This window comes from Burkholderia sp. BCC1998, from assembly GCF_905339875.1.
Classification (GTDB): domain Bacteria; phylum Pseudomonadota; class Gammaproteobacteria; order Burkholderiales; family Burkholderiaceae; genus Burkholderia.
The window spans coordinates 111,502-224,046 of sequence record NZ_CAJPHE010000005.1; the positions used below are offsets into that span (position 1 = coordinate 111,502).

Sequence of the window (112,545 nt, forward strand, 5' to 3'; positions counted from 1 at the left end):
TCTACTTTGTCCACGGAAAAAGGAATCACTCATGAACCTGAATCTGACAGGCAAACTCGCACTGGTGAGCGGCAGCACAGCCGGCATTGGCCTCGCTATCGCCAGCACGCTGGCCCAGGAAGGCGCTCGTGTGATCGTGAACGGACGCTCCCAGTCATCTGTCGATGACGTAGTCGCGCAACTGAAAGCGGATACCGGCGGCGATGTGGCTGGATTTGCGGGCGACCTGAGTACGGCCGAAGCGGCCGACGAACTGGCGCAACGCTATCCGGGCGTGGAAATCCTGATCAATAACCTCGGCATCTTCGAGCCGAAGCCATTCGAAGAGATTCCTGACGCGGACTGGAAGCGTTTCTTCGAGGTCAACGTCCTGAGTGGCGTACGCCTCGCCCGGCTGTTTCTGCCGGCGATGAAGCAGGCCGACTGGGGGCGCATCATTTTCATTTCGAGCGAAAGCGGGGTGCAGATTCCGGCCGAAATGATCCACTACGGGGTGACGAAGACCGCGCAGATCGCAGTTGCGCGCGGGCTGGCCGAAGCCGTTGCCGGCACGGGTATCACGGTCAATAGCATCCTGCCGGGGCCGACGAAATCGCGCGGCGTGGGCGAATTCGTCGAGACGCTCGCGAAGGCCGACGGCAAATCGTTTGAAGCGTTCGAGAAGGAATTCTTCGAGAAGGTCCGTCCCACATCGCTCATCAAGCGATTCGGTTCGCCGCAGGAAGTGGCGTCCCTCGTCGCTTATATCGCCAGCCCGCTTTCGTCGGCGACGACCGGCGCTGCGTTGCGAGCCGACGGGGGCGTGATAAAGAGCGCCTTCTAGCTGCGTGGCCGGACTTGCGCCGGCCTGTCCGAATCTTGCTCGCTCAATGTTCCGATGCGATCGGTTGTCGCGCTCGATTCATGACGAGTGCGACGTCCGGTTTCGGGCGTTGCGAGCGTGTCCTCCGGGTCGATTGCTGCCCGAGAACGAATTCCCGATTCAACGTGCCGGTGCGTGCCGAATCGATCGTCACATTTCAAAGAATGCGTTGCGCGTGAATTCGGTGCGTCAAAAAATCGACCTCCCCGTATAAGTCGTCAACCACTCCAGCGCCAACGTCCCCGCCAGCGAGTTCCCGTTCGCATCGAGCCCCGGCGCCCACACGCACACGGCCATCTCCCCCGGCAGCACCGCGACGATCCCGCCGCCGACACCGCTCTTGGCAGGCAAGCCGACGCGATATACGAAGTCGCCCGCCGCGTCATAGGTGCCGCAGGTCAGCATCAGCGCCGACAGCCGCTTCGCCGAACTCGCGTCGACGACCCGCTCGCCGGTAACGGGCGCGACGCCCCCGTTCGCAAGAAACAGCGCGGCCTGCGCCAGCTCGACGCAGTTCATCGTGATCGCGCACTGGCGGCAATACGCGTCGACCACCGTATCGGGCGGCATCTGCATGTTGCCGAAGCTCGCCATGAAATGCGCCATCGCGCGGTTGCGTTCCGCGTGCTGCAGCTCCGACAGCGCGACACGCGAATCGTAGTCGAGGTCGGTCGCGCCGATCAGCCGCCGCACGAACTCGACGAGCGCCGTCTCGGCCCTGACGAAGCGGCGGCACAGCACGTCGGTGACGACCAGCGCGCCGGCGTTGATGAACGGGTTGCGCGGCTTGCCGCGCTCGTTTTCGAGCTGAACGAGCGAATTGAACGCGGTGCCGGACGGCTCGCGGCCGACCCGTTCCCACAGCGCGTCGCCCAGCAACTGGAACGCGAGCGTGCACGCGAACAGCTTCGAGATGCTCTGGATCGAGAAGCGCTCCCGCGCGTCGCCGACCGTGTAAACGTTTCCGTCCAGCGTCACGACGGCCATCCCGAACTTGTCGGCGGGCACTTTCGCGAGCTCGGGAATGTAATCGGCGACGCGTCCCTGGCCGATCCAGGGGGCGAGTTCGGTATGGATGCGTTCGAGGATCGGCTGATAGTTCATCGCGTGCGAGGCAGGGCGGGCGGCCCGGTTTCCAAAGAGCCCGTATGGAACCGTTTCGGCGCCGGTTCGTCAAGCGCGGGAGCAATCGCGCCCTTATTTATCGGATCGGGCAAACAGGCGAGCGGTGGGCGCAGTATCATGCGGTACGTTTCGACCGATGGCCGGCAGCCGGTGCAAGCCTGCCGCCGCCGCGGTCTCCCCGTACGATCCGACCGTTGCCCATGCCCTTTCGCATCCTGCTCGTCGAAGACGACACCCGCCTGTCCACGCTGATCGCCGGCTACCTGCGCAAGAACGACTATGAAGTCGACACTGTGCTGCATGGTGACGCCGCCGTGCCGGCGATCCTGTCCACGCGCCCGGATCTCGTCATTCTCGACGTGAACCTGCCGGGCAAGGACGGGTTCGAGATCTGCCGCGAGGCACGCAAGCAATACGACGGCGTGATCATCATGGTGACGGCGCGCGACGAGCCGTTTGACGAACTGCTCGGCCTCGAATTCGGCGCCGACGACTACGTGCACAAGCCGGTCGAGCCGCGCATCCTGCTCGCGCGGATCAAGGCGCAGCTGCGCCGCGTCCCCGCGCGCGCGGCCGAGGGCGCCGCGCCGCAGCCGGAGCGCTACACGTTCGGCCAGTTCTCGATCGACCGCACCGACCGCTCGGTCGTGCTGCCCGGCGGCGGCTCGCCCGACCTCACGTCGGCCGAGTTCGACCTGCTGTGGGTGCTGGTGTGCCGTGCGGGGGAGGTCGTCAGCCGCGACGACCTGATGCTGCAGCTGCGCGGGGTCGAATTCGACGGCCTCGACCGCACGATCGACGGGCGCATCTCGAAGCTGCGCCGCAAGCTGCACGACGATGCAGGCAACCCGCAGCGGATCAAGACGATCCGCAGCAAGGGTTACCAGTTCAGCAAGCATGCGTGGGAATGACGCCAACCCGGCGCGAGCCCGTCGGCCGCTGCCTCCCCGCCGCGCACGATAGCCGGAAGCCGCGATGATCCGACGCACCCGTTCGCACTCCGACGCAGCGCCGCTTTCCGCGCTGCGCTATGTCAAATGGCGCTGGCTGCATTTCCGCCGCGCGTGGACCGACACGCGCGCCGACCGCATTCCGAGCTGGTCGCGCCTGTACGTGCGCACCTACCTGCACCTGCTCGGCCTCGTGCTGCTGACCGCGCTGGTGCCGGCGCTCGCGCTGTGCGTGGTGTTGTCGCCGGAAGTCGTGTGGCATGCGTTCGACGCGCTGCCGGGCGATATCTGGATCGTGCTCGCGTTCGTGTTCACCGCGCCCGCGCTCGCCGCGTATCGGTGGATGCGGCCGGTCTGGTCGGATCTCGTGATGGTGCGCGAGCGCGCGATCGATTTCACCGGCGGGCGCTTCAACACGCGCGCACGGGAGTCGCACAGCGTGATCATCGGCCCGCTCGCGCGCACGCTGAATGCGCTCGCGATGCGCATGGAGCGGCTGATCGCCGCGCAGCGCGACCTGACGAACGGGATCTCGCACGAGCTGCGTACGCCGCTCGCGCGCGTGCGCTTCGCGCTCGAGATGCTGCGCGAACCGGGCTCGGCCGCCGAATACCACGGTGCGCTGGAGAGCATCGCGCAGGACGTGACGGAACTCGAGGAACTGATCGACATGAGCCTCACGTACGCGCGGCTCGAATACAGCTCGCTGCAGTCGAACCTCGAGCTGACCGCGCCGGTCGCGTGGTTCGAGCACCAGGTCAGCGACGCGCAGCTGCTGTATCCGGAGCGCGCGATCGAGTCGCGCATCGCGATCGCGTCGGACCTGCGCGTGAAGATGGACCGGCGGCTGATGTCGTACGCGATGCGCAACCTGCTGCGCAATGCGAGCAAATATGCGGCGTCGCGGATCGTCGTCGGGATCGCGATCGAACACGGCAACATCGCGATCTATGTCGAGGACGACGGGCCGGGCGTGCCGGAGAGCGAACGCGAGCGGATCTTCGACGCGTTCGTGCGGCTCGACCGCCGCACCGGCGGCTACGGGCTAGGCCTCGCGATCACGCGGCAGGTGCTCCACGCGCACAACGGCCGGATCGCGGTCGTCGATCCGGCCGAACTCGGCGGCGCGCGCTTCGAGATCAGCTGGCCGATCTAGCCGGCGTCCGGCTGCACAAGGCGCGGGCGGTGACGCGGCGGATGCCCGCCGCCGCCATCCGCGCGCCCCCATCAGTATGTGCGGCCGAGCTGCAGGTAGATGTTGCGCCGGCCGCCCGGCGCGAGCGCGATACCCATGTACAGCGGACCGAATGAGGTCGACAGGCTCGTGAAGAACGTATAGCTCTGCTTGAGCGTGCCGCCGCCGACGTTCACGCCGCTCGACCACACGTTGCCGAGTTCCGCGCTGGCGCCGACCGACAGCGCCTTGATCGGGGACGCGTTGAACGTCATCAGCTGGTTCATGTAGGTCACGTTGCCGTACGCGAGTTCGTTGCCCGTCAGCTGGTCGGCCGCATACGCGGCCAGATGCTGGAACCCGCCGAGCGTGAAGTTGAACGCGTTGATCAGGTTGGTGCCGCCGATGCTCTTGCCGCCCTCGATCGTTGCACTGACGCTGTGCCGGCCGAACTGCTGCGCGATCATCGCCTTGGCGTAGAGCTCGGTGTAAGGCGTGTTGGATGTATCGGCGAGGTCCTCCGCGGACTGGCTGTTGTGCGACCACAGCGACCGTTCGACACGGAATTCGCCGTAGTAGCCGCGACGCGGGAACATCGGATCGTCGAGCTGATCGATGACGAGCCGCGCACGCGCGGTCAGCGCCTGCGACGTGAAGCTCGGCCAGATCAGCGTCGAGCTGCCGTCATCGAACGGGAACGGCAGGTTGTAGTTCGGCGAGCCGTGCCCGGTCGCATAGCCGATACCCATCCGGAAGTCGCCGAGTCGCGCGATCGGCAGGCCGAAGTCGAGCCCGGTGCGCGCCGTCTGCATCAAGTACTGGTTCAGCTTCACCTCGCCGCTGTTGTCGTACAGGTTCACGTAGCGACGCTGGTATTCCGCATAGGGCGAAATGTACAAGCCGTATGCGGCCGGCAACGGCTGGCGCAATTCGACGCGCGCCGATTGCAGGTCGCTGCCGATCGTCGTGTCCGCGCGGAATTCGAGCCCCGACTCCGTGAGCCACGGCCGCCGGTAGCCGACGTGCAGGCGGAAGCCGCCTTCGTCGGTCGAGCTGCTCGACATCCCGACGCCGAACAGCAGGAAATTCGGCCCCCAGTATTTCTCCCGCGCATCGATCTCGAGCACGTTCTCGTCGCCGTGGCTCACGATCTGCTGCGTCACGCTCTCGAAATTGCCGCCGGTCGTCAGCCCGAGCAGGTCCTGGCTGACGGTCGCCGGATCGTAGGTGTCGCCCGGTTTCACGTGCAGCGCGTCGGCGACGACACGCTTGGGCACGCCGCCGGTCGTCTTGATCTCGACCCGCGTGATGCGGATCGGCGGCGGCAGCGGCTGCGCATGCGCGGACCGGTAGGCCGCGTACTGTTCCGGCGTGAGCGCGAGGTGCCTGAGCCGCGGCAGCGCCGCGGTCGCGGCGGCCGCGCCGGCGGCGATCGCCTGCTTCGCGTTCTGGAAATCGGTGAACGCGAGCGCGCCGAGGTCGGGCGTGAGCAGCACGTCCTGCGCGGCGAGCTGCTTGCGCTGCGACGTCACGTTCTGGCGGATCAGGATGCCGACCATCTGCTGCATCACGTCGGCCGGCGACGCGAGCGCGTCGAGCGGACGCAGCTGCGAGCCGATGTCGACGGCGATCACGACCTTCGCACCCATCTGCCGCGCGGTGTCGACCGGCAGGTTGCTGACGAGCCCGCCGTCGACGAGCGCGCGGCCGTTGATCTCGGCCGGCGCGAACAGGCCGGGCATCGCCATGCTCGCGCGGATCGCGAGCGGCAGCGAGCCGCGGTCCAGCACGACCATCTGGCCGGTCTGCAGGTCGGTCGCGACCGCGCGATACGGGATCGGCAACTGGTCGAACGGCTGGTTGGTCGGCACGGCGGCGGTCCAGTTCGCGAGCAGCGCCTGCAGCCGGTTGCCCTGCACGAGGCCGACCGGCGCCTTCACGCCTTTCTTGCCGAAGCCCAGCGTCAGGCTGTTGATGTACAGGCGCTCGTCCTCGCGGCTGGTTTGCGGCAGGTCGGCGCGGTCGGTCACGTCAAACGCGATGTCGGCCAGGTTCACCTCCGACAGCTGCTTCTGCATCTCGTCGGCGGCCATCCCGCTCGCATACAGCCCGCCGACCACGGCGCCCATGCTCGTGCCGGCGATGCAGTCGATCGGGATGCGGTTTTCCTCGAGCACCTTCAGCACGCCCAGGTGCGCATACCCGCGCGCGCCGCCGCCGGACAGCACGAGGCCGACCGGCGGCCGGCCGGCCGGGCCGCCGTCGGCGTTGCAGGTCGAGGCGGGCGTGGCGGCGCGGGCGGCCGCCGTGGCAGGGGCGGCCGGTGCGGCGGCAGTGGCCGCCGTCGCGGTGCGCGCGGCGGTGTCGGCGGCCGGCAAGGGCTGCGCGGCAACGGTGCAGCACCACAGCGCAACGAGCGTGGCGCCGAGCCGGCGCACCCCGAGCCAGCGGAGAGAGGCGGTCGCTGTCATGGTGGAATACCTGGCGTGATCGGGCGTCGGGCGCCTGCCGGGAGCAGGCAAGACCGAGAGATTACCGTGTTTTACAAGCGCAACGCGAGCGGCCGATGCGTAGCCGCGGGCCTGCCGAAACGCGGTTTCGGCAATTTCGTCGCGAAATAATCATTGGAATTGCTTAAAGTATCGGCACGATTTGCCGCTAAGACTTCAATGGGGCGGCGAAGGCGCGCCGCGGGGATGCGGCCTGGCCGCTTCGGCCGTTTGTTCAAGAAAAGGGTAACCATGTCGACACCGCTGTTCGGAAAGTTGTTTGCGCAACCCGTTGCGATCGACCCTGGAACGGCGAGTACGCGGATTTATACGCACGAGCGCGGCGTGGTGCTGGACCAGCCGTCGGTCGTCTGCTTTCGCAAGGGCGGCGCGTCCGATGCGCGACCGACGCTCGAGGCGGTCGGCGAACTCGCGAAGGCGCTGCTCGGCCGCGAGCCGGGGCATCTCGAGGCCGTGCGGCCCATGCGGCACGGCGTGATCGCCGATGCGCACGCCGCCGAGCAGATGTTTCGGCGCTTCATCGACATGTCGCGCACGCGCTCGCGCTTCAGCCGCCGCGTCGAGGTCACGCTGTGCGTGCCGTCGGATGCGACGGCGGTCGAGCGCCGCGCGATGCGCGAGGCGGCGTTCGCGGCCGGTGTATCGGACGTCGAACTGATCGAGGAAGCGCTCGCCGCCGCGCTCGGCGCGGGCCTGCCGGTGACCGAGCCGGTCGGCTCGATGGTCGTCGACATCGGCGCCGGGACGACCGAAGTCGCGGTGATCGCGCTCGGCGGCGTCGTCTATCGCGAGGCGATCCGGGTCGGCGGCAACCAGTTCGACGCGGCGATCGTCAATCACGTGCGCAACCTGTACGGCGTGCTGCTCGGCGAGCAGACTGCCGAGCGCGTGAAGGAGACGATCGGCTCGGCCACCAGCGCCGTGCCACGCGCGTCGACGCGCGCGATCGGGCGCAGCGTCAAGGACGGCCTGCCGCGTTCGATCGAGCTGTCCAACCACGATGTGGCGGACGCGCTGGCCGCGCCGCTCAAGCAGGTGATCGGCGCGGTGAAGTCGGTGCTGGAAAACGCGCCGGCCGAACTCGTGACCGACATCGCGCATCGCGGCGTGGTGCTGACGGGCGGCGGCGCGCTGCTCGCGGATCTCGAACGCCTGCTGCGCGACGAGACCGGACTGAGCGCGCGGATCGCCGACGAGCCGGCCACCTGCGCGGTGCGCGGCGCCGGGGAGGCGATGGGGCGGCTCGCGATGTGTCCGGTGGATTGACGCCGGCCGGGCAAGCCCGTCGACGTTCGTTGAACATCCTTCGAACCCCGAAGCTCCGGCATGCCGAACATCGTCCGGCTGCTCCGGACACGCTCGACACGCCGTGTCGACCGCAGTGCCTGGCCATGCGCGAGCCGGCCGTGGCAGCATGCCGGGCCGCGTGCCGTGCAAGCCGGCGGCACGCTTCTCCTGAAGTCCGACACCTTTGAACCTGCGTTTCAAGCGGGGCCGCGTGGCCGGGGGGCGATTGACCTTGCGGCTTTCATTTTTCATTTCAAGGCGGCGGAATCATGTGCGCCGAATGCGAAGGCACTCTGCAAGTGTGTTGAGAATCCATGCTTTCAATTCTTTAAATAAAATGGGTTCGGATTATTTGCACCGACTGCCGCCGTCATCATTTAAATTGAGTCGCGAAAATCCGGTCGGCGATTAGTATGAATTATCGGTGTTTTCACTGATCTCGTGGTGCAGGTAACTTTGCCTGGTATGACGGAATGACCGAAATATCCTTTTAATACAGTCGTTTCACGCGATATCACGAGTAAAAAATACGTATTCCATCGACCTCGCTCCGATAACCAAACATCGACTGGAAAACCCTGTTTATTTGATATAGCCTTGTCTGACAAAAAGCAGGGCGGTAATCAAATCAACCAGAAAGTCGCTGCATAAGAACAAGGGGCCACGATCATGTCGTCCGGTTGAGTTTGCACTCGCAAACGAGAATCGATTAACCCGCAGTTCATCCACGAATAGACCGACGTCGTTCCGCGACCGCCGGAGGGCACGCTTGCGTCCCGGATTTTCCGCCGCCGCCGGATCGATTCACCGGCCATGCCGAGCACGAGGGGAAGCATGAACATTGCGCATTCGAAGAAGAGCGGAGAGCCGTTTCCGAAATTCCTGTTGCCGACGGGCGTCTTCCTGGCCTTGTCCGGCGCGGGCATCGTTCCCGCGTACGCGACCTGCAGCACGGCAGGCACCACCGTCACCTGCTCGGGCGTCGCGAATCCGCTGGCGCCGAGCTATGCAAACAGCGCCAACAACCTGAACGTCACCGTCAATCCTGGCGCGAGCGTCGGCGTGCTGCTGGGCGTCGGCGGCACCGCGATGTCGCTGACCGGCAACAACAACACGCTGACCAACAACGGCACGATCGACCCGTCCGCGCTCGGCTCGGGGCTCGGCGTGCTCTCGAGCGGCGCGGTGCTCGGCAATGCGTCGGCGAGCAATACCACCGTCACCAACAACGGCACGATGCTCGGCTCGACCGGGGTCGCGATCAGCGGCGTGACCGGCATGGCGCTGTCGGTCCAGAACGGCACCGGCGGCACGTCGACCATCAACAACACCGGCACGATCGGTTCGAACCCGCTGGTCGGCGCGACGCTGTCCGGCGCGGATGCGCCGGTGGTCGCCGCATACGGCGGCGGCACGGTCAACATGACGAACAGCGGCACGATCAACGGCCGCGTGTCGCTCGCCACGAACGGCACGCCCGGGGGCGGCAACACGTTCACCAACTCGGGCACGATCAACGGCAGCGTGTCGATGGGCGCGAACAGCACCAACACGTTCAACGCGGTGACGGGCTCGTCGGTCAACGCGGCGGGCGGCACCGGCGGCGCGTTCAACATCACGGTCGGCCCGAACACGCTCAACGTGGCGGCGACGGGGATCGTCGACGGCGGCGCGGGCGGCAACAACACGCTGAACCTCCAGCAGGGCACCTCCGCGAACGGCACGATCGCGATCAACAACTTCGTCAACTTCAATCACCTCGACGTCGCGAGCGGCAACTGGACGATCAACGGCGCGTCGACCGTGCAGGACGCGACGCTGTCGAGCGGCGGCGTCGCGATCATCAACGACAACGCGTCGCTCGGCACCGGCACGATCACGGCCAACGGCGGCGCGCTGCAGGCGGGCACGGCCGGGCTCAACGTGTCGAACAACGTGACGCTCGGCACCGGCCTGACGGTGCAGGGCGCGACCGGGCTCACGCTGTCGGGCACGGTGTCGGGCAGCGGCGCGCTGACGAAGAACGACGGCGGCACGCTGGCGCTGTCGGGTGCCAATACCTATACGGGCGGCACGAACCTGAACGGCGGCAACCTCGTGGTCGGCAACAACGGGGCGCTCGGCACCGGCGCGGTGAACGTCAATGCGTCGGCGTTGCTCGACACGAGCACGAACGTCACGCTCGACAATGCGATCAATCTCAACAACAGCGCGACGCTGACGCTCGGTGGCAGCAACAGCCTCGGGCTGTCCGGCACGATCAGCGGAAACGGCGGCCTCGTGAAGAACGGCGCCGCGACGGCCACGCTGAGCGGCGTGAACACCTACGCGGGCGACACGACGATCAACAGCGGCACGCTCGCACTGAGCGGCGCCGGCAGCCTCGCGGCGACCGGCACGGTGAACCTGACCGGCGCGGGCGCGACGTTCGACCTGAGCGGCGCGTCGGGCGCGCGGACGATCGGAGCGCTGGCGGGAGCGGCCGGCACGAACGTGGACCTCGGCGGCAATTCGCTGACGCTCAACGGCACCATCAACGCGACCTACGCGGGCACGATCGGCGGCTCGGGCAGCGTGACGCTGTCCGGCCCCGGGACGCAATCGCTGACCGGCACGAACGTCTACTCCGGCGGCACGAACCTGAACGGCGGCAACCTCGTCGTCGGCAGCAACACGGCGCTGGGCTCCGGCGCGGTGAACGTCAACGGCTCGTCGACGCTCGATGCGACCACCAACGTATCGCTCGCGAACGGCATCAACGTCGCCACCGGCACGACGCTGACGCTGGGCGGCAGCACCGATCTCGGGCTCGGCGGCACGATCTCCGGCGGCGGCGGGCTCGTGAAGAACGGCGCGGCGGCGCTGACGCTGAGCGGCGCGAACAATTACACGGGCGGCACGACGCTGAACGCCGGCACCCTCGTGCTCGGCAACGCCGCGGCGCTGGGCACCGGCACGCTGACCGTCGGCGGTGCCGCGACGCTCGATGCGAATACGAGCCTGTCGGTCGCCAACGCGATCGATCTCGGCACGGCCACGGCACTCACGCTCGGCGGCAGCAACGCGCTCGCGCTGGGCGGCGTGATTTCCGGCGCCGGCGCGCTCGTGAAGAACGGCGCGGCGACGGTGACACTGACGGGCGCGAACACCTACACGGGCGGCACGACGATCAATGCCGGCACGCTGGCGATCGGCGCGGGCGGCAGCCTGGCGGCGACCGGCACGATGAATCTCGCGAACGCGGGCGCGGCGCTCGACCTGAGCAATGCGTCGGGTGCGCAAACGCTCGGCGCGCTGTCGGGCGTCGCGGGCACGAACGTGAATCTCGGCGCGAACGCGCTGACGCTGGGCGGAACGGCCAGCGGCACGTTCAGCGGCGTAATCGGCGGCACCGGCAGCCTGACGCTGGATGGCACCGGCACGCAGACGCTGAACGGCGCGAGCACTTATTCGGGCGGCACGAACCTCAATAGTGGCGGACTGGTGCTCGGCAACGCCGCGGCGCTGGGCACCGGCACGCTGACCGTCGGCGGTGCGGCGACGCTCGATACGAATACGAACCTGACAGTGGCGAATGCAGTCGGTCTCGGCGCGGGCTCGACGCTCACGCTCGGCGGCAGCAACGCGCTTGGATTGGGCGGTGCGATTACCGGTACGGGCGCGCTCGTGAAGAACGGCGCGGCGACCGTGACGCTGACGGGCACGAACACCTACACCGGCGGCACGACGATCAATGCCGGCACGCTGGCGATCGGCGCGGGCGGCAGCCTGGCGGCGACCGGCGCGATGAATCTCGCGAACGCGGGCGCGACGCTCGACCTGAGCAATGCGTCGGGTGCGCAAGCGCTCGGCGCGCTGTCGGGCGTGGCCGGCACGAACGTGAATCTCGGCGCGAACGCGCTGACGCTGGGCGGAACCGCGAGCGGCACGTACAGCGGCGCGATCGGCGGCACCGGCAGCCTGACGCTGGCCGGCACCGGCACGCAGACGCTGAACGGCGCGAGCACCTATTCGGGCGGCACGAACCTCAACAGTGGCGGACTGGTGCTCGGCAACGCCGCGGCACTCGGCACCGGCGCGCTGAATGTCGGCGGTTCGGCGACACTCGATACGAACACGAACCTGACAGTGGCGAATGCAATCGGTCTCGGCGCGGGCTCGACGCTCACGCTCGGCGGCAGCAACGCGCTCGGATTGGGCGGCGCGATTACCGGTACGGGCGCGCTCGTGAAGAACGGCGCGGCGACGACCACGCTGACGGGCGCGAACACCTACACGGGCGGCACGACGATCAACGCGGGCACGCTCGCGATCGGCGCAGGCGGCAGCCTGGCATCGACCGGCACGATGAACCTCGCGAACGCGGGCGCGGCGCTCGACCTGAGCGGCGCGTCGGGTGCGCAGACGCTCGGTGCGCTGTCGGGCGTGGCCGGCACGAACGTGAGCCTCGGCGGCAACGCGCTGACGCTGGGCGGAACCGCCAGCGGCACGTTCAGCGGCGTGATCGGCGGCACCGGCGGGCTGACGCTCGCGGGTACCGGCACGCAGACGCTGTCCGGCGCGAACACGTATACGGGCGGCACGACGATCAACGGCGGCAGCACGCTGGCGCTGGGCGCGGGCGGCAGCCTCGCGGCGAGCGGCACGGTGAATCTCGCCGGCGCGGGCGCGACATTCGACCTGGGCGGCGCGTCCGGTGCGCAGACGCTCGGCGCGCTGACCGGCGCGGCCGGCACGAACGTGAATCTCGGCGCGACTGCGCTGACGCTGAGCGGCAACGGCAGCAATACCTTCGGCGGTGCGATCGGCGGCACCGGCAGCCTGACGCTGGCCGGCACCGGTACGCAGACACTGACGGGCGCGAACACGTACACCGGCGGCACGACGATCAACGCCGGCACGCTGGCGCTGGGCGCGGGCGGCAGCCTTGCGTCGAGCGGCGCGGTGAACCTGGCCGGCACGGGCGCGACGTTCGACCTGAGCGGCGCAACGGGCGCGCAGACGATCGGCACGCTGACCGGCGCGGCGGGTACGAGCGTGAACCTCGGCGGCAACGCGCTGACGCTGAACGGCAGCACCGCCGGTACATTCGGCGGGACGATCGGCGGCAGCGGCGGCGTGACGGTCGCGGGCGCCGGCACGCAGACGCTGACGGGCGCGAACACGTACACCGGCGGCACGACGATCAACGGCGGCAGCACGCTCGCGCTCGGCGCGGGCGGCAGCCTCGCCGCGGGCAGCACGGTGAACCTGGCCGGCACGGGCGCGACGTTCGACCTGAGCGGCGCCGCAGGCGCGCAGACGCTCGGCACGCTGACCGGCGCGGCCGGCACGAACGTGAACCTCGGCGCGAATGTGCTGACGCTGAACGGCAGCGGCAACGGCACGTTCGGCGGCGCGATCGGCGGCAGCGGCGGCGTGACGCTCGCGGGCACCGGCACGCAGACACTGACGGGCGCGAATACGTATACCGGCGGCACGACGATCAACGGCGGCAGCACGCTCGCGCTCGGTTCGGGCGGCAGCCTCGCGGCGAGCGGCGCGGTGAATCTGGCCGGCGCGGGCGCGACGTTCGATCTCAGCGGCGCAACGGGCGCGCAGACGATCGGCGCGCTGTCGGGCGCGGCGGGCAGCACCGTAAACCTCGGCGCGAATGCGCTGGCGCTGAGCGGTAGCGGCGCCAGCACGTTCGGCGGGACGATCGGCGGCAGCGGCGGCGTGACGCTCGCGGGCAGCGGCACGCAGACGCTGACGGGCGCGAACACCTATACCGGCGGCACGACGATCAACGGCGGCAGCACGCTCGCGCTCGGCGCGGGCGGCAGCCTCGCGTCGACGGGCGCGGTGAACCTCGCCGGCGCGGGTGCGACGTTCGACGTGAGCGGCGCAGCGGGTGCGCAGACGATCGGCGCGCTGTCGGGCGCGGCGGGCAGCACCGTGAACCTCGGCGCGAATGCGCTGGCGCTGAGCGGCAGCGGCGCCAGCACGTTCGGCGGGACGATCGGCGGCACCGGCGGCCTGACGGTCGCGGGCACCGGCATTCAGACGCTGACCGGCAGCAACACCTATACCGGCGGCACGACGATCGCATCGGGCGGCACGCTGCAGCTCGGCAACGGCGGCACGTCGGGCAGCGTGGTCGGCAATGTCGTCGACAACGGCGCGCTGATCTTCAATCAGTCCGCGAACGTGACGCTCGCGAGCGTGCTGTCCGGCACCGGTTCGCTGACCCAGGCCGGCAGCGGGCAACTGACGCTGACCGGTACCAGTACGCTGAGCGGCCCGACCACCGTCGCGGCGGGTACGCTCGCGGTCGACGGTTCGCTCGGCCAGTCGACCGTGACCGTGCAGAACGGCGCGACGCTGACGGGCACCGGCACGGTTGGCGGCTTCGTCGTGCAGGGCGGCGCGTTTGCGGCCGCGTCGCAGCCGGGCGCGGCGCTGAACGTGGCCGGCAACGTCACGTTCCAGCCGGGCTCGACGCTGCAGGTCGCGGTGACGCCGCAGCAGGCCGGCAGCATCGCGGCGGGCGGCACGGCCACGCTGAACGGCGGCACCGTGCAGGTGCTCGCGAACCAGGCCAGCTACCAGCCGACCACGAAGTACACGATCCTCAGCGCATCGGCGGGCGTGCAGGGCACGTTCAGCCAGGTGAATTCGAACTACGCGTTCCTGATGCCGACGCTCAGCTACGATCCGGACCACGTGTACCTGCAGCTCGTCGCGAACGGCACGGCGCTGCCCGATGTCGCGGCGACGCCGAACCAGCGCGCGGTCGCGACCGCGATCGGTGGGCTCGGCGCGGGCAACCCGCTGTACGACACGGTGCTGACGACCGATGCGGCCACCGCGCGGCGCGCCTACGGGATGCTCGACGGGGAACTGCAGGCGAGCCTGAAGAGCATGCTGCTGCTCGACAGCCGCTACGTGCGCGAAGCCGTGACCGATCGCGTGCGCCAGGGCCTCGCGCCCGGAGCGGGGCCGCTCGCCGCGCTGTCGTCGGGCGGTGCCGCGCTGTGCGGCGACAACACAGCCGGCGCGACCGATCCGACGCTGCCGCCGGAACGCCGGATCGGTTCGCGCGCAGGTTGCTACGGCGGCACGCCGTATCAGCCGGTGGTCTGGGGGCAGGCGTTCGGCGGCCGCAGCCGGCTCGCGGGCGACGGCAACGCGTCGACCATCAACCGCAGCATGACGGGCTTCATCGCCGGTGCCGACATGGCGCTCAACGACCAGTGGCGTGCCGGTCTCGCCGCGGGCGTCACGCACAGCTCGCTCGACAACGACCAGAGCGCGTCGGCGTCGGTCAACAGCTACTACCTGTCGCTGTACGGCGGCGCGCAGTACGGTGCGCTCGGCGTGCGCGGCGGCGCGTCGTACACGTGGTACCGCATCAACAGCGACCGCAATCCGGGCTTCGCGGGCTTCTCCGATCACGATTCGGCCGGCTACAACGCGCATTCCGAGCAGGTGTTCGGCGAAGTCGGCTATGCGCTGCCGGTCGGGCCGGTCGCGCTCGAACCGTTCGCGGGTCTTGCCTACGTGAACCTGCATACCGACGGCTATACGGAAACCGGCGGCGCGGCCGCGCTGCAGGCCGGCGGCCAGACGACCCACGTCGGTTTCTCGACGCTCGGCGTGCGCGCGGCCTCGCAGCTCGGCACGCTCGCGAGCGGCACGTTCACCGCGCGCGGGACGGTCGGCTGGCGGCATGCGTTCGGCAACGTGCGGCCGTCGTCGGCGTTCACGTTCGCGAACGGCGGCACGTCGTTCCAGGTGTCGGGCGTGCCGATCGCGCGCGACAGCGCGGTGCTCGAAGCGGGCATCGACGCGACCATCACGAAGCGCCTGACGCTCGGTCTCACGTTCAGCGGCCAGTACGGCAGCGGCGTGCGCGACAACGCGGTGCTCGGCAACATCCTGTGGAAGTTCTGACCGGCGCCTGAGGTGCCTGGGCGCGATCCCGATGCGACGGCGATGCCCGCATCGGGGTCGCGTCTTTTTCGGCGCTGCGCGCGTCCCCCGTTCTGGCCTATCCTGTGCGAAACACGCGACGCGCGCCGCGCGTTGCGCCTCGACACAGGAGCATCGATGCCGAATCACGCCGAAGCCACCACGACGCAGGCGCCGCAAGTCGCGCCCGTCCCCCCGACCCAGGCGACAGGCCCCGCATTCATCGCGCCCGAAGCCGATCCGCAGGCGCTCGCACGCAACAACCAGTACGTGCTGAAATCCGGCGACGCGTTCGTCGTCAGCGACGCGCTCGGCGACGTCGGCGGCCACGACGACGGCCTGTTCGTCGACGACATGCGCGTGCTGTCGACCTGGCGCCTGACGTTCGGCGGCCGCGCGCCGTCGCTGCTGTCGGGCGCGACGAGCGCGGACAACGCGTCGTTCACCGCGCACCTGACGAACCGCCCGCTGCCGCCGCTCGGCGGTCGCGAGACGCCCGAGGGCGTGATCCACATCGAACGGATGCGCGTGCTCGCGGGCGACGTGCTGTACGAAGCGCTGACGCTGACCAACTACGGCGCGAGCGAGGCCGAGGTGCCGCTGTCGCTGTCGTTCGCGGCGGATTTCAAGGACATGTTCGAAGTGCGCGGCACGCCGCGCCCGAAGCGCGGCACGGTGGTTGCGCCGCGCGTCGACGGCGGTGCGGTGCGGCTTCGCTACGACGGCCTCGACAAGGTCGAACGCAACGTGACCGTGCATTTCGCGCCGGCGCCCGACGCGTTGTCGGTCGATCGTGCCGATTACACGCTGACGATCGCCGCGCAGGCGTGCGTGTCGATCTACCTGACCGTCGACGCGACGCTCGGCCGCGCGCACGACGGTGAAGGCCCGGGATGCGGGCGCGTCGCGCTGCGCACCGCGCTCGTCGGCGTGCATCGCGAGATGCGCTCGCGCCGCGAGTCGATGGCGCGCGTGCACACCGGCAATCCGCTGTTCGATGCGTGGCTCGACCGCTCGCTCGCGGATCTCGGGCTGCTCACGACGCAGCTCGATACCGGGCCGTATCCGTATGCGGGCATTCCGTGGTTCTCGACGCCGTTCGGCCGCGACGCGGTGATCACGTCGCTGCAGATGCTGTGGCTGCAGCCGTCGCTCGCGCGCGGCGTGCTGCGCTTTCTCGCGGAGCACCAGGCGCGCGAGACGTCCGCGTTTCGCGATGCGGAGCCCGGCAAGATCATGCACGAATTCCGCCGCAGCGAAATGGCCGCGACGGGGGAGGTGCCGTTCGCGCTCTATTACGGCGGCGTCGACACGACCCCGCTGTTCATCGTGCTCGCGGGCGCGTACGTCGAACACACCGGCGACGATGCGCTGATCGACGAGCTGTGGCCCGCGCTCGAGCGCGCCGCGCAGTGGGTGATCGACAAGTGCGACCGCAATCCGTACGGGCTGCTCGATTACCAGCGCACGTCGGAGCGCGGTCTCGCGAACCAGGGCTGGAAGGACAGCCACGATTCGGTGTTCCACGCGGACGGCCGTTTTCCCGACGGCCCGATCGCGCTCGTCGAAGTGCAGGCGTATGCGTGCGCGGCGCTTGATGCGATGTCGATGTGCTCGCACCGGCGCGGCCACGCGGCCGACGCGACACGCTATGCGCTGCGCGCGAAGGCGCTGCGCGACCAGGTCGAGACGCTGTTCTGGATGCCGGAAGGCCAGTTCTACGGGATCGCGCTCGACGGTCACGGCGACCTGTGCCGCGTGCTGGCGTCGAACGCGGGCCATCTGCTCGCGTTCGGCCTGCCCGACGCCGGGCGCGGCGCGGCGGTCGCCGGCGTGCTCGGCTCGACGCTGTTCCAGACGGGCTGGGGCGTGCGCACGCTCGCGGCGGGCCAGCCGCGCTTCAACCCGATGGCCTATCACAACGGCTCGGTGTGGCCGCACGACAATGCGCTGATCGCGCGCGGGCTCGCGCGCTACGGCGACAAGACGGCCGCGGTGAACCTGCTGCGCGCGCTGTTCGAAGCCGCAGTCAGCTTCGAGATGCGGCTGCCGGAGCTGTTCTGCGGGTTCCCGCGCCGGCGCGGCGAGCCGCCGACCGCCTATCCGGTCGCGTGCCTGCCGCAGGCGTGGGCGGCCGGTGCGCCGTTCATGATGCTGCAGGCGTGTCTCGGCGTGAGCGTCGACGCGGCGCGCCACGAGGTGCGGGTCGAGCGCCCGGCGCTGCCCGAAGGTGTCGACTGGCTGCGCATCGACGAACTGCGCGTCGGCGACGAAACGGTATCGCTGACGTTCCGGCGCGTCGACGGCCAGGTGATCGCGTCGGCGGAGCAGCCGGGGCGGGTGAAGGTGGTCGCGGTGCTGTAGCGCATGCGGCTGCACGGACGTTGCGCGATGTCGTGCCACGTCCGCGCGCAGCGGCATAGAATCGTGACATGACCCTTGAACGATGGCGGAGGCACCTACGATGACGACCGACAACCGGCCCGACGACGGCGAGCAGAAGAAGCTCGAGAACCTGGAAGCGGCGGTCGACCACCTGCACAAGTCGATCGAGTCGCAGAGCATCGCGGCTGGCGCGGCGAAGGGCATCCTGTTCAGCCTGATCGAAACGCTCGGCGCGCTGATCGGCGATCCTGACCTGCCCGAACATGCGCGCTCCGGGTACGAGGCGCTGCGCGACAAGGCGAGCGAATTGCGCCGCGGGCTCGACCGGCATTGACGAAGCGGCAGCCGGCGTCGGCCGCCTGGCCCGCGCCGGTGCTGCCCAATCCTGCACGGCGCGCACAAAACCCCGTGCGCTCAATGAGTTAGCCGGCCGGTGCGCAGGATATCCACAAGCTTGCCAACACAATCTGTGGAGAACCGGCCGGCCCCCGACCGGCCGCGCAAGCGGCGCCGCGAGCCCGCACACGATGACGCGTCATTGACCTGTCTGGCCCGATCTACTGAATCCCCTTTTGTATCAGGATGTTACGCGTCACATTGGTGGAATATCCACAGGCTTGCCAACAAAATCTGTGGATAAGTCTGACGTGATTGCTTCCTGATGGTTGACGATCCGGCGCGCGGCGGCCGCGGCGTCGAAGCCTTTGCGCACGGGCTGCCCGCTGTGTGCGTCGGCGCGATAATTCGTGCGCGATCAACGGGTTAGGCCTCGGGTACCCAGGATATCCACATCCTTGCCAACACAATCTGTGGACAAGCCGGGCCGCATCATTCGACCGGCGCGGTGTCGGCCGCCTCCGCGACGATCCAGTCGCGAAACAGCGTCATCGCCGGCGAGAGCGGCTTCGACTTCAGCGACGTGAGCCAGTAGCCGCCCGCGCGCACGTCGATGTCGAACGGCCGCGCGAGCAGGCCGAGCTGCAGTTCGCGCGCGAACATGCAGGCTGGCGCGAGCGCGATGCCGGCGCCCTGCATCGCGGCCTCGACCATCAGCCGTGACGAATCGAACACGGGCCCGTTCACCGCCCACGGTTCGAGCGGCGCGGCATCGAACCAGCCGAGCCATTCGTCGGTGCGGTACGAGCGCAGCAGCGTTTCGTTCGCGAGATCGGCCGGCCGCGCGAGGCGCCGCGCGATCTCCGGCGCGCACAGCGCGGTGAGCGGGGCGTCGAGCAGCCGCTCGTTGCGCGTCGCCGGCCAGTTGCCTTCCCCGAAGCGGATCGCGAAATCGAGACCCTCGGCCGCGAGGTCGACGACGTTGTTGTGGGTCCGCAGCCGCAGCTCGACGAACGGGTGCGTGTCGCCGAAGCGCTTCAGCCGTGGCATTAGCCAGCCTATGGCAAAGGTGCCGACCGCGCCGAGCGTCAGCACTTCGTGGAAGCGCCCGCCGTCGAACTGCTTGAGCACGGTTTCGATCCGGCTGAATGCGTCGCTGAGCACCGGCAACAGCGCGCGCCCTTCGTCGGTGAGTCCGAGACCGCGCGGCAAGCGGGTGAACAGCGCACAGCCGAGCCGCTCCTCGAGCGAGCGCACCTGCTGGCTCACGGCCGCCTGGGTCACGCTCAGCTCGAGGCCGGCGCGCGTGAAGTTCAGGTGGCGCGCCGACGATTCGAACGCGCGCAACGCATTGAGCGGAAGATGAGGGCGGAGCTTCGTCATAAGAATTTCTTTTGTCAGCGCTCAATTATCGTTGCTTGTCAGGCAACCGTAAAGTCACGATAGTGCTGTCTCGCCGGCCGGCCATTCTGCCTCCACTCCACCACGAGAGACACTCCATGACCTACTCATCGCAACGTCGAACCCTGCTGCTGGCCGCCGCGACGGCGCCGCTCGTCCTGACCGTCAGCGCGTGCGCGTCGCCGCCGGCTGCCGCGCAGGACGTTTCGTCCGCGACGTCGTTTGCCGCGCTCGAGCGCGCGGCGGGCGGCCGTCTCGGCGTGTGCGCGATCGACACCGCGGGCGGCCGGCGCGTGCAGCATCGCGCGGACGAGCGCTTCCCGTTCTGCAGCACGTTCAAGGCAATGCTGAGTGCGGCGGTGCTCGCGCAGAGCGTCGAGCGCCCGGGGCTGCTGCAGCAGCGCGTGGCCGTTGCGCAGTCCGATCTCGTGAACTACTCGCCGGTGTCGGGCAAGCATGTCGGCACCGGGATGACCGTCGCCGAGTTGTGCGAGGCGGCGATCCAGTACAGCGACAACTCGGCCGCGAACCTGGCGATGAAGCTGATCGGCGGGCCGTCGGCGGTGACCGCGTTTGCACGTTCGATCGGCGACGACATGTTCCGGCTCGATCGCTGGGAGACCGAACTGAACACCGCGTTGCCGGGCGACCCGCGCGACACCACGACGCCGGCCGCGATGGCCGCGAGCCTGCGCCTGCTCACGCTCGGCGATGCGCTGCCGCCCGCGCAGCGTGCGCAGCTCGTCGCCTGGCTGCGCGGCAACAAGGTCGGCGACAAGCGGATTCGCGCGGGCGTGCCGGCCGGCTGGCAGGTGGCCGACAAGACCGGCACCGGCGACTACGGGACGACGAACGACGCGGGCGTGATCTGGCCGCCGTCGCGCGCACCGATCGTGCTCGCCGTGTATTACACGCAGACGCGTGCCGATGCGAAGGCGAAGGACGACGTGATCGCGGCCGCCGCGCGCATCGCGGTCGCGACGTTCGCGTGAGCGGGCGGCGCGGCGCGCGTTCATCGATGAATGCACGGAACGACGAAGCGATGTGTCGATGAATGCACGCGGTGCCGCAGTCGTGACCGGCATGTCGAAACGTTGTGCGATCAACGACTTAGGTCACGCATGCTCAGGATATCCACATCCTTGCCAACAAAAATTGTGGACAAGCCCGCGCGCGGCCGCGTTCCTCGCGCAGCGGGCGCGGCGCCGGCGTGCGTGAGGCTTGCCTGCCCGGTTCGAAGCGGCACGGACAAAACCTTTCGGATCAAGCGCTTGTGCGTGGTATGCGCAGGCTATCCACACGCTTGCCAACACAATCTGTGGACAAGCGGCGTGGCGCGCGCGACATGCGGTCCGTCGCGTCGCGCGACGATGCGTGAACGGCACATCGTGTGGCCGCGTGCCCGATTCGAAGCGGCGCGGACAAAGTCTTACGGATCAAGCGCTTGATCGCGGTATGCGCAGGCTATCCACATGCTTGCCAACACAATCTGTGGACAAGCCCGCCCGATGTTCAGCCATGCCGATCGTCGACCGAGGGCCAGCGCGCGAACGCGAACACCCACAACATGATGAAGTTCAGGACCGGGACGAACATCGTCAGGATCCACCAGCCTGAATGCCCGGTACGCCGAACGATGCGGACATACGGATAGACGACGATCGCGACGAGCACGAGCGAGACGATCAACTGCCCTGCGGTGAAGTGTTCCATGGTCTTCCTCGGAATGATGTGTCGTTGTCCGATGCGGGCGCAACGGCCGGCACCGTGGTGCCGCTGCGTGAAGTCTCGCGATGCGTGGCGCGTGCGGCTCGTGTGATCGTGACGCGTGGCAGGTGCGGGCGTCAAGCGGCGGGCAGGTGCCGCTGTTGCGCCGGATCGTCCGTCTGCGCGCGCGGGCGAACCGCGTGCTGCCGCAACGGTGACGCGGCGCATGAATCATTGGCCGATCAACGGGTTAGCCGATGCGTGCGCAGGATATCCACAAGCTTGCCAACAAAATCTGTGGGTAAGTGCTGCGACGATCGCATCGCACATCATTGGGGCATCGACGTGGCATCGTGATGCGAAGTGCGGCGAACCGGCGCGTGTGACGGCCCGGCGCGCGCCGCGTCTGCATCACGCGTGCCAAAGTCCGTCGGATCAACGGCTTAGCGTTGCGGTGCGCAGGATATCCACAAGCTTGCCAACATTTTCTGTGGAGAAGTCCGCGTGGCGATCGCGCGGCGCGGCACATCGTGCAAACCGCCTCGTCTGCCGGATCCACCGTGAAGATGTTGAGGAGCACGACGGGTTGCGCGTCGACGCCGAGCTGTTGCCGGATCGGGAAGTTCGGGTCCATCGATTTGAAATGTGGCATTGGGCGCCCCTGCAAGTAGTGCGGCGACGACTCGGAGGGAAGGGATCGGTACGCGATGTCGCGTCGAGGCGAGCGCCTGCTCGGCGCGGGTTGGCGCATTCGCTGCGCACGGCCGCCAAACCCTTTCGGATCAATGGCTTGCTGCCGTTAGCGGCCGGTTGTCCACAAGCTTGCCAACACAATCTGTGGAAAAGCGGCCCGTCGGGCGTGTGTCAGGCCGGCGCCGGAAAGCGCACCGTCACGGTCAGCCCGCGCCCGCCTTGCGTCGTGCCGAGCGCGACGGTTGCGCGATGCTGTTCGGCGATCCGCTTGACGATCGACAGCCCGAGCCCGCTGCCCGACGACGTGACCGCCTGCGCGCCTTCGCCGCGATAGAAGCGCTCCCACACGTCCGTGCGCTCGGCTTCCGGAATGCCGGGGCCGTCGTCGGCGACTTCGAGCACGGGCGTCGCGCCGTCGAGACGCGCGGACACGTCGACGCGCGCGCCGACGCCCGCGTAGCGGATCGCGTTGTCGACGAGGTTGTTCAGCAGCACGCGCAACGTGTCGATGTTGCCGGCGGCCATCACCGGCGACGACACGATCGCGCCGAGGTCGATGCGGTGCGCATCCGCGACGCGCGTGCGCTCGGCGACCACCGAGCGGCACAGCGCGGCGAGATCGACGGGCGCGGAGGCCGTGGCGGACGCCTGCGCGTCGGGTTCGAGGCGCGCGAGCGTCAGCAATTGTTCGGCGAGGTGGCCGAGGCGTGTCGTGCCCGCATGGATCTGCGCGAGGATCTGCTCGCGTTCGTCGGCCGTCGACGCGCGCCGCAGCAATTGCGACTGGATCGACAGCCCCATGATCGGCGTGCGCAATTCGTGCGCGGCATCGGCGATGAAGTGCCGCTGCAGCGTGAACGAACGGTCGAGCCGCGCGAGCAGGTCGTTGATCGCTTCGGCGAGCGGGCGGACTTCGTTCGGCATCGACGCGACGTCGACCGGCTCGAGATTGTTCGCATTCCTGCGCTTCAGGCCGGCCGCGATCGTGCGCAGCGGCCGCAGCCCCGCGCCGATGCCGAACCACAGCCCGATCGCGAGCACCGGCAGCATCGAGAACACCGGCCACAGCAGGTGCACCGCGATGCCAGCGATCGCTTCCCAGCGCGCGTGGCGCGCCTGCGCGAGCCGGATCGTCGTGCCGCCGCGTTCGGTCACGTAGGTGCGCCACGGCTGGCCGCCGACGTCGACGCTGCCGATGCCCGTCTGCGCGGGCGGCGGCAGCGCGGACTTGCGATCGGTCGAATACACCAGCGTGCCGTTGCGCCAGACCTGCAGCAGCACGGCGTCGGGGTCACCGGCCTCGAATTCGTGCTTGCCGTCGCGATGGTTGCTGAACGACAGTTCGCCGTTCGGGCCGACGACGATCTGCTTCGACATGCTGCGCATCTGGTCGTCGAGGAGATCGTCGAGCTCGCGCAGTGCGCCCCAGTAGGTGCCCGCGCTTGCGACCAGCCCGATCACGCACGCGGCCGGCAGCAGCCACGTCAACAGGCGCCGCCGCAGCGATGCGCTGCGCCAGCGCGCGATCGCGTGTTGCAGACGCATCATGCGGCGTCACCGATCCGGTAGCCGACGCCGCGCACCGTGCGGATCATGTCGTGGCCGAGTTTTTTGCGCAGGTTGTGGATGTGTACCTGCACCGCGTTGCTCTCGATTTCCTCGCCCCAGCTGTACAGCCGTTCCTCGAACTGTTCGCGCGAGATCACGGCGCCGGGGTCGCGCATCAGTTCGTGCAGCAGCACGAACTCCTTCGGCGACAGCGTGACTTCTTCGTCGTTGAGCCAGACCAGGTGCTTGACCGGATCGAGCCGCAGCGGGCCGATCGCGAGCGTCGTCTGCGCGCGCCCCGCATGGCGGCGATTGACCGCGCGAATGCGGGCGAGCAGTTCCTCGAGCACGAACGGCTTGACGAGGTAGTCGTCGGCACCGCTGTCGAGGCCGGCGATGCGGTCCGGCACGCCGTCGCGCGCGGTGATGATGATCGCGGGCAGGGTTTCGTCGCGGCGGCGCAGCGACGCGAGCACCGACAGGCCGTCGCGGTTCGGCAGCCCGAGGTCGAGCAGCAGCAGGCCGTAGCCGGTCGAGCGCAGCGCGAGCGTCGCGGCGTCGCCGTCCTTGACCCAGTCGACCGCGAAGCCTTCCTGTTTGAGGCCCTGTTCGAGCCCGCTGCCGATCAGCGGATCGTCCTCGACGAGCAGTACGCGCATGGATTCGTGTCTGTTGGCGGGCGCGGGCGCCCCGGGGTTCCCATGATAAGCGCAGGTGTCTTAGGCGGAGCTTAAACACGGGCGCCTGCGTGCGTTCGCGCACTGGAACGTTGCGACGGCATGCCGCGGCGCACGGTCTTCAGCTTTGCTTAATCTTACGGTCCGTAATCTGAGGCCGTCGCGTTCAACGGAGCGCGGCGCACTCGAAAAAATGGAGGAACGAGATCATGAAACACCTGACGAGAATCCTGGCGGTCGCGCTTGCCGTGCTGCCCGCCGCCGTCTACGCGCAATACACGGGGCCGTCCGCGCTGACCACGACGACCGTGAAGGAACTGCTCGCGAACGGCAAGGACGACCAGCACGTGCAGTTGCAGGGGCGCATCGTCAAGCATGCCGGCGGCGAGGACTACGAGTTCGCCGATGCGACGGGCACGATCCGCGTCGAGATCGACCACAAGCTGTGGGCGGCCGGCCAGCCCGTCAGCGACAAGAACGAGGTGAAGCTGACCGGCGAGTTCGAGCGCAAGTGGTCGGGCAAGGTGAAGGTCGACGCCGATCACGTCGAAGTGCTGCGCTGACCGGTGCACCGGTGCATACGGGGCCGGTGATACCATGGACGACCGGTTCCCGTTCTCACCAAGATGGCTGCCAATTTCGATGAACTCGCGTCCCGGATCCGGGCGCAATTTTCCGAACTGAGCCCGCAATTCCAGGCGGGCGCTGCATTTCTGCTCGATCATCCCGACGAGGTCGCCACCTCGTCGATGCGCAAGGTCGCGCAGCGCGCGCAGGTTCAACCCGCATCGCTCGTGCGGCTCGCGCAGCAATTCGGTTTCCCCGGCTGGAACGAGCTGCGCGACCTGTGCGTCGCGCGCGTGCGCACGCGTCCCGAGCCGCTCACGCAGCGGGCGCGTTCGCTCGTGCGGCCCGACGCGAAGGCGTCGCTCGCGCACGACCTGCTCGCCGCGCAGCAGCACAATCTTGCCGCCACCGCCGCACAAAACGGGCACGCGCTCGCGGACGCCGCGAAGCTGATCCGCAAGGCGTCGCACGTGCATGTCGCGGGGTTCCGGTCGTGCTATCCGGTTGCGTTCGGTTTCGTGTACGGCTACCGGCTGTTCCGGCCGACCGTGTCGTTGCTCAACGGTGTCGCCGGCTCGCTCGAGATGGAATTGCGCACGATCGCGAAGCAGAGCGTGACCGTGATCATCAGTTTCGCGCCGTATTCGGCGGAAGCGACGCGCGTCGCGCAGGCGGCGAAAGCGCAGGGCAGCAGGATCGTCGCGATCACCGACAGCGCGGTGTCGCCGATCGCGCTGCATGCGGACGCGCAGCTGATCTTCACGCACGACAGCCCGTCGTTCTTTCCGTCGCTGGTCGCCGCGCATGCGATGGCCGAGGCGCTGGTCGCGCAGTTGCTGGCGCTCGAAGGCAGCGATGCGATCACGGCGCTCGAGCGCACGGAAGCGGAACTGCATGCGAAGGGCGCGTATGTCGTGTAGCCGCACGCGCGGCTTCCACTGTTTTCCGCTCCCGTTTTTCTCCTTGATCCGACGTAACCGATGACGTTCACCTACGACGTGACCGACGCCGGCGATGCGGACGTCCGCAAGCAGATCGCGGCGCCGCTCGTCCGGTTCAACGAAAGCCAGGCCGGCCCGGCCGACTTCCGGCCGCACACCGCGCCGCGCGCGCGGCCCTGACATCCGCATCGATATTTCATCGCGACCTGAACCGTCTCGTACCGCGCGCGCGTATGCTGGCGTCTCCATTCCGAGGAGACGTCAATGTCCGATTCCAACGTGCAGTTCCGCCAGGCCGAAACCTTCCGCGCGCTGCACGCGCGCCCCGGCGCCTTCATCATCCCGAACCCGTGGGATGCCGGGTCCGCCCGGCTGCTCGCGATGGCCGGCTTCGAATCGCTCGCCACCACGAGCGCCGGTTTCGCGTTTTCGAGAGGGCGGCCCGACAACGCGATCGGCCGTGACGAAATGCTCGCCCACATCGCGGAGATCGTCGCGGCGGGCGGCCTGCCGGTCAGCGCCGATCTCGAGAACGGCTTCGGCGACGCGCCCGACACGGTCGCCGAGACGATCCGCCTGGCGGCCGGCGCCGGCGCGGTGGGCGGCTCGATCGAGGATGCGACCGGCAGCGCCGATGCACCGATCTATCCGTACGACGCGGCGGTCGAGCGCATCGCGGCGGCGGTCGACGCGGCGCGCGCGCTGCCGTTTCCGTTCACGCTGACCGCGCGTTGCGAAAACTACCTGCACGGCCGCCACGACCTGGCCGACACGATCGCGCGGCTGGTCGCGTACCGTGACGCGGGCGCTGACGTGCTGTACGCACCGGGCGTGACCGATCCCGACGAGATCGCGGCGCTTACGCGCGCGGTCGGCGCGCCGGTCAACGTCGTGATGGGGCTGCAGGGCGGGTTGCTGAGCCTCGAGGCGCTCGCGGCGCTCGGCGTGAAGCGCGTCAGCGTCGGCGGCGCGCTGGCGCGGGCCGCATTCGGTGCGTTCCTGCGCGCCGCAACGGAAATGGCGCGCGACGGCACGTTCACGTTCACGCAGGCGGCGGTGCCGGGCCGCGACCTCAATCGCTGGTTTTCGGCGCCGGACAATTCGCCCGTTCAGTTCGAACAATAAGGGCCGGTGAAACGTGGGAACGTTTCCAACCGAAAGCTGATTGACGGTAATCAATCGAAACTGCTGCCGATTTGAAGTTCGATGACGGCGCGAAAACCATCGATTATTCTCCGTATTCCGGCGGTGCGACCGGAACCGGCACGCAAGCCGCGCCGGTTCTGGCGTCAGCCGCCCGCCACGCGAACCGGTGCCGCATATTGTTGCGATTTTCCGGTCGCTGTTTTTTTCGTATTCGGGAGTTGCCGGTTATTTATCGGATTGGTAATCTCCCGCATATCCGAATGACCTGCCAGCGGGCCGCCGGAAAATGAATATATAAAAAATCGAGAGAGCGATGACAATCCGAGAAAATCACCGCAGTGGCGTTCGCGTCGGCGATGTCGTGACGCTGAAAACCGGCGGGCCGCGCATGACCGTCACCTACGCGGGGCCGGTCGTGTTCGACGATGCCGACTGGCTGATCTGCCAGTGGTTCGACGACAGCGGCCACTTCCGGCAGGAAATGTTTCATCACGAAACGGTAGTGCCCGAACCGCGCGCGATTTCCGCCGGGCGCGTCCGCGTGCGCATGCAGGGGCACCGCTACCGGTCGGCAGCCTGACGACGCGCCCGTCGCGGCGCCGCGCCGCTTGCCGGCCGCAGGTTGCCATGTCGCCGTGGCCCGCCGTGCCGGCATGCCGACGACATCCACGACATTTCACGTCAACCCGAAACATGCGGCGGCCCGGCGCGCCGATACTGCACGCATGAACCCGACCCATCCGATTGCCGCGGTCACGCACCGCGATCCCTACCCGTATTACGCGACGCTCGTCGACGGGCCGCCGCTTGCGTTCGACGCCTCGCTCGGCCTGTGGGTCGCGAGCCGGGCGGCGAGCGTGACGGCCGTGCTCGGCCACCCGGCGTGCCGCGTCAGGCCGCTCGATGCGCCGGTACCGCCCGCGTTGCGCGGGTCGACGGCGGGTGCGCTGTTCGGCGAACTGGTGCGCATGAACGACGGCGCATTGCGGCACGACGTGCCGAAGCAGGCGCTGCGCGCGGCGTTCGCGCCGATCGATGCGAACGAGTTGCGCGAACGGGCCGCCCAACTCGCCGGCAGCCGGCTGCGCGCGCCGTATGACGCCGATGCACTGAACGCGTGGTGCCTGACGGTGCCTGTCTGCGCGGTCGCCGATCTGCTCGGCTTCGACAGCGCGCAACTCGACGATATCGCCGCGCTGGTCGTCGACTTCGTCGCCGCGCTGTCGCCGCTGTCGGACGACGCCGCGCTGGCCCGCGCGAGCGAAGCCGCGCGGCAACTGCTCGACCGGATGACGGAACGCGTCGCGTGCACACGGGCCCAGGACGGTTCACTCGTCGCCGCGGTTCAGCAGGCGGCCGGCGCCGCGGGCTGGCACGCGAGCGGCGCGCTGGTCGCAAATCTGGTCGGGTTGCTGTCGCAGACGTGCGAGGCGACGGCCGCGTGGCTCGGCAACGTGCTGGTCGCATGGGATGGCACGGACGGCGAACGCGCGATGCCGGATACGGCCGCCCTCGACGCATTCGTCGCCGAGGTCGGCCGATTCGATGCGCCGGTGCAGAACACGCGCCGCTTCGTCGCGGCGCGCACGACGATCGACGGCGTGACCGTCGATGCCGGTGCGGCCATCCTGGTCGTGCTCGCGGCGGCGAACCGCGATCCGGCCGTGCATCGCGAGCCGCACCGATTGCTGCCGGGCCGCGCGCCGGGGCCGAACTTCGGGTTCGGCACGGGGCCGCACGGCTGTCCGGGCGAGCGGATCGCGCGGGCGGTGACGGCGGGGGCGTTCGGCGCGTGGTTGCGCGCGGGCGGTGACGCGCCGCGCGACAGGCTGGTGTGGGACTACCGGGCCTCGACCAATGTCAGGATGCCGAAGTTCGGCGCGGCGAGGTAAGCGGAACGGCGGGACTGCCTAGCGGCAACCTTGCTTCTCGGCCCATTGTTGCTGGGCGGCGACGCGGCGTTGCACGCGTTCGACGAGACCGGTCGAGAAGGTCCGCATGCTGATGCCGCGGCGCTTCGCGAGGATGGTTTGCGCGACGTCGGTCTGCGGGTTCGGCTGGCATGCCCAGTACAGCGTCATCAGCCAGCCGATGCCCGTCCACGCGAACAGCGCGTTGAACATCGCGATCGTCAGCTTGTCGTGCCGGCTGCGCCGATCGGCGACGATGGCCGGAAGAAAATAGAGCGCGATCGCTGCGACCGAACCGGCCACCTGAATCAGGACTGTGTGTTCCATGTTGCTGCTCCGTCCGAACTGCAATGAGGCTGATTGTCGCGCTTTTTCCGTTCGTGTGCCGGCAATTGATTGTTGCGTTTTCAATAACGATCAGCGCATGGCGACGCCCTCCGGCTGCACTTCGTTGCTCAACGCGAAACCTTCGTCGAGCCAGCCCGTGACGCCGCCGATCATCAGCTTCACCGGGCGGCCGAGGCGCGCGAGCCGGATCGCCGCGCGCGCGGCGCCGTTGCAGTGCGGGCCCGCGCAGTAGACGACGAACAGCGTGTCGGCCGGATGGTCGGCGAGCTTGCCGGCGACGATCTTGCGGTGCGGCAGATTGCGCGCGCCGGGCACGTGTCCGGCCGCAAACTGTTCCGGACCCCGGACGTCGAGCAGCACGAAATCCGGCGCGCCGGACGCAAGTGCATCGTGGACGTCCCAGCAATCGGTCTCGAAGCGCAGCGATGCGTCGAAGTGCGCGAGGGCGGTGGCGCTGTCGGCGGCGGGGACGTCGGTGACGTATGACATGAAAGGCGCTCCTGAAGGACGGCGCGGAATGCGCCGGAATGAAGGGCAGTATCGCGGTTCGGCGGCCGTCGCGGCAGTGGCGCGATCGACAAGTTCCGGTAACATCGCGCCATGCACAATCATCTCGTCGTCGCGCTCGCCTACGATCGCCTCTGCACCTTCGAGTTCGGCTGCGTGGTCGAACTGTTCGCGCTCGAACGCCCGGAACTCTGCGTCGACTGGTATCGCTTCGCGGTCTGCGCGAGCGAGCCCGGGCCCGTGCGCGCGGCGGGCGGCATCACGGTCGCCGCGCCGTACCGGCTCGCGATGCTCGATCGCGCGGACACCATCGTGATTCCCGGCTGGCGCGATCCGGACGAGCTGCCGCCGGAGCCGCTGCTGAAGAAGCTGCGTGCCGCGCATCGTCGCGGCGCGCGGCTCTGTTCGATCTGCTCGGGCGTGTTCGTGCTCGCGGCGGCCGGCGTGCTCGACGGGCTCACCGTGACCACGCACTGGCGCTACGCCGAGCGCCTGCAGGCGCGCTATCCGGCGCTGCGCGTGAATCCCGATGCGCTGTACGTCGACGAAGGGCAGATCGTCACGTCGGCCGGCTCGGCGGCGGGGCTCGACATGCTGCTGCATCTCGTGCGCCGCGATCACGGCGGCGCGATCGCGAACCGCGTCGCGCAGCGCCTCGTGCTGCCGCCGCATCGCGACGGCGGCCAGGCGCAGTTCGTGCCGCGCCCGGTCGCGCCGGGCGGCAGCGACCGGCTCGCGAAGCTGATCGACTGGATGCGCGCGCACGCGGCCGAGCCGCACACGCTCGCGTCGCTGGCCGCGCAGGCCGCGATGAGCACGCGCACGCTGCAGCGGCAGTTCGCGGATGCAACGGGGATGTCGCCGCTCGCATGGCTGATCCGCGAGCGCGTGAACGTCGCGAAGGACATGCTCGAAGCGCATCCCGGGCTGTCGCTCGCGCAGATTGCCGCGCGCGCCGGGTTCGGTTCCGAGGAATCGTTGCGCCGGCATTTCCGGCGCGTCGCGGCGACGAGCCCGGCTGCGTACCGGCGTGGGATGGATCGCGGTGTGAGGTCCACGGACGCGTGATTGTCGCGTCTTTCCGTGCAGCGGCGGAATCAGTCCGTCGTTTGCTTCTTGTCGACTTCGAGCACGCGTAAGATGGCGATCGCCGTGCGGCGACCGTAGATGCGGCGCCGCCATTCCCGCTCGCAACGACAACGACAAGGACAATCATCATGGGCCTGCTGGGCAAGCTGTTCGGAAAGAAAACGCGTGACGAAGCGGCAGCGCCTGCGCGTTCCGCGCACGACGCACGCGGAGCGTCGGAAGCAACGGAAGGATCCGGCGATACGAACGAACGAGGCGGCCCCGACATCGCGCCGGAACTCGCGCCCGCGCTGAGGGCATTCCAGGCCGGCCGGCACGAGGATGCGATCGCGGCCGCCGCGCCGCACGTGGAGCGGCTGGCCGACGCGGCGCGCCTGTGCGCGCTGTCGTACTCGGCGATGAAGCGTTACCGGGAAGCGTTCCCGTACTGGCTCGCGCTGTTCGACCACGAGCCGAGCGCGCACAACGCGGTGCAGCTCGCGACGACGTCGGTGATGTGCGACGAAGTGGAGCGCGGCGAAGCGTGGATGCAGAAGGCCGCCGAGGTCAATCACGACACGCACGAGCAGTCCGACGTCGCGGCGCGCGTGAACTTCATTTCGGCGCTGATGCAAGGCGGCCACCTGCGCGAGGCGCTGCCGCATCTCGCGTGGGTGCGCGACGTGTACGGCCACGTGCGGATCACCGATTCGACCTTCCTCTACATGCGCGGCATTCCGTTCTTTTCGTCGTTCCTCGAGAACAGTCTCGAGATCCTGAAGGCCACGCAGCCGGCCGACGCGATCGCGCCGTGGTACGGGGAACTGAAGGGCAAGCTCGACGAAGAAGGCGAAGCGCAGCTTGCTGCGTGGGTTAATCAGTTGCCGGCATGACCGGCCGGTTCATCGCGCGTCGCGACGCCTGCCGCATCCTGCCGGCGCGGCGTCGCGGCGCGCATGCTCAGCGCGTGTTGGTATTGCGGGTATCGCGCGCGGTTTGCTTGATGCACGCGATCCGGTACACGCCGTCCTCGACTTCGACGCCATGCGTGTCGTGCGTGAAGCCGGGGAAGCGCAGGTCGTACTGCTCGAGCGCCTTCAGGTAGCCGAGCAGCGGGCCGTCGGCCGGCCCCGCGTTCTCGCCGGGCATCAGCAGCGGAATGCCGGGCGGATAGGGCACCACGCCCGTCGCGACGGTGCGGCCCGCCATCTCGGCGAGTTCCAGCATCTCGATGTCGTTGTGCACGAGATGCTCGTACGCCTCGGCCGGGCTGAAGTCGGGCTGCGGCAGCGTCGAGAAGCCGCGCGACATCATCTCGGTCGTCTTCAGGTCGCTCATCGCGCTGAACATCAGGTCGCACAGGTCGCGCAGGCCGAGCGTGCCGTAGCGGTCCGGATAGCGCGCGACGAGCTCCGGCAGCGCCTGCTCGAGCGGCGCGTTCGCATCGTAGTCGCGCTTGAAGTCGAGCAGCGTGTTGACGAGCGTGCCCCACTTGCCTTTCGTCACGCCGAGCGAGAACAGGAACAGGATCGTGAAGTCGGTCGTCTTCTCGACGACGATGCCGTGCCGGTCCAGGTACGCGGTGACGACCGACGCCGGAATGCCGACCGGCATCAGCCCGCCGTGCGGCGCGACGCCCGGCGTGACGATCGACACCTTGATCGGATCGAGCATGCAGTAATCGTCCTCGATCTCGCCGAAGCCGTGCCATGTGTCGCCCGGATGCAGCACCCAGCATGACGGATCGGTGGCGAGCAGCGTTTCGTCCGCTTCATGGAAGCGCACGCGCCGGCCCGTCTTGCGATCGACCACGGTGTCCGGCTGCCAGCCGTTGAAGAACCAGTCGTCGTTCTCCTCGCATTCCGCATGCAGCCGCGCGAGCATCCGGCGGAACGACACGGCCTCGCGGATCGCGTCGGTGGTCAGCGCCTCGCCGCCGGGGCCGTCCATCATCGCGGCGCTCACGTCGTTCGACGCGATGATCGCGTAGTTCGGCGACGTCGATGCATGCATCATGTACGCCTCGTTGAAGCGCGCGTGCTCGATCGGGTTGCGGCCGTTGCGGACATGGATGAACGACGCCTGCGACAGCGCGGCGAGCAGCTTGTGCGTCGACTGTGTCGCGAACACGGTCGGCTTGCTCGCGTCGTGCTGCGACGGATCGCCGTGCATCGCGTGGCGATCGCGGTAGATCGGGTTGAAGCGCGCGTAGCCGTACCATGCCTCGTCGAAATGCAACCGGTCGACGCTCTGGCCGAGCAGTTCCTCGATGCGCGTGACGTTGTAGCAGAGGCCGTCGTACGTCGAGTTCGTGATCAGCGCATGCACGGGCGTCGGGTCGATGCCGTCGCGGCCGCGCACGAGCGGGTTCGCGTCGATCGCGAGACGCACGGCGGCGGCCGTGAGCCGTTCCGGCATGATCGGCCCGATGATCCCGTAATGATTGCGCGACGGAATCAGGTAGGTCGGAATCGCGCCCGACATCGTCATCGCATGCTCGGCCGACTTGTGGCAGTTGCGATCGCACAGCGCGACCTGGTTGCGCGTGACGCTCGCCATCAGGATCACGCGGTTCGACATCGACGAGCCGTTCGTCACGTGATACGTGCGGTGCGCGCCGAACACGCGCGCCGCGTAGCGTTCGCTTTCGCCGATCGGGCCCGAGTGATCGAGCAGCGAGCCGAGTTCGCCGACCGAGATCGACAGGTCCGAGCGGAACAGCGCTTCGCCGAAGAATTCGAAGTACGCGCGGCCGACCGGCGATTTCAGGAACGCGGTGCCGCCCGTGTGGCCCGGCGTGTGCCACGAGTATTCGTACACGCGCGAGAACTGCGCGAGCGCGCGGAACATCGGCGGCAGCACGGTTTCGCGGTAGCGTTCGATCGCGGCGACGATCCGCCCGCCGATGAATGCGGTCGTGTCCTCCAGCATCCAGATGAAGTCGTCGGCCTTGCGCATCGCGTCGACGGGAATCGCCGCCGCGCTCGCGCGGCTCGCGAGCAGGAACACCGGCACCGTCGCATTGCGCGCGCGCATCGCGTCCAGCACGGCCTGCGCGGGCGCATGAGCGGGATCGTTGCCGAGCTCCCAGTTGAGCAGCAGGCACTGGATCGCGGGATCGGCGTCGACCACCGCGCGTGCGTCTTCGGCTGAGGTTGCGATCACGACGTCGACGAGCCGCGTGCGCAATTCTTCGACGAGCGCGGTGGCCGCGCGTCCGGTGGCCGTGCGTTCGTCGATGTCGTGCTGCACGAGCAGCGCCTTCATGCCGAGGCGGCGGAACGCCGGTTGGGTCAAGGAAGCGGTCATGGGTCATTCCCCCGTTTGTTGAGTTGCCGGGATGCCTGCTGCGGCGGCCGGCGAGCGTGCGTGAAGGATGTCGGCCTCGTGTCGGCCCACGGAGATCCAGAAGGTCGCGACGAGCGCGACGATGGTCACGCCGAGCGCGAGGTAGCGCACCCAGCGCGGCGAGCGGCCGCCCGGATGGACATGGGTTTCCTCGATTTCGCGCTGGCGGTTGATCGACAGCTCGTAGAACACGATCGTCGCGATCACGAAGATCAGCGACCAGCGCGTCTGCTGGCCGTCGGAGCCGACCATCGCCCACAGCGCGTAGACGGCGCCGATCAGGCCGACGATCGTGTAGAAGGTGAACTGGTGCGACGGCATCTTGCCGTAGCCGAGCACCTTGATCGCGATGCACGAGTAGATGTACGGCAAGAGCGTCATGATCACGGCGATCGACGCGATCTTGCCGAACTGCTCGCTCGCGCTCGGCGACATCGTCGCGAGCACCTGCACCGACATGATGACCGCGACGATCGCGAGGCCGGCCGACGGCACGTTCTTCGAGTTGACGCGGGCGAACACGCCGGCGAACAGGCCGTCGTCGGCCGCTGCCTTCGCGGTCTGGCCGACCAGCAGCGTCCAGCCCGCGAGCGAGCCGAGGCAGCCGAGCGCCGCGCAGATCGCGACCGCGTTCGCGGCGGTGTCGCCGAGCGCGAGGCGCGCGGCATCCGCGAACGGCGCGCTCGACGCGAGCAGCGCCTTGTTCGGGATCATCCCCATGATCACGGTCGAGCTGAGCACGTAGCAGACGGCCGCGAGCACGACGCCGCCGACGGTCGCGATCGGCACGTTGCGCGACGGGTTCTCGACGACGCCGGCCGACACCGACGCGCTCTCGACGCCGATGAACGCCCACAGCGTGAAGTTCAGCGTCGCGCCGATCGCGCTGAAGCTGCTCGCGCCCGACACGTTCCAGCCGGCGAAGTACACGTCCTTGCTGAACCAGAACCAGCCGAACACGGCCATCCCGAGGATCGGCACGAGCGCGAAGATCGTCGTGACCGACTGCACGCGGCCGACCACGTTCGGCCCGAGGATGTTCGCGTAGGTGAACAGCCAGATCACGAAGATCTGCGCGAGCGCGAACACGAGCGGGTCGTGCAGGACCGGGAAGAAGTGCGTGAGATAGCCGAGGCCGGCGACCGCGAGGCCGACGTTGCCGAGCACGTTCGCGAGCCAGTAGATCAGGTTGGTCTGGTAACCGATGTACGGGCCGAAGGCCTTGCGCGCATACGCATACGGGCCGCCGGCGGCCGGGTCGATCGCCGCGAGCTTCGCGAACACCAGCGCGAGCGACACGGCACCGACCACGGTGATCAGCCAGCCGAAAATCGCGATGCCGCCGGTGGCGGCGAGGTTCGCGGGCAGCATGAAGACGCCGGAGCCCATCATGTTGCCCGCGACCATCAGCGTGGCGGGGATGACGCCGATTTTCGGCGCGGCGGTCGCGGCTGGCGCGGCGGCGGAACGGGAGGAGGACGAGCTGGCATCGGACATGCGAGGCTCCTTGAATGGTCGTGATGCGGTTGAGGTGGCGCGGCCCGGCGCCGGTCGACGATTCCGGAATGGATCGTCGTTTTATTGAACGACAGCATCTTATCTCCTAATGAAGTTTAATAAGGGTGAGCGAGGCCATTTAATATCTTGAATATTGATGTCGATCATTGAAAAGGGTGAAACGCTTTGGTGCGGCTGAAGGTGGCCGCACCGGGGGGAATGGCCTGTCCGGGCCGTCCGGGTGGTGGTTTCGGGGCGAAGGTGAGATGCGGTGCAGGTTGAACGGATAATCGATTTTTGCCGAACCGGTTAATTAAATTTGCGGGCTGAATGAGTCGGCAAACCCTGATTGAATTAGTCGGTTATTATCGAGCGCTCGAAATGCGCTCGCCCGCACCATTGATTATTTCTACCGAACGGTGATTCCGATGACGATGCTGCCTTCCCGCCTGCCGCTGATCCAGGCTCCGATGGTCGGTTCCCTGAGCCCGCTGACGATTGCGGTCTGCGAGGCGGGCGGGCTCGGCTCGCTCGCATGTGCGGCGCTCGGCCCGCAGCAGTTGCGCGACGAGATCGCGGCGATCCACGCACGCACGCCGGCGCCGTTCAACGTCAACTTCTTCTGTCATGCGCCGCCCGCGCCCGATGCCGAGGTCGACGCGCGCTGGCGCGCGGCGCTGGCCGGCTACTACGCGGAAGCCGGGCTCGATCCGGCCGACGTGAAGGGCGGCCCTGGCCGCGCGCCGTTCGACGATGCGATGTGCGCGGTCGTCGAGGAATTGCGCCCGGCTGTCGTGAGCTTCCATTTCGGTTTGCCGGACGAAGCGCTGCTCGAACGGGTGCGGCGCACGGGCGCGTTGATCGTCTCGTCCGCGACGACCGTCGAGGAAGCGCGCTGGCTCGATGCGCGCGGCGTCGATGCGATCGTCGCGCAGGGCGCCGAGGCGGGCGGGCATCGCGGGATGTTCCTGACCGACGACATCCACGCGCAGCCGGGCCTGTTCGCGCTGCTGCCGCAGATCGTCGACGCGGTGCGCGCGCCGGTGATCGCCGCCGGCGCGATCGCCGATGGCCGCGGCATCGCGGCCGCGTTCGCGCTCGGCGCACGCGCGGTGCAGATCGGCACCGGCTACCTGCTGACGCCGCAGGCCGGCCGCTCGGCGCAGCATCGCGCGGCGCTGCGGGCCGCACGCGACGACGGTACGCGCGTGACCAACCTCTATACGGGCCGCCCCGGACGCGGCCTGCTGACGCGCTTCATGCGCGAGCAGGGGCCGATGAGCGCGCTGGCGCCCGCGTTCCCGCTCGCGACGGCGGCGGTCGATCCGCTGCGCGGCGCGTTCGAGCGGCAGGGGCGCGACGATTTCTCGCTGCTGTGGTCGGGCGAGGCCGCGGCGCTCGCGCGGGAAGAGGATGCCGGGGCGCTGACCCGGCGGCTGTGGGACGACGCGATCGCGTGCGCGGCGGGGTTGCGCGACGCATTCCCGCAGGCCGTTTGAGCGGGGGCGCGACGCGCTGCGGGAAACGGGCCCGAACGGGCCCTGAATACGGCACGGAAAGCGCCCCGGGGCGGGGGCATCGGCGTATCATCCGGTGTTTCGTCAGCCCTATCCAGGCACCCCACCATGACCTCCGTCGACACTACCCCCGTCCTCGACCATGACAAGCTCGTTACCTTCGTCGAGCGCAAGTGGAACGATGAAATCCTCCACGCACTGACCGACTACATCGCGATCCCCGCGAAGAGCCCCGCCTTCGACCCCGACTGGGCGAAGCGCGGCTATCTCGAACGGGTCGTCACCGATGCCGCGCAGTGGGCCGAACGCCAGCCGGTGAAAGGCCTGAAGCTCGAGATCGTGCGCTTGCCCGGCCGTACGCCGGTGATCTTCTTCGAAACCCCCGCAACCCGCTCGGGCAGCACCGACACGATCCTGCTGTACGGCCACCTCGACAAGCAGCCCGAATTCGACGGCTGGCGCGCGGACCTCGGCCCGTGGACGCCGAAGTTCGAGAACGGCAAGCTGTACGGCCGCGGCGGCGCGGACGACGGCTACGCGATCTACGCGAGCCTCGCCGCGCTCGGCGCGCTCGACGAGCAGGGCGTCGAACGCCCGCGCTGCGTCGGCCTGATCGAGACCTGCGAGGAGTCGGGCAGCTACGACCTGCTGCCGTACGTCGATGCGCTGCGCGACCGGCTCGGCCAGGTGTCGCTCGTCGTGTGCCTCGATTCGGGCGCCGGCAACTACGACCAGATGTGGCTGACGACGTCGCTGCGCGGGCTGGTGTCCGGCGACCTGCAGGTCGAGGTGCTCGAGGAGGGTGTTCACTCGGGCGTGTTCGGTGGCATCGCGCCGTCGAGCTTCCGCGTGATGCGCCAGCTGTTCGAGCGCCTGGAAGACGCGAGGAACGGCAACCTGCTGCCGGGCGTGTTCCATTGCGAGATTCCCGACAGCCGCGTGCGCGAAGCCGACGCGGCCGCCGCGATCCTCGGCGACGCCGTGTGGAAGGGGCTGCCGTGGGCATGCGGCGCGGACGGCAAGCCGGTGCTGCCGACCACCACCGATCCGCGCGAGGCGCTGTTGAACTCGACGTGGCGTCCGTCGCTGTCGGTGACGGGCGCGGCCGGCCTGCCGGCGCTCGCCGACGCGGGCAACGTGCTGCGTCCGCGCACCGCGTTCAAGCTGTCGCTGCGCCTGCCGCCGCTCGTCGACGCCGCTCAGGCCGTGCAGCAGCTGAAGGAACTGCTCGAACTCGATCCGCCGTACAACGCGAAGGTCACGTTCAAGCCGGATGCGGGCGCCGCGACCGGCTGGAGCGCGCCGGATCTCGCGCCGTGGCTCGCGTCGTCGCTCGACGCCGCGTCGCGCCGCCACTTCGGCGCGGACTGCGCGTACATGGGCCTCGGCGGCACGATCCCGCTGATGAACGTGCTGCAGGCCGGCTTCCCGTCCGCGCAGTTCATGGTGTGCGGCGTGCTCGGGCCGAAGTCGAATGCGCACGGCCCGAACGAGTTCCTGCACGTGCCGTACGCGAAGAAGCTGACCGCGGCGGTGGCGGACGTGATCGCGTCCGCGCGCTGAGTGTTCGCGCTGTCTGTCCCGACCCGACCGGATCCAACCCGACCTGACGGAGCCTTGCCGATGACCGCGCTGCCGACCCCCGATACCGACCCGCTGCGCATGCGCGCCGAACCGCTGCACGCGTTCGTCGCGGCACTCTGGGAGCGGGTCGGCAGCAGCGAGCGCGAGGCGCGGCTCGTCGCCGATCACCTGATCGGCGCGAATCTGGCCGGGCACGATTCGCACGGGATCGGGATGATCCCGAACTACGTCGCGTCGTGGCGGGAAGGGCAGTTGCAGTTGAACGGGCACGCGTCGATCGTCCGCGACGGCGGTGCGGTGCTCACCATCGACGGCGGGCGCGGCTTCGGCCAGGTGATCGCATTCGAGGCGATGATCGAAGGCATCGAGCGGGCACGGCGCATGGGTATCTGTGCGATCGGGCTGCGCGACGTCCATCACCTCGGCCGCATCGGGCACTGGGCCGAGCAGTGCGCGCGCTCGGGGCTCGTGTCGTTCCATTTCGTCAACGTGCCGGGCGACTTGCTCGTCGCGCCGCTGCACGGCACCGATCCGCGCTTCGGCACGAATCCGTTCTGCGCCGCGTATCCGCGCGCGGGGCGGCCGCCGCTGCTGCTCGATTTCGCGACGAGCGCGATCGCTTACGGCAAGACGCGGGTCGCGTACAACCAGGGCAAGCGCGTGCCGGCCGGGTCGCTGATCGATCATCGCGGCCAGCCGACCGACGATCCGGCCGTGATGCACGAGCAGCCGTTCGGCGCACTGCTGCCGTTCGGGCTGCACAAGGGGTATGCGCTGGCCGCGATGTGCGAGATCTTCGGCGGCGCGCTGGTCGGCGGGCATACGACCTACGGCGACACGCTGCAGAAGACGAGCGCGATCGTCAACGGGATGCTGTCGGTGCTGATCGATCCGGACGCGTTCGATGCGGCCGATGCGCAGCGCGAAGCCGATGCGTTCGTCGCATGGGCGAAGGCGTCGCCGCAGGCGGGCGATGCGCCGGTGCGGATGCCCGGCGAGCCGGAGGAGGCGAGCCGCGCCGCACGCGGCTTGGACGGCATTCCGGTCGATCGCGCGACGTGGCGGCAGATCCGCGAAAGCGCGGCGGCCGTCGGCTTCGACGACGCGGAACTCGACGTGTGGACACAGCGCTGCACGGAGCCCGCATGAGCTGGCAATCGGAGAAGGCGCACGGCGAGGAGATTGCGTACCGGCTCGCGCCGCTCGGCAAGGTAGAGGTCGTGCGGTTCTTCAGCGGCGCCGCGATGCGGCTCGACGGCGTGATGTTCGGCTTCATATCGCGCGGGTCGCTGTTCCTGCGCGTCGACGACGTGAACCGTCCCGCGTTCGTGGCGGCGGGGATGGGGCCGTTCTCGTATGAGCGTCCCACGCGCACCGTTGCGCTCGAGGGTTATTACGAAACGCCGGCCGACGTGCTCGAGGATGCGGGCGCGCTGTTCGACTGGTGCCGCGGCGCGTATCGGGCGGCGTTGCTGGCGGGGGCGCCGAAGCGCAAGGCGAAGGTGAAGGCGGCGCCGAAGCCGCCTGCGGAGCCGAAGACGGCAGCCGCGTCGACGCCGGCCGAGAAACGGAGTGTGAAGCCGGCTGCGAAAGCGTCTGTGAAACAATCCGCGAAAGCGGCGCCGAAACCTGTTTCGAAACCGGCCACGAAATCCGTGGCGAAGCGCAAGCAACCGTAGCGCCGGCCGTGTCGCCGGCCTCGCGAACGGCGCATCGAAAGGCGCGCGAATGATTCCCCACTCATGGTTCCAGACGGAGACAACCGATGCTCGTCCTGATTCTCGGTTTAGCGATCTTCCTCGGTGTGCATTCGATTCGGATCGTCGCGGACGGCTGGCGATCCGCGACCATCGAGCGGATCGGCGAGAAACGCTGGAAGGGCCCCTATGCGATCGCGTCGATCGTCGGCTTCGTGCTGATCATCTGGGGTTACGGGATCGCGCGCCAGGGCGGGACGCTGCTGTGGGTGTCGCCCGTCGGCGTTCGCCATCTCACCGGCATGCTGACCGCGATCGCGTTCGTGCTGATCGCCGCATCCTACGTGCCGCGCAACCGCATCAAGACGCTCGTCGGCCATCCGATGGTGGCCGGCGTGATGGTATGGGCGATCGCGCACCTGCTCGCGAACGGCACGCTGCACGCGGTCGTGCTGTTCGGCGCATTCTTCGTGTGGTCGCTGGTCGATTTCGTCGTGTGGCGCGCACGCGATCGCCGCAACGGCGTTCGCTATCCGGCCGGCAGCCTGTCGGGCGATGCCGTGACGATCGTCGTCGGACTCGTCGTATGGGCCGTCTTCGCGTGGTTCCTGCACGGCCCGCTGATCGGCGTGCGGCCGTTCGGTTGAACGCGCGCGCCTGCAAGCATTGACGAGCGCGGCGCGCAAGCCGCCCGCCGCGCCCGCGAATCCGCCCGCGACATCGAGGCGGGCGCATTGCCCGCCATCGCTCGACGCACCTGCCTATCGATCGCGAGTTCGTCGCGACCGACGGCATGCGTGCCGTCGGCGCGATCGGCGCGCGTGCGTCAGATCGGCTTGACGAACAGCCCCACGGTCAGCGCGGCGCCGATGCAGACGATCGCGATCCGCAGCACGCGCTCGTTCACGCGGTGCAGCGCCCACGCGCCGAGCAGGCCGCCGACGATCGCGCCGCCGCCGAGCGCGATGGCCTCGCGCCAGTGGAGGTGCGGCGAGGTCAGGAACAGCACGACCGCCGACGCGTTCATCACGCCCGCGAGCGCGTTCTTGGTCGACATCGCGTGACGCGGCGACAGGCCGGCCATCGTCAGCGCGGCCATCATCAGGAAGCCGATGCCGCCGCCGAAGTAGCCGCCGTAGATCGCGATCAGGAACTGCGAGATCGCGGCCGTGACGGGGCCGACATGCTGCGTGCCGGCGCCGGTCTTGCGGAAGAAGCTGCCCCATGCGAACACGACCGTCGCGAACAGCACGAGCCACGGCACGAGGTGCGAGAAGATCGACGACGGGGTTTTCAGCAGCAGCAGCCCGCCGAGCGCGCCGCCGACCACGCTGATCGCGAACAGCGCGCGAAACGATAGCTTGCCCGCGCCGCGCACCATGTTCCGGCTGGCCCAGCCCGTCGTGACCTGGCCGGGAAACAGCGCGACCGTCGACGTGATGTTCGCCGCGAGCGGCGACATTCCCGACACGATCAGCGCGGGCAGCGTGACGAACGAGCCGCCGCCCGCGAGGGCGTTTTGCAGGCCGGCCCACAGGCCGGCGACGATGATGAGGGCGAGCATGGGTGCGGAAGCGGAGAAGTGGCGGGGCGCGCGGGTACGCGCGGCGGACGCCCGATGGTAATGCAGGATCGCGGCGGCGCAAAGCGGGCCGGCGCGCGGCGTTGCAGGGGGCGCGGCCAGTGATTGTTGGAGCCCAGCGAGTGCGCGCCGCCAACCGGCAGCCGTAAATCCGGCGCTGTCGTCCGAGCGACCGAACGCAGATTGGCCGACGGTCGTGCCGGATCGCGACAGCGTCCCGATTCGACACGTGCGAGAGCGAACATGGCGGCGCCGCTTAACCCGTTCCGACGCGCCGCAGATTCGGATTTCCAATCGCGGCGGGTGTGCGCGCCGGCCGTTGCACACGGACATCCGGCGCCGCTCGTGATGCACGTTTTGTCCGGGACAACGTCGTCTCTGTCCGTTGAGGGGAACGCGGCGCAGGCTCTAAATTGGCGTCATCAAACCCACCGGGCGCCTGCGAGAGGCAAGGTCGCATCGCGCCGGCTTCAGAGGAGACACCGCCATGCCCTATCAGATCACCCTGCGCTTCGAGGACGAAGTGACCCGCTTCATCGAGTGCGATGAGAACGAGCGCATCACCGATGCCGCCATTCGCGCCCGGATCAATATCCCGCTCGATTGCCGCGACGGCGTGTGCGGTACCTGCAAGGCGATCTGCGAGTCCGGCGAATACGAGCTCGGCGACTGTGTGGAAGAGGCGCTGACGCCGGACGAAGCGAGCGCCCGCACGGTACTTACATGCCAGATGACGCCGCGTTCCGACTGTGTGATCCGGATCGCGACGAGTTCCGATGTGTCGGGCACGGGGCCGTCCTCCTTCCGGGGACGAATTTCCGCGTGCCAACGCGCGTCAGCCACGACGATCGTCTTTTCCGTCGAGCTCGAGAATCGCGCGGATCTCGGTTTCCTGCCCGGGCAGTACGTGAACATCCAGGTGCCCGACACGGACCAGACACGGTCGTACTCGTTCAGCTCGGGGCCGTCCGAGTCGCAGGTGTCCTTTCTCGTGCGCAACGTGCGCGCAGGCGCGATGTCGACCTGGCTTTGCGAATCCGCCAAAGTCGGCGACCCGATCGAATTTCGTGGTCCGATGGGAAGCTTCTATCTGCGCCCGATCCTGCGGCCGGTGCTGTTCCTCGCGGGCGGCACGGGCCTCGCGCCGTTCCTCTCGATGCTGGACAAGATCGTCGCGGACGGCGGCAGCCCCTATCCGGTTCACCTGATCCTCGGTGTGAACGGCGATGAGGATCTGGTCGGCGTCGATCGCCTCGAATCGTATGCGCAGCGCCTGCCGAATTTCACCTATGTGTGCACGGTCGCCCATCCCGACAGTGCCTATCCGAACAAGGGCTACGTCACCCACCATATCGCCGCTCCGCAGCTCAATGGCGGCGACGCGGACGTGTACCTGTGCGGCCCGCCGCCGATGGTGGATGCGGTGCGCGATTTTCTCTCGTCGGAAGGGCTGACACCGCGCAACTTCTACTACGAGAAATTCGCCGGCACCGGCCTCGTGGTCCAGACGGGCGAGGAGCGCATCGCGCCGGTCGACGTCGATGAAGCGTTCGACCTGCGAATGGCCCTCGAACTGGGTGCGGCACAGCTGACCATCGGCCGGCTGTCGAGCGAGCAATTGATCACGTTCCGCCGGCTCGCCGAGGCGACTGCGCCGTTCGTGTCCGGGCAGCGCTTTACCGACGTGCCGCGCTATATCGAGGCAAATCACGCGTTCCATCTGTTCACGATCGAGGCGTCGGGGAACACGCAACTGCTGGCGCTCTACCGGCAACTGGCCGTGCAGGACTACATCGCGCGCGCGTTGACCGACCAGATCGAGATCGTCGGCGATATCGTCCAGCAGCACCGGGACATTGTCGCTGCGTTCGAGCTCGGCGACCTAAATGCGGCAAGAGACGTGATTGCGCTGCATGCACGTCATTCCAAGGCAACGATGAGCCGCGCGCTGGAGCGCATGGCATCCGGCGAGACGGCACGCGCCGTCGCAGCGCCCGCGCCGCAGCCTGTCGTGGCGGAACCTGCGCCGCAGGTCTGCCCGTTCACGGCAAGAACGCTGCCGCCGTATTCGCATGAACTGGCGTGGCCGGAAGGGTTGGCACCGTTCAAGGTGGTCGATGACGGTTCGCAGGGCGACCCCTACGAGCACTACCGCTGGATGCGCGAGCATGCGCCGGTGCTGCGTTGCCAGTCGGCGACGTCGGATGTCTGGTTCATCTCGCGCTATGACGACGTCTACCAGGCCATTCGCAATCCGAAGCTGTTTTCATCCGAGGTCGTCAGCCCGCCGCCGTTGACGTTCCTGACACTGTTCGACGCGCCCGACCACTCGCGGTTGCGGAAGGTCGTCCAGCCTTCGTTCCTGCCGCTGGCGCTGGATCCCTTCATCGAGCAGATCGCGCAACGGGCGGAGGACTTGCTCGACGCGATGATCGCGAAGGGCGGCGGTGATGTCGTGAACGATTTCGCGATCCCGCTCAGCATTTCGACCATTTCCGCGATGATCGACGTGCCGAACGAGGATGAGGAAAAAATGAAGTTCTGGTCCGACGAGACCTTCAGCTATTTCGGGCGGCTCGCTCGCAACGCGCCGGGAACGGGCACCGACGAGCAAAGCGCGCATGCGTTCTTCGCCTACCTGAAGGATGCGATGGAGCGGCTCGCACGTACCGACAGCCAGTCGATCGGCGGGCATATCGCGCGCATGTGGAAAGACGGCCTGCTTTCGGAGAAGGAAGCGAAGGAGCTGTGCGCGTTCGTGTTCATCGCCGGGCACGATACGACGACGATCATGGTCGCGAACGCGTTCCGCATGTTCGCCGAACAACCGGAGCTGCTCGCGCGTATCCGCGACAACCCCGCCGATGCGGATCGATTCGTCGAGGAGGTGGCGCGCTATCGCGGGACCGTCCAGCGCGTGAGTCGCATCACCACCGAGGCGACGACCGTTGCCGGCGTGGACTTGCCCAAGGGCGCGGTGGTGCGGTTGCTGCTGTCGGCCGCGAACCGCGACAGCCGCAAGTTTGCCGACGGCGAAACGTTCGATATCGACCGTGATGCCAGCGGTCACCTCGGTTTCGGCAACGGCATGCACAAATGCCTCGGGGCGCCGCTCACCAAGCTGGAGACGCTGATCGCGACGAAGGCGCTGGCCCGCAAGATCGGCGTCATTTCGCTCGATCCGGAACGGCCGATCCAGTATGTGCGGGGCAACAACCTGACCAACTCCGGGCCCGAGCATCTGTACGTGAAGCTGTGTCCGTTGCCGAACTGACCGCGCGGACGCGAAGCCGGGTCAGTCGGTTTCGCGCCGTTCGGCCGGCAAGGAGCGCTGGTGTGCCCCCGAGCGGTACTCGGTCGGACGGAGTCCCGTCTGCTTGCGGAAGAAGCGGCCGAAATAGGCTTCGTCCTGGAAGCCGAGTTCGCTGGCGATCTGCTTCACGCTGAACGTCGAATAGCCGAGCAGCCGCTTGGCTTCATGAACCGTGCGTGCGTCGATCGCCTCGATGGCCGAGACGCCCAGCGTTGCGCGGCAGATGCGGGTGAGCTGGCCGGTAGTCACGCCCATCTCGTCTGCATAGCTCGCGACGGATCGCCGTTCGCGGCAATGGCGGTCGAGCAGCGCCCGGAATCGCTCGATCCGCGCGGCGATCGTCCGCCGCTCGGAACTGGCTGAAAGCCGCGCGCTTTCGCTGAGGCGGCCGATCTTGACGAATAGCGCGATCGTCAGCGCAGCGCCCGCGGTGAACTGCCAGCGCTCGTGACTCTCCGCCTCGTGCCGGATCGACTGGAACAGGGCGTCCAGCGGCGTGCCGCGTTCGACTTCGGGATCGACCGACAGCACGGTCGGCGTGCGGATGAATTCGAGCAACTCGGGTGCAGCCGTCATCGCAAGCGATTCCAGCGCGGACTGCGCGGCGGTGATGACGTGACCGTCGATATCGCTCCGGAAGCGAAAGCCGTGGACGGCGCGCGCCGGCACCACGATCAGGCAGGGCGCTTCGACCGCCCACGTCCGATCGTCGATGAAGGTTTCGCCGCCGCCGCCGGTGACGTACAGCACCTGAATCAGCGCATCGTGGACGTGCGGCTGGATGTCGAAGTCGAAGCGGCCGGCGCGCAGCGGAATACGCTCGTAATGCACCATGTCGACCCATGCCGCGTCGACCTCCGCGCCATACAGCGCGAAATGCTGAACCGTGCGGCGCTGCCGTGGGTCACGCGCCATGATGCACGTTGTGGCCCGCCGGGCGTGACGTTCGTCCGTCGTTCCAACGACGCTTGACGCGTTCGATTGCGATAGGGATTGCGGGAGACATGATCACGTGGAAAATTTTGAAAAGTATAGCCGTGCCGCGGGCGGACGTGACAAGCGTACTGCGTTGGCAATGCCGGACGGTCTTGCGACGCTGGCGCGTGCGTCGAAGAACAGGCCGCTGCCCGGCTGATCGCCGCGCGCCTCGCGGGTCGAGTCAAATCCGCGGACGACGGGACAATGGAGACCGAGTGACGACGCGCCCCCACATCCTCCCGCTTGCCTCCGTGAAATTGACGTGCTAATTTTTCATGAAATTAGCCGACTGAAATTTCACGGGAGCCCGCATGTTCGTGCAGTCCGACCGTCACGTCGCAAGCTACTACGCCGGTACCTACCCGGCGCCGATCCCGCGCCGTCCCGAACTGGACGAACGCATCGACGCCGACGTGCTGGTCGTCGGCGCGGGCTTCAGCGGGCTGCACACGGCGTTGCGCCTGGCGCTCGCGGGCAAGCGCGTCGTCGTGCTCGAAGCGAGCCGCGTCGCGTGGGCCGCATCGGGCCGCAACGGCGGACAGGCGCTGCTCGGCTGGTCGTGCGACATGCAGCCGCTCGAGGATTCGCTCGGCCGCGACGGCGCGCGCATGCTGTGGGACAGCATGCGCTGGGCTGCGGCCGAAGTGCGCGAACTGCCCGCGCGGCACGGCTTCGACATCGACTATCGGCCCGGCAGCCTGTGGGCCGCGGTGCGGCCGCGTCGCGTTGCGTTGCTCGCACAGGCCCGCGACGAAGCCGCGCAGCGCTGGGGCTACGACCGGCTGCGCGTGATCGGGCAGGACGAGATGCCCGAGTGGATCGGCAGCGCGCGCTATCTCGCCGCGCTCTACGATCCCGAGGCCGGCCATCTGAATCCGCTGAAGCTCGCACTCGGTCTCGCGCAGACGATCGAACGGGCCGGCGGCCGCATCTTCGAGCAAAGCCGCGTGCTCGACTGTCGCGAGACGGCCGGCGGTCACGTCGCACGCACCGCGCACGGCGAAGTGCGCGCGGACGTGCTGGTGCTCGCGTGCAACGCGTACGTCGACCGGCTCGATCCCGAGCTGTCGCGCCGGTTGCTGCCGGTCGGCACGTACCAGGTCGCGACCGCGCCGCTTTCGGCGGACGTCGCCCGCTCACTGCTGCCGCAGAACAGCTGTGTGATCGACAACCAGTTCGTGCCCGACTACTTCCGCCTGAGCCCCGACAACCGTCTGCTGTTCGGCGGCGGCTGCACGTATCTCGGCGGGATTCCGGCCGACATCGCGACCGCGACGCGCCCGCATCTCGAACGCGTGTTCCCGCAACTGGCCGGCGTGCCGCTCGACTTTGTGTGGGGCGGCCACATCGACATCAGCATGCGCCGCACGCCCGACATCGGCCGCCGCGGCCAGCGCTTCTGGCTGCAGGGCTTCTCGGGGCACGGCGTGCTGCCGACGCTCGCCGGCGCGCGCGCGGTCGCCGATGCCGTGCTCGGCGACGATCGCCTGCTCGCGCAGTACCAGCGCATCCGCAACCCGCGCTTTCCCGGCGGCGACCGCCTCGCCGCGCCGCTGGAAGCGATCGGCAAGGCCTGGTACCGTTTGCGCGATACCGTCTGACGTACCGGAACTCATCATGAACGAACAGGAAGAGATAGAAAGTCTGGCGATCCTGATCCGCGACCTGCGCAAGCATCGCAAGGTCACGCTCAACGATCTCGCGGAACGGATCGGCCGCTCGGTCGGCTTTCTGTCGCAGGTCGAACGCGGGCTGTCGCGCCCGACGGTCGCGGATCTCACCGCGATCGGCGAGGCGCTCGGCGTGCCGACCACGTATTTCTACAGCCTGAGCAAGCCGCGCAGCGTGCCGTGGGTCACGCGGCCCGACGAGCGGCGCACCGTGTATTACGCGGCCGGCATCACGGACATCCTCGTGTCGCCGAACATGCGCTCGCGCTTCTCGATCCTCGAGAGCCATCTCGCGCCCGGCGCGAGCAGCGGCGAGCGCTCCGTCGACGACAGCGACGAGCAGGGCGGCTTCGTGCTTGAAGGCGAGCTGACGATCTGGATCGACGGCGACGACACGCCCGTCACGCTCGGCCCGAACGACGCATTCCAGCTTCCCGCGCACAAGCGGTTTCGTTACGCGAACCTGGGCGACGCGCCGGCGCGCGTGATCTGGGTGTTCACCTGAGTTCGCCGGCGGGCGGTCCCACGGATCGTCGCGCCGTGCTGCTGGTTTGCAGTACTGATCGACATCGGGCATGTGGCGTGCCGCATGCCGATGAGTCCGGTTCGCCGCGCCGCGGCACCGTCATACAAGACATGGAAAGGATGAGACATGGCTGACGTCGTTCCCGTGCTGGTCGATGAAGTCCGCGCATTCCGGCAGGCGCATCCCGAGATCCGTTATGTCGACCTGATCTGTCTCGACCTGCCGGGCCATTTCTACGGCAAGCGTTATCCGATCGATGCGCTCGAGAAGGTCGCGTCGGGCTCGCTGCTGAAGCTGCCGCAGAACTGCGTGCTGCTCGGCACGCAGGGCGGCCTCTACAAGATCGGCGATTACTGCTTCAACGACGGCGACCCCGACGCGCCGCGCCGCCTGATTCCCGGCACGCTGAAGCCGGTGCGCTGGGAGCGGCAGCCGCTCGCGCAGATGCTGATCAGCTCCGACGGCACGGACGCGCCGATCGAGTTCGAGCCGCGCGAGGTGCTGGCGCGCGTGCTGCGGCGGTTCGCGGCGCGCGGCATCCGGCCGGTCGTCGCGTTCGAGCTCGAGTTCTACCTGTTCGCCGCGCAACTCGCGGACGGGCTGCCGCAGTATCCGCGCGACCGCTTGAGCGACGACCGCGACGACCAGCCGAACATGCACATCGAACGCCTGTCGCGGTTTTCCGATGTGCTGCACGAGATGGTCGAGGCCGCGCGCGAGCAGGGCGTCGACGCGACGGTGATCACGGCCGAGCTCGGGCCCGGCCAGTTCGAGATCAACTTCGGCCATACCGACGACGCACTGCGCGCGGCCGACTGGTCGGCGCTGTTCTGCCGCAGCACGCGCGGCGTCGCGCTGCAGCACGGCTATCGCGCGAGCTTCATGGGCAAGCCGTACCTGCATGCGCCGGGCAGCGGGATGCACGTGCACGTGAGCCTGTATGACGACGCGGGCCGCAACCTGCTCGCGGTGGACGCGCAGCGACCGCTGCGGCATGCGGTGGCCGGCTGCCTCGCGCTGCTGCCGCACTGCATGCCGGTATTCGCGCCGAACCACAATGCGTTCCGCCGCTACGGCTCGATGGTGAATGCGGCGAGCCGCGCAAGCTGGGGCTTCGAGGATCGCGACGCGTGCATCCGGATTCCGGAATCGGATGCGCGCAATCTGCGCATCGAGCATCGGCTCGCGAGCGCGGACGCGAATCCGTACCTGGTGCTCGCGGCGATCCTGTCCGGGATGGAGCACGGGCTCGACGCACGGATCGAGCCGATCGCGCCGCTCAACGACGACCGCGGCAGCGGGATCGATTTCCCGAAGGAGATGCTGTCGGCCGTCGCGGCGATGCAGGATCACGCGGCCGTGCGCGACGGGCTCGGCAGTGAATTCGTGATGGTGTATTGCGAGAACAAGCGGCAGGAGGAGCTGGATTTTCGCAACGAGATCGGGGCGCGCGAGTATCGGTGGTTCCTGTGACGACATCACGCGTGACCCCGCCGCGGGTCACGCGCAATCGGCCTGCGTCGTTGCCTGCGATCGAATCCGTTCAATACGTGGACAAGGCGTTCCAGCTCTCGCCGTCCTTCACTTCGACGGCTGCGGTCGCGACCGGCGTCATGACCAGCAATTCCGTCGGGCGCACCGACCACACGACGGCGATCAGTGTCGAGTCGTCGAGCGTCGTTCCGTTCAGGTACAGGCTCATGCTTTTGACGTCGGTTTTCAACACGCTCCAGTCGACTTTCTTCAGGCCGTCGATCGCGAGACGATAGAAGAAGTCGTAGTTGTCGTAGGCCGTCTGCGTGTCCGTGCCGGTGCTGAAGAACCAGCCATTCTCCTTGTTCTTGTACATGCACCAGCTTTGCGCCTGCTGCGCGAGCGTGCCGCTCGTGACGAGCTTCACGAGATTGCTCTTCGCGTCGTCGACGGTTTTCGCCTGCCACGGCGCGAAGCCGCCCGCCGCCTTGACGTCCGCCGGCGTGCGGCCCGGTTTGCCCGCGCGGGCGTTGTCTTCACCACGGTATGCGTATTGCATGATGTGCCTCCGGTTCGATATCGGTCGATCGGGATGTGTCCGCGATGCGAATGGACACGAGCACGATATCGGCGGCGCACGCGGCGGGAAATGGACCGAAGGTGTGGCGGGGCGTCAGGGGGAGGACGGCACGGGACGATCGTTCGGGGTGCCACGCATTGCCGGGTGGCGGATAAGCACGACATGAACGGGGACGAGCATGCGGACGAGACGGCAGGTCAACGGCCGCATGAAGCGAATGAATGGATTGACGGGAATGGCCGAACGCGGCCATCCCCGGTTCATCCGTAGCGTGCCGGCGCAGCGCCGGCGGCATGCTTACTCCCCGAGCTTCGCCGTCACGCACCCCGTGCTCGAGCATTCGCGCTCGCGTTCGCGCAGGAACGACAGGCGCGATTGCGTGAAGTCGATCACGCATTGCAGGTTCACGAGATAGCCGTCGTCGCGCGTTTCGCTGCAGCGGTCGTCGCGCCGCTTCATCCACGCGAGCTGGCCGGTCTTCAGCTTCGCCTGCTGGTCGCCGCTCAGTTGCTTGCGCACGCGGCCGTACTCGTCGTTCAGTTCGCGGTCGACCTGCGAGAACTCGTTGCTGCTGCAGTACACCTGGTCGAACGCGCTGCGCGGTTTGCCGCAGCCGGCCGCCTGCGCGGCGAACGGCACGGCAAGTGCGAGCAATGCGCAGGATACGAGCAGATTCTTCTTCATCATTGTGGTGCTCCTCACTGGGTGAAAATCGTTGAAACCGACCGGCGGCGCCTTTACCTGGCCGCCGTACATGCGTCGATCCCGCCCGCGATCGCGGTGGCGAGGCGCTGGATTGTCTCGCGCTGCGCGAGCCGCTTTTCCTCGTCGGGATTGACGATCACGCCCGCCTCGACCAGAACGGCCGGGATCGGCGCGGTACGCAGCACGACGAGATCGTCGAAGCGGTGGATGCCGAGTTGCGGATCGATCAGCGGGCGGTTCTCGCCCTTGATCGGCTGCGCGTGATACAGCGACGGCCGTTCGCCGGCCGCGACCAGGCGTTCGGCGATCGCGTTCGCGCAACGCAGGCTTTCCGCGTAGTGCGGATTGCGCTCGGACACGAACACGGCGAAACCGCGGAATTCGCGCTGCCGGCCCGCGTCGATGAACTGCTGCTGCATCGAATCGTGATGGATCGACACGAACAGATTTGCGTCCGACGCCTGCGTCGAGCGCTGGTCGAGCGCGATCTCGCGGCCGTCGGCCGACGTGCGCAGCACGCGATCGCCGTGCGCGGCGAGCGTCTGCGCGACGGCGGTGGACAGGTCGAGGTTGTACCGGTATTCGACGCGACCGCTTGCGCCGGTGGCACCCGGGTGGGCCGGCGTATGGCCGGTGTCGACGACGACGTAGCGGCCGGAGGCCGGCTGTGCGTCCGGACCCGCCGCATCGGCCGCATGCAGCGCGAGCGGCGCGCCAAACAGCGGGACGCATGCGAGCAGGCGCGCGGCGGCGCGCACGAACGGACGAAGGCGTCGAAGGGTTCGATTTGTCATTGTTGTTGTCGAGGAGGGCATGCGGCGCGTCGCCTGGCGCGCACCGTCGGCCTGCTCAATGCAGTCGGAATGTCGCGCGATTATAGCGGTTGCCGGCGGCGCCGCAATGACGGAATGCGCGGCGTCGCGCGCGGCGGAAACCGGCGCTCAGGCGAGCACGCGCCGGGCCGCGCGCATGCCCCAGTACGATGCTTCCTCGAACAGCGACAGCCCGGACAGGTCCGCGTGCGCGAACACGACGGGGCCATCGGCCTCGCGCAGCGCGAGCAGCCCCGGCCGGCTCAGGAAGCCGACATCGGGTGTCGCCATCGCGTGGCCGCGCACGGTGATCTCGAGCGCGGTCGCGTGCTTCCACAGTTCGCGTCCGTAGACGGCCTGCAGGTCGATCGCCGCCTGTTCGCGCAACGCATCGGGCTTTGCCTGGGCAAGCCAGCGGCGCGTGTCGTCCGGCGTTTGCGTACTCAACGCCTGATAGGCGGAGAACACCGAACGCGTCGGCGGCGACATCCGGATCAGCTGGTGCGTCGACACGACATAGCCGAGCCCCGCGCCGTCGTAGACGACGTTGTCCCACGCGAGCGGCACGCCGGCTGCCTCGGCCGGCATCCCGTCGAGCAGGAAATTGGACACGAGCCACGGCGCGCGCGGCGGCAGGTCGCGCGCAGGATCGAAGCCGTACGCGCGCAACTGCGGAAACACGCGAGCCGCGACGAACAGCGGCATGGCGCTGACGACGCGCCGCGCCTTCAGCGTGAACGTCGACAGCGTGCCGTCGTCGGCGATGCGCGCACACAGCACGTCGACGCCGCCCGCGCGCTCGGTCGCGCGAACGGCGAAGCCGCGCCGCGACCACTCGTTCGAGCCGGTGCGCGCGGTGATCGAGTCGCTCAGCTTCGTCACCATCGTATGCAGCCCGTCGGGCCAGGTCAGCACGGCGCCGTCGCTCGCATCGCTCGCGTGGCCGCCGCGCGACGAGAAATAGTGCAGGCCGGCCCACGCGGACACGTGCTCGTAACCCGCACCGTAGTCGTCGCGGCAGCAGTAGTTCAGGTACCAGTGCAGCGCGGTCGCGGTGTAGCCCTCGTCGAGCAGCCATTGCCTGAACGAGCGTCGGTCGAGCGCGCGCCAGCGCGGGTCGCGCGACGATTCCGCGAGCGGGATGCAGAACACCTTGCGGCCGTCCGCGCCGCGCGCGGAGCGCAGGCTGTCGGTGTAGGCGAAGAAGCGCGTTTGCTGCGCGAGCGCATCGGCGTCGAGGCCGGCCGTCGGCACGATGCCGTCCTGCCACTGGCCGCCGATGAACAGCCGTTCGTCGGGTGCGTGCACGAGCGCGCGTTCGTCGTACGCGGGTTGCGCGGAGAACGGCGCCGCTTCGATCACGCCGAGATCGGCGAGCATGTCGCGCAGATGCGCGGATTCGAGCGACGGCAGCGGCAGGTAGTGCGCGCCCTTCGGATAGCCGAGTTCGCCGAAGCGGCCGCCGGCCGCATTGCCGCCGAATTCAGGGCCGGCGAGCACGACGAAGCGTGTGTGTCCCGCGCGCGCGAGCTGCCACGCGCACGACAACCCGGCCGCGCCCGAGCCGAGGACCGCGACGTCGGTCTCGATCGTGCCGGACGGCGGCGGCAGCGCCGCGTGGTCGCGCAGCGCATGGCCTTCGCGCATGCCGGGGTAGCCGACGCGCGGCGTCGTCTCGATCCAGCCGCTGCGACCGCACGCGGCGAGCGACGCCGCCGCGGACGCGACGAGGAACGTGCGGCGATCCATCAGCGCAGCACGTGCTTCCAGTCGTCGTCGAAGCGGCGCACGAGCGGCTGGTCGTTGAGTTCGTTCGGCGACATCGGCAGCGCCGGCATGTCGGCCGGGAAGTGGAACATCTCGGCGGCCGTCTGCGCGTCGAGCCAGCGCGTCGGCACCGAATAGCGTGTCGGCACGGTGAAGTCGCGACGCTTGCCGGCGATCACGAACCCCCAGTCGCCGAACGACGGCACGTAGCAGTGGTACGGCCAGGTGTTGAGGCCGGCTTCGTGCAGCGTCGCGATGATCGTCCAGTACGCGTGCGGCGCGAAGTACGGCGACGTCGACTGGATCACCGCATAGCCGTTCTCGGACAGGTGGCGCCCGAGCAGCCGGAACACCGGCACCGAATACAGCCGGCCGAGCCCGAAGTTGGTCGGATCGGGGAAGTCGACGACGATTGCGTCGTACACGTCGGCGTTCGATTCGAGCCAGCGCACCGCATCGTCGTTGATCACCTGTACGCGCGGGTCCTTCAGCGAACCCTGGTTCAGCTTCACGAGCGGCGCCGAAGTCGAGAACAGCTTCGTCATCGCGGGATCGAGATCGACGAGCGTGATCCGTTCGAGATTGCGGTGCTTGAGCAGTTCGCGCACCGCGAGGCCGTCGCCGCCGCCGAGCACGAGCACGCGCTTCGCCCACGGCAGCGCCTCGATCGTCGGATGGATCAGCGCCTCGTGATAACGATGCTCGTCGCGCGACGAGAACTGCAGGTTGCCGTTCAGGTACAGCCGCATGTCGTCGTGCCACTGCGTGAGCACGATGCGCTGGTACGGCGTCGTTTCCGAATAGATCGTCTCGTCGCCGTACACGCCGTGCTCGGCCCAGTGCGTGATGCGGTCCGACAGCGCGAAGCCGGCGACGAGCAGCCCGATCACGAGCGACGCGCGCATCAGCTTGCCGCGCACGTTGCGGATCTCGGCGCGGAACAGGTGCGTGGTCCACAGCGCGACGAACGCGTTCAGCAGCCCGAACAGGAAGCTCGTGCGCAACAGGCCGAGACGCGGCGCGAGCACGAGCGGGAAGATCAGCGACACGGCGAGCGAGCCGAGATAGTCGAAGGTCAGCACTTCGCTGACGGTATGGCGGAACGCCTGGCGGCGCTGCTGGAACGCGCGCATCACGAGCGGGATCTCCATCCCGATCAGCAGGCCGAGCGCGAGCACGAGCGCATAGAGCGCCGCGCGGAAGGGCGCAGCCAGCCACGCGAACACCGCGAACAGCAGCGCTGCCGACACGCCGCCGAGCAGGCCGACGAGCAGTTCGATGTCGACGAAGCGGTCGAGCACGTCGTCGTCCTCGACGAACTTCGCGAGCCACGAGCCGATCCCCATCGCGAACAGGTAGCTGCCGATCACCGACGAGAACTGCAGGATCGAATCGCCGAGCAGGTAGCTCGACAGCGCGCTGCTGATCAGTTCGTAGCCGAGCCCGCACGACGCGAGCACGAGGATCGACAGGACAAGCGCGCGCTTATGCAGCATGGCGCGTCCGTTGTGCAGTGCTCGTCAATGTGGATATACTGGCGCGGATTTTCGTGGGGTGGCCCGCCATGGGCCAGCCTGCGACGGGGCGGCGAACCGAGCACAAAATCCGAGGAAAAGAATGAATAGTGCCTATCTTTATGCGGTTCATTTGCTGTCGGCGTTCGTGCTGCTTTTCGTGTTCGCGGCAGTGTACCTGAAGGTCACCCCGTTCGACGAACTGGCCCTGATCCGCGACGGCAACGCGGCCGCGACGCTGTCGTTCGGCGGCGCGCTGGTCGGCTTCTGCCTGACGCTCGCGTCCAGCATCGCGCACAACTCGACGCTCGGCGAAGTCGTGCTGTGGGCGGTCGGCGCGATGGCCGTGCAGCTCGTCACCTACGCGGTGCTGACCCGCCTGATTCCCGGCATGAACCATGCGATCGAGGATCGCAACGTCGCGATGGGTGGCCTGATGGGCACCGCGTCGCTCGTCGTCGGCATCATCAATGCCGCCTGCCTGACCTGACACGCCACGCGTCCTGGGAGACCGACATGAGTCTGGGTTCGTTTATCCGCAAGCAGTTCATCGACGTCCTGCAATGGACGGAAGACACCGACGGCGTGCTGGCCTGGCGCTATCCGATGGAAGACCAGGAGATCCAGTACGGCGGCCAGCTGACCGTGCGCGAAACGCAGGTCGCGATCTTCGTCAACGAAGGCAAGGTCGCCGACGTGTTCCAGCCCGGGCTGTACAAGCTGGAAACGCGCACGCTGCCGGTGCTCACGTACCTGAAGAACTGGGACAAATTCTTTCAATCGCCTTTCAAGTCGGATGTCTACTTCTTCAGCACGCGGCTGCAGCTCGGCCGGCGCTGGGGCACCGCGCAGCCGGTGACGATCCGCGATCGTGAATTCGGCTTCGTGCAGCTGCGTGCGTTCGGCATCTACTCGTACCGGATCGTCGATGCGGCCGCGTTCCACCGCGAGGTGAGCGGCACGCGCGCGCAGTACACGGTCGACGATCTCGAGCAGCAGCTGCGCAACCTGGTCGTCACCGCGATGAGCACGACGTTCGGTTCCGCCGACGTGCCGTTCGTCGACATGGCCGCGAACCAGACGCTGCTGTCGCAACGCGTCGCCGAGGCGCTGGTGCCGGTGTTTACGCGCTACGGCCTCGCGCTCGATGCGTTCGCGGTCGAAAGCGTGTCGCTGCCCGCCGAGCTGCAAAAGGCGCTCGACCTGCGGATCGGCGCGGGGATGGCCGGCGATCTCGCCCGCGCGACGCAATACCAGACGGCGCAGGCGATTCCGCTGGCCGCGCAGAACCCGGGCGGCATCGCGGGTGTCGGCGCGGGGCTCGCGGCCGGCGCGGTGATCGGGCAGGCGATGGCCGGCCAGATCGCGGGCGCCGCGCAACCGGCGCCGGCCGCACCGCCCGCGCCCGTCGCGGCACCGGTTGCCGCCGCGCAGCCGGCCGCAGCGGCCGAAGGAACCGATTACGTGCAACGCCTCGAACAGCTGAAGGCGCTGCTCGACAAGGGCCTCGTCACCGAAGAGGACTATGCGCGCGCGAAGGCGGATATCCTCGCGAAGCTCACCCGGTAAGCGTCACGCATGTTCAGTACTTCGTGCCCCCAGTGCGGCGCGCCGGTCGAGTTTCGCTCGGCGGCGGCGGTGATGGCCGTCTGCGCGTTCTGTCGCAGCACGCTGCTCAAGCGCGGTGCCGACGTCGAGCGCATCGGCGAGCTGGCCACGGTGCTCGACGACGCGTCGCCGATCCAGATCGGCACGGCCGGGCGCTACGGCAAGCGCGCGTTCACCGTGCTCGGCCGCATCCAGATGACCTACGATGCCGGCATGTGGAGCGAGTGGTACGTCGTGTTCGACGACGGTGCATTCGGCTGGCTGTCGGATGCGTCGGGCCAGTACGCGGTCACGGTGCGCGAGCCCGACGATGCGTCGGGCGGCGCGTGGCCCGCGTTCGGCACGCTGGAGCCGGGCATGCGGATCGACCACGGCGGCCGTGCGTATCTCGTGTCCGACGTGCGTACCGCGCGCTGCACGGGCGGCGACGGCGAGTTGCCGTTCCGCATCGATGCGGGCTGGGAAGCGCGCGTCGTCGACCTGCGCACCGGCAACGCATTCGCGACCTACGACTATTCCGACGCCGAGGCGAACGGCGGGAGCCCGGCCGTCTACAGCGGCGAAGCGATGGCGTTCGACGCACTCGCATTCACGGGACTGCGCGATATCGACAACGATACGCGGGAGAAACCGGGCGCGCAGATGGTGCCGTTCGCGTGCCCGAGCTGCGGCGCGCCGCTGTCGTATGCACCGAACCTGGCCGACTACGTCGTGTGCGGCAGTTGTCACGCGGGCGTGCAGTGCACGGCCGAGCAGCAGACCGTGTTCGCCGCGCAGCGCAAGCTCGATGCGGTGAAGGGCGCGCTGGAACTCGGTGCGACCGGCACGTTCGACGGCGTGAAGTACACGGTGATCGGCATGATGCGTTGCCGCGTGCCGGACGACGACGAAACGTGGGACGAATACCTGCTGCTGAACCCGAAGCGCGGCTTCCTGTGGCTCGTGCAGAGCGAAGGGCGCTGGGAACGCGTGCAGGTGCTCGATCACTGGCCGACGATCGGCGGCGAGTCCGACGTCACCGACGAAGGCAAGACCTATCGACTGCGCGAGACGTACGACTCGGAAGTCGTGTACGTGGTCGGCGCGTTCAACTGGCGCGTGCAGGTCGGCGACCGCACGTCGATCGCCGACTACGGCTGGCAGAAGGACAAGCTCACGCGCGAGCGCAGCGCCGCGGAAATCGTCTGGTCGCGTGCGCGGCCGCTGTCGGCCAGCGCACTGGCCGAACGCTTCGCGACGCCGGCGCTCGCGACGGCGGCGGTTGCGTCCGCAACGGGTTCCGCCGGGACGTCGACGGGCCTGTTCGGCGCGAAGCAGCCGCACAGCTTCGCACCGCTGCCGATCGTGTTCAGCGCGATGCTCGTGATCTTCAACATGGGGTCGCTGTTCTCGTTCAGCGGTCGCTCCGTCTACGTGCTGATCGGCCTGCTCGTGCTGTGGCTGCCTGAATGGTTGTGGAAGGGTTTCGCGTCCGACGGGGGCAACTCGTAATGCGTTACATCCTCTACGGACTTTACGGGCTGATCGTCGTCACGCTGTTCAGCTGCGCGTCGCTCGGCGGCAGCGGTTCGGGCGGCAGCGGGTGGGGCAGTTCGTCGGCGCGCAGCGGCTATTCGTCGTACGGGTCGCACAAATGACGGCGCGTGACGGTATCGCCGCGCCGCGTGCGATGCTCGGCTCGCACGTGCTGGCCGATCTCGCCGGCATCGACGCGTCACTGCTGCGCGACGCCGCGCGGCTCGAGACGATACTCACCGACGCTGCGCAGCAGGCCGGCGCACGCGTGATCGGCGCGCACTTCCATCATTTCGGCGGTGAGCATGGGGTGACGGGTGTCGTGCTGCTCGCGGAGTCGCACATCACGATTCATACGTGGCCGGAGCACGGCTTCGCGGCCGTCGATGCGTTCATGTGCGGCGCCGCGCGCGCGGCCGAGGCGGTCGATGCGATCGCCGCCGCGCTCGGCACGCACGCGCAGGTCCGGCAGCAGGTGGCGCGCGGCGTCGCGTAAGCGGTCGGGTTGCAGGCGCCGGCGGCGCGCGCGCGATGACGCGCACGCACCGATGGCGCGAACCGCTTATGATCGGGCGGTACCACGTCTCCACGCAGAGGCCCCCATGCACATCGCCATCCTGACCTTCGACGGTTTCAACGAACTCGATTCGCTGATCGCGCTCGGCATTCTCAACCGGGTCAAGCAGCCGGGCTGGCGGGTTTCGATCGCGAGCCCGACCGCCCGCGTGCGCTCGATGAACGGCGTGACGATCGACGCGCAAGCGTCGCTGCAGGACGCCCGCGATGCGGACGCCGTGCTGGTCGGCAGCGGTGTGCGGACCCGCGAGGTCGTCGCCGATGCCGCGTTGATGGCGCAATTGCAGTTCGACCCCGCGCGGCAATTGCTCGGCGCGCAGTGCTCGGGCACGCTCGTGCTGGCGAAGCTGGGATGGCTCGGCGATGTCCCTGCGTGTACCGACCTGACCACGAAGCCGTGGGTGCAGGAAGCCGGCGTGGCCGTGCTCGACCAGCCGTTCGTGGCCAGCGGGAACGTCGCGACCGCCGGCGGGTGCCTGTCATCGCAGTATCTGGCCGCGTGGTTCATCGCGCGTCTGGCCGGCGTCGAGGCCGCGCGCAGTGCGATTCACTATGTGGCGCCGGTGGGCGAGAAGGACGATTACGTGTCGCGCGCGATCGCGAACATTTCGCCGTTCCTCTGATGCGCGCGGCGTCGCGCGTCAGTGCGGCAGCGCTTCGGCTTCGGCCCAACGCTTGAACGAGTCGAGACGCCGGCGCGTGTGCACGAGATAGAACGCGCCGATCAGCGGTTCGAGCAGCCAGCGCAGCCAGGACGGCTGCGCACGGAAGTGATACGTGAACTTCACTTCGGTCGTGCCCGGTGTGTGCTCGGTGAAATTCCAGCTGCCGCTGAAGCGTTCGAGCACCTTCGGCCCGTCGACCATTTCGACGGCCGCGACCTGCGGCGGACGGTACGAGATGTAGCGCGACACCATCGTCGCGCCCGACTGGCTGCGGCAGAACGCATCGACGCCGACGTCGGCCGTCATTCCGTCGGGCAGGTACGCGTCGGCAAGGAAGCTGTCCCACACGAGCCGCCGCGCGTAGTCCTGCGACCACGTGAAGAGGCGTCTGCGATCGACGCCGACGATCCGGCTGACTGAGATCCTCATGATGGGTAGCAAGCGCAACGCTGTAATCGGGATGAAATCGAGTGTAACCCGCCAAAGCCGCGCAATTCTTCAGACTTCGTCAAGTCGAGCGCGCGCTCGATTGACCTTCTCCGGGAATTCCCCTACGATCGATTCCATGCCTTCGGGAAAGACCCGAAGCGTTTCAATCTCTTGAGGGAGCCTCATGAGTACGCAACAGAACCGGCGCTTCGACGCGCTCGTTTTCATTGGTCGTTTCCAGCCTCCGCATCGTGGTCACCTGAACGTGCTGAAGTCCGCACTGAGCCGGGCCGAGCGCGTATGCGTGCTGATCGGATCGACCGACAAGCCCCGCACCATCAAGGATCCGTTCTCGTTCGACGAGCGCCGCCAGATGCTGGCTTCGCTGCTCGAGCCGTCCGAGCGCGAGCGCGTGACGGTCGCGCCCGTGCAGGATACGACGTACAACGACGGCGACTGGGTGCGCTGGGTGCAGGATGCCGTGGCCGCCTCGCTCGGCGAGGTCGCGCAGCGCAGGGTCGGGCTGATCGGCCACGAGAAGGACGCCACGTCGTATTACCTGCGGATGTTCCCGCAATGGGAGCTCGTCGACGTCGATGCGACCGAAGACATCTCCGCCACCGAAATCCGCGATCAGTACTTCGCCGAACGCACCAACAGCTTCGTGCAATGGGCGGTGCCGGAACCGGTGTTCGGCTGGCTCGAACGCTTTCGCACGCAGCCGGCATTCGCCCAGCTGAAGGCCGAGGCCGAATTCATCGCCGGGTATCGCAAGGCGTGGTCGGCTGCACCGTATCCGGTCACGTTCGTGACGGTCGACGCGGTGGTCGTGCACTCGGGCCATCTCCTGCTCGTGCGCCGGCGCAGCGAACCGGGCCGCGGCCTGTGGGCGCTGCCGGGCGGGTTCGTGAACCAGGACGAACGGCTCGACGCGGCCTGCATCCGCGAACTGCGCGAGGAGACCGGCCTGAAGCTGCCGGAGCCCGTGCTGCGCGGCTCGATCAAGGATCGCCAGGTATTCGATCATCCGACCCGCTCGCTGCGCGGCCGCACGATCACGCACGCGTGCCTGTTCAACTTCCCGACCGGCGAGTTGCCGCGCGTGAAGGGCAGCGACGACGCCGACAAGGCGCGCTGGGTGCCGCTCAACGAATTCGCGCAGATGCGCAACGTGATGTTCGAGGATCACTTCGAGATCGCGTATCACTTCCTGGGGAAGCTGTGACACGCTGATTCCCCGGATTCCGGTCCGCCGCGACAGACGCGGCGGCACTTCAACGGCCTAGAGGAGCTCTAGCCATGCAAAACGATCCCGGCGGCTTTGCCGCGGTTCTCGCCAATCCGATCCTCAACACGGATTCGTACAAGGCTTCCCACTTTCTGCAATACCCGCCCGACACGCAGGCGATGTTCTCGTACGTCGAGTCGCGCGGCGGCCGCTATGACCGCACGCTGTTCTTCGGCCTGCAGATGTTGCTGAAGGACTATCTGTGCCGGCCGGTCACGCACGCGATGATCGACGATGCGCGCGATTTCTTCGCGGTGCACGGCGAGCCGTTCAACGAGGACGGCTGGCGCTATGTCGTCGAGCGCTACGACGGCTACCTGCCCGTGAGGATCCGCGCGGTGCCCGAAGGTTCGATCGTGCCCGTGCACAACGTGCTGATGACCGTCGAATGCGACGACCCGAAGGTGTTCTGGCTCGCATCGTATCTGGAGACGATGCTGCTGCGCGTGTGGTACCCGGTGACGGTCGCGACGCGCAGCTGGCATCTGCGGCAGACGATCCGCCGCTTTCTCGAGAAGACCGACGACGATCTCGCGCAGCTGCCGTTCAAGCTGCACGACTTCGGCGCGCGCGGCGTATCGAGCGCGGAGTCGGCCGCGATCGGCGGCGCGGCACACCTCGTGAGCTTCATGGGTTCGGACACGGTGCTCGGCGTGCTGGCCGCGAACCGCTTCTATCGCGAGCCGATGGCCGCGTACTCGGTGCCCGCGGCCGAGCACAGCACGATCACGTCGTGGGGGCGTGAGCACGAAGCCGATGCGTACCGGAACATGATCGCTCGCTTCGGTTTGCCCGGCGCGATCGTGTCGGTCGTGTCGGACTCCTATGATCTGTTCGCCGCGCTTGAACTGTGGGGTGGCCCGCTGCGCCAGGCGGTGATCGATTCGGGCGCGACGCTCGTCGTGCGTCCCGATTCGGGCGACCCGGTGAAGATCGTGTTGCAGACCGTGCGCGCGCTCGACGCTTCGTTCGGCTCGTCCGTGAACGGCAAGGGACGGCGCGTGCTGAATCGCGTGCGCGTGATCCAGGGCGACGGCGTCGACGAGCTGTCGATCGACGCGATCCTGTCCGCACTCGACGACGCGGGTTATGCGGCCGGCAACGTCGTGTTCGGGATGGGCGGCGCGCTGCTGCAGCAGGTGAATCGCGACACGCAGCGCTTCGCGATGAAGTGCTCGGCGATCCGGCGCGGCGACGTGTGGCACGGCGTGAGCAAGGATCCGGTTACCGATCCGGGCAAGCGCTCGAAGCAGGGCCGGCTCACGTTGCTGCGCAATCGGCGCACGGGAGAATACCGGACGGTGACGCTGCCGGTCGCGTGGGACGATCGCGCGCTGGAAGGCGAGTGGGATGACGCGCTCGAAACGGTGTTCGATACCGGGCGGATGCTGGTCGATACGACATTCGCCGAGGTGCGGGCGAGGGCGCACGCGGGGGAGGCGTGATCGGGCGACCGGGGCGGCGGCGTGGCAACGTCAGCCGCCGCCCCGGTCGCGCTCAGGCGACGCGGGCGACGAGGGCGTGCAGCACGGCGTCCGCGTCGATTTCGTCGCGGAAATCGTGGCGACCGGCAATTAGCGCGATCGCCCGCCGTCAACGTTCGCCGGCGAGCGCGCGCCCGTTCGTGTCCGGTTGCGCGACCGCGTGCTCCGACATCCGCGCCGCCTCCATCGCCCGCCCGAGCGCATCGAACACCGCCGGCCCCTTGCAGCGCGACACGTTGAAGCGCATGAACGACGTCGCGCCGTGCGACGCGCTGAACACGTTGCCCGGCGCGAGCACCACATCGTGGTCGAGCGCATGGCGCGCGACGCGCGCGGCATCGAGCCCGTCGGGCAGCTCGGCCCACACGAACAACCCACCGCGCGGTTCCGTCCAGATCCCGAGCCCGGCGCGCGCGAGCCGCCGGATCGTTTCGCCCATCGCATCGGCCAACTGCATACGCAGGCCGTCGAGATGGCGCCGGTAGGTGCCGTCGACCAGCAGCCGGTGCACGACGTTCGCGCCGATCTGCGCATTGCCGAACGACGTCGCGAGCTTCAGGTCGACGAGCGCGTCGATCCATTCGGGGCGCGCGGCGATGTAGCCGCAGCGGATCGCGGCCGACAGCGTCTTCGAGAAGCTGCCGATCGACACGACGCGCGAGAGCCCGTCGAATGCCGCGAGGCGCGGCGCGGGCGTGCTTTCGAAATCCGCGAAGATGTCGTCCTCGACGATCAGCAGGCCGTGCTCGGCCGCGAGCGTGAGCAACCGGTGCGCGACCGGCGGCGCGAGCGTCGCGCCGGTCGGGTTGTGCAGCGCCGCGTTCGTGATGTACAGGCGCGGCCGGTGCTCGGCGAGCACTTGCTCGAAGCGCGCGAGATCGGGGCCGTTCGGCGTGTACGGCACGCTGACGATCCGTGCGCGATGCGCGCGCAGCAGCGCCTGGAAGTTGAAGTAGCAAGGATCGTCGAGCACGACGGAGTCGCCCGGCTCCAGCAGCAGCCGGCACACGAGATCGAGCGCGTGCGTGCCGCCGTCGGTCAGCATGATCTGCGCGGGCTCCGCATGAACGCCGTGCTGCGCGAGCCGCCATGCGAGCTGCTGGCGCAACGCGGGCAGCCCGAGCGGTGTCGCGTAGTCGGTCAGCGCGTCGGGTTCGTCGCGCGACACCGCGCGCAGCGCACGTCGCAGGCTCTCGTCCGGCAACCACGACGACGGCAGCCAGCCGCAACCGGGCTTCACCGAGCCGGGCGCCGCCTCGAGCGCCTGGCGCGACAGCCACAGCGGATCGAGTTCGCGATCGAGGCGCGGGCCGAGTTCGGCGAGCGCGAGCGGCGGCGCATGGCCCGACACGTAGAAGCCGGAGCCGCGCCGCGCGACGAGCACGCCTTCGCTCGCGAGCCGCTCGTAAGCGTCGACGACGGTCGATTTCGACACGTGCAGCGCGTCGGCCATCATCCGGATCGACGGCACGCGCGCGCCGGGCATCAGCGCGCGGCTCGCGATCCGCGCGCGCAGCGTATCCATCACGGTTTCCACGCGCGTGCGCGACGGCGCGGGCGGAGCAGGGTCTTGCACGGAACGGCTCATGGCGGGAGGGAACTGTACGGCCGGTTGTCCAGTACAGTTTGTCCGAATTGTATTGGGCTGTAGCTTACGCGCTTTTCGCGGGCGGCGGATCATCGGTCATCCACCTTGTTCCGACCAGGATTTTCCGTGCAAAAGACGACCGACGGATGGCTCAGCGGCCTGCTGGGCGTGATCATCTTCAGTGGCTCGCTGCCCGCGACGCGCATCGCGGTGCAGGGGCTCGACCCGCTGTTCCTCACGTTCGCGCGCGCGACGATTGCCGGCGTGCTCGGCCTGATCCTGCTCGTCGCGCTGAAGCAGAAGCGGCCGACGCGTGTCGAGACCGCGTCGCTCATCGTCGTCGCGCTCGGGGTCGTGGTCGGTTTTCCGCTGCTGACCGCGCTCGCGCTCAAGCACGTGACGTCCGCGCATGCGATCGTGTTCGTCGGGCTGCTGCCGCTCGCGACCGCGCTGTTCGGCGTCTGGCGCGGCGGCGAACGGCCGCGGCTGCCGTTCTGGGTCTTCTCGCTGGTCGGCAGCGGCGCGGTGGCCGCGTTCGCGCTGCGCAACGGCGGTCGAGCGTCGGTGGCGGGCGATGCGTTGATGCTGGCCGCGATCGTCGCGTGCGGGCTCGGCTATGCGGAGGGCGCGCGGCTGTCGCGCCAGCTCGGCGGCTGGCAGGTGATCTCGTGGGCGCTCGTGCTGTCGCTGCCGGTGATGCTGCCGCTCACGTGGTTCACGTGGCCCGCGACGTTCGACGGCGTCGACGCCGCCGCGCTGTGGGGGCTCGCATACGTGTCGCTGTTCAGCATGCTGATCGGCTTCGTGTTCTGGTATCGCGGCCTCGCGCTCGGCGGGATCGCGGGCGTCGGCCAGTTGCAGCTGCTGCAGCCGTTCTTCGGTTTCCTGCTCGCGGCCGGGCTGCTGCACGAGACGGTGCCGCCGTCGATGCTCGTCGTGACGGTCGTGGTCGTCGGCTGCGTGGCCGGTGCGAAGTATTTCTCGAAGATGGCGCCGGTGCGGCGCGCGGGCTGATTCACGCACGGAGCGGTCGCGCGACGACGTGACGGGTGCCGCCCGTGCGCCGTCGCGCGTGCGCCGTTTACCCCATCACCACGTTCGCGAGCCGGAACTGGTACGCGGTCGCGGTCGTGCCGCCACCGCCGCCCGTCATCACGATGTCGGCGCTCTTGATGCCGAGCAGCGACAGTTCGGTGTTGATGTCGGACAGCACGGCCGAATTCATCACCGCGCCCTGTTCGATCTGCGACGCGGTGCCGATCCACAGTGTCGGCTTGAACTCGAACACGGCCTTCTGGCCCGGCACGATCCCCGTCTTGTGCGCGAGCAGCCGGTTGTCCTTGAAGACCGACGCGGTGATCGCTCCCTGGCTCAGGTCGTTGCGCAGCTGGATCTCGCGCGAGGTTGGCGCGGGGCCGGCGAGCGCGAGCACGTTGCCCGACGTCGAGCGCGACACGTTGAAGACCTGTCCGTTGTCCGCGCGCTTTTGCGGCATGTAGTTGCCGTCGGCATCGCTCGCGGAGACGGTCGTCAACAACGGGAACACGAACGGATGGTTGTCGCCGCGTCCGCAGTTGGTGATGACCTTCCACGCGATCGCGAGCTCGTCGAAGTCCGTCGACACGTTCTTCTGGAAGATCACGATCTGGCTGTTGTTGACGTCGTTCGACAGGTTGACGAAGTTGAGATTGATGTCCATGAGTCACCTTGATTCGATTCGGATAACTGATTGAACGGGCGCCGGCCGTGCGTCGCCGGCGCACGGACCGTTACGCCATCACCACGTTTTCCAGCCGGAACGTGAACGGCGTCGAGCGCGGGCCGGGGCCGCCGCCGGTCATCACGATGTCGGCGCTCGCGATGCCGAGCAGCGACAGTTCCGTGTTGATGTCGGAGATCACCGCGGAATTCATCAGCGCACCCTGTTCGATCTGCGACGCGACGCCGATCCAGATCGTCGGCTTGAACTGGAACACCGCCTTCTGGCCCGGTGCGACAGAGGTCTTGCGCGCGAGCGCGTTGCCGTCCTTGTAGATCGTCGCGTTGATCGCGCCGGCCGGCAGGTCGTTGCGCACCTGCACCTCGGAGCTCGCGCCCGGGTCGCCGCCGAGCTGCAGCACGTCGCCCGAGCTGGAGCGCACAACCTGGAACACCTGGCCGTTCGCCGCGACCTGCTGCGGCATATAGTTGCCCCAGCTGTCGCTCGCGCTCACGCTCATCGTCATCGGGAACTTGAACGGATGGTTGTCGCCCTGGCCGCAATTGCGGATCACCTTCCACGCGATCGCGAGTTCGTCGAAGTCGGTCGCCACATTCTTCTGGAAAATCACGACGCTCGAGTTGTTGGCGTCGTTCGAGCGGTTGATCAGGTTCAGTTGGATATCCACGTCGTTGCTCCTTGAGTTTGAAAAAACGGCAGTCGGTCTGCCGCACACCTTTCCCGCCGGCCCGGCCGCGAAGCCGTGCCGTCAAGCCGGTTCAAGCCGTGTCGGGCGGCACTACGCGCGCACGATGTGTTCGAGCGCGAACGCGAACGGCTGCGCGTCGGTGCCGGTGCCGCCGCCCGTCATCACGATGTCGGCCGCGGCGACGCCCGCCAGCGGCAGCATCGTGTTCGCGCTCGACATCACCGCCGCGTGCAGTGCGCGGCTTTCCTGTACCTGCGACGCCACGCCGATCCACAGCGTCGGCGTGAAGCGGAACACCGCCTTCTGCCCGGGCGCGACCGCTTCCTTCGCCGCGATCAGCCGGCCCGCGCTGAACGCGTTGACGTTCACGGCGCCGCGCCGCAGCCGATTGACGATTTCGATGTCGCCGCCCGGTGCGTCGGCCGGGTCGGGCACGAGCCGCCCGCGTCCGGTCGGCTGCGCGTCGATCACGAAGCGCACGCCGGCGGGCGCCGCGACGCGCGGCGAGAAGTTGCCGTGCTCGTCGCCGAGCGCGACGTCGATGTTTGTCGAGTAGTCGAACGGATGGAAGCAGTCGCGTCCGCAATAACGGATCACCTTCCACGCGATCGCGAACGTATCCAGATCGGGGATCACGTCGCGCTGGAACAGCACGACCTCGCTGTTGCCGCAGTCGTTCGAGCGGTTCACGAAGCGGAGCTTGATGTTCATGATGCTTGCTCCTCATCCGGCGTGCCGCGTTCGTCGCGCAGCGTGCGGTCGGCCCACTGCGCGAGCGCGGGCGCGACGCCGTTCGCGAGCGACGCGACGTGCAGCGCATGCGCACGCGCCTGCGCCTGCAGGTCGCCGGCGAAGCGCCCGAGCGCCATCGCGGCATCGGCCGGGCCGCGCGTGCGGCCGAGATCGTCGAGGTATTGCGCGGCCGCGTCGGCCATCGCGCCCGCGTGCTGGAGGTGGCTCTGCGTGAAGCGCGTCGCGAGATCCGCGTTCAGGGCCGCCAGCTCCTTGACCGCGGCGGCCGAACTGCCGAGCCCGAACCGTTCGAGCTGGCCGCGCCACAATGCGTCGGTCGCGGCCTGGCATGCATCCGTGTAGCGATGGCCGGCGAGCAGCGCGGTGTGCGCGAACGCGCGCCACGCGGGGCTGGCGGACGTGCCGCCGGTGCCGGTCGTCTGCGCGGCGAGCTTGCCGAACAGCTGGAGCGCGTCGGCGTGCGCGCGTTCCCATTGGGCGATGAACGTGGAGAACATGGCGATTCCTCGTGAAGAAGGAGCGATGACGGCGCGGCGGCAGCCGCTACGCGGATTACCGACGCGCGGCGCCGAGGCGCTGCACCATCTGCATCACGGCGGCCATCTGCGGCGCGTCGCGGCGGTAGAAGCCGGGTTGGAGCGGATCGGTGCTCGTATAGCCCCAGAAATCCCAGCAGCCGAGCGGATTGACCGCCGATTTCTCGACCTGCGGATACAGCACGATCAGCCGGTTCGTGTCGGCGATCTCGTTGTAGCCGACGCCGCGAATCATCCGCTCGCCGACGGTCGCGACGTTCTGCACGCAGCCGTGGAAGACGACGTGCACCGCGCAGGTCGCGCGTTCGCAATCGGCCGGCACGTACGCGTAGCCCGTATCGCCGAGCGACGCGCGGCGCTGCGGATCGAACGCGCGCTGGTCGAACGCCAGCAGCTTGCCGCCAGCCTGCGCGGCGGGCGCGTTGAGCGGCTTGTCGGGCGTGCCGTAGATCCAGCGCACGATGTCGTGCGCCTGCTCAAAGCCGCAGTTGTCGATATACGGGCTCGCGTTCGCGCTGCACGCGTTGTCCTCGGGGCGGTTCGTGATGAACGCATGCCCGGCGTCCGGCGATTCGCGGTACTGGAGGCTCGCGGCCGGGACCTGGGCGAGCGTGTAGAAGCGAGCGGTCTGGTCGACGACGCGCGTGAACACCACCGTGTCCTTCGCGCCGCTGAACACATAGATGCGCTGGTTGCGCAGGTTGGCCGGATCGTCGATCTCGCCGCGCTGCGCGAATGCGCGCGCGGCGCGCCATGCGTCGGCCGCGGAGGGCGCGGGGCCGATCGGCTGCATGCACAGCGTGGTCGCGGCCACCGCCGGCGGGATCAGCGCGTTCACGCCCGCGCAATAGAACGGCCCGCCCGCGACGATGCCCGCGCCGATCAGCCGGCTCGAGAACGCGACGTCGAACTGCGCGGCCATGAAGCCGCCGGACGACAGCCCCGACACCGACGTGCGCTGCAGATCGGCGCCGTATGCGGGAAGCGGATCGGCGGGGGCGGCGAGCGCGGCGTGCGGCGCGAGCGCAGCCAGGGCGGCGACGGCAACGGCAACGGTAACGGTGGCGGTGACGGTGGCGGTGACGGCGGCGCAAGCGGTGCCCAGCGCGCGGCGCACTACGTGCGAGGCGGCGGTGCGGGGCAGCGTCGTGCGGCCGGGCGAGCGGGTGACGTTCATGCGGGGCTCCTGTCGTGACGAGTGGTGAATGACAAGGGTTGTAACGGTACGGATGCAGCAAGACTTCAGCGACGGTTTCAGCTTACGGGCAGCCGACGCGCTGCGAAATGGCGCGAACGACACGCACGGCGACCCGTGACGTTCGGCCGGTGCGGCGTCACGTCGCTCACGACAGAAACAGCGCCCGCTCGGCCCGGCGGCGCTTCGTGAGGCCCGCGAGCGGCTTGCCGCCGGCCTTGTTCCAGACGAGGAACTGGTCGGCCGCCCGCGCGCTCGCGCCGGCGTTCAGGTAGCGCAGCAAGGTCGACGAGCGCAGCCGTCCGGCGCCGAGGTTGAAGACGAACGACATCAGCGCATCGAACTGCTGCTGCGTGACCGGCACGCGCAACAGCTTGCGCAGGTTCAGCTCGGCGCCGCGCAGGTCATGCCGCAGCAGCGCCTCCGCTTCGGCCGGCGTCAGCGGGCGCGTGAAGCGCTCGTTCGGCAGGATCAGGTGCCCGTAGCCGATCGTCGGCTTGCCGACCGCGTCGAGATAGCGCGCGAGCCGCAGCCCCTCGAACTGCTTGATCAGCGCGATGCCTTGCTCGCCGGTGCGTTCAGGCTGGTTCGCCATCGTCGTTCTCCTTGCCGCCCGGCCGTGCGCGCGGCACCAGGCGATGCGTGTATTCGTCGATCACGCGCATGATCGCTTCGGGCGGCGGCAGCGCCGCGAACTGCATTTCGATGTCGATGTGCTCGGTGTCGCGCTGCCGCGCACTGCCCGGCGCGGCGTCCTTCTTCTCCGAGCGCGGCGCGAACGTCACGTAGAAGCGGCCGCGCTGGTCGTCGTTGCCCGAGATGCCGCCGGCCGGCAGCGCCTCGGTGAAGTCGCCGCGCACGGTCAGGTGCACGACCATCCGGTCGAGCGCGAGCCCGCGCGGCGTGGCGAGCGCGACGAGCGGCACCGGCATCGTGTGCTCCGCGTCGAGTGCGACCGTGACCTCGCGCGGCGCGAGCAGGCCGTCGTCGCGCAGATCGAAGAACTGGTCGAGCACGGCGGTGTACTGGTGCGCGAGTAGCTGGTTCGCGGCGGCGGCCGCGTGCTGCATCCCGCGTGCGATCTCGTCGAGCGCGATGCCGCGCGGCGGCGGGCGTTCGTCGTCGGCCGGGGCGCCGGGCGGCGGCGTGGGCGGCGCGGGTGGCGTCGGCGAAGCGGGTGGTGTCGGCGCAGCGGGCGACACAGGCGCAGCGGGCGGCAAGCCGCCGGTCGATGCGCCGGCCGCGGCGGCCGGGGCATCATTCACGCCCGACGCGGCGCCGGCCGGCCAGCCGGCGGAACCGGGCGTCGCGTGGCGCGGCGGATCGACGCCTGCCGCCGCCGGCACCGCGCCGCCCGTGCCGGCGACCGCGTCCGGGCCCGCGCCGGCGACCGCGCCGCCATGGCCCGCCACCGCCCCGGCCGCCGGCGGGACCGGCCCGTCCGGTTCCTGCCGGGCAGTGCCGCCACCCGGACGCGCATCTGCGTCGTCGTGCCCGCCGCCGCCCGCGCGGCGCGACCGTCTGAAGAGCCTGAACATGGCCGGTCCGCGCGCTTACGCGTGCGCCGGCTGCTGGGCGCCCGCATCGGCTCCGGCCGGCGCGGCCGCCTTGCCGCCGGCACCCGACGCGTCGCCGACCAGCTTGCCGTCGGTCGGCGTCGCCGGCAGCGGCTTCACGTCCTTCGCGTTGCCTTCGGTGACGACCGGCTTGGTCGCGGCCTCGGTCAGGAAGTCGATCACGCGCATCAGCGCTTCGGGCGGCGACTGGCGCTTCACCTGCGTATGGATCGAGTATTTCGCGCGCGTGTCGGTGCTGCGCGTCTGCTCCGCCTTGTGCGACACGCGCCCGGACACGCTGACGCTGATCGGCCCCCAGCCGAACTTCGCCTGGAATTCGCCGCCGGCCTCGGTCGACGACGACGACTTCTCCGACTGCGTGATCTCCATCTCGAAGTCGATCGTGCCTTCCTCGATCGCGATGATCGGATGGACGATCGCCGCGAGCAGCGGGATGCGCATCGTCTTCTGCACGACGCCTTTCGACACGCCGCTTTCGTCCACCAGCGTCTCGTCGTAGTCGAACTGGACGGCCACGGCCTTGCCGCCCTGGATGCAGACCTGCATCAGGAAATCCGCGTAGCTCTTTGCGGCCTGCGTCTGCGCGCTGATCATCGCCTTTAACGGGCCGGCGATCATTTGGTCCATGGGTAAAGCGTTAATCACCGAGCCAATGAAATTCGCGTCCATGAATAAACTCCTCTTCGTGTTGAAGACAACGGAAATTCGCTGTCGTTATTCACATTAGGAAATTGAAGACGTTTACCAAATATGACGTCCGTCACGTCCGGCGGCCCGGGCCGGCGCGCGGCGGGCATCGGTATGCGCGGCGGGGCGCGGCGTGGACGAATTAGGCCATTCGTCACGGAGCGACGGGCCTAGTGCGCGGTGCGTAAAACAGCGGTAAAAAAAACGCCGGGTAGGGAAGCAAAAAATCCTAAACCGAGCATCCCGATTTCGAGGAAACCGCGCAATGAACGTTCTGATGATCGATAGCCCGCCGTTATTCGTCGCGGGCGTGGCGGACGTACTGTGTAAACGCGATGTCGACTGGCATGTGTGGTCGGCCCGCCGTCCCGAGGACGTCTTGCGCTTGCGCGACGCGTTGCTGCCCGGGACGGTCGAGGCGATCACGATCGAATGCGGCGAGCACGCCGCGCGGCCGAGCTGGCCGAGCGTACTGAACGAGACGTTCGCCGGCGCGCCGTGGCTGTGCGTGGTGGCCGCCGTGTGCCGCCGCACGATTGCCGATGCGCTGCTGGCGGGGGCGGCCGGCATCATCGACCGGCACGCGAGCGCGGACGAATTCGCGGATGCGCTCGGCCGCGTCGCGGCCGGCGCGATCTACGTGCCGCCGAACGACGGCGGCGCGACGCAGGCGCCCCCGGGCGGCGTGCCGGCCGGCGACGATCGCGCCTTCGAGCGCCTCACGCCGCGCCAGCGCGAGGTGCTGCGGCTGCTGGCCGAAGGCAAGTCGAACAAGCAGATCTGCCGTGTACTGAATGTCGCGGAGGGCACGATCAAGAACCATCTGTACGCGTTGTTCCGCCAGATCGGCGTGAGCAACCGGACGGAGGCCGCATTGTGGCTCGCGCGCCACGTGCCGGCCGAGCCGGCCGGATTCACGTTCGCGCCGGCGTGCCATTCGCCCGGCTGATGCGTGCGACGGGCGCACCGATCGGGCCGGCACGCGAGCGTGCCGCGGGCGAAGGCGGGTTTCGCGCTGCGGCGGCAACGGTGCGCCCGCGCCGCGTCGCGCTACTGCCGGGGCGCGTCGGGCGGAAGCGGATCGTCCGCGGCCGACGGCGCGGGGTGGGCCGCGAGCATCGCGCGCGTGAATTCGGCGAGGCGTGCGCGGACGACCTCGGCGGATGCCGCGCCGTCGAGCGATTGCTGCAGATCGAGCAGGTTGGCCGCCAGTTCGCCCTGCCACTGCGCGCGTTCGCTGGCGGCGCGCGCGCGATTCGCGGCGAGCGCCGCGCCGACGTCGGTCGAGCGGTCGCCCTGCACCAGCGTCTCGAGCGTCTCGACGAGCCTTTGCAGCACGCGATGCACGGCCGTCGCCGAGAAGCCGCCGAGCATCGCGAGCGCCGGCCGCCCGAAGTTGTGCATGCTGCCCTGCGCGAACAACTGGGCCGGCAGCATCTGGACGATGATCAGGCCGGCGATCACGCCGAGAATCAGCCGCGCGCCATACGATGCGTCGTATTTCGGATCGTAGGTCGACGCGGCGACGTAGTGGTGCGCCTGGAACAGCGTCGCGAACGACGCGCCGAGCCCCGCGCAGCACAGCAGGAAGGTGGTGTTCCACAGCAGCTGCACGCCGTTGGATTGCAGGAAGCCGCGCTCGATGTTCTCGCCCGACACATGCGGCGACAGGCTCGTCAGCACGACCGCGAGCAGGAAACCGAGCGCCGACCCGGTCAGCAGCCGGATCAGCGGCACCGGGCCGAGCCACGCGAACGGGTGCGCCTGGCGCCGGTGCATGTCGAGCAGCGTGACGGCCTGCGGCGTCGCGGGCGCGACGAGCGTCGCGAGCTTGCGGTGGATCGCCGCGAGCGCGTGCTGCTGCGCGGGCGCCAGCGGCGTGGTGGTCGACGCGCCCGGCGCCGGGTTGGCCGCCGGGTTGGACGAAGCGGCGGCCGCGATCAGCGCCGCGAGCCGCGCGACGAGTTCGGGCTCGATCGGCAGCCCGTGATGGAGCGCGTAGCGCGCCATCGCCTCGCATTCGTCGCACAGCTGCGCGGCGAGATCGTCCGGCGCGCGTGGCGGCTCCTGCAGCGCCGGCCGCGCGCGCCAGCGCCCGAAGCGCGGGGCGCCCATGTCACGGTGCGCCGTCCGCATCCGGCACGTCCACGTCGAACGCGTGGATTGCGACGCGTTCGCGTTCCGCGCTCGACAGGTGGCGCACGCACGGCGCTTCGGCGACCCGCTGCCAGTGCGTCTGCGTGCGGTCGACCGCGAACACGACGACTTCCTTGTGGCGGCGGCCGTCGTTGTGCGCGATGTATTGCAGCGAGTCGGGCACGTCGAACGCGTCATCGGTCGGATTCACGCCGTACGACAGCACGAAGTCGAGCACGAGCGCGCCGTCGTCGAGATGCGGCGGCTTGACGTCGTTGCCGGGATACTCGCGCCATTCGAGGAAGTCGAGGCAGATGTCGATGCCGAACGGCGGCGCTTCGCCGAGCCGATTGTCGAAGCTGTCCGACAGGCGCGGGCCCTGGTACGGCGACGACGGCGGCGCGTCGGCCGTCGCGCTTTGCGGCGACACGTCGCTCGTCTTCAGCACCTCGACCAGCGTGCCGTCGCCGAGCTGGAACGTGTGGGCGAGCGGCGTCTCGAGCGCATCGACCGAGTCGCCGTAGTCGATCCACGACGTATGCCGCTTCGGCCAGATCGCCGCGCGGCGCGTTCCGTCGTCGTCGCCGTCACCATCGCCCCCTGCGCCGCGCGCGAGCGGCGGCAGGAAATTGGTCGTCGCGAACGTGAAATTCAGTGACACGTACGGCCCGACGAACGCGCCGTCATCGGGCACGTCGGCCGCCGTCTCGTGCTTGACGAGCATCGCGACGGTACCGGGCAGGAACACGATCGGCCCGTACTGATCCACCGGAAAGCGATCGGCGACCGCGCCGATCGCGCGCCGCACGGGATCGAGCTGCAAGTCGACGATCGCATGGAGTTCGTCGACATCGTTCAGCGCGTCCCACGGCACGTTCCAGTAGAACTCGGGCGCGGTGACGAACGTGACGCGGCGTGCATCGTCGTCTTTCGCGTCGCGCCGCACGGCTTCGAACGCGCTCGACAGCGCACCGTTCAGGTGATTGAACAAGACCCCCTGCACGCGCGCTGCATACGCATCGAGCGCTTCGTCGGGCGCACGCAGGGGTTTGCAGTCGCATGAATAGCGCACGGAAACGATTCGGACTGGCTGTTTCATGATGGTTTCCTCTTCCTTGATGATGGCGGCGCGGCGCTTCAGGCCGCACCGCCGCGGCTTCAAACGGACGTGATGTCGGTGATCCAGAACCACGGGTTCGCGTACGGCCCGTCGATGACCTTGGCGACGGTCTGTCCGGGCCCCGGATCGAGCGTGCCGGGCACCCAGGCTTCGTAATGGATCGGCGAGAAGTACAGGCGGCCGAACACGTAGTCGAACGCGATGCGCGCGCGATTGCCGCCGCGGAACAGCGCATTCGTGCCGGCGGTGTATTCGACGTAGCCGGTCGTTTGCGCGCCGCCGCCGCGACCGTTCGAATTCGCCTTGAACGCGGCCGCATAGCGTTCGTACAGCTTCGCGCGCTCGGTGAGCCCGGCGAACGGGTCCGTTGCCGTGCCGTAGGCGAAGGTCGGCAGGTAGCGCGGCACGTTCTGGTGGATCTGCCGCATCGCGCCGAGCACGTCGCCGCCGATGTGGCGCCCGGACGGGCCGCGATCGACGACGCGCGCGGACGTGGCGATTTCGGACATCAGCGCCCGCAGCTCGGGCGGCGCGTCGAGCCGCGCGAACGGAATCACGTACATCGGCAATGCGCAGCCGGTCTGCTGCTTGCCCGCGCGCGGCGTATCGCCGGCATTCGCGATCAGGCCGAGTACGAACGCTTCCCAGCGCAGCGACGTGTTGAAGTCGAGTCCAGACATGAGTGGCTCCTTCGCCGGCATCAGGCCGGCTCGCCGAGCGGGAAACCCTTCGCCGCCCAGTTGTTGAAGCAGGCCGTGCGATCGTCGTTCGGCGCGTAGGTCGCGAGCGTGCCGTCGAGCAGGCCGGCGATCGCATGCTCGGTGCGCGCGAAGCGCAGCGCCTCGGACAACGCGATCACGAGCCGTGTGAGATCGGGCTTGAACGGTGCGGGCTTCGACGCGTCCGCCGGCTTGAGTTTCGACAGCGTCCACACGGCCTGATGGAGGTTGCTCGGATTGATCGTCGGCAATGGATCGGTCGCGTAGCCGAGCCAGCCGTACGAACCGTCGCCGCCGAGCGCTGCCGCGCCGGCCGGCGTGCCGCCCGGAAACGGTCGGATGTCGAATACGAAGGTGCCGCCCTGGCTGACGAAGCCGAGCGTGTACAGCGACGCGTCGACGGCGGGGCCGTTCTTCGCGGCTTGCCACGCGAGGTTCAACAGCAGCGACACGCGCGGCGCGCCGGTGTCGTCGCCGATCACGACGTCGACGGCTTGCCGCGTCGCGCGCGTGCCGTTCTGGCGGATCGCGTCGCGGAGTGCCGTGAGGTCGTCCTGGTAGTCACGGCCGGTGGTGAGTCGAAGTTGCACGATGTTCGCTCCTGCAGATAACCCGGCGTTGCTCGGCCGTCGAGACGGCGCGCGGGTCGAAGCGAATGCGCTGCCGTGCGGCCACTGTGCGTGGTGCGCGGCGGGCGAACAATGCGGCAGAAGTCATTGGCCGGGGTGTGACCGAACACCCGGGAAGCGGGTGTCGGATTCGGTCGGCGCAGGTGGAGAAGGGGAGAAGGGGAGAAGGGGAGAAGGGGAGAAGGGGAGAAGGTTCGAAGGGGCGAAGGGGCGAGGCGACCGCGTGTGGAAGATCGGCAACTTCGGCGGCATGCTTCATGCGTTGCCGGGCGGCATGAGCGCCGCGCGCTGAAAAGCACAACGGCCAGATTTGCCGGTAGCGGCAAACCTGGCCGTTGGCGTGACTGCCGCCGAACGCGTGTTACTCGAACGTTTCGAGCGCGAGCAGTTCGTCGATCGTCTGCCGGCGGCGGATCAGCCGCGGCGTGCCGCGATCGACGAGCACTTCCGGCGCGAGCGGCCGGCTGTTGTAGTTCGAGGACATCGACGCGCCGTAGGCGCCCGCATCGTGCAGGAACAGCAGGTCGCCGATCTGCGGCTGCGCGAGCTTGCGGTGCGTGACCACGCCGCCCGCGTCCTGCGTGAACACGTCGCCGGATTCGCACAGCGGCCCCGCGATCGCGATGTCGACGAGCGGCCGGCCGGCCGGCAGCGCACCGTCCTGCGTGTGGACGGACACCGCATGGTAGCTACCGTACATCGACGGCCGCATCAGGTCGTTGAAGCCCGCGTCGATCAGCACGAAGTCGTGCTTCGGACGGCGGTTCACGGCCTGCACTTCGGTGACGAGCGTGCCGGCCTCGGCGACGAGGAAGCGGCCCGGTTCGATCTCGATGCGCACCGCGTGGCCGAGATGCCGTTCGATCCGCTTGCGCGCGGCATCCCACTGGCTGAAGTAGTGGCCGACGTCGACGCGCGGCTCGCCGTCGCGATACGGAATCGACAGCCCGCCGCCGGCGGAAATCGCTTCGATGTCGTGGCCGAGCGACGTGACGAGGTCGACCATCGCGTCGCACACCTGCGACAGGTGGCCGTAGTCGACGCCCGAGCCGATATGCATGTGGATGCCGACCAGCTTCAGCCCGTACTGGCGCACGATCTCGATCGCGCGCGGCACGTCGTCGATCCAGATCCCGTGCTTGCTCTGCGGGCCGCCGGTGTTGGTCTTGTTGCTGTGGCCGTGGCCGAAGCCGGGATTCACGCGCAGCCACACGCGATGGCCGGGCGCATGCTCGCCGACGCGCGCGAGCATGTCGAGCGAGCCGGCATTCACGGTCACGCCGTGCTTCAGCACGGCCGCGAGCGTCGGACGGTCGATCAGGTCGGCCGTGAACACGACGCCTTCCGGCTCGCCCGCCGGACTGAACCCGGCCGCGAGGCTGCGCTCGATCTCGCCGAGCGACACGGCGTCGACGCACGCGCCTTCCTCGCGCATCAGCTTCAGGATATGCAGGTTCGAGTTCGCCTTCTGCGCATAGCGGATCACGTCGAACTGGCGCAGTTGGGCGATGCGGTCGCGGATGACGTCGGCGTCGTACACCCACAGCGGGGTGCCATATTGCTGCGCGAGCGTCGCGAGCTGGCGGGAATCGAGGGACATGGCGGATGAATCGGGTCGAATGAACGGACAGCGTGAATGATGCGCCTGAATGGCTATACAGTAAAATGCCTGTTTGTCGACATTTGATTCATTCCTGATATAGATGGCCATGCTCACACACCGGCACATCGAGGTCTTCCGCGCGCTGATGGTCACCGGCAGCACGACGCGCGCGGCCGAGATGCTCTATACGTCGCAGCCCACGATCAGCCGCGAGCTCGCGCGGATGGAGCAGGTGGTCGGCTTCGCGCTGTTCGAGCGCTCGCATGGCCGGCTGCGGCCGACGATGGCCGCGCTCACGCTGTTCGACGACGTGCGGCTCGCGTATGTGGGGCTCGAGCGCGTCGCGGCGACGGCCGCGCGGCTGCGCGAGTTTCGCGACGGCCAGTTGTCGGTGATCGCGCTGCCGGCGTTTTCGCACGCGATCCTGCCCGGCGCATGCCGGCGTTTTCACGACGCGCATGCGGGCGTCAGCGTGTCGGTCGCGACGCAGGAGTCGCCGGTGCTCGAAGAGTGGCTGACCGCGCAGCGCTACGATCTCGGGCTGACCGAGCACGACGTCGCGCCGGCCGGCACCGTGCTCACGCCGCTGCTCGAAGTCGACGAGGTGTGCGTGCTGCCGGACGGCCATCCGCTGCTCGCGCAGCGCGCAATCGATCTCGCGGATCTCGCCGATCGCCCGTTCGTGAGCCTGTCGCTGAACGACCCGTACCGGATCCTGATCGACGAGGCGTTCGCGCAGCTCGGTGTCGCGCCGCGTTCGGTGGTCGAGACGCCGTCGGCCGTGTCGGTGTGCGCGTTCGTGCGGCAGGGGCTGGGCGCCGCGATCGTCAATCCGCTGACCGCGCTCGATTTCGTCGGGCGCGACCTGCACATGCGGCCGCTCACGCGCTCGTTTCCGTATCGCGTCAGCGCGATCGTGCCCGAGCACCGGCCGAAGAGCCTGCTCGTCGACGCATTCGCCGAAGCGCTGCGCGGCGAAGCGCAGGCGATTCGCGAGCGGCTCGCCGCGTTGCCCGGCTGACGATGGCCGTATGATGGGCGTTTCGCTGCGCGCAGCCTGCTCCTCTTCGTCATCTTCACGGAAACGGAACCCGTCATGACCGATGCTGCATCTTCCCTCGAACAACCGACGCTCACCGGCGAGCGCATCGCGCTGCGGCCGCTCGAAGCATCCGACCGGCAGGCTTTGCTCGATGCGGCGGCGGACGGCGAGCTGTGGAACCTGAAGGTCACGGTCGTGCCGGGCGAGGAGACGGTCGACGCCTATCTCGACACGGCGCTGCAAGGTCGCGCGGCCGGCACCGTGATGCCGTTCGTGATCGTCGAGCGTGCGTCGGGCCGCGTGATCGGCAGCACGCGTTTCTGGAAGATCGACCGCAAGCATCGCAAGCTCGAGATCGGTCATACGTGGCTGAGCGCATCGGCGCAGCGCACGCGTGCGAATACCGAAGCGAAATGGCTGCTGCTCGCGTATGCGTTCGACACGCTGCACTGTGTGCGCGTGCAGTTCACGACCGACGAGCTGAACGAGAAGTCACGCGCGGCGATTCTGCGGCTCGGTGCGAAGCAGGAAGGGATCGTGCGTCACGAGCGGATCATGCCCGATGGCCGCAAGCGCAATTCGGTACGCTTCAGCATCATCGACGACGAATGGCCGGAGGTGATCGAGCGGTTGCGGGCGAAGCTCGCGACCTGACGCGAAGGAGCCGCAGGCGTCGCGCCGCCGGAGAGGGGGGCGGCGACGCGACGAGGGGGGAAGCGGCGTGCCGCGCGCGATGCGCGGCGGGGCAGCGCGTTACTGCGCCGATGCGAGGTGATGACGCTGCGCGAGCTTTTGCGCGGCCGCGTAGTGCGCCTGCAGGATCGGCAGCGCCTGGCGTGCGACTTCCTTCAGCTTCGTGTCGCGGCCCGACGCGATTTCGGCCTGGAATGCCGAGATCGTCTTCTGCTGGCCGGCGAGCGCGACCTGCTCGATATACGCCTTGTCGAATTCCGCGCCGCGCAGGGTCTTGATGCTGTCCAGCACGGTCGTGTCGGGATCGTTGGCCGGCACGTCGACGCCGCGCGGGCTGGCCGCGCGCATCGCCTGGATGATCTTCTCATCGTCGGTCGACACGCGTTGCGCGAACGCCTTCACCTGGCTGTCCGACGTGCGCGAATCGGCGATGCGTGCGGCGTCGTGCTGGGTCGACACGGTTTTTGTGCCGTCGTTGATGAAGGCCTGGTCGGCTTCGTGGATGCGCGTCTGCGTGGCGGCGGCCGGTGCGGCCGGCGCCGGTTGCGCGGTTTGTGCGGTCGCCGTCACGGCGACGAGAAGCAGGCCAGCGGCAGACAATGCAAGGCGCGAGACTTGGGGAAAGCGGTTCATGGGACCTCCTTTCGATCGGGGCTCTGATTAACGGACGGATCGCGTGATCCGCAGCTGTGCGAGAGACCGGGCGCGCCCGGGCCGGGCTCGATCGCCGCTCTGCCGCGGCGGCGTCCGAAGTGTTTCCCGGCCCGACTGATTCTAGGAGAGCGCTCAGGTAGCAGGTGCAACCGCGCTGTGGTTTATGTAACGGTTGGTAAGACGAAACGATGGGTGCGCGCGCGGCCAGGTAGGGCGTACCTGTTGCGTGCATCGTGGCGGCAATTTTTGCGTGCGCGGCGTGCATGCGATCGCTGCGATGCGCGCGCGTGTCATCGACGTTTCATCGTCGTGCGGGCGGAGAGCGGCGGTGGTTTCGCGATTCGTCGAATCGAACGCGCGATTCGTACGGCGTCCTCACACGCGATCGAGCAATGCGTCGAGACGCGGCAGCAACGGCGTCGCGCAATGCGCCTGCAGCGCATCGGGCGCCGTGTAACCCCATGCGACGCCTTGGAATGCGATACGCGCGCGGCGCGCCGCGTCGGCATCGCGGATCTCGTCGCCGACATACAGCACGTCGTCGGGCTGCATGCCGGCTTCGCGCACGAGCGCGCGCAGCCGGCGCGCCTTGCCGAACAGCGGAATGCCGCACGCGAACGTGTCGACGCAGCGGCTCGCGTGCGGGCCGAGTCGGTCGCGCACGATGTCCTCGGTGTTCGACGTCGCGATCGCGATGCGGATGCCGCGTGCGGCGAGCGCGTCGAAGGTCGCGTCGACGCCGGGGAACAGCGTCACGTGCGCGATGCGCGGTCGCATCAGCCGGCGCATGTCGAGCGTCACGCGCGGCACTTTCCACATCGGCACCTCGAGCGCGCGGATGATCTCGCGTGCCGACATGCCGCGCAGCGCCGGGCGCAGCTCGGGCGTCGCGTCGCGAAAGCCGTGCAGGCGCGATGCCTCCGTGAGCGCCGCGAGAAAGCAGTCGAGCGAATCGGCGAGGGTGCCGTCGAAGTCGAACGCGATGAGTCGATAAGGCATGAAGCGATGCCGCGAGTTGATCGAGCCGGTGACGATATCACCGAATCGGGCCGCGTGGCCCGCGCGAGCGGTTGGGGCCGCGGCGAAGCGGGATGGTCGGGCAGCTTCCTTGCATCGGACGGAATGCCGCCCGCGAAACGCGGTGCATGACATAACGGGCGTGAAAGCCCGGTATGCTGTCGACGCTATCGTTTCCCCCCGTTTCCTTCGTCTGGACTTCCCTGAAATGAAAATCGCCCGTGCCCGCTCTGCGATGTGGATGCTTGGTGTGTTCGTCGCGTTGACGTCCGCGACACCCGCGGCCGCCGCCGCGGAGAAGCGCTGTGGATGGCTCGAGAATCCGACGCCGGCCAACTGGTGGCTCGTCGACAAGGACAACAGCTGGACGCTGTCGACCCAGGGCAGCCCGCCGGTGCCGGGCCTCGACGAGATGCCGGACATGTCGACGCGCGGCTGGGTTGTCACCAATGCGGGGATGCACGGTTACGGCTGCGCGTGCCTCGACCTGGAAATCGACCCGCGCACCCGCGAGGTCACGCGGATCGTGGCGGGCCGGCCGCTGCCGCTGAAGCGTTGCAAGGCTGATCGGGCGTTGCCGGCGCCGTAAGGGGGCAGGTTGGTGGGAGCGACGCGATCGTGAATCGGCGGCATCGCTTGTCGCCCACCCCGCGCCGCGCTATCGTTGCTCCTCCCCCCCAGCCGACCGGAGAGCCGACGTGCCCGCAGCCACCCCCGCCCCGCTGAGATTTTCCACCGACAAGCGCGAGCTCGACATCGACGCGATCTTCGATTTCCTGCACCGCGATGCGTACTGGTCGCAGGGCATTCCGCGCGACGTCGTCGAGCGCGCGATCGACGGCTCGCTGTGCTTCGGCGCGTATGTGGGCGACCGGCTCGTCGGGTTCGCGCGGCTCGTGACCGACCACGCGACGTTCGCCTACCTGTGCGACGTATTCGTCTTGCCGGCCGAGCGCGGCAACGGCTATGGCCGCGCGCTGATCGACCACGTATTCGCGCAGCCGATGGTGCAGGGCCTGCGCCGCATCATGCTCGTGACGACCGACGCGCACGAACTGTACCGGCCGGTCGGCTTCGGGCCGTCCGCGAATCCCGAGCGGCTGATGGAGATCCGCCGCCCCGATATCTACGCGAAACGCTGACGCGCGGCGAGCGCATACAATACGCGCTTTCGTTTTTGCCGAAGGGAAGCAGATCATGACCGAACAGGAAGCCGAACAGCTCGCCACGCATCGTCACTACAAGGGCGGGCTGTATCGCTACATCGGCGTCGCCCGTCATTCCGAAACCGAGGAGTCGGTGGTCGTGTACGAGCATCTGTGGCCGCATGCGCGCGGCTTGTGGGTGCGGCCGGAAGCGATGTTCAACGAGAACCTGCCGGACGGCACGCCGCGTTTTCGCAAGCTGCGCGACTGACCTGAGCGCGCTCGCCGACCGCACGACGAGCGGTGCCGGCGCCCGGCCTAGCCGGCGGCGCCCGGCGTGTCGCGCGGCGCGGACTCCCGGTGCATCGCCAGCGCGAAGAAGCGCCGGATTTCGTCCATCAACTCCGCACGCGCCGATGCGAAATCGAAGGCGCGCCGGTTGTCGTGCGCGAAGCGCCGGCGCCACTCGTCCGCCGCATGCCGTGCTTCGCGTGCGCGCAGGTCGTCGAGTTCGGGCGTGCGCAGTGCGTGGTCGGCAATCAGCGTCACGCCGTCGCGGCTGACTTCCAGCAGGCCGCCCGCGACGAGCAGCCGGCGGTGCTCGCCGCCCGGTGCGGCAACGAGCGTCACGACGCCGGGCCGCAGCCGCGTGAGCAGCGGCGCGTGATGCGGGTAGATGCCCAGCTCGCCGCTTTCCCCGGGCACGACGACGAAATGTGCGTCGCCCGAATACAGCACGTCTTCCACGCTGAGGATGTCGAGCTTCATCGACGTCGGCATGCGTGCCTCCTTCAGACCGCCGCCGCGCCGGCGACGATCTCGCACAGCTCGGTGGTGATCTGCGCCTGGCGCGTCTTCTGATACAGGTGCCGCAGCTCGCGCAGCACGCGATCGGCGTTCTCCGTCGCGGTCTGCATGCTGAACATCCGCGCGCACTGCTCGCACGCGTAATTCTCGACGACGGCCTGGTAGAGCGTCGCCTCGACGTAGCGCAGCAGCAAGGTATCCACGGCCGGTTTCGGTGCGGGCTCGTACAGATAGTCGGATGTCGCGGTGTCGCCGGGCGGCGTGCCGGTGTCGAGGCCGGTGAGCGGCAGCACCGCGTCGATGCGCGGCGAATACGCGAGCGGGCTCGTCAACCGGTTGTACGCGATGTGCAGTTCGTCCAGTTCGCCGTTGACGAACGCGGTGAGCGGCACGAGCAGCGCGCCGAGCAGCTGCTCGAAGTGCGGCGCGGCGGCGAGGCCGCTGGCGCGGGCGGTGATGGTCGCGCCGTGGCGCATCAGCGGCGCAATGCCGCGTGCGCCGATCACGCTGAGTTCGCACGCGACGCCGGCGCGGTTCCAGCGTTCGAGCGCATCCACGCATTCGACCAGCAGCCGCGTATTGAGCGGGCCGCACAGCCCGCGATCGGTGCTGACGACGATCAGGCCGACGCGGCGCACGGGCGTGCGTCTCGCCATCAGCGCGGAGACGTGGCCGGACCGGTCGCGCAGCACGCGCTCGGCCATCTCCCGGATGCGCGCCGCATAGGGCCGGAAATCGCGCGCCCGCCGCTGCGCGCCCGCCATCTTGGTGCGGGCCATCATTTCCATCGCCTTCGTGATCTTGCGCGTGGACGAGGTACTGCTGATCTTCGAGCGGATTTCGCGGATGTGCATGTGAGGCGGGGAGGCAGGTCGCCCGGTGTCGCCGGTGCGCTGTGGCGACGCGATGTCGGCCGCGAGTGCGGCAGCGAGGTCGGCGGATATCGCGCCGCGGCCATCGAACTGTCATCGCGCGATTTCATGCTATCGGGATTTCACCTGAAACGATTGACCGCGATCAAGCGATCGCTTCCGGTTACGGACCAGAATGGTTTCGCCGATCGTCGCACCGGGCGTTCGATGACCGATTGCCGTCCGCATCGGAAGATCGTTGCGAACGCATCGAAAGACGCAAACGTCACGCATACGACACGGCCGCGCGCGTGACGTGCGATTCGCCGCGGGTGTAGCGCGGACGATCGTCGCGCAGCCCGCGTACGGCTTTTTCCCCTTCATGTTCCCAGTAGCCAGGAATTCGATGAATTCAATGAATTCGAGCGATACCGATACCGCCCCGCCTTCCGCGACGTCCGCCAGCGCGCCGGCGTTGCCGATCTTCTGGCCGATGGCCGCCGCCGCCGCGATGGTCCGGCTCGGCTCGGCACTCACCGCGCGCAACCTGCGTTTCGTCGCGGAAGAGGAGAAGCTGCATTGCGAACCGCATCCGGCGCTGGCGTCGCCGAACCGCGCGCTGCTGGAACTGCGCACGATGACGTTCCGCGATTATTCGGTCGCGCCGGCGCACGGGCTGCCGACGATCGTCGAAGCGCCGTATGCGGGGCACCGGGCGATGATCGCCGACTATCAGCCGGGGCAGAGCCTGATGCAGACGCTGCGCGAGCACGGTGTGACGCGCGTGTACCTGACCGACTGGCGCTCGGCGACCGAAGACATGCGGGACCTCGAGATCGACCAGTACCTGGCCGAGCTGAACGTCTGCGTCGACGAGCTCGGCGGGCGCGTGAATCTCGTCGGTCTGTGCCAGGGCGGGTGGATGTCCGCGATGTATGCGGCGCGCTTTCCGCACAAGGTCGCGAGCCTCGTGCTCGCGGGCGCGCCGATCGACACGGATGCGGGCGACGGTCCGATCAAGCGGATGGCGCACACCTATCCGACGTCGTTCTACGAGGAACTGGTGACGATGGGCGGCGGCCTGATGCGCGGGCGTTTCATGCTGCGCGGCTGGAAGAACATGCATCCCGACCAGCACTATCTCGCCGAGCACGTCGACCTGTACGAACACCTCGACGATGCGGACTACCTGCGCAAGCGCGAAGCATTCGCGAACTGGTACGAAAGTCCGATCGACCTGCCGGGGCGCTGGTATCTGCAGGCGATCGTGCAGATCTTCAAGGAGAACCGGCTCGCGAAGGGCACGTTCGTCGCGCTCGGGCGGATGCTCGACCTGAAGGCGATCACGTGCCCCGTTTATCTGCTTGCCGGCGCTGCCGACGACATCACGACGCAGGAGCAGGTGTTCGCCGCGCAGGACCTGGTGGGGACGCCCGCCTCGCAGGTGACGCGCCAGCTCGTGCCGGGCGGACATATCGGGCTGTTCATGGGATCGCGCACGCTGAAGGACGTGTGGCCGGGCATTGCACGCTGGATTGCCGCGAAGCGGTAGCGGTTGCAGCGGAGGCCCACCGCGCGGTGGGGATGCGCGGCGGCGCCGCGATGCGTCGGTGCGTCGATGGGTCGATGGGTCGATGCGTCGGCGCGTCGGTACGGCAACGGTGCCGGCGCGCACGCAGGCGGCGGGCGAGCGGTCGCGCCGCCGCGGCAGATCAGCTGCCGAGCAGTGCGTCCGCGAGCGCTGGCGGCGCGTGCCCGACCGTCACTTCCGGCGTGCCATGCCACGCCGCCAGCCGTTTCACGGCCTTCGCGACGTCGGCCGCGAGCCCCGTGCCGAACCGCACGCCCGGCTCGACATGCACCGTCTTCAACTCGAACGTGCCGAGCGCGCGATGCGCTTTCGCGTCGACGCGCCCGATCAGCCGGCCGCGATGCAGCACCGGCAGGCAGAAGTAGCCGTAGCGCCGCTTGTGCGCGGGCGTATAGCACTCGATCGTGTAGTCGAACCCGAACAGCGTCGAGGCGCGCCGCCGGTCCCACACCACCGGATCGAACGGCGACAGCAGCGTCGTGACCGTCGAGCGCAGCGTGTCTGCCGCGGCGGCCGGCAGCAGCGCGTCGAGCGAGCGATGCACGTAGGCCGGCTCCTTCCAGTCGGCGACCTCCACCGGGATCAGCTCGCCCGCGTCCGCGAGCTGCTCTAGTTCCGCGCGGTACGAACGGCGCGGCAGCCGGTAGTAATCGGCCACCCAGTCCGCGCGCACGATCCCGAGTGCGCGGCACGTGTAGTCGAGCAGCGCGGGCAGCACCGCGTCGCGCGGCGGCAGGTCGCGCGCATCGTCCCAGTCGGGCAGCACGCGTTCGCGCACGTCGTAGATGCGCTGGAAATTGCGGCGCTCGGACACCATCAGGTGGCCGGTCGTGAACAGCACTTCCAGGTGTTTTTTCTCGGGCTTGCGGTCCCACCAGCCGTTGCCTTTCACCCCGTCTTCGCGGATGAAATCGGCGGACCGCACGGGGCCTTCGTCGCGAATCCGCGCGAGCAGCCGCTCGATCTCGGCGCGGTTCTGCGCGTGCCAGTCGGCCGCGTATTTCCAGCCCATCCCCGACGGATCGAGCATCTTGTAGCGCATCAGCCCGAATTGCTCGACCGGCAGGAAGCACGCTTCGTGCGACCAGTATTCGAACAGGCGCGCCTCGGCGAGATGCTCGTCGAGCCACTGCGGGGCGAAGTCGCCGAGACGGCTGAACAGCACGAGATACGGACTGCGCGCGACGACATGAATCGTATCGATTTGTAACTGCGCCATCCGGCGGATCGTGTCGAGCACGTCGGCCTTGGTGGCCTTGCGGCGGGGCGGGGTCAGCAGGCCCTGCGCGGCGAGATGCAGCGCGCGGGCGGCGGCGGGCGAAAGCGTGAGCATCGGAGCGGCGGCTGAAGGTGGCGGTCGGGCACCACTTTAGCGCGAAAGCGGCGCACGTGTGCGACGCTTTCGCGCGACACGTCTGACAATGCTTGACAGATGCGCGGCGCGACTTTCCCTATAGTGCAGTCATGGCGCGACGAAATGTGCGCGCAACGATTCGGCTTCCGACGCACATATGTCCATGGCACGCAGGAAGCAGATCCGGGATTCTCAACCCCCAACGAGAGACCCGGAGCCCTGAGCGGACATCCATGCGGCTGTGCACCGGCCCCGTGTGGATGTCCGCTGATTTTTTTTGTGTGGCTGTGATTCCGCCGCCTGCCTTTTCCCGCCAGCCAGCCCGTTCATTGCCGCTTGCCGCGCGCGACCTCGTCGCCGGCGCCGGGCGGCAGCCGCCGCGTGATCGGAATCGATGCGAACGAACACAGCCCGACCACGACGAACGCGGGCCAGAAATCCGACCACACCATCGTCTGATGCCCCTGCAGCCAGTGCGACAGGTGCAGCACGAGGCCGGCGACCGTCACGCCGAGGCCGAGCGACATCTGCTGCACGACACTGCCGAGGCTCGTCGCGCGGCCTGCATCGGCCTGCGAAATATCCGCGTAGATCATCGAATTCAGGCTCGTGAACTGCAGCGCGGGGAAGATCCCGCCGACCAGCACGATCATCCAGATCGCCCAGGTCGCCATGCCCGGATGGAACACGCCGTAGGCGGCGATCGCGAGCCCGGCGAACGCGGCGTTGTAGATCAGCACCGTGCGAAAGCCGAAGCGGCGCAGCGTATGGGTGGCCGTCGAGCGGCTCACCGCGCCGCCGAGTGCCGATGCGCAGGTGATCAGCCCGGAGTGGAACGCGCTCATGCCGAGGCCTTCCTGCAGCGCGAGCGGCAGCAGGAACGGCACGGCGCCGAGGCCGATGCGGAACAGCGACCCGCCGACCACGCTCGCGTGGTAAGTCGGGATCTTCAGGAAACTGAGGTCGAGCACGGGGCGCGCCTTGCGGCGCGCGTACGGCACGTAGAGCGCCAGCATCGCCGCGCCGGCCGCACACATCAGGAGCGCGTTGCCGCGCGACGTGAGCGCGCCGTCGATCAGCGTGAGCCCCATCAGCAGCAGCGCGGCGCCGCTCGCCGACAGCAGGAAGCCGAACCAGTCGAGCGGGCCGGGATCGGCCTCGTGCGTGTTCGCGATGTGCTTGCTCGCGAGGTAGATCCCGTAGATGCCGATCGGCACGTTGATGAAGAAGATCATCCGCCAGTGCAGGTAGGTCGTGATGAAGCCGCCGACGAGCGGCCCGACCGTCGGCCCGAACAGAGCGGGAATCGCGAGGTAGTTCATCGCGCGCACGAGATCGGAGCGCGGCACCGCGCGGAAGATGATGATCCGGCCGACCGGCACCATCATCGCGCCGCCGACGCCCTGCACGAAGCGCGCGAACGTGAGCACGCCGAGCGAGTTGGAGGCCGCGCACATCAGCGAGCCGGCGACGAAGATGCCGATCGCGGTGCGGAACACGGCGCGCGCGCTGAAGCGGTCGGCAAGCCATCCGCAGATTGGGATGAAGACGCCGAGGCCGACCACGTAGGCCGTGATCGCAATGTTCAGTGTGACGGGATTGTGCCCGAAGTCCCTCGCCATCGCGGGCAGGGCGGTGACGATGATGTTCGCGTCGACGCTTTCCATGAACAACGCACAGGCAACGATGAGCGGTGCTAGAAAGACGGGCGACATGGGCAGGGCGCGCGGTAAAGACGCCATTATGCCCACAATGTGGTCGTTGCGTCACGCGAGACAACGCTTGTTCCGCATGTTGCAACAGTCGTTCCTGTTAGCGCGCGTGGAAGAAGAGACGACTGCGCTGCCGGTGCGGTCCATGACATGACATATGACGCGCGCCCGCGGTGGCGGCCGCGAAACTTGCGTGCGATGCGCGTTTCGTGCGACAGTCGGAACTCATCCGCGGATGACAACGACGCGCATCGATCGACGGCCATCGAGACGAGCGCACGCGCGAACGAGACCCCTGCCGAACCATTCATCATCGAAAGGAGGGGACACGTCATGACGTCACGTCGCGCCGCATCGACCGCATCGCATCCTGCCTCGCATCCATCCGTGCCCGCGCCGCGTCTGCGCTGGGCCGCCGTGCTCGCCGTCGCTTACCTCGCGGTTGCCGGCTGCGCCGCGCAGGCCGACAGTGCGAACCAGGCCGCGATGCAGGCGGCCAGCCAGTCCGCCGCGCCCGCCACGGCGCCGGCTTCCGGCACGCTGCTGCCGCCGCCGAGCCAGCTCTACGGCGACCTGTTCGTCGCGGTGCAGACGGCGCAACTCTATCCCGACCAGAAGACCTTCGTCGACGCGACGCCCAACGCCGATCCGGCGACGATCGTACAGTTGTATCAGCAACAGAAGTCGCAGCCGGGCTTCTCGCTGAAGGCGTTCGTCGACCAGCACTTCACGCCGCCGCCGGAAGGCGGGGTCACGCCGCCCGCGAACCAGACGCTGCGCCAGCACATCGACTGGCTGTGGCCGCAGCTCACGCGCACCAGCACGACGGTGCCGCCGTACAGTTCGCTGATCGCGCTGCCGAAGCCGTATGTGGTGCCGGGCGGCCGCTTCCGCGAAGGCTACTACTGGGATACCTATTTCACGATGCTCGGGCTGCAGGTGTCGGGGCGCGAGGATCTCGTCGACGACATGCTCGACAACTTCGCATACCTGATCGACACGATCGGCCACATCCCGAACGGCAACCGCACGTACTACGCGAGCCGCTCGCAGCCGCCGTTCTTCGCGTACATGGTCACGCTCGCCGCGCAGGCCGAAGGCGACAAGGTCTACCAGAAATACCTGCCGGCGCTGCGCAAGGAGCATGCGTACTGGATGCAGGGCGAAACGACGACGCCGCGCGGGCAGGCCGCGCGCAACGTGGTCGCGATGCCGGACGGTGCGGTGCTGAACCGCTACTGGGACGCGAGCGACACGCCGCGCGACGAGTCGTATCTCGAGGACGTGACGACCGCGAAGGCCGTGCCGGATCGCCCCGCGAACGAGGTGTACCGCGACCTGCGCGCGGGTGCCGAGAGCGGCTGGGACTACAGTTCGCGCTGGTTCGGCGACGGCCGGACGCTCGCGACGATCCGCACGACGGCGATCGTGCCGGTCGACCTGAACAGCCTGATGTTCCATCTCGAGACGACGATCGTGAAGGGCTGCGCGGTCACGCGCGACTTCGCGTGCGTCGCGGATTTCTCCGGACGGGCGGCGCGGCGCGCGTCCGCGATCAACCACTATCTGTGGAACCGTCGCGGCTATTACGGCGACTACGACTGGCAGTTGCGCAAGCCGCGCGACGGCGTGACGGCGGCCGCGCTGTATCCGCTGTTCGCGGGTGTCGCGTGGCCCGAGCGTGCGAAGGCGACCGCGCGCGAGGTGCGCAAGACGCTGCTGCAGCCGGGCGGCCTCGCGACGACGACCGCGAACACGGGCCAGCAGTGGGATGCGCCGAACGGCTGGGCGCCGCTGCAGTGGATCGCGATCGACGGGCTGCGCCGCTACGGCGAGCCGGCGCTCGCAAAGGACATCGGCACGCGCTTTCTGGCCGACGTGAAGCATGTATATGCAACCGAAGGCAAGCTCGTCGAGAAGTACGTGGTCGAAGGGGCTGGCGCGGGCGGCGGCGGGGGTGGCGAATATCCGCTGCAGGACGGCTTCGGCTGGACCAACGGCGTCACGCTGAAACTGCTCGGGCTGTATGGCGAGTGACCGGCCGCGTGCATTGCATGCACGCACCTGAACGAGCACGGGCCGGATCGCCGCGCGCGCGGCAGTCCGGTCCGCGTCGCATGCGCGGGTGTCAGAACGTGATCGTCGTGCGCACGCCGACCACCGTTTCGTCGCCGATGCGCGCGCCGGCCGCGTTCGGGTCCGGAATGCCGCCGCCCGGCCGGAAGAAGTGCTGCAGGTCGGCCTGCACCTGCCACCACGGTGCGACCTGGTACTGGTAGGTCGCCTCGATCACCGTTTCCGCGCGCCGCACCGGATAGCCGGGCGTCGCAAGCCTGCCGGTGTCGCCGTCGAGCGCACGCGCGTGCGAGCCGATCTTCGCGTAGCCGACCGCGATGCCGGCCGTATCGTCGTCGCGGCCCTTGAACGGCGCCTTGAGCGTCACGCCCGCATTCGCCGCGAAATCGACGACGTTGCGATCGCCCGGCGCGCCCATCACGCGCGCGAACACGCCGACCGAGCGCGGGCTATCCGCCGACGGCCGCCATACCATCTGATCCGCGACCGCATAGAAACCGTAGTTACCGCGATGCGTGGCGGGGATCCCGTTGCTGGCCGGATCCGCGAGCGACAGCCCGTCGGTGCCGACGCGCGGATCGTTCGCGTGCTGCGACTGATACCAGAAGCCGAGCTTGTACGTGCCGGGCAGGCCGGCCGGTTGCGGTGCCTTCGGGTCGGCGGGCGGCGCGTTCAGCGCGTACTGGAGTTCGCCGATCACGAACGCGCCGCTGCGCAGGTTGAAGTTGGTGCCGTGCGCGTTCAGCGCCTGCGCATCGCCGTCGCTGCGGCCGGCCGGGTTGCCGTCGAACACGCCGACCATCGCGGTCCACGCGTCGGCCGGCTTCACGCGCAGCCGCACGCCGAGCGACGACAGCGGATAGGCAGCACCGCCGGCCGGCAGGTCGGTCGCCGGCAGCACGGGCCAGCCGAACGTCGCGTTCATGAACGTCGCCGCGTACTGGCTGACCATGAATTCCTGGTCGACGCTTTGCTGGCCGACCTTCACGTCGGCCTTGCCGGCGAGGAACGCCTGCTGGTACCAGAGCTCCCACAGCCGCGTGGTCGAATTCGCCTCGATGCCGGTCGCGGTCTGCAGCGTCTGCAAATAGCGCTGCGTGAGGTTGGTGCCGTGGATCTGCAACCCGGACACGTTGAACGTGCCGCCCGGCAGGCCGATCGCCTTCTCCGTATCGACGTTGAAGCCGAATTGCGTGAGGCCCTGATAGGCACCGCCGCGCTGCGTGCCGCCCGCGGCGTTGTACAGGTACTCGCTGGTTTCCTGCAGGTTCAGCGTGACGCCGTGATCGCCGAGCACGTCGCGCAGGCCGCCCATGTTGCCGAGCAGGTTCGACCGTTCCCAGAAACCGGTGGGGGCGGGCGCGGCAGCATCGGCGGCCGGTGCGGGGGCGACGGCAGTGTCGCTGGCTCCGGCGGCCGGTTCGGCCGAGCTGGCCGGTGACGACGATTGCGCGAACGCAGGCGCGGCCGCGAGCGACAGCAACAGCGCGGCGAGCGCGTCGAGGCGCGCTGTGCGCGGCGCGGATGCGAAGCGATTTTTCATGCGGGCTCCATGATTCGAGTGATTGGTTTGGCTGAAGCAGTGAAAACGTGAAGCGATGGCGCAGGTGCGGGCGGCGGCGCGCGGGCATGCTGCGCGTTGCGCGCGCGACCCGTTACGGCAGCCAGCCGCCGATCCGCCATACGTGCGTGAAGCCGAGGCGCGATGCGGTCGCACAGAGCAGCGCGACGAGCGCGACGGCGGCCGCCATCGCGCCGGCCAGCACGCAGTCGAGCGGGCGCGGTGCCGCCGGCAGGTGCGCGAGCGCGCTGCCGCGCCAGTTGCCGAACGTGTGGGCGAGCGGTGCAAGGGCCGAAGCGAACGAGCGGTCGGACACGACACGCGCGAGTTGCCTGAGTCTGACCATGAGCGATTGAAACAACATGACGTGCCTCCGTCCGGTCCGGCGCATGCCGGACGACGTGATCGAGCGCGGGTGCATGACGCGACCGGCGCTCGGCGGTTGGAACGTAACGGAGCGTGCGACACGGACGATCCGGCGATGCCGGCCCGGGAGGAAGCGCGCTAACCCGACGATGGCGAGCTAGCGGCGAAAGACATGCGCCTGGCTGCTATCTCGCGATGGCTTGGCCGGCCTGGACCGGCATCGAACTGCAACTGGAGCATGCGTCCACGAAGGGACTCCCTTGATGAATTGGGGCGGATTGTAGTCGCGAGTTTTGCTGCGGTGCAAGCAAAAAAGGCGGCGGCGTTGCGCATTTCGCACCGCATGCGGCGCCCCATCCGGGCCGGTCGATGCCCGCTGCGACCGCCCGCTGGCGGCGCGCGGCGACTGTTGCTCGCACGCATCGGCGGCGCGTGCGCGCCGAGGCGCTGAAAGGTTGCGGCGCGTCATTCCGGGCGCGATTCTTTCAGCTCGCATGAACCCGAAAAAATATTCCGTCAAGCCGGTTCCAAAGGGTTGACTTCCGTTTCGGCCGGTCCATAGAATCCGCCATCTTCACTCTTGGGGCCGCCGCCTTGGACGCCTGCAGTAGTCGATCTTCGAACGAAGTTTCCGCCTGAGCGACCGACGTCCGCGCCTCATCGAAGCCGCCGTTTGTCCCCCAGGCAAACGGTGCGCGCAGCAGTATTTCGCAGTAACCCCCTCGTGCACCCAGATTCGCGCCGGTCAGCGTGATGCGTTTGCGCATGCGCGATCCGGTTTCGCCGCCGCCCGGCGCGCGGCCGCGTTCGCGCATGCGTTTCGCATGCACCCGAACGGCGGCCCGCGCGCCGGGCGGCGGCCAACCGTGTTCTCCGGAACACCGCACAGGAGCCGCCATGAACGACAGTGACAGTTGTCCCTTATGCCCGTTGCACCAACAGACCCTTTTGAACCCGGGTCGCAGGGACATTCCGGCCGACTAGCTTGACACGTCGTTCAGGCCCCGGACTGGCCCCGCACCCACCACGCGGCCGGCATGCATGCCGCTGCCGTCAGGAGCCAGACCATGAACTTCGGCCTTCTGCTGTCGAATCTTCCGCAAGTCACGCGATCGCGTCCGCACTACGACGCGATGCCGATGCTCGACGCCCGTCCGCGGGTGTTTTCCCGTTTGTTCAACCGGTTGAAATCGCTGCTTTGCTGAACTGAAACACCGAGCGCGTCTCGGCATGCGCGCGCGGGCTCCGGGCTCGTTACGCGTGCGTATTCCAAGACCACACGCTTGACCGAAAAAAACCAGTCGTACGGAATTCATCATGTCCACGCCATCCAACGTCTCTCCACCGATCGCCGTCGAACGCAGTGCCGTGCTCGACGAAGCCCACCTGGGCGACATCCGCGGCGCGCTCGGCACCATCGCGCATCACGACACCGCCGCGCGCGGCACGTGGTGGGCGCGCCTGCGCACGCTGCTCGCGATCATCGGGCCCGGCCTCATCGTGATGGTCGGCGACAACGACGCGGGCGCCTTCGGCACCTATACGCAGGCCGGCCAGAACTACGGGACGACGCTGCTGTGGACGCTGCTGCTGCTCGTGCCGGTGCTGTACGTAAACCAGGAAATGGTGCTGCGCCTCGGCGCGGTCACGGGCGTCGGCCATGCGCGCCTGATCTTCGAGCGCTTCGGCAAGTTCTGGGGCGCGTTCAGCGTGATCGACCTGTTCCTGCTCAACGCGCTGACGATCGTCACCGAGTTCATCGGCATCACGTTCGTGCTGGCTTTCTTCGGGCTCCCGAAGATCGCGGGCGTGTGCGTGGCGGCCGCGCTGACGATGGCGGCCGTGAGTACCGGCGACTTCAGGCGCTTCGAGCGGTTCGCGATCGTGCTGTGCGTGCTGAGCCTGCTGCTCGTGCCGGTGCTCGTGTCGATCCACCCGCCGGTGGCGCAGATGTCGCGCGACTTCTTCGTGCCGAACTGGCCCACGCACGCGAAGCTGTCCGACGTGATGCTGCTCGTGATCGGCATCGTCGGCACGACGGTCGCGCCGTGGCAGCTGTTCTTCCAGCAGAGCTACGTGATCGACAAGCGCATCACGCCGCGCTTCATGAAGTACGAGAAGGTCGATCTGTGGATCGGCATCGCGTTCGTGCTGATCGGCGCGGTCGCGATGATCGGCTTCAGCGCGGCGCTGTTCGGCGGCCATTCGGAAGCGGGCAACTTCAGCGACGCGGGCGGCGTGATCGCGGGCCTCGAGAAGTATGCGGGCCGCACCAGCGCGACGCTGTTCGCGGTCGCGCTGCTCGACGCGTGCATCATCGGCGCGGCGGCGGTGTCGCTGTCGACCGCGTACGCGATCGGCGACGTGTTCAAGATCCGTCATTCGCTGCATCGCGGCGTGTCCGATGCGAAGGGTTTCTATCTCGTCTACTTCGGGATCGTCGCGGCCGCTGCCGCGCTCGTGCTGATCCCGGGCAGCCCGCTCGGCCTGCTGACCGAAGCGGTGCAGACGCTCGCGGGCGTGCTGCTGCCGAGCGCGACGGTGTTCCTGCTCGTGCTGTGCAACGATCGCCAGGTGCTCGGCCCGTGGGTCAACTCGACGAAGCTCAACATCTTCACGGGCGCGGTGATCTGGGTGCTCGTGCTGCTGTCGATCATCCTGACCGCGTCGGTGATGTATCCGGACATCAGCGGCGAAGCGATCATCGACGTGCTGGTCGGCGGCACCGTGCTCGCGATCACCGGCTATCTCGCGACGGTACTGATCCGCCGCAACAAGCGCGTCGTCGAGCCGGGCATCGATCGCGCGCTGCGCGCCACCTGGCGCATGCCGCCGCTCGACACGCTCGAACCGCAGAACATGACGGTCGCGACGCGCGTCTGGATGGCCGTGCTGCGCGGCTATCTGGTGATCGCGGTCGGTCTCGTGATCGTCAAGGTCGTGCAGATGACGCTGCTGAAGTAACGCCGTTCGGCGTCATCTCCTGGTGTTGCGCACATGCCGGCCCGCGAGGCCGGCATGTGCGTTTACGCGGGCAGAGCGCGCGCGCGTCAGATCAGCTCGAGCTTCGACGTCAGGTACGTGAGCTGGATCCGGTTCGCGACGCCGAAGCGCTTGCGCAGCTTGCGCAGGTGATAGTCGACGTTGTGCGCGCTGGTGTCGAGGCGCCGGCCGATCTCCTTGTCCGACGCGCCTTCCGCGATGCCCAGCAGCAGTTCCTGCTCGAACGGCGTGAGCCCGTTCACGGCGCGTTCGCGCGACGTCGCGATCAGTTGCGGCGACGCGAACTTGTGCACCGACAGCCCGATCGACAGCGCCTGCTCGATCGTCGCCGGCGTGATCCACTCGCGCGTGCGGCGCGGCGCGGTGAAGCTCATGAACGCGTGCAGCCGCGTGCCGGGCACGGCCATCGAATACATGATGCCGCTGCACATGCCGTCGTCCTGCATCGTCTGCAGGAAACCGTCGAGCGCGGCCGGGCTCACGCACGGGCCGCCGTCGCGCTCGCGGTGGTCGCGGCGCAGCTGCTGCAGGTCCCACACGATCGGCATGTTGCACACGCGCGCGTCGAGCGTGCGCGGATCGATGTCGTGATGGTTGTGCCGGACGTAGTCGCCGCGATAGGTGGGCGGCGTGAACGCCTCGTGCAGGTAGAGACTTTCGACACGCTCCCGCGAGAATTCGAGCGCGAAATACGCGAACGTCGAGAAGCCCGTCAGGTGCAGCAGGCTGGTGACGATCCGGTTGCGTTCGGCGGTGCTCTGCGCGTGCGCGAGCGTATCGGCGACGCCGAGCTTCGGCGCGTGCGGCTGCGCGATGTCGTCGCGCTTGACGTCGTCGCACCAGACGACCTGCACCGGGCGCGCTCTCGACGCGTCGGCACAGGCGACCGTCCGCCGCGGCGGACGGGGCAAGGTTGGGGCGACCGCTTCTTCTTGCAATGCAATATCGGACATGAGCCATCCCTCGGAATCGACGCGCATCGCGCAGCGGCAGCCGTGTCGTGCACGGTGCCCGCGACGATGCGATCGAGCATCTTTATGATTTGCGCCGATCGTCATCCAGACGAAACGCGGGGGCATTGTACAAAAATGCCTGTATGCGCGTAATATGCCGTAATACTAATTCGGGCGAAAGGTTCATATTCGCACCGGTATAGAGTCGACCAGAAAATCATAAAGAAAAGACCAAATCGTGACGGGGCAGGTTCACATATTGGGAAGGGGTGGGCTCCTCATGACATATGCTGACGACGCGCCACGCGTCGAGTGGTTCTCGCAAGCCGATATCGCGGCCGCTGCCGCTTATTCGAAAGAAATTCATGCAATCGAGCGCGACGTTTTTACCGGCATTCAAATCGCGCCCGGTAAATCCGACCTCGCTTCCGTCGATTTCTCCCAATGCCATGCGCGCTTGCGGCAAATCGGTTTCAGCACGCTCGGCTACGGCGCCTACGAGATGATCGGGCGGCGCATCCTGTGCGCGCATCTGCTGCGCGACCTCGCGCCCGCGACGTTCATGCAGCCGTATATCGAGGGCATGCTCTACGAGAGCGACCCGCGTTTCGCGCAGGTGCGCAGCAGCGGCTTCCCGGTCGCATGGCGGCTCGACGAGATCGAGTCGGCGGCGCAGGGCAGCGGCGACCGCAAGGTGCTCGCGCTGGCCGGCCATCTGCGCGCGCATGCAATGAACAGCGGCGTGATCTTCAGCCTGTCGGCGCCGCGGCTCGACCTGCGCGTTGCCGTGAACGTGACGTCGGAAGCCCACGGCACCGAATGGATCGACGATCGCGTGATCGGCGGCGCGCTGTCGGTGAGCCTCGCCGTGCATCGCGTCGCGCTGCCGTTTCTCGAGGCGCGCATCGCGCGCATACGCGGCTTCGCGCTCGGCGACGAGCAGCAGCAGGTGCTCGACCGGCTCGTGCACGGGCTGTCCGACCAGGAGATCGCGAGCGCGCTGCGCACGTCGCTGCACAAGGTCGGTCACCATATCCGCTCGCTCGAAAAACTCTTCAACGTGCAGAACCGCGCGCAGCTCGCGTATCTCGCCGCACGCCGTCTGGAGTCCTGACCCTGTCTCCCCGCGCGGCGCCAGCCGCGCGATGGAAGCGGTTCCGGCGATGCGCGCGCGCAGGCGCCGCCGGGTTTCGTAGTCCGATCCGATCGTCACCGGAAAACGGCTGCGACGCTACGAGGCGCATCCCTTTTTACGCGGTTGCGCGTCGCTACACTCGTCCCATTCAACGGTCCGCGCGACGCGGGGCATGACGGCCCGCGCCCGCCGGCGACAACGACAGGACGACGGCACGATGGCAGAACCGAAGGCGCTCCCTCGCGACTGGCAGCGGATCTTTTCCGCCGGCCGCAGCGTGTCCGGGCGACGTCTCGGGGCATCGCCGCGCGCCGACCTGTTTCTCGCCGCGTTCATCGTGTCGGTGGTCGCGCTGTTCATCCTGCCGCTGCCGCAAGCCGCGCTCGACGGGATGATCTCGCTGAACCTCGCCGCGAGCGTCGTGCTGCTGACGGTGTCGACCTACGTGCCGTCGGCGGTCAGCTTCTCGTCGTTTCCCGCGCTGCTGCTGTTCACCACGCTGTTCCGGCTCGCGCTGAACATCGCGTCGTGCAAGCTGATCCTGCTGCACGCGAACGCGGGCCACGTGATCGACGCGTTCGGCCGGCTCGTGGTCGGCAACAACGTCGTGGTGGGCGGCGTGGTGTTCCTGGTGATCGCCGTCGTGCAGTTCATCGTGATCGCGAAGGGTTCGGAGCGGGTCGCCGAAGTCGGCGCGCGCTTCTCGCTCGACGCGATGCCGGGCAAGCAGATGAGCATCGACGCGGACCTGCGCGCGGGCATCATCAGCGCCGACGAAGCGCGCGAGCGCCGCGAGAAGCTCGAACAGGAATCGCAGATGCACGGCGCGATGGACGGCGCGATGAAATTCGTGAAGGGCGATGCGATCGCGGGCCTCGTGATCGCGTTCATCAACATCGTCGCGGGCATCGCGGTCGGCACGCTGATGCACGGGATGGATATCGGCGAGGCGCTGCAGCGCTACGCGATCCTGACGGTCGGCGACGGGATGGCGTCGCAGATCCCGTCGCTGCTGGTGTCGATCGCGGCGGGCATCGTGACGACGCGCGTCGCGACGCGCGACACGCGGCAGCGCCAGCTCGGCGAACAGCTGGGCGAGCAGCTCGGCGCGCATCCGCGCGCGCTGCTGATCGCGGCGCTGGTGCTGGCCGGGTTCCTCGTCGTGCCCGGTTTTCCGAAATGGTCGTTCGCGCTGATCGCGCTCGGCCTCGGCGCGTTCGCCTTCACGCAGCTCAAGCGCAAGACGACCGCGCCGAGCTTCAACCTGATTCATATCGCGGGTCGCATCGGCGCGACCGACGACGGCCAGCCCGCGAAGGTGTCGCATGCGGCAGGCGTCACGTCGCTGATCGCGGTGTCGCTGTCGGACGACCTGCGCACGACGCTGAACCTCGCGCAGCTGCAGACCGCGCTGTCGAGCGCGAAGGCGCGCGTCGACGCGGACATCGGCACGGTGTTTCCACGCATCACGCTGAACGACGACGAAGGGGCGGCGGCCGGCACGTACCGGATCTATCTGCAGGACGTGCTCGCCGCGCAGGGCGCGCTGAAGCCGGGCTGGCTGCTGTGGGACGGCGTCGCGCCGCTGCCGGAGCGCGCGGAGCGCCAGCCGGCCGAGGCGTTCGGCCCGTTCGCGACCGCGCTGTGGATCAAGCCCGACGGCGCGGCGCCGGACGGCAAGTGGCTGACGAGCGAAGGCGCGCTCGCCGCGCACGTCGAGCAGATCGTGCGCCAGCATGCGGACGAGCTGCTCGGCATCCAGGAAACGCAGGCGCTCGTGCACCTGGTGCGCCGCGAGCATCCGGAACTCGTCGGCGAACTGACGCGGCTCGTGCCGCTGCAGCGCGTGACCGAGGTGCTGCGCCGGCTGCTGGCCGAACAGGTGCCGATCCGCAACCTGCGCGTGATTTTCGAAAGCCTGATCACGTGGGCGCCGAATGAGCCGGACGACGTGATCGCGCTGGTCGAGCTGGTGCGTGTCGACCTGCGCCGGATGATCACCGATCGCCATGCGGGCGCGACGCGGCAGCTGCGCGTCGTGCTGTTCGAGCAGAACCTGCAGGAGCGGATCGAGAACGCGGTGATGCGCACGAAGCAGGGCAATTTCCTCGCGCTGTCGAGCGCGATCAAGCAGGACATCGGCGAACAGGTGCGCGCGATCGTGCAGGCCGCGACGGCGGCGCAGCCGGCCGGCGCGGGCGGTCACGGCAACCCGCCGGGCGCCGCGCGGCTCGCGGTGATGGTCGCGCTCGGCGCGCGCCGCTACGTGAAGACGATTTTGCAGCCGGTGCTGCCGGAACTCGCGGTGCTGTCGTACCAGGAGGTCGAGGAGGACGTGCAGCTGCATACGGTCGGCTGGGTGAAGAACCCGCCCGACGACGGCACGCTCGGCGCGGGCGCCGGCGTGCGTGCGCCGGGAGTCGTGCAATGACGAGCTCGACGATCCTCGACCTGACCCGGCAGGCGCTGATGCTGGTGCTGCTGCTGTCGCTGCCGATCGTGCTGATCGCCACCGTCACCGGCCTCGTCGTCGCGATCCTGCAGGCCGTCACGCAGGTGCAGGACGCCAACCTCGGCATCGCGGTGCGGCTGATCGCCGTGATGGTCGCGCTCGTGCTGCTGTCGGGCTGGCTCGGCAGCGAGGTGCTGCGCTTCGCGCAGCAGGCGCTGGAACGCATGTTCGTTTCTTCCACAGGAGTGTCTTGATGCGTCGACGCGTCGCCCCGATCCGGTTTCAACCGCGCCGCCTGCAACGGGCCGCGCTCGCCATGTGCGCGACCGCGCTGCTCGCCGCGTCGCTGTGCGTGACGGTCGCGCAGCCGGCGCGCGCGGCGGACCTGCGCTGGCGCAACAAGCCGTTCACGATCGTCGCGAACGGCAAGAAGATCGGCGACTTCATTCGCGAGCTCGCATCGTCGCAGGGCGTGACGGCCGTGGTCGACCCGAAGGTCGACGGCGTGATCAGCGGCCGCTTCTCGGGCACGCCGCAGCAGACGCTCGACACGATTTGCTCGACCTACGGGCTCACGTGGTACTACGACGGCTCGTTCCTGTACGTCGACCCGGCCGACCAGTCGCAGACGCAGATGATCCCGATCCCGCCGAACGCGGCCGGCGAGATCGGCCGCGCGCTGCAGGCGATGCAGATTCCCGACAAGCGCTACACGCTCGTGATCAACGATCGCGCGAACAGCGTGTACGTGGCCGGCCCGCGTCGTTACGTGGAGCTCGTGCGGCAGGCGGTCGGCTCGGTCGGCGATCCGTCGGCGAACGGCGCGCATGCGGACATCCGCGCGTTCCGGCTCCGGTACGGCTGGGCGTCCGACTTCACGATCAACCGCTCGGGCAAGGAAGTGACGGTGCCGGGCGTCGCGACGATCCTGCGCCGGCTGTTCGGCAAGGGCGGCGGCACGAGCGAGCTGCCGTCGAGCACGCCGCTCGGGCAGGCCGCGCGCCAGGTGAAGCTCGGCTCGGGGCTGACGATCGCGGTGCCGCGGCTCGACTTCCCGGACATTGCCGGCGGCCCGCGCCAGGCCGGCTATGGCGGTGCCGACGGCGCTGCCGGCGGCGTCTCGCCGTTCTCGAACGGCGGCGGTGGCGACACGCTGCCGCAGATCGTCGCCGATCCGGCGATCAACGCGGTGATCGTGCGCGACCTGCCGGAGAACATGTACCGCTACCAGTCGCTGATCAACCAGCTCGACGAGCGGCCGCGCATCGTCGAGATCAACGTGACGATCATCGACATCAACGAGGATTCGCTCGACAGTCTCGGGATCGACTGGCGCCTGCACACGACGCACGGCGACGTGCAGATCGGCAACGGCGCGAACCCGCTGAACGGCAACACGCAGTACAACGGCGCCGGCAATCCGCCGCTGACGTTCGGGGTCGGCGCGTCGGAGACGGGGCAGACCGGCACCTTCATGCCGACCGGCATCGCGCTGACCGCGTCGATCGGCGGCTCGCTGCGCAACTACCTGCTCACGCGCGTGAACGCGCTCGCGCAGAAGGGGCAGGCGCAGCTGCGCTCGAAGCCGAAGGTGCTCGCGCTCGACAACACCGAGGCCATTCTCGAGAACCTCACGCAGTTCTACGTGCAGGTGCAGGGCTACCAGGATTCGTCGCTGTACAGCGTGACGACCGGCACCAGCATCAAGGTGACGCCGATGATCGTCGACGAGGCGATCCGCAATGCGGCCGCCGTGTCCGGCAACCCGCAGAGCGTGATGATGTCGATCGACATCCAGGACGGCAACATCGTGCCGGGCCAGGCCGTGTCGAACGTGCCGGTGATCCAGCAGCGCAACATCGTCACCAAGACGATGATCGACGAAGGCAAGAGCCTCCTGATCGCGGGCTTCAACGACGACGAGGTGCGGCTGAACAAGAGCGGCGTGCCGTGGCTGTCGGACATCCCGCTGATCGGCAACCTGTTCAAGTACACCGACAAGTCGGGCAACCACATGGAGCGGTTCTACCTGCTGACGCCGCGCGTGGTGACGACCGCGTCGATGTACGCGCCGGACGGCGCGCCGGTGAACCCGGGCGCGGACGGGCCGGCCGGTTCGAACGGCACGTCGATGTATCGCCCGCCGGACAACGACATCGCGGTGCCGCTCACGCCCGCACCGCTGCCCGGCACCAAGTTCGGCCCGCCCGCGCTGCCGCCGCCGAAGGATTCGGCGGCGCAGCCGGTGGCGACGACCGCAGGAGCGTCCACCCATGTCGACGACCATCATTGACCCGCACGGCGACGGCGCATTGCATGGCGGCACGGCGGGCGCCGCGGCCGGAGCGCCCGCGCTCGCGTCGCCGTGGAACCTGTGCTTCCTCAGCGGGCCGATGTACGGCCGCACGATGTCGCTCGCGCGCGGCGCGAACTGGGTGGGCACCGCGGCCGACTGCGAAGTGATCCTGCCCGATCGCGAGATCGGCGCGAAACAGGTATGCCTGCAGGTCGGCGCGCTCGCGGTGACGGTGCAGAACCACGGCGGCGACGGCGGCGCGCCGGTGCTGTTCAACGACGCGCCGCTCGGCGCGGGCCGCCGCTCGATGACGCCGCAGGACGTCGTGACGGTCGGCTCGATCAAGCTCGGCATCGCGCGTCACGCGCAGGCGAGCGTCGCGGTGCCCGACGAGGCCGACGCGCCGGACGCCGCGCGCGAGGCCGCGTGGCTCGGCTGGCTCACCGGCGGGCTGCGCCGCCTCGGCAGCCGGCGGCTCGTGATCGCGGTCGTCGCGCTGTGGATCGGCGTGCTGCTCGGCGCGCTCGGTTACGGCTTCGTCGCATGGTCGGGGCGCCTGCCGTGGCAGCACGAGTCGGTGCTCGCGCGCACGCACCGGCTGCAGCAGCTGCTGCACGCGTATCCGGAGCTCGCCGTCGCGCCGCGCGACGACGGCGTGATCGTGTCGGGTTACGTGAGCGACCCGGCCGCGCGGGAACGCGTCGCGCAGATCGTCGCGGGCGTCGACAACGCGGCGCTCGGCAATCTCTACGTGGTCAGCGATCTCGTCGCGACCGCGCAGACGTATTTCAGCGACACGGCGCTGACGGTCACCTATCTCGGCCGCGGCCGGATCGAATTGACGGGGGCGGCCGAGCGAGCGCAGATCGAGCCGCGTATCCGCAACTACATGAAGGACGCGCGCCCGGCGCTCGAGGTGGTCGACCACGTGCGCGACGCCGATGCGGCCGCGCCGCGCACCGCGACGACGCTCGGCGGCGTCGCGGGGATTCCGGAGATCACGACGGTGTTCGCGGGCGACGGCGACCAGCGCTACATCGAGACCGCCGACGGCAGCCGCTATTTCGAAGGCGCGCGGCTGAAGGAAGGGCCGACCGTGGTGTCGATCGGCCCCGACGAAGTGGTGTTCGAACGCAATGGCCAGCGCATCACGATGCCGCTCGGCGGTCCGTCCGCGAGCGCGCCCGAGCGGGCATCGGCGCCGCCCGTGCCGCCGCTCGCGAGCGGCGCGGCGGCCGGCGTCGCGCAGCCAGTGCCCGGACCGGCGTTGTTGCCGGATGCGCCGGCGGTACCGGCCGCACCGGCAGTTGCCGCGGCCGGCGCATCGAAGGCGGCGGCGCACTAGCGCCGCGACAGGACTTGCGCATCGCGTGTCGCGCGGTGCGCGCATTACGCGACACGCCGCGCGCATGCGGCGCGTCACGTCGCCGGTGGGGCATGGGGCCGCCGCCGAACAGGGAAGCAGTTCAATGACGTACATGCAAAGGAGCGAAACATGAGTACCCCCCCGACTGGTGCCAACAACACGCAACAGGTCCAGCAGCAGGCGGACGACCTGACCAAGACGCAGCTCGAACTGACGAAGATCAACTTCCAGGTCCAGCAGTCGACCGCGACGTTCGAAACCAGCAACGCAGTGACCGCGCAGGAAGGGACGGCGAACGCCCAGGTTGCGCAACACCTGAGTTCCGCCGGCCGCGCATGACGCCGGTCGCCGGCCGTGCCGCGCGACGCCGGATGCCGGGGCCGCCCGTGACGGGCGCCCGGCGGGGCGTATGCGCGTGGCGGCCGGCCCGTTCCCGGCGCTGCCGGTCAAGGAGGACACGATCATGTCGGTAACAGGCGTAGGCGCGGCACCACCGGGCGCGGCCGCGCTCGCGGGTGCCGTGCAGCAGGCGGGCACGGCGTCCGATCCGGCGCAGGTGCGCCAGTTCGATGCGTTGATGCAGCCGGGTGCCGCGCCGGCCGCGGCGTCGCCGTCGGCGTCGGGCGTCGCGATGTCGCGTGCGCCGGCCGATGCGGCGCCGGCCGTGCAGATGACGCCCGCGACACCCGCGCAGGCGAACCATTCGTCGCTCGTCGAGCGGTTGCGCACCTACGGCAACGATCTCGACACGCGGTACGCGAACATCGACAAGCATCGCACCGAGATGCTGACGTCGATGGCGGACAACCGCAGCGATCCGCTGATGACGATGGTGAAGGCGATGGATTTCCAGTGGACGGCGACCACCACGATTTCGGAATACCAGTTGAGCCTGTCGGTCGCGCAGGCGGCGAACGGCTTCACGCACACGGTGCTGAAGACCCAGGAGTAGCGAAAGCCGGTGCGTGCGCCTGAACCGGCCGCGCGCCCTGAAGCGGACAAACGATGACGACGATCGATTCGACGCCGCGCCTGCATGCGTGGCGCAGCCGGGCGGCGCGTGCGCTGCTCGCGGGGCTGCTCGCGCTGCTGGCCGGCTGCCAGAAGGAGCTTTACTCCGGCCTGTCGGAGCGCGATGCGAACCAGATGGTTGCCGTGCTCGGCGACGCAGGGATCAGCGCGGCGAAGGACAACGACGCGCGCGACACGTCGGATCGCAACGCGTGGCAGGTGAGCGTCGCGGACGGCGACATGCAGTCGGCGCTCACCGTGCTGCAGGCGAACGGGCTGCCGAAGCCGAGCTACGCGAGCCTCGGCGAGCTGTTCCAGAAGCAGGGGCTCGTGTCGACGCCGGCCGAGGAGCGCGTGCGCTACCTGTACGGCGTGTCGCAGGACCTGTCGCGCACGCTGCAGGACATCGAGGGCGTGGTGGTCGCGCGCGTGCAGGTCGTGATTCCGGAGAACGATCCGCTTGCGGAAAAGATCAAGCCGTCGTCGGCGGCCGTGTACATCCGCTACCGGCCCGGCGTGGACCTGCGCGCGATGGCGCCGATGGTGAAGGATCTCGTCGCGCACAGCATCGAAGGGCTGCAGTACGACAACGTGTCGCTGTTCCTGCAGCCGGCCGCCGCGCGCACGGCGCGCGTGGACGGGATCGGTAGCGCGGTGTCGGACGTCCTGCGGCTGCGCTCGCCGCTCGGCTGGCTCGTGTTCGCGCTGATCCTGCTGACCTGCGCGGTGATCGCGCTGTCGGCCGCGCGGCGCGGGATGTTCGGCGCGCGGCTGGCCGGGCTGGTCGGCGGCGCACCGCGCGGCGGCAACGGTGCAGGCGGCGCGTCCGCGCAGTCGGGCGGCAGCCTGCGCACGCCGGACGGCGCGCGCGACGGCGCATGAACGAGCCGCATGTGCTGCCGCCGGGCGTTGCGCCCGACGCCGTGTCGCTGCCGTGGCTGCAATCTCTCGCGGCGCCGCCCGCTGCGCGGCGCGCGGCGTTTCATGCGCTCGTCTGCGAATTCAACCTGCGGCCCGACCGTTATCTGCACGTGACGCGCGTGCCGGCCGACTGGCCCGCGCGCTACCGCTCGCCCGACGCGTTCGGCCCGGCCGGCCGCAAGCTGCTTGCGCGCCATCTGCTCGATGCGAACGGCGTGGCCGAACATCACGACTTCGACCTCGCGAATCCGTGCGCGCGGCTTGCGCTGCTGCCCGGCGCGGCGCTCGAACAGCTCGCATCGTATGCGGGCTTGCTGCTGCATCGTGGCTGGCTGCGCGATGCGCTGGCCGTGCGCCGCATTCGCGCGGAAGTCGCGGCGAAGCTCGGCGGCGATGCACTGGAGCTCGCGCTCGAGCGCGCGCCGGAATTCGGTGCGCTCGCGGACACGCTCGAACCGTGGCGTGCCGATCCGGCCGCGCTGCCGGTGGTGATCCGTGCGCGCGGCGGGCGGCTGCTCGCGGATTTCATCGGCGTGGCGGGCGATGCGGTCGCGCGGCGCGCGCGGCTGAAATTCAACCGCGCGATCGACGACGAAGCGCCGTACTGGCTGAACCGCGCGCAGCGCGACCAGTTCGGCGAATTGCTGTTCCTGTTTCTGATTCCCGAGAGGCTTGCGTCATGGGACTGGCTTTTCTGATCACGAGCGACAACCTGCAGCTGCTGTCGGAGCGCAAGGTACTCAAGGAGCGTGAATACGCGGCGCTGCTCGACGCGTCCGCGGTGATCGCGACCGCGCGCGACGAGGCCGCGCGCATCGTCGCCGATGCGCAGCGCGAATTCGACAAGCGCCAGGCGGCCGGCTACGACGAAGGGATGCGCCGCGCGCAGCGCGAGCATGCGGCGCAGGCTTATACGCAGGCGCTGGCCGCCGCGCGCACGATGGAGTCGATGAAGGATTCGATGGCCGACATCGTCGTGAAGGCCGTGCGCGCGATCGTCGGCGAGATGGCCACGCAGAAGCTGTACGAGGCCGCGCTCGCGCGGATCGCGCCGCTCGTGCGCGACGAGGCGTTCCTGATCGTGCGGGTCGCGCCGGGCCGCGAGGACGAGATGCGCGACGCGCTCGAGCGCGCGTTCGCCGGCCAGTCGAACCGGCAACGGATCCGCATCGTCGAGGATGCGCAGCTCGAACGCCACGCGTGCACGGTCGAGACGCCGTCCGGGCGCATCGACGCGAGCCTCGACCTGCAGATCGACGCGCTGCGCCAGGCGATCCGCCGCGACGCGCTGAAGGGCTCGCCGCGATGAATGCGCCGCTCGACGATCCGCAACCGAACGGCCGCGAGAGCGACGACGATGCCGCGCCGTTCGATCGCGGCCGCCTCGTCGGCGATCTCGACGCGGGGCTCGCCTTCTTCTCGCCGGTGTCGGTGCAGGGCCGCGTCAATCACGCGGTCGGGCAGATCCTCAACGCGACGGGCATCCGTGCGCGGCTCGGCGAGATCTGCGAGCTGCGCACGCCGAACCAGCCGACGCTGCTCGCCGAAGTGGTCGGCTTCTCGCGGCAGACCACGCTGCTCACGCCGCTCGGCGACGTGGCCGGGCTGTCGCCGGAGACGAGTGTCGTGCCGTCCGGGCGCGAGCACGTGTTTCCGGTCGGCGAAGCGCTGTTCGGCCGCGTGCTCGACGGGCTCGGCCGGCCGCTCGACGATCGCGGGCCGGTGACGGGCGCCGCGTGGGTGTCGACGCAGCAGGACCCGCCGAACCCGCTCGCGCGCAAGCTGATCGACACGCCGTTTCCGACCGGCGTGCGCGTGATCGACGGCCTGATGACGCTCGGCATCGGCCAGCGCGTCGGCATCTTCGCGCCGTCCGGCGTCGGCAAGAGCACGCTGCTCGGGATGATCGCGCGCGGCGCGCAGGCCGACGTGAACGTGATCGCGCTGGTCGGCGAACGCGGCCGCGAAGTGCGCGAGTTCATCGAGCACAGCCTGTCGCCCGAGGTGCGCGCGCGCTCGATCGTCGTCGTGTCGACGTCCGATCGTCCGGCGATGGAGCGCGTGAAATCCGCGCTGGTCGCGACCGCGATCGCCGAGCACTTCCGCGATGCGGGCAAGCGCGTGCTGCTGCTGGTCGATTCGCTCACGCGTTTCGCGCGCGCGCAGCGCGAGGTCGGCCTCGCGAGCGGCGAGCCGCCGACGCGGCGCAGCTTCCCGCCGTCGACGTTCGCCGTGCTGCCGCGCCTGCTCGAACGCGCGGGGCAGGGCGCGATCGGCTCGATCACCGCGCTGTATACGGTGCTGGTCGAAGGCGATGAGGAATCCGATCCGATCGCCGAGGAAGTGCGCTCGATCCTCGACGGTCACATCGTGCTGTCGCGCAAGATCGCGCTCGCGAACCGCTATCCGGCGATCGACGTGCTTGCGAGCCTGTCGCGCGTGATGCCGCTCGTCGCGAGCCGCGCGCATCAGCAAGCGGCCGCACGCGTGCGCGAGCTGATCGCGAAGTACCAGGAAATCGAGCTGCTCGTGCAGATCGGCGAGTACCGCGAAGGCAGCGACCGGCTCGGCGATCTCGCGCTGCGTGCGCGCGATGCGATCGGCGCGTTCTGCGCGCAGGCGTCGCACGAGGACGTGCGTTTCGACGCGCTGCTCGCGAAGCTGACGAAACTCGCGAACGACCATGTCTGAAGCCGACGACCGTCTCGTGCTCGCGACGCTCGCACGCCTGAAGCGCGTGCGCGAGATGCGCAGCCAGATCGCGCGCGTGGCGGCCGCGCGCCAGCAGGGCATCGCCGCGCAGAGCCGGCGCGCGCTCGATGCCGCGCACGCGCAGCTTGCGCAGCAGGTCGCGGCGAAGGCCGCGATCCAGACGCGCCTCGCCGACGACGTGCGCGAGGCGCGCGCGTTGCAGAACGCGGCGGCCGATACGCGCACGTTAGATCGCCATATCGGTGTCGCGCACGCGTCGGTCAGCGAGGCCGCGCACGTGTACCGCGATCACGAGGCCACGCTCGCCGACCTGCAACGCGCCGCGCGCAAGGCGAAGGCCGCCGAGGACAAGCTCGACAAGGCCGGCGAGAAGGCCCTGCACGCGCGCGCGGCGCGGGTCGAGCGCGACGCCGACGAAGTCGCGGATGCGCATGCGGTGCGGCGCTTCGCGACGGCCGGTGTGTGGGCGGGCGACGCGCAGGGGCATGCATCGGGGCAGCGTGACATGGCGGCCGCGTTCGATGCGGAAATGGTGTCGCGACCGGCGGGGGTGGACGCGATGGACACGACGGACACGGCAAACACGGCAAACACGGCAAACACGGCAAACACGGCAAACACGGCAAACACGGCAAACACGGCAAACCCGGGCGCAGCGGCCGGCAACGCCGACCCGGGCGGCGCAACTGTCCCGGCCGCCGCCGTCGACGATCCGGCGCCGCCCGCCGCCGCGGAGCGCCGATGCTAGACCACGCCGCGAACTTCAACGACATCGCCGGCACGCTGCGTCCGCTGCTCTACGTGATGCCGCGCCTGCTGCCGATCATGTTCGTCGTGCCGGTGTTCAACGAGCAGATCGTCACGGGCCTCGTGCGCAACGGCATCGCGGTCGTGATCGCCGCGTTCGTCGCGCCGGTGATCGACCCGGCGCAGGTCGCCGCGCTGCCGTTCCTGATGTGGTGCCTGCTCGTCGCGAAGGAGGCGGTGATCGGCATGCTGCTCGCGGGCGCGTTCAGCGCGGTGCTGTTCGCGATCCAGGGCGTCGGCTACCTGATCGATTTCCAGACCGGCAGCGGCAGCGCCGCGTTCTTCGATCCGATGGGCGGGCACGAGGGCGGCCCGACGTCAGGGTTCCTGAATTTCGTCGCGATCGCGCTGTTCGTCACCGCGGGCGGGCTGCAGGTGCTCGTGCAGCTGTTCGCGCAGTCGTACGCGTGGTGGCCGATCGGCTCGCTCGGCCCCGATTTCTCGTCGATGCTGCAGACCTTCGTCGTGCGGCAGACCGACACGATCTTCGAATGGATGGTGAAGCTGGCCGCGCCGGTGATCATCGTGCTGGTGCTGGTCGAACTCGGCATCGGCCTCGTCGGGCGAGCGGTGCCGCAGCTGAACATCTTCGTGTTCGCGCAACCGCTGAAGAGCGCGCTCGCGGTGCTGATGATGGTGCTGTTCCTGCCGGTGGTATACGCGTCGCTGCACGCGCTGCTGAGCCCCGATAGCGGGTTGATGGCGCTGCTGCGCGCGCTGTTCGCCGCGCACGGCGGCGCGTGACGGCCCCGCCGGAACCGGAGCGACGATGGCCGAAAAGAACCAGCAGCCGACCGCGAAGCGCCTGCGCGAGGCCCGCCAGAAAGGCGACGTGCCGAAGAGCGCGGAAACGATCTCGTCCGCGTTCTTCGTCGGCGTGTGCGTCGCGCTCGCGGTCGGGCTCGGCACGTTGTTCGCGCGGCTGCAGGCGCTGTTCCGGCTCGTGTTCGATGCGGCGGGCGCCAGCGATCCCTCCGCGCGGCTCGCGGTGCTGATCGACGGCGCCGCGCGCGACTGGGCGCTGCTGTCCGCGCAGATCGTCGCGGCCGGGCTGCTGGCCGGCCTGCTCGCGGGCTTCGTGCAGGTGGGCGGCGTGATGGCGTGGAGCCGGCTCGTGCCGCAGCTGTCGCGGCTCAATCCCGCCGAGGGGCTGAAGAACATGGTGTCGATGCGCAACCTCGTGAACCTCGCGAAGATGCTGCTGAAGACCGTGCTGCTGGTCGCGACGCTCGGCTGGCTGATCGTCGAGTCGCTCGACCCGGCGGTGCAGTCCGGCTTCACGCGGCCGATGTCGATTCTCGCGCTGATCGTGAAGCTGCTGATGTTGCTGTTCGGCTGGGCCGCGCTGATCTATATCGTGATGGCGCTGATCGACATCGTGCATCAGCGGCGCGAGTTCAATCAGAAGATGAAGATGTCGATCGAGGAAGTGCGGCGCGAGCACAAGGAAGACGAAGGCGACCCGCACATCGAGGCGAAGCGCCGGCAGCTCGCGCGCGAAGCGCAGTTCTCGTCGCTGCCCGACCGGATCGGCTTCGCGTCGGTGGTCGTCTATTCGTCGAGCGTCGCGGTCGCGCTTTATTACGGCGGCGTCGGCACGCTGCCATGGGTGCTCGCGCGCGGCGAGGGCGAGGCGGCCGAGCGGATCGTACGGCTCGCGCGCGACGCGCTGCGTCCGACGCTTGCGAACGCCGGCCTCGCGCAGGCGCTGTACGAGAGCACGCCTGAAAAGGGCACGATCGAGCAACGGCATTTCCGCGAAGTCGCGCAGTTGCTGAAGTGGGCGACCGGCGCGGCCTGACGCGTTCGAACTGTCGGGGCCGGAACATCGAAAGGCGCGCGGTTCGGCGATGCGTCGTGATGCGGAACCGTTTCCGCTTCACCGGGCCGGTCGCACGCAGTGCTTGACGCGGGTTTTTTTTCCGGGTTCCTCCGAGATTCACCCATGAATTATTGCTGATTTATTTCTTCGTAATATGGCTCGACCGTCAGCCGGACGGCGGGCTGCGAGGTTGCGCCGCCGCTGACGGAACAGGTCAACAGAGGCAGACAAATCAATGTGCGGAATCGACGGCTTTCTGAATAGCGTCGCCTTCGATGAGGAGACAGCGCGCGGCACGCTCGCGCGAATGACGGCGAGCCTCGCGCATCGCGGCCCCGACGGGCAGGGCCTCTGGGTCGACCCGGAAGCCGGTATCGCGCTCGGCCACCGGCGGCTTGCGATCGTCGATCTGTCGGTCCACGGCCGGCAGCCGATGGCATCCGCGTGCGGCCGCTACGTCATGGTCTTCAACGGCGAAATCTATAACCATCGCGAGTTGCGCGCGGAGCTCGGGCGTGCGGGTCGCGCACCGGCGTGGCGCGGCCACTCCGACAGCGAGGTGCTGATCGCGGCGATTGCCGCGTGGGGCGTCGAGGCGGCGCTGCGGCGCGCGACCGGCATGTTCGCGTTCGCGCTGTGGAATCGCGCGTCGCGGGTGCTGACGCTCGCGCGCGACCGGATCGGCGAGAAGCCGCTCTACTACGGCCGGATCGGCGACGCACTGGTGTTCGCGTCGGAGCTGAAGGCGCTGCGCGGCTACCCGGGCTTCGACGGCACGATCGATCGCGACGCGCTGTGCCTGTACCTGCGCCAGTCGAGCGTGCCCGCGCCGCATACGATCTATCGCGGCATCAGCAAGCTGCCGCCCGGCACCTTCATCCAGTTCGAGCATGCGCGCGACACGCCGCGCCCGCGCGCGTACTGGACGCTCGAGCAGGCGATCGAAGCCGGCCGCGAGCAGCCGTTCGAGGGCAGCGCCGACGAGGCCGTCGATCAGCTCGATACGATCCTGCGCCAGGCCGTC

The 112,545-nt window shown here is 68.6% G+C and carries 102 protein-coding genes and 1 pseudogene (1 of these 103 only partly in view); 60 read left to right on the top strand and 43 right to left on the bottom strand.

The features are described 5' to 3' along the window. Positions 1–31: 31 nt before the first annotated feature. The gene (locus U5A56_RS11245) at positions 32–823 is read left to right on the top strand and encodes an SDR family NAD(P)-dependent oxidoreductase (protein ID WP_044846901.1); all 792 of its coding nucleotides are present in this window, start codon (positions 32–34) and stop codon (positions 821–823) included. A gap of 228 nt (positions 824–1,051) precedes the next feature. Here the strand turns inward: U5A56_RS11245 and U5A56_RS11250 are convergent, their stop codons facing one another. Beyond that, positions 1,052–1,966 carry a glutaminase gene (locus tag U5A56_RS11250; RefSeq protein WP_321922328.1) on the bottom strand — a complete coding sequence of 305 codons (915 nt, stop codon included), beginning with the start codon at positions 1,964–1,966 and terminating at the stop codon, positions 1,052–1,054. Positions 1,967–2,187: 221 nt separating this feature from the next. Here U5A56_RS11250 and U5A56_RS11255 point away from each other — a divergent pair, with 221 nt between their 5' ends. Both U5A56_RS11255 and U5A56_RS11260 read left to right on the top strand, forming a co-directional pair. After that, positions 2,188–2,898 carry a response regulator gene (locus U5A56_RS11255; RefSeq protein ID WP_044846903.1) on the top strand — a complete coding sequence of 237 codons (711 nt, stop codon included), beginning with the start codon at positions 2,188–2,190 and terminating at the stop codon, positions 2,896–2,898. Positions 2,899–2,962: 64 nt separating this feature from the next. Then, positions 2,963–4,093 (top strand): ATP-binding protein, encoded by a 1,131-nt coding sequence (locus U5A56_RS11260; protein WP_321922330.1) that lies wholly within the window; start codon positions 2,963–2,965, stop codon positions 4,091–4,093. A 71-nt stretch (positions 4,094–4,164) separates the two neighbouring features. Here the strand turns inward: U5A56_RS11260 and U5A56_RS11265 are convergent, their stop codons facing one another. Then, positions 4,165–6,582, bottom strand: a complete 2,418-nt coding sequence (locus U5A56_RS11265; protein WP_321922332.1) for a patatin-like phospholipase family protein — start codon at positions 6,580–6,582, stop codon at positions 4,165–4,167. Between the two features lie 270 nt (positions 6,583–6,852). Between U5A56_RS11265 and U5A56_RS11270 the strand changes: the two genes are divergently transcribed. Beyond that, entirely contained in the window at positions 6,853–7,887 is a 1,035-nt protein-coding gene (locus U5A56_RS11270; protein ID WP_044847899.1) for a rod shape-determining protein, read from the top strand. A 644-nt stretch (positions 7,888–8,531) separates the two neighbouring features. On the opposite strand, the gene U5A56_RS11275 is transcribed toward U5A56_RS11270, so the two are convergent. Continuing rightward, positions 8,532–8,750, bottom strand: a complete 219-nt coding sequence (locus U5A56_RS11275; RefSeq protein ID WP_135801009.1) for a hypothetical protein — start codon at positions 8,748–8,750, stop codon at positions 8,532–8,534. On the opposite strand from U5A56_RS11275, the gene U5A56_RS11280 reads away from it, so the two are divergent. From U5A56_RS11280 to U5A56_RS11290, 3 genes are all read left to right on the top strand, one after another. Then, the gene (locus U5A56_RS11280; RefSeq protein WP_321922334.1) at positions 8,743–15,843 is read left to right on the top strand and encodes an autotransporter-associated beta strand repeat-containing protein; all 7,101 of its coding nucleotides are present in this window, start codon (positions 8,743–8,745) and stop codon (positions 15,841–15,843) included. The genes U5A56_RS11275 and U5A56_RS11280 overlap by 8 nt on opposite strands. Positions 15,844–15,999: 156 nt before the next feature. Then, positions 16,000–18,225 carry an amylo-alpha-1,6-glucosidase gene (locus U5A56_RS11285; protein ID WP_321922336.1) on the top strand — a complete coding sequence of 742 codons (2,226 nt, stop codon included), beginning with the start codon at positions 16,000–16,002 and terminating at the stop codon, positions 18,223–18,225. A gap of 100 nt (positions 18,226–18,325) precedes the next feature. Continuing rightward, positions 18,326–18,580, top strand: coding sequence for a hypothetical protein (locus U5A56_RS11290; RefSeq protein WP_044847902.1), 255 nt, complete (start codon positions 18,326–18,328; stop codon positions 18,578–18,580). 494 nt (positions 18,581–19,074) lie between these two features. On the opposite strand, the gene penR is transcribed toward U5A56_RS11290, so the two are convergent. Beyond that, positions 19,075–19,965, bottom strand: coding sequence for a beta-lactamase transcriptional regulator PenR (penR, locus tag U5A56_RS11295; protein ID WP_044847903.1), 891 nt, complete (start codon positions 19,963–19,965; stop codon positions 19,075–19,077). Positions 19,966–20,081: 116 nt separating this feature from the next. Here penR and blaPEN-bcc point away from each other — a divergent pair, with 116 nt between their 5' ends. Beyond that, positions 20,082–20,975, top strand: a complete 894-nt coding sequence (gene blaPEN-bcc / locus U5A56_RS11300; protein ID WP_321922339.1) for a PEN family class A beta-lactamase, Bcc-type — start codon at positions 20,082–20,084, stop codon at positions 20,973–20,975. A gap of 520 nt (positions 20,976–21,495) precedes the next feature. On the opposite strand, the gene U5A56_RS11305 is transcribed toward blaPEN-bcc, so the two are convergent. The 3 genes from U5A56_RS11305 to U5A56_RS11320 form a co-directional block, all read right to left on the bottom strand. After that, positions 21,496–21,696 (bottom strand): membrane protein, encoded by a 201-nt coding sequence (locus U5A56_RS11305; RefSeq protein WP_044847905.1) that lies wholly within the window; start codon positions 21,694–21,696, stop codon positions 21,496–21,498. A gap of 858 nt (positions 21,697–22,554) precedes the next feature. Next, complete coding sequence (locus U5A56_RS11315) at positions 22,555–23,931, bottom strand: ATP-binding protein (RefSeq protein WP_321922341.1); 1,377 nt, start codon at positions 23,929–23,931, stop codon at positions 22,555–22,557. After that, positions 23,928–24,590, bottom strand: coding sequence for a response regulator (locus U5A56_RS11320; protein WP_044847907.1), 663 nt, complete (start codon positions 24,588–24,590; stop codon positions 23,928–23,930). The genes U5A56_RS11315 and U5A56_RS11320 overlap by 4 nt, the downstream gene beginning before the upstream one ends. 227 nt (positions 24,591–24,817) lie before the next feature. On the opposite strand from U5A56_RS11320, the gene U5A56_RS11325 reads away from it, so the two are divergent. The 6 genes and pseudogenes from U5A56_RS11325 (at position 24,818) to U5A56_RS11350 (ending at position 29,154) form a co-directional block, all read left to right on the top strand. Beyond that, positions 24,818–25,171 carry a YgiW/YdeI family stress tolerance OB fold protein gene (locus tag U5A56_RS11325; protein WP_044847908.1) on the top strand — a complete coding sequence of 118 codons (354 nt, stop codon included), beginning with the start codon at positions 24,818–24,820 and terminating at the stop codon, positions 25,169–25,171. Positions 25,172–25,234: 63 nt separating this feature from the next. Next, positions 25,235–26,095: a MurR/RpiR family transcriptional regulator gene (locus U5A56_RS11330; RefSeq protein ID WP_044847909.1), complete on the top strand. Its 861-nt coding sequence runs from the start codon at positions 25,235–25,237 to the stop codon at positions 26,093–26,095. A 60-nt stretch (positions 26,096–26,155) separates the two neighbouring features. After that, positions 26,156–26,269: pseudogene (locus U5A56_RS11335) on the top strand (GNAT family N-acetyltransferase); the annotation flags it as partial. A gap of 111 nt (positions 26,270–26,380) precedes the next feature. Then, positions 26,381–27,241 carry an isocitrate lyase/phosphoenolpyruvate mutase family protein gene (locus U5A56_RS11340; RefSeq protein ID WP_321922344.1) on the top strand — a complete coding sequence of 287 codons (861 nt, stop codon included), beginning with the start codon at positions 26,381–26,383 and terminating at the stop codon, positions 27,239–27,241. Between the two features lie 334 nt (positions 27,242–27,575). Continuing rightward, the gene (locus tag U5A56_RS11345) at positions 27,576–27,842 is read left to right on the top strand and encodes a YodC family protein (protein WP_044847912.1); all 267 of its coding nucleotides are present in this window, start codon (positions 27,576–27,578) and stop codon (positions 27,840–27,842) included. Positions 27,843–27,987: 145 nt separating this feature from the next. Further along, positions 27,988–29,154, top strand: coding sequence for a cytochrome P450 (locus tag U5A56_RS11350; RefSeq protein WP_321922346.1), 1,167 nt, complete (start codon positions 27,988–27,990; stop codon positions 29,152–29,154). A gap of 18 nt (positions 29,155–29,172) precedes the next feature. Here the strand turns inward: U5A56_RS11350 and U5A56_RS11355 are convergent, their stop codons facing one another. Then, positions 29,173–29,499 (bottom strand): superinfection immunity protein, encoded by a 327-nt coding sequence (locus tag U5A56_RS11355; RefSeq protein WP_044847914.1) that lies wholly within the window; start codon positions 29,497–29,499, stop codon positions 29,173–29,175. A 90-nt stretch (positions 29,500–29,589) separates the two neighbouring features. Continuing rightward, entirely contained in the window at positions 29,590–30,009 is a 420-nt protein-coding gene (locus U5A56_RS11360) for a rhodanese-like domain-containing protein (protein WP_321922348.1), read from the bottom strand. Positions 30,010–30,120: 111 nt separating this feature from the next. Between U5A56_RS11360 and ftrA the strand changes: the two genes are divergently transcribed. Continuing rightward, on the top strand, positions 30,121–31,095 hold the full coding sequence (gene ftrA, locus U5A56_RS11365) for a transcriptional regulator FtrA (RefSeq protein ID WP_321922350.1): 975 nt from the start codon (positions 30,121–30,123) through the stop codon (positions 31,093–31,095). Between the two features lie 149 nt (positions 31,096–31,244). Beyond that, positions 31,245–31,988, top strand: a complete 744-nt coding sequence (locus U5A56_RS11370; protein WP_321922352.1) for a hypothetical protein — start codon at positions 31,245–31,247, stop codon at positions 31,986–31,988. Between the two features lie 67 nt (positions 31,989–32,055). On the opposite strand, the gene U5A56_RS11375 is transcribed toward U5A56_RS11370, so the two are convergent. After that, positions 32,056–34,404, bottom strand: a complete 2,349-nt coding sequence (locus U5A56_RS11375) for an Orn/Lys/Arg decarboxylase N-terminal domain-containing protein (RefSeq protein WP_321922354.1) — start codon at positions 34,402–34,404, stop codon at positions 32,056–32,058. 3 nt (positions 34,405–34,407) lie between these two features. Further along, on the bottom strand, positions 34,408–35,940 hold the full coding sequence (adiC, locus tag U5A56_RS11380; RefSeq protein WP_321922356.1) for an arginine/agmatine antiporter: 1,533 nt from the start codon (positions 35,938–35,940) through the stop codon (positions 34,408–34,410). A 428-nt stretch (positions 35,941–36,368) separates the two neighbouring features. Between adiC and U5A56_RS11385 the strand changes: the two genes are divergently transcribed. The 5 genes from U5A56_RS11385 to U5A56_RS11405 all read left to right on the top strand — a co-directional run bounded on the left by U5A56_RS11385 (position 36,369) and on the right by U5A56_RS11405 (position 41,385). Continuing rightward, positions 36,369–37,439, top strand: coding sequence for a nitronate monooxygenase (locus tag U5A56_RS11385; RefSeq protein WP_321922358.1), 1,071 nt, complete (start codon positions 36,369–36,371; stop codon positions 37,437–37,439). A gap of 126 nt (positions 37,440–37,565) precedes the next feature. Continuing rightward, on the top strand, positions 37,566–39,020 hold the full coding sequence (locus U5A56_RS11390; RefSeq protein ID WP_059978156.1) for a M20 family metallopeptidase: 1,455 nt from the start codon (positions 37,566–37,568) through the stop codon (positions 39,018–39,020). A 60-nt stretch (positions 39,021–39,080) separates the two neighbouring features. Then, positions 39,081–40,190 (top strand): malate/lactate/ureidoglycolate dehydrogenase, encoded by a 1,110-nt coding sequence (locus U5A56_RS11395; RefSeq protein WP_321922363.1) that lies wholly within the window; start codon positions 39,081–39,083, stop codon positions 40,188–40,190. Next, positions 40,187–40,720, top strand: coding sequence for a TfoX/Sxy family protein (locus tag U5A56_RS11400; protein ID WP_321922365.1), 534 nt, complete (start codon positions 40,187–40,189; stop codon positions 40,718–40,720). The genes U5A56_RS11395 and U5A56_RS11400 overlap by 4 nt, the downstream gene beginning before the upstream one ends. Positions 40,721–40,806: 86 nt before the next feature. Then, positions 40,807–41,385 carry an NnrU family protein gene (locus U5A56_RS11405; protein ID WP_321922367.1) on the top strand — a complete coding sequence of 193 codons (579 nt, stop codon included), beginning with the start codon at positions 40,807–40,809 and terminating at the stop codon, positions 41,383–41,385. Positions 41,386–41,564: 179 nt separating this feature from the next. Here U5A56_RS11405 and U5A56_RS11410 read toward each other — a convergent pair whose 3' ends face one another. Next, positions 41,565–42,302, bottom strand: coding sequence for a sulfite exporter TauE/SafE family protein (locus U5A56_RS11410; RefSeq protein WP_321806997.1), 738 nt, complete (start codon positions 42,300–42,302; stop codon positions 41,565–41,567). A 505-nt stretch (positions 42,303–42,807) separates the two neighbouring features. On the opposite strand from U5A56_RS11410, the gene benC reads away from it, so the two are divergent. Beyond that, positions 42,808–45,594, top strand: a complete 2,787-nt coding sequence (benC, locus tag U5A56_RS11415; RefSeq protein WP_321922369.1) for a benzoate 1,2-dioxygenase electron transfer component BenC — start codon at positions 42,808–42,810, stop codon at positions 45,592–45,594. A 21-nt stretch (positions 45,595–45,615) separates the two neighbouring features. On the opposite strand, the gene U5A56_RS11420 is transcribed toward benC, so the two are convergent. Then, entirely contained in the window at positions 45,616–46,548 is a 933-nt protein-coding gene (locus U5A56_RS11420) for a helix-turn-helix domain-containing protein (RefSeq protein ID WP_321922371.1), read from the bottom strand. A 374-nt stretch (positions 46,549–46,922) separates the two neighbouring features. Between U5A56_RS11420 and U5A56_RS11425 the strand changes: the two genes are divergently transcribed. The 3 genes from U5A56_RS11425 (at position 46,923) to U5A56_RS11435 (ending at position 50,280) form a co-directional block, all read left to right on the top strand. Beyond that, the gene (locus U5A56_RS11425) at positions 46,923–48,212 is read left to right on the top strand and encodes an FAD-binding oxidoreductase (protein WP_321922373.1); all 1,290 of its coding nucleotides are present in this window, start codon (positions 46,923–46,925) and stop codon (positions 48,210–48,212) included. A gap of 16 nt (positions 48,213–48,228) precedes the next feature. Beyond that, positions 48,229–48,786, top strand: coding sequence for a helix-turn-helix domain-containing protein (locus U5A56_RS11430; protein WP_044847929.1), 558 nt, complete (start codon positions 48,229–48,231; stop codon positions 48,784–48,786). Between the two features lie 147 nt (positions 48,787–48,933). Further along, positions 48,934–50,280, top strand: a complete 1,347-nt coding sequence (locus tag U5A56_RS11435) for a glutamine synthetase family protein (protein ID WP_321922375.1) — start codon at positions 48,934–48,936, stop codon at positions 50,278–50,280. Positions 50,281–50,350: 70 nt separating this feature from the next. Here the strand turns inward: U5A56_RS11435 and U5A56_RS11440 are convergent, their stop codons facing one another. From U5A56_RS11440 to U5A56_RS11460, 5 genes are all read right to left on the bottom strand, one after another. Beyond that, complete coding sequence (locus U5A56_RS11440) at positions 50,351–50,839, bottom strand: hypothetical protein (RefSeq protein ID WP_044847931.1); 489 nt, start codon at positions 50,837–50,839, stop codon at positions 50,351–50,353. A gap of 318 nt (positions 50,840–51,157) precedes the next feature. Continuing rightward, entirely contained in the window at positions 51,158–51,547 is a 390-nt protein-coding gene (locus U5A56_RS11445) for a lysozyme inhibitor LprI family protein (RefSeq protein ID WP_321922377.1), read from the bottom strand. Between the two features lie 50 nt (positions 51,548–51,597). Next, positions 51,598–52,359, bottom strand: a complete 762-nt coding sequence (locus U5A56_RS11450) for an N-acetylmuramoyl-L-alanine amidase (RefSeq protein WP_321922379.1) — start codon at positions 52,357–52,359, stop codon at positions 51,598–51,600. A gap of 147 nt (positions 52,360–52,506) precedes the next feature. Further along, positions 52,507–54,126, bottom strand: a complete 1,620-nt coding sequence (locus U5A56_RS11455) for an FAD-dependent oxidoreductase (RefSeq protein WP_321922381.1) — start codon at positions 54,124–54,126, stop codon at positions 52,507–52,509. Continuing rightward, positions 54,126–55,640 carry a polyamine aminopropyltransferase gene (locus U5A56_RS11460; protein WP_321922383.1) on the bottom strand — a complete coding sequence of 505 codons (1,515 nt, stop codon included), beginning with the start codon at positions 55,638–55,640 and terminating at the stop codon, positions 54,126–54,128. Before U5A56_RS11460 ends, U5A56_RS11455 begins: the two co-directional genes overlap by 1 nt. Before the next feature lie 121 nt (positions 55,641–55,761). Between U5A56_RS11460 and U5A56_RS11465 the strand changes: the two genes are divergently transcribed. The 6 genes from U5A56_RS11465 to U5A56_RS11490 all read left to right on the top strand — a co-directional run bounded on the left by U5A56_RS11465 (position 55,762) and on the right by U5A56_RS11490 (position 59,980). Further along, positions 55,762–56,148 carry a DUF350 domain-containing protein gene (locus U5A56_RS11465; protein ID WP_014898735.1) on the top strand — a complete coding sequence of 129 codons (387 nt, stop codon included), beginning with the start codon at positions 55,762–55,764 and terminating at the stop codon, positions 56,146–56,148. Positions 56,149–56,174: 26 nt separating this feature from the next. After that, on the top strand, positions 56,175–57,227 hold the full coding sequence (locus U5A56_RS11470; RefSeq protein ID WP_321922385.1) for an SPFH domain-containing protein: 1,053 nt from the start codon (positions 56,175–56,177) through the stop codon (positions 57,225–57,227). 9 nt (positions 57,228–57,236) lie between these two features. Next, positions 57,237–58,757 carry a DUF4178 domain-containing protein gene (locus tag U5A56_RS11475; RefSeq protein WP_321922387.1) on the top strand — a complete coding sequence of 507 codons (1,521 nt, stop codon included), beginning with the start codon at positions 57,237–57,239 and terminating at the stop codon, positions 58,755–58,757. Then, the gene (locus tag U5A56_RS11480; protein ID WP_170296473.1) at positions 58,757–58,903 is read left to right on the top strand and encodes a hypothetical protein; all 147 of its coding nucleotides are present in this window, start codon (positions 58,757–58,759) and stop codon (positions 58,901–58,903) included. Before U5A56_RS11475 ends, U5A56_RS11480 begins: the two co-directional genes overlap by 1 nt. After that, complete coding sequence (gene speD, locus U5A56_RS11485) at positions 58,900–59,277, top strand: adenosylmethionine decarboxylase (RefSeq protein WP_321922389.1); 378 nt, start codon at positions 58,900–58,902, stop codon at positions 59,275–59,277. The genes U5A56_RS11480 and speD overlap by 4 nt, the downstream gene beginning before the upstream one ends. A 106-nt stretch (positions 59,278–59,383) precedes the next feature. Next, positions 59,384–59,980 (top strand): DJ-1/PfpI family protein, encoded by a 597-nt coding sequence (locus U5A56_RS11490; protein ID WP_321922391.1) that lies wholly within the window; start codon positions 59,384–59,386, stop codon positions 59,978–59,980. Positions 59,981–59,998: 18 nt separating this feature from the next. On the opposite strand, the gene U5A56_RS11495 is transcribed toward U5A56_RS11490, so the two are convergent. Continuing rightward, on the bottom strand, positions 59,999–60,451 hold the full coding sequence (locus U5A56_RS11495; protein ID WP_044848960.1) for a type II toxin-antitoxin system RatA family toxin: 453 nt from the start codon (positions 60,449–60,451) through the stop codon (positions 59,999–60,001). A 184-nt stretch (positions 60,452–60,635) separates the two neighbouring features. Here U5A56_RS11495 and U5A56_RS11500 point away from each other — a divergent pair, with 184 nt between their 5' ends. Next, positions 60,636–61,676 carry a bifunctional nicotinamide-nucleotide adenylyltransferase/Nudix hydroxylase gene (locus U5A56_RS11500; RefSeq protein ID WP_044848961.1) on the top strand — a complete coding sequence of 347 codons (1,041 nt, stop codon included), beginning with the start codon at positions 60,636–60,638 and terminating at the stop codon, positions 61,674–61,676. A 74-nt stretch (positions 61,677–61,750) separates the two neighbouring features. Beyond that, a complete protein-coding gene (locus tag U5A56_RS11505) occupies positions 61,751–63,184 on the top strand; it encodes a nicotinate phosphoribosyltransferase (protein WP_321922394.1) in 1,434 nt (477 codons plus the stop codon). 148 nt (positions 63,185–63,332) lie between these two features. Here U5A56_RS11505 and U5A56_RS11510 read toward each other — a convergent pair whose 3' ends face one another. Beyond that, positions 63,333–64,811 (bottom strand): PLP-dependent aminotransferase family protein, encoded by a 1,479-nt coding sequence (locus tag U5A56_RS11510; RefSeq protein ID WP_321922396.1) that lies wholly within the window; start codon positions 64,809–64,811, stop codon positions 63,333–63,335. A 126-nt stretch (positions 64,812–64,937) separates the two neighbouring features. On the opposite strand from U5A56_RS11510, the gene U5A56_RS11515 reads away from it, so the two are divergent. Continuing rightward, a complete protein-coding gene (locus U5A56_RS11515; RefSeq protein ID WP_124485338.1) occupies positions 64,938–65,825 on the top strand; it encodes a DMT family transporter in 888 nt (295 codons plus the stop codon). 67 nt (positions 65,826–65,892) lie between these two features. Here U5A56_RS11515 and U5A56_RS11520 read toward each other — a convergent pair whose 3' ends face one another. The 8 genes from U5A56_RS11520 to U5A56_RS11555 form a co-directional block, all read right to left on the bottom strand. Next, on the bottom strand, positions 65,893–66,510 hold the full coding sequence (locus tag U5A56_RS11520) for a hypothetical protein (protein WP_044848965.1): 618 nt from the start codon (positions 66,508–66,510) through the stop codon (positions 65,893–65,895). Positions 66,511–66,580: 70 nt separating this feature from the next. Then, positions 66,581–67,198 carry a hypothetical protein gene (locus tag U5A56_RS11525; RefSeq protein ID WP_044848966.1) on the bottom strand — a complete coding sequence of 206 codons (618 nt, stop codon included), beginning with the start codon at positions 67,196–67,198 and terminating at the stop codon, positions 66,581–66,583. A gap of 111 nt (positions 67,199–67,309) precedes the next feature. Beyond that, the gene (locus U5A56_RS11530) at positions 67,310–67,930 is read right to left on the bottom strand and encodes a hypothetical protein (protein WP_321922399.1); all 621 of its coding nucleotides are present in this window, start codon (positions 67,928–67,930) and stop codon (positions 67,310–67,312) included. Then, complete coding sequence (locus U5A56_RS11535; RefSeq protein ID WP_044848968.1) at positions 67,927–68,469, bottom strand: hypothetical protein; 543 nt, start codon at positions 68,467–68,469, stop codon at positions 67,927–67,929. The genes U5A56_RS11530 and U5A56_RS11535 overlap by 4 nt, the downstream gene beginning before the upstream one ends. A gap of 55 nt (positions 68,470–68,524) precedes the next feature. Further along, positions 68,525–69,685 (bottom strand): poly(3-hydroxybutyrate) depolymerase, encoded by a 1,161-nt coding sequence (locus tag U5A56_RS11540; RefSeq protein WP_321922401.1) that lies wholly within the window; start codon positions 69,683–69,685, stop codon positions 68,525–68,527. Positions 69,686–69,851: 166 nt separating this feature from the next. Continuing rightward, positions 69,852–70,298, bottom strand: coding sequence for a lysozyme (locus tag U5A56_RS11545; RefSeq protein WP_044848970.1), 447 nt, complete (start codon positions 70,296–70,298; stop codon positions 69,852–69,854). Beyond that, on the bottom strand, positions 70,282–71,241 hold the full coding sequence (locus U5A56_RS11550) for a DUF2589 domain-containing protein (RefSeq protein WP_321922403.1): 960 nt from the start codon (positions 71,239–71,241) through the stop codon (positions 70,282–70,284). Before U5A56_RS11550 ends, U5A56_RS11545 begins: the two co-directional genes overlap by 17 nt. Before the next feature lie 15 nt (positions 71,242–71,256). Further along, on the bottom strand, positions 71,257–71,949 hold the full coding sequence (locus U5A56_RS11555; RefSeq protein WP_124485342.1) for a DUF2589 domain-containing protein: 693 nt from the start codon (positions 71,947–71,949) through the stop codon (positions 71,257–71,259). A gap of 283 nt (positions 71,950–72,232) precedes the next feature. Here U5A56_RS11555 and U5A56_RS11560 point away from each other — a divergent pair, with 283 nt between their 5' ends. Then, entirely contained in the window at positions 72,233–72,916 is a 684-nt protein-coding gene (locus U5A56_RS11560) for a helix-turn-helix transcriptional regulator (RefSeq protein WP_044847586.1), read from the top strand. Positions 72,917–73,017: 101 nt separating this feature from the next. Here the strand turns inward: U5A56_RS11560 and U5A56_RS11565 are convergent, their stop codons facing one another. From U5A56_RS11565 to lysA, 5 genes are all read right to left on the bottom strand, one after another. Beyond that, positions 73,018–74,082 carry a hypothetical protein gene (locus tag U5A56_RS11565; protein WP_052664806.1) on the bottom strand — a complete coding sequence of 355 codons (1,065 nt, stop codon included), beginning with the start codon at positions 74,080–74,082 and terminating at the stop codon, positions 73,018–73,020. 1 nt (position 74,083) lies between these two features. Further along, on the bottom strand, positions 74,084–75,202 hold the full coding sequence (locus U5A56_RS11570; RefSeq protein ID WP_321812029.1) for a hypothetical protein: 1,119 nt from the start codon (positions 75,200–75,202) through the stop codon (positions 74,084–74,086). 59 nt (positions 75,203–75,261) lie between these two features. After that, positions 75,262–75,903: a hypothetical protein gene (locus U5A56_RS11575; RefSeq protein WP_321922406.1), complete on the bottom strand. Its 642-nt coding sequence runs from the start codon at positions 75,901–75,903 to the stop codon at positions 75,262–75,264. Positions 75,904–75,923: 20 nt separating this feature from the next. Then, on the bottom strand, positions 75,924–76,532 hold the full coding sequence (locus tag U5A56_RS11580) for a ribosome-inactivating family protein (RefSeq protein WP_124522381.1): 609 nt from the start codon (positions 76,530–76,532) through the stop codon (positions 75,924–75,926). A 400-nt stretch (positions 76,533–76,932) separates the two neighbouring features. After that, complete coding sequence (gene lysA, locus U5A56_RS11585; protein ID WP_124485349.1) at positions 76,933–78,171, bottom strand: diaminopimelate decarboxylase; 1,239 nt, start codon at positions 78,169–78,171, stop codon at positions 76,933–76,935. A gap of 109 nt (positions 78,172–78,280) precedes the next feature. Here lysA and U5A56_RS11590 point away from each other — a divergent pair, with 109 nt between their 5' ends. Together U5A56_RS11590 and U5A56_RS11595 are read left to right on the top strand one after the other, a co-directional pair. Beyond that, a complete protein-coding gene (locus U5A56_RS11590) occupies positions 78,281–79,195 on the top strand; it encodes a LysR family transcriptional regulator (protein WP_321922632.1) in 915 nt (304 codons plus the stop codon). A gap of 75 nt (positions 79,196–79,270) precedes the next feature. Continuing rightward, positions 79,271–79,870, top strand: coding sequence for a GNAT family protein (locus U5A56_RS11595; protein ID WP_321922408.1), 600 nt, complete (start codon positions 79,271–79,273; stop codon positions 79,868–79,870). Between the two features lie 99 nt (positions 79,871–79,969). Here U5A56_RS11595 and U5A56_RS11600 read toward each other — a convergent pair whose 3' ends face one another. Both U5A56_RS11600 and U5A56_RS11605 read right to left on the bottom strand, forming a co-directional pair. Further along, positions 79,970–80,542 carry a DUF4142 domain-containing protein gene (locus tag U5A56_RS11600; RefSeq protein WP_321922410.1) on the bottom strand — a complete coding sequence of 191 codons (573 nt, stop codon included), beginning with the start codon at positions 80,540–80,542 and terminating at the stop codon, positions 79,970–79,972. 396 nt (positions 80,543–80,938) lie between these two features. After that, positions 80,939–81,562 carry an HAD hydrolase-like protein gene (locus U5A56_RS11605; RefSeq protein ID WP_321922413.1) on the bottom strand — a complete coding sequence of 208 codons (624 nt, stop codon included), beginning with the start codon at positions 81,560–81,562 and terminating at the stop codon, positions 80,939–80,941. 226 nt (positions 81,563–81,788) lie between these two features. On the opposite strand from U5A56_RS11605, the gene U5A56_RS11610 reads away from it, so the two are divergent. The 3 genes from U5A56_RS11610 (at position 81,789) to U5A56_RS11620 (ending at position 82,996) form a co-directional block, all read left to right on the top strand. Then, positions 81,789–82,169, top strand: coding sequence for a DUF4087 domain-containing protein (locus U5A56_RS11610; RefSeq protein WP_321922414.1), 381 nt, complete (start codon positions 81,789–81,791; stop codon positions 82,167–82,169). Between the two features lie 109 nt (positions 82,170–82,278). Continuing rightward, on the top strand, positions 82,279–82,722 hold the full coding sequence (locus tag U5A56_RS11615) for a GNAT family N-acetyltransferase (protein WP_044847594.1): 444 nt from the start codon (positions 82,279–82,281) through the stop codon (positions 82,720–82,722). A gap of 55 nt (positions 82,723–82,777) precedes the next feature. Next, positions 82,778–82,996 (top strand): DUF1653 domain-containing protein, encoded by a 219-nt coding sequence (locus U5A56_RS11620; RefSeq protein WP_006751720.1) that lies wholly within the window; start codon positions 82,778–82,780, stop codon positions 82,994–82,996. A 47-nt stretch (positions 82,997–83,043) separates the two neighbouring features. Here U5A56_RS11620 and atpC read toward each other — a convergent pair whose 3' ends face one another. Both atpC and atpG read right to left on the bottom strand, forming a co-directional pair. Then, the gene (gene atpC, locus U5A56_RS11625) at positions 83,044–83,505 is read right to left on the bottom strand and encodes an ATP synthase F1 subunit epsilon (protein ID WP_044847595.1); all 462 of its coding nucleotides are present in this window, start codon (positions 83,503–83,505) and stop codon (positions 83,044–83,046) included. A gap of 11 nt (positions 83,506–83,516) precedes the next feature. Then, positions 83,517–84,386 carry an ATP synthase F1 subunit gamma gene (atpG, locus tag U5A56_RS11630; protein WP_124522373.1) on the bottom strand — a complete coding sequence of 290 codons (870 nt, stop codon included), beginning with the start codon at positions 84,384–84,386 and terminating at the stop codon, positions 83,517–83,519. A gap of 490 nt (positions 84,387–84,876) precedes the next feature. Here atpG and U5A56_RS11635 point away from each other — a divergent pair, with 490 nt between their 5' ends. After that, positions 84,877–85,935: an alpha/beta fold hydrolase gene (locus U5A56_RS11635; protein WP_415749125.1), complete on the top strand. Its 1,059-nt coding sequence runs from the start codon at positions 84,877–84,879 to the stop codon at positions 85,933–85,935. Between the two features lie 160 nt (positions 85,936–86,095). Here U5A56_RS11635 and U5A56_RS11640 read toward each other — a convergent pair whose 3' ends face one another. Both U5A56_RS11640 and U5A56_RS11645 read right to left on the bottom strand, forming a co-directional pair. Beyond that, entirely contained in the window at positions 86,096–87,307 is a 1,212-nt protein-coding gene (locus U5A56_RS11640; RefSeq protein ID WP_321922416.1) for a winged helix-turn-helix domain-containing protein, read from the bottom strand. Between the two features lie 347 nt (positions 87,308–87,654). Continuing rightward, entirely contained in the window at positions 87,655–89,043 is a 1,389-nt protein-coding gene (locus tag U5A56_RS11645; RefSeq protein WP_257769226.1) for an MFS transporter, read from the bottom strand. On the opposite strand from U5A56_RS11645, the gene U5A56_RS11650 reads away from it, so the two are divergent. Both U5A56_RS11650 and treA read left to right on the top strand, forming a co-directional pair. Further along, positions 88,994–89,194 carry a hypothetical protein gene (locus U5A56_RS11650; protein ID WP_185702674.1) on the top strand — a complete coding sequence of 67 codons (201 nt, stop codon included), beginning with the start codon at positions 88,994–88,996 and terminating at the stop codon, positions 89,192–89,194. The two genes, U5A56_RS11645 and U5A56_RS11650, sit on opposite strands and share 50 nt — an antisense overlap. A 179-nt stretch (positions 89,195–89,373) precedes the next feature. Then, positions 89,374–91,077, top strand: coding sequence for an alpha,alpha-trehalase TreA (gene treA, locus U5A56_RS11655; RefSeq protein WP_321922418.1), 1,704 nt, complete (start codon positions 89,374–89,376; stop codon positions 91,075–91,077). 91 nt (positions 91,078–91,168) lie between these two features. Here treA and U5A56_RS11660 read toward each other — a convergent pair whose 3' ends face one another. The 3 genes from U5A56_RS11660 to U5A56_RS11670 form a co-directional block, all read right to left on the bottom strand. Beyond that, positions 91,169–92,659 (bottom strand): carbohydrate porin, encoded by a 1,491-nt coding sequence (locus U5A56_RS11660; RefSeq protein ID WP_321922420.1) that lies wholly within the window; start codon positions 92,657–92,659, stop codon positions 91,169–91,171. A gap of 112 nt (positions 92,660–92,771) precedes the next feature. Further along, a complete protein-coding gene (locus U5A56_RS11665; protein ID WP_124522363.1) occupies positions 92,772–93,041 on the bottom strand; it encodes a hypothetical protein in 270 nt (89 codons plus the stop codon). Between the two features lie 487 nt (positions 93,042–93,528). After that, positions 93,529–93,858 carry a hypothetical protein gene (locus U5A56_RS11670; protein ID WP_321819783.1) on the bottom strand — a complete coding sequence of 110 codons (330 nt, stop codon included), beginning with the start codon at positions 93,856–93,858 and terminating at the stop codon, positions 93,529–93,531. A gap of 252 nt (positions 93,859–94,110) precedes the next feature. Between U5A56_RS11670 and U5A56_RS11675 the strand changes: the two genes are divergently transcribed. Further along, the gene (locus tag U5A56_RS11675) at positions 94,111–94,248 is read left to right on the top strand and encodes a hypothetical protein (RefSeq protein ID WP_321922423.1); all 138 of its coding nucleotides are present in this window, start codon (positions 94,111–94,113) and stop codon (positions 94,246–94,248) included. A 112-nt stretch (positions 94,249–94,360) separates the two neighbouring features. Further along, complete coding sequence (locus tag U5A56_RS11680) at positions 94,361–96,007, top strand: Nramp family divalent metal transporter (protein WP_044847603.1); 1,647 nt, start codon at positions 94,361–94,363, stop codon at positions 96,005–96,007. An 86-nt stretch (positions 96,008–96,093) separates the two neighbouring features. Here U5A56_RS11680 and U5A56_RS11685 read toward each other — a convergent pair whose 3' ends face one another. Further along, entirely contained in the window at positions 96,094–96,999 is a 906-nt protein-coding gene (locus U5A56_RS11685; protein WP_321812020.1) for a helix-turn-helix transcriptional regulator, read from the bottom strand. A gap of 280 nt (positions 97,000–97,279) precedes the next feature. Between U5A56_RS11685 and U5A56_RS11690 the strand changes: the two genes are divergently transcribed. From U5A56_RS11690 to asnB, 15 genes are all read left to right on the top strand, one after another. Next, the gene (locus U5A56_RS11690; protein WP_321922425.1) at positions 97,280–98,113 is read left to right on the top strand and encodes a helix-turn-helix transcriptional regulator; all 834 of its coding nucleotides are present in this window, start codon (positions 97,280–97,282) and stop codon (positions 98,111–98,113) included. A 238-nt stretch (positions 98,114–98,351) separates the two neighbouring features. Continuing rightward, positions 98,352–100,565 (top strand): type III secretion system export apparatus subunit SctV, encoded by a 2,214-nt coding sequence (gene sctV / locus U5A56_RS11695; protein ID WP_321798907.1) that lies wholly within the window; start codon positions 98,352–98,354, stop codon positions 100,563–100,565. Then, positions 100,562–100,840: a type III secretion system export apparatus subunit SctS gene (sctS, locus tag U5A56_RS11700; RefSeq protein ID WP_044847606.1), complete on the top strand. Its 279-nt coding sequence runs from the start codon at positions 100,562–100,564 to the stop codon at positions 100,838–100,840. The genes sctV and sctS overlap by 4 nt, the downstream gene beginning before the upstream one ends. Continuing rightward, complete coding sequence (gene sctC / locus U5A56_RS11705) at positions 100,840–102,879, top strand: type III secretion system outer membrane ring subunit SctC (protein WP_321922428.1); 2,040 nt, start codon at positions 100,840–100,842, stop codon at positions 102,877–102,879. The genes sctS and sctC overlap by 1 nt, the downstream gene beginning before the upstream one ends. Further along, positions 102,860–104,227 (top strand): type III secretion system inner membrane ring subunit SctD, encoded by a 1,368-nt coding sequence (sctD, locus tag U5A56_RS11710; RefSeq protein ID WP_321922430.1) that lies wholly within the window; start codon positions 102,860–102,862, stop codon positions 104,225–104,227. Before sctC ends, sctD begins: the two co-directional genes overlap by 20 nt. A 150-nt stretch (positions 104,228–104,377) precedes the next feature. Further along, entirely contained in the window at positions 104,378–104,587 is a 210-nt protein-coding gene (locus U5A56_RS11715) for a hypothetical protein (protein ID WP_044847609.1), read from the top strand. Positions 104,588–104,711: 124 nt separating this feature from the next. Continuing rightward, complete coding sequence (locus U5A56_RS11720) at positions 104,712–105,200, top strand: hypothetical protein (RefSeq protein ID WP_124485407.1); 489 nt, start codon at positions 104,712–104,714, stop codon at positions 105,198–105,200. A 53-nt stretch (positions 105,201–105,253) separates the two neighbouring features. Beyond that, entirely contained in the window at positions 105,254–106,141 is an 888-nt protein-coding gene (gene sctJ, locus U5A56_RS11725; RefSeq protein WP_321922432.1) for a type III secretion system inner membrane ring lipoprotein SctJ, read from the top strand. After that, positions 106,138–106,878 (top strand): SctK family type III secretion system sorting platform protein, encoded by a 741-nt coding sequence (locus U5A56_RS11730; RefSeq protein WP_044847611.1) that lies wholly within the window; start codon positions 106,138–106,140, stop codon positions 106,876–106,878. Before sctJ ends, U5A56_RS11730 begins: the two co-directional genes overlap by 4 nt. Then, on the top strand, positions 106,860–107,489 hold the full coding sequence (sctL, locus tag U5A56_RS11735; RefSeq protein WP_321798919.1) for a type III secretion system stator protein SctL: 630 nt from the start codon (positions 106,860–106,862) through the stop codon (positions 107,487–107,489). The genes U5A56_RS11730 and sctL overlap by 19 nt, the downstream gene beginning before the upstream one ends. Beyond that, complete coding sequence (sctN, locus tag U5A56_RS11740; RefSeq protein ID WP_321922434.1) at positions 107,486–108,871, top strand: type III secretion system ATPase SctN; 1,386 nt, start codon at positions 107,486–107,488, stop codon at positions 108,869–108,871. Before sctL ends, sctN begins: the two co-directional genes overlap by 4 nt. Beyond that, positions 108,864–109,640: a hypothetical protein gene (locus U5A56_RS11745; RefSeq protein WP_321922436.1), complete on the top strand. Its 777-nt coding sequence runs from the start codon at positions 108,864–108,866 to the stop codon at positions 109,638–109,640. Before sctN ends, U5A56_RS11745 begins: the two co-directional genes overlap by 8 nt. Further along, a complete protein-coding gene (sctT, locus tag U5A56_RS11750; RefSeq protein WP_124667327.1) occupies positions 109,634–110,443 on the top strand; it encodes a type III secretion system export apparatus subunit SctT in 810 nt (269 codons plus the stop codon). Before U5A56_RS11745 ends, sctT begins: the two co-directional genes overlap by 7 nt. 25 nt (positions 110,444–110,468) lie before the next feature. Next, positions 110,469–111,500, top strand: coding sequence for an EscU/YscU/HrcU family type III secretion system export apparatus switch protein (locus tag U5A56_RS11755; RefSeq protein ID WP_321922438.1), 1,032 nt, complete (start codon positions 110,469–110,471; stop codon positions 111,498–111,500). Positions 111,501–111,756: 256 nt separating this feature from the next. Then, positions 111,757–112,545, top strand: the start of a protein-coding gene (asnB, locus tag U5A56_RS11760) for an asparagine synthase (glutamine-hydrolyzing) (RefSeq protein ID WP_321812012.1). The gene runs 1,179 nt beyond the window's last position; 789 of the gene's 1,968 nt are visible here — the first part of the coding sequence; its start codon is at positions 111,757–111,759; its stop codon lies beyond the right edge, outside the window.

Bases quoted from the DNA above. Each gene is read 5' to 3' on its own strand.
- U5A56_RS11635 (WP_415749125.1), top strand. From the start codon at position 84,877: ATGGCCGCCGCCGCCGCGATGGTCCGGCTCGGCTCGGCACTCACCGCG.
- U5A56_RS11560 (WP_044847586.1), top strand. From the start codon at position 72,233: ATGAACGTTCTGATGATCGATAGCCCGCCGTTATTCGTCGCGGGCGTG.
- U5A56_RS11505 (WP_321922394.1), top strand. From the start codon at position 61,751: ATGCAAAACGATCCCGGCGGCTTTGCCGCGGTTCTCGCCAATCCGATC.
- U5A56_RS11405 (WP_321922367.1), top strand. From the start codon at position 40,807: ATGCTCGTCCTGATTCTCGGTTTAGCGATCTTCCTCGGTGTGCATTCG.
- U5A56_RS11290 (WP_044847902.1), top strand. From the start codon at position 18,326: ATGACGACCGACAACCGGCCCGACGACGGCGAGCAGAAGAAGCTCGAG.
- U5A56_RS11400 (WP_321922365.1), top strand. From the start codon at position 40,187: ATGAGCTGGCAATCGGAGAAGGCGCACGGCGAGGAGATTGCGTACCGG.
- U5A56_RS11465 (WP_014898735.1), top strand. From the start codon at position 55,762: ATGAATAGTGCCTATCTTTATGCGGTTCATTTGCTGTCGGCGTTCGTG.
- U5A56_RS11435 (WP_321922375.1), top strand. From the start codon at position 48,934: ATGGCTGACGTCGTTCCCGTGCTGGTCGATGAAGTCCGCGCATTCCGG.
- treA (WP_321922418.1), top strand. From the start codon at position 89,374: ATGACGTCACGTCGCGCCGCATCGACCGCATCGCATCCTGCCTCGCAT.
- U5A56_RS11600 (WP_321922410.1), bottom strand. From the start codon at position 80,542: ATGAACCGCTTTCCCCAAGTCTCGCGCCTTGCATTGTCTGCCGCTGGC.
- U5A56_RS11370 (WP_321922352.1), top strand. From the start codon at position 31,245: ATGGGCCTGCTGGGCAAGCTGTTCGGAAAGAAAACGCGTGACGAAGCG.
- U5A56_RS11535 (WP_044848968.1), bottom strand. From the start codon at position 68,469: ATGTTCTCCACGTTCATCGCCCAATGGGAACGCGCGCACGCCGACGCG.
- U5A56_RS11495 (WP_044848960.1), bottom strand. From the start codon at position 60,451: ATGAGGATCTCAGTCAGCCGGATCGTCGGCGTCGATCGCAGACGCCTC.
- U5A56_RS11285 (WP_321922336.1), top strand. From the start codon at position 16,000: ATGCCGAATCACGCCGAAGCCACCACGACGCAGGCGCCGCAAGTCGCG.
- U5A56_RS11325 (WP_044847908.1), top strand. From the start codon at position 24,818: ATGAAACACCTGACGAGAATCCTGGCGGTCGCGCTTGCCGTGCTGCCC.
- U5A56_RS11455 (WP_321922381.1), bottom strand. From the start codon at position 54,126: ATGGATCGCCGCACGTTCCTCGTCGCGTCCGCGGCGGCGTCGCTCGCC.
- U5A56_RS11245 (WP_044846901.1), top strand. From the start codon at position 32: ATGAACCTGAATCTGACAGGCAAACTCGCACTGGTGAGCGGCAGCACA.
- U5A56_RS11445 (WP_321922377.1), bottom strand. From the start codon at position 51,547: ATGATGAAGAAGAATCTGCTCGTATCCTGCGCATTGCTCGCACTTGCC.
- U5A56_RS11715 (WP_044847609.1), top strand. From the start codon at position 104,378: ATGAGTACCCCCCCGACTGGTGCCAACAACACGCAACAGGTCCAGCAG.
- U5A56_RS11660 (WP_321922420.1), bottom strand. From the start codon at position 92,659: ATGAAAAATCGCTTCGCATCCGCGCCGCGCACAGCGCGCCTCGACGCG.
- U5A56_RS11510 (WP_321922396.1), bottom strand. From the start codon at position 64,811: ATGAGCCGTTCCGTGCAAGACCCTGCTCCGCCCGCGCCGTCGCGCACG.
- U5A56_RS11650 (WP_185702674.1), top strand. From the start codon at position 88,994: ATGAACAACGCACAGGCAACGATGAGCGGTGCTAGAAAGACGGGCGAC.
- U5A56_RS11430 (WP_044847929.1), top strand. From the start codon at position 48,229: ATGAACGAACAGGAAGAGATAGAAAGTCTGGCGATCCTGATCCGCGAC.
- U5A56_RS11690 (WP_321922425.1), top strand. From the start codon at position 97,280: ATGACATATGCTGACGACGCGCCACGCGTCGAGTGGTTCTCGCAAGCC.
- U5A56_RS11665 (WP_124522363.1), bottom strand. From the start codon at position 93,041: ATGTTGTTTCAATCGCTCATGGTCAGACTCAGGCAACTCGCGCGTGTC.
- U5A56_RS11265 (WP_321922332.1), bottom strand. From the start codon at position 6,582: ATGACAGCGACCGCCTCTCTCCGCTGGCTCGGGGTGCGCCGGCTCGGC.
- ftrA (WP_321922350.1), top strand. From the start codon at position 30,121: ATGCACAATCATCTCGTCGTCGCGCTCGCCTACGATCGCCTCTGCACC.
- U5A56_RS11520 (WP_044848965.1), bottom strand. From the start codon at position 66,510: ATGGACATCAATCTCAACTTCGTCAACCTGTCGAACGACGTCAACAAC.
- U5A56_RS11570 (WP_321812029.1), bottom strand. From the start codon at position 75,202: ATGAAACAGCCAGTCCGAATCGTTTCCGTGCGCTATTCATGCGACTGC.
- sctJ (WP_321922432.1), top strand. From the start codon at position 105,254: ATGACGACGATCGATTCGACGCCGCGCCTGCATGCGTGGCGCAGCCGG.
- U5A56_RS11450 (WP_321922379.1), bottom strand. From the start codon at position 52,359: ATGACAAATCGAACCCTTCGACGCCTTCGTCCGTTCGTGCGCGCCGCC.
- U5A56_RS11410 (WP_321806997.1), bottom strand. From the start codon at position 42,302: ATGCTCGCCCTCATCATCGTCGCCGGCCTGTGGGCCGGCCTGCAAAAC.
- U5A56_RS11330 (WP_044847909.1), top strand. From the start codon at position 25,235: ATGGCTGCCAATTTCGATGAACTCGCGTCCCGGATCCGGGCGCAATTT.
- U5A56_RS11390 (WP_059978156.1), top strand. From the start codon at position 37,566: ATGACCTCCGTCGACACTACCCCCGTCCTCGACCATGACAAGCTCGTT.
- U5A56_RS11590 (WP_321922632.1), top strand. From the start codon at position 78,281: ATGCTCACACACCGGCACATCGAGGTCTTCCGCGCGCTGATGGTCACC.
- sctV (WP_321798907.1), top strand. From the start codon at position 98,352: ATGGCAGAACCGAAGGCGCTCCCTCGCGACTGGCAGCGGATCTTTTCC.
- U5A56_RS11555 (WP_124485342.1), bottom strand. From the start codon at position 71,949: ATGGACGCGAATTTCATTGGCTCGGTGATTAACGCTTTACCCATGGAC.
- sctN (WP_321922434.1), top strand. From the start codon at position 107,486: ATGAATGCGCCGCTCGACGATCCGCAACCGAACGGCCGCGAGAGCGAC.
- U5A56_RS11250 (WP_321922328.1), bottom strand. From the start codon at position 1,966: ATGAACTATCAGCCGATCCTCGAACGCATCCATACCGAACTCGCCCCC.
- U5A56_RS11305 (WP_044847905.1), bottom strand. From the start codon at position 21,696: ATGGAACACTTCACCGCAGGGCAGTTGATCGTCTCGCTCGTGCTCGTC.
- penR (WP_044847903.1), bottom strand. From the start codon at position 19,965: ATGACGAAGCTCCGCCCTCATCTTCCGCTCAATGCGTTGCGCGCGTTC.
- U5A56_RS11645 (WP_257769226.1), bottom strand. From the start codon at position 89,043: ATGTCGCCCGTCTTTCTAGCACCGCTCATCGTTGCCTGTGCGTTGTTC.
- U5A56_RS11350 (WP_321922346.1), top strand. From the start codon at position 27,988: ATGAACCCGACCCATCCGATTGCCGCGGTCACGCACCGCGATCCCTAC.
- U5A56_RS11360 (WP_321922348.1), bottom strand. From the start codon at position 30,009: ATGTCATACGTCACCGACGTCCCCGCCGCCGACAGCGCCACCGCCCTC.
- U5A56_RS11470 (WP_321922385.1), top strand. From the start codon at position 56,175: ATGAGTCTGGGTTCGTTTATCCGCAAGCAGTTCATCGACGTCCTGCAA.
- sctT (WP_124667327.1), top strand. From the start codon at position 109,634: ATGCTAGACCACGCCGCGAACTTCAACGACATCGCCGGCACGCTGCGT.
- U5A56_RS11345 (WP_044847912.1), top strand. From the start codon at position 27,576: ATGACAATCCGAGAAAATCACCGCAGTGGCGTTCGCGTCGGCGATGTC.
- U5A56_RS11595 (WP_321922408.1), top strand. From the start codon at position 79,271: ATGACCGATGCTGCATCTTCCCTCGAACAACCGACGCTCACCGGCGAG.
- U5A56_RS11375 (WP_321922354.1), bottom strand. From the start codon at position 34,404: ATGACCGCTTCCTTGACCCAACCGGCGTTCCGCCGCCTCGGCATGAAG.
- blaPEN-bcc (WP_321922339.1), top strand. From the start codon at position 20,082: ATGACCTACTCATCGCAACGTCGAACCCTGCTGCTGGCCGCCGCGACG.
- U5A56_RS11340 (WP_321922344.1), top strand. From the start codon at position 26,381: ATGTCCGATTCCAACGTGCAGTTCCGCCAGGCCGAAACCTTCCGCGCG.
- U5A56_RS11355 (WP_044847914.1), bottom strand. From the start codon at position 29,499: ATGGAACACACAGTCCTGATTCAGGTGGCCGGTTCGGTCGCAGCGATC.
- U5A56_RS11565 (WP_052664806.1), bottom strand. From the start codon at position 74,082: ATGGGCGCCCCGCGCTTCGGGCGCTGGCGCGCGCGGCCGGCGCTGCAG.
- U5A56_RS11545 (WP_044848970.1), bottom strand. From the start codon at position 70,298: ATGGCGAACCAGCCTGAACGCACCGGCGAGCAAGGCATCGCGCTGATC.
- U5A56_RS11280 (WP_321922334.1), top strand. From the start codon at position 8,743: ATGAACATTGCGCATTCGAAGAAGAGCGGAGAGCCGTTTCCGAAATTC.
- U5A56_RS11315 (WP_321922341.1), bottom strand. From the start codon at position 23,931: ATGATGCGTCTGCAACACGCGATCGCGCGCTGGCGCAGCGCATCGCTG.
- U5A56_RS11670 (WP_321819783.1), bottom strand. From the start codon at position 93,858: ATGCGCGAACGCGGCCGCGCGCCGGGCGGCGGCGAAACCGGATCGCGC.
- U5A56_RS11685 (WP_321812020.1), bottom strand. From the start codon at position 96,999: ATGTCCGATATTGCATTGCAAGAAGAAGCGGTCGCCCCAACCTTGCCC.
- U5A56_RS11745 (WP_321922436.1), top strand. From the start codon at position 108,864: ATGTCTGAAGCCGACGACCGTCTCGTGCTCGCGACGCTCGCACGCCTG.
- U5A56_RS11610 (WP_321922414.1), top strand. From the start codon at position 81,789: ATGAAAATCGCCCGTGCCCGCTCTGCGATGTGGATGCTTGGTGTGTTC.
- U5A56_RS11550 (WP_321922403.1), bottom strand. From the start codon at position 71,241: ATGTTCAGGCTCTTCAGACGGTCGCGCCGCGCGGGCGGCGGCGGGCAC.
- U5A56_RS11385 (WP_321922358.1), top strand. From the start codon at position 36,369: ATGACGATGCTGCCTTCCCGCCTGCCGCTGATCCAGGCTCCGATGGTC.
- benC (WP_321922369.1), top strand. From the start codon at position 42,808: ATGCCCTATCAGATCACCCTGCGCTTCGAGGACGAAGTGACCCGCTTC.
- U5A56_RS11475 (WP_321922387.1), top strand. From the start codon at position 57,237: ATGTTCAGTACTTCGTGCCCCCAGTGCGGCGCGCCGGTCGAGTTTCGC.
- U5A56_RS11425 (WP_321922373.1), top strand. From the start codon at position 46,923: ATGTTCGTGCAGTCCGACCGTCACGTCGCAAGCTACTACGCCGGTACC.
- sctL (WP_321798919.1), top strand. From the start codon at position 106,860: ATGGGACTGGCTTTTCTGATCACGAGCGACAACCTGCAGCTGCTGTCG.
- U5A56_RS11675 (WP_321922423.1), top strand. From the start codon at position 94,111: ATGAACTTCGGCCTTCTGCTGTCGAATCTTCCGCAAGTCACGCGATCG.
- U5A56_RS11270 (WP_044847899.1), top strand. From the start codon at position 6,853: ATGTCGACACCGCTGTTCGGAAAGTTGTTTGCGCAACCCGTTGCGATC.
- U5A56_RS11255 (WP_044846903.1), top strand. From the start codon at position 2,188: ATGCCCTTTCGCATCCTGCTCGTCGAAGACGACACCCGCCTGTCCACG.
- U5A56_RS11440 (WP_044847931.1), bottom strand. From the start codon at position 50,839: ATGCAATACGCATACCGTGGTGAAGACAACGCCCGCGCGGGCAAACCG.
- U5A56_RS11490 (WP_321922391.1), top strand. From the start codon at position 59,384: ATGCACATCGCCATCCTGACCTTCGACGGTTTCAACGAACTCGATTCG.
- U5A56_RS11480 (WP_170296473.1), top strand. From the start codon at position 58,757: ATGCGTTACATCCTCTACGGACTTTACGGGCTGATCGTCGTCACGCTG.
- U5A56_RS11460 (WP_321922383.1), bottom strand. From the start codon at position 55,640: ATGCTGCATAAGCGCGCGCTTGTCCTGTCGATCCTCGTGCTCGCGTCG.
- U5A56_RS11730 (WP_044847611.1), top strand. From the start codon at position 106,138: ATGAACGAGCCGCATGTGCTGCCGCCGGGCGTTGCGCCCGACGCCGTG.
- sctC (WP_321922428.1), top strand. From the start codon at position 100,840: ATGCGTCGACGCGTCGCCCCGATCCGGTTTCAACCGCGCCGCCTGCAA.
- U5A56_RS11720 (WP_124485407.1), top strand. From the start codon at position 104,712: ATGTCGGTAACAGGCGTAGGCGCGGCACCACCGGGCGCGGCCGCGCTC.
- atpC (WP_044847595.1), bottom strand. From the start codon at position 83,505: ATGCCGACGTCGATGAAGCTCGACATCCTCAGCGTGGAAGACGTGCTG.
- U5A56_RS11755 (WP_321922438.1), top strand. From the start codon at position 110,469: ATGGCCGAAAAGAACCAGCAGCCGACCGCGAAGCGCCTGCGCGAGGCC.
- adiC (WP_321922356.1), bottom strand. From the start codon at position 35,940: ATGTCCGATGCCAGCTCGTCCTCCTCCCGTTCCGCCGCCGCGCCAGCC.
- U5A56_RS11640 (WP_321922416.1), bottom strand. From the start codon at position 87,307: ATGCTCACGCTTTCGCCCGCCGCCGCCCGCGCGCTGCATCTCGCCGCG.
- U5A56_RS11620 (WP_006751720.1), top strand. From the start codon at position 82,778: ATGACCGAACAGGAAGCCGAACAGCTCGCCACGCATCGTCACTACAAG.
- sctD (WP_321922430.1), top strand. From the start codon at position 102,860: ATGTCGACGACCATCATTGACCCGCACGGCGACGGCGCATTGCATGGC.
- U5A56_RS11680 (WP_044847603.1), top strand. From the start codon at position 94,361: ATGTCCACGCCATCCAACGTCTCTCCACCGATCGCCGTCGAACGCAGT.
- U5A56_RS11420 (WP_321922371.1), bottom strand. From the start codon at position 46,548: ATGGCGCGTGACCCACGGCAGCGCCGCACGGTTCAGCATTTCGCGCTG.
- U5A56_RS11395 (WP_321922363.1), top strand. From the start codon at position 39,081: ATGACCGCGCTGCCGACCCCCGATACCGACCCGCTGCGCATGCGCGCC.
- U5A56_RS11575 (WP_321922406.1), bottom strand. From the start codon at position 75,903: ATGTCTGGACTCGACTTCAACACGTCGCTGCGCTGGGAAGCGTTCGTA.
- atpG (WP_124522373.1), bottom strand. From the start codon at position 84,386: ATGCACATCCGCGAAATCCGCTCGAAGATCAGCAGTACCTCGTCCACG.
- U5A56_RS11530 (WP_321922399.1), bottom strand. From the start codon at position 67,930: ATGAACATCAAGCTCCGCTTCGTGAACCGCTCGAACGACTGCGGCAAC.
- sctS (WP_044847606.1), top strand. From the start codon at position 100,562: ATGACGAGCTCGACGATCCTCGACCTGACCCGGCAGGCGCTGATGCTG.
- U5A56_RS11275 (WP_135801009.1), bottom strand. From the start codon at position 8,750: ATGTTCATGCTTCCCCTCGTGCTCGGCATGGCCGGTGAATCGATCCGG.
- lysA (WP_124485349.1), bottom strand. From the start codon at position 78,171: ATGTCCCTCGATTCCCGCCAGCTCGCGACGCTCGCGCAGCAATATGGC.
- U5A56_RS11320 (WP_044847907.1), bottom strand. From the start codon at position 24,590: ATGCGCGTACTGCTCGTCGAGGACGATCCGCTGATCGGCAGCGGGCTC.
- U5A56_RS11540 (WP_321922401.1), bottom strand. From the start codon at position 69,685: ATGAACGTCACCCGCTCGCCCGGCCGCACGACGCTGCCCCGCACCGCC.
- U5A56_RS11500 (WP_044848961.1), top strand. From the start codon at position 60,636: ATGAGTACGCAACAGAACCGGCGCTTCGACGCGCTCGTTTTCATTGGT.
- U5A56_RS11260 (WP_321922330.1), top strand. From the start codon at position 2,963: ATGATCCGACGCACCCGTTCGCACTCCGACGCAGCGCCGCTTTCCGCG.
- speD (WP_321922389.1), top strand. From the start codon at position 58,900: ATGACGGCGCGTGACGGTATCGCCGCGCCGCGTGCGATGCTCGGCTCG.
- U5A56_RS11605 (WP_321922413.1), bottom strand. From the start codon at position 81,562: ATGCCTTATCGACTCATCGCGTTCGACTTCGACGGCACCCTCGCCGAT.